The following is a 115343-nucleotide window of genomic DNA, read 5'->3' as shown; positions in this document are numbered from 1 at the left end:
TACGCACCTCCGTTTGGAGAAGGTGCAACTGAGGAAAGTGCGCGCCTTGCATTACGTTTTTCATTTTTCCATTGGGGATTACATCCGTGGGGACTATATGCATTTGTAGCGCTGTGTATTGCTTACTTTACTTTTAGAAAAGGAAAAGCAAGTACGATTAGTGCGACAGTAGGTCCGTTATTCAAAGGCGGGGAACATGGACGTATTGCTCATTCATTTGATGTGTTAGCTGTTTTCGCAACTGTGTTTGGTGTCGCAACATCATTAGGTCTTGGTGCGAAACAAATTGCTGGTGGTGTTAGTTATTTAACATCTATCCCGAATTCATTGCCGACACAGTTAGTTATTATTGCAATCGTAACCGTGTTATTTATGTTATCTGCACAAACAGGTCTTGATAAAGGAATTAAATATTTAAGTAATGCGAATATTATTTTGGCGTTTGCACTTATGATTATTGTATTATTTGCAGGTCCAACAAACTTTATTATGAATTACTTCACTTCAACAATTGGTTCTTATATTCAGGAATTGCCAAGTATGAGCTTCCGTTTAAGTCCATTAGATGAAGGCGGAAATCAATGGATTCAGTCATGGACAATTTTCTATTGGGCATGGTGGATTGCATGGTCACCATTCGTAGGTACGTTTATTGCACGTGTTTCACGAGGACGTACCATTCGTGAGTTTGTTATCGGTGTGTTACTCGTACCGACCGTAATTGGTGCACTTTGGTTCTCTGTTTTCGGCGGGACTGGTATTCATATGGAGCTGTTTGGTGATGCTCATATCTTCGACAAAGTGAAAGAGATGGGAACAGAAGTAGGGTTATTCGCTATGTTCGATCAGATGGGAAGCTTTGGATCAGCTTTATCGGTATTAGGTATTCTACTTATTGCAACATTCTTTATTACATCTGCAGACTCTGCGACATTCGTTTTAGGGATGTTAACGACACATGGGAGTTTAAATCCACCAAACCGCATTAAAATGGTTTGGGGTATCGTTTTAGCATCGATAGCTTCTACCTTATTATATATTGGTGGATTAGAAGCACTGCAAACGGCAGCTATTATTGCGGCATTCCCATTCGTCTTCGTTATTTTCTTTATGATGGCAGCATTATTTAAAGAGTTACAAAAAGAGGGGCGTATGAAGCGTCATAAATAATAGAAGGAAAAAGAGCTGATTATATATCAGCTCTTTTTTATATAGAAGGAATTTTAACTGCAAGTCAGGGAAATAAAATGCTTTACTATGTAAGTAGTATGCCTTTTATGTGAAGATAAATCGATGAATTTCGACAATGTTCGATATCTTGCGGATTCTATTTGTATTTTTGACAAAAAATTGTCGGAAATGTGTTGTCACGTTTATGTATATGTGCTATATTATTTCCTGTAAGCGATTTCAAATAGTTTTAAAGCGCATTCAAGGGGGACATCTAGAATAATGAAACGTTACGAAAGAAAGTGGAAGCATATTTGTTTGAAACGTGTGGCACATCGTAGTGTCCAAGAAAGCACGGAACCTAAGACTGAAACGCGCAAAGAACAGCAAGAGAAGCAATTGGTTCTACAAAAATAGCAATCACTTTTTCGTATATAAATGAAGGTCAATCGTTCGTTGGGGGATGGACGTGAAATTACTTTCAGCTAAGGGGTATTGTCTGATATATATAATTTATACGGCAATAAATCAGCACAGAGCATACGGCGCTCTGTGCTGATTTTTATTTACAAAATAAAAATCAGTGGGAGTTCTCCCACTGATTAAAGTTTTACTTTTCTTTTTTGAATCGAACTGTTTTATCCCAGCCAATGACTTGTTTCTTGCTCTTTGCACGTAAGTATAAAATTAAGCTGCGAATGAATAAGTACGTAAAGAGCTGTGCGTACGTAAAGTACATAATAACACTAATAAAAATATTAGTTGGTGTAAAGGTTCGTTCCACACTCTGGGCACTAAATAATTGAGAAACATATGTAATATATGCGACATACCACATAAATAGTAGCGGAATGCTATATTGAATTTGGAATATCCCGAGTAACCCAATTACAAACCAAACGTTCGAAATGATTAAGAATAGCCAAAATACAACATACACTAAAACTTGTTGTAAGGAATGGACGAGAAGTTTTCCTTTAAAGAAACTTAAGGAAGAAAACATTTTTTCTAAAATGTACAAGTTCCCTTGGAGCCAACGTGTACGCTGCTTAATAAGGATTTTTAAATGCTCAGGTTCTTGTTCCCATGTAATCGATTCTGGAACGATCGGTAAGAGATAGCCTTTTTGTGTAATTCGTAATGTTAATTCAGCGTCTTCTGCAATTGCATACGGGTCATAGCCGCCAAGTTCTTCTAATGCAGAGCGACGAAGAAGCATATTTGTTCCTGTTAGTGAACCTGTTTGGAATAGTAACCAGCGTCCTGATTGCATAAGGAGCTGGAAGATTTGAAATTCTAATGAAATCATTCGTGTTAGCCAGTTTCTGTTTTCATTTACAGTACGAACGTGACCAACAGCTCCAACAGCATCCTCGGTTGTTTCAGCGTGTTCTACAAGCATTCGCAGTGCATGTGGTTCAGGCTGGTTATCTGCATCATAAACACAGAAGTATTCACCATCTGAAATACTAAGACCATAGTTTAATACACGCGATTTCCCTTTTGGTTCACCCGCTGGAACACGAATGTGACGAATATGAGCATAAGCTTTATCAAAATCGTCACCAATTTCAGGTGTCTCATCTTGAGAGTTATCGTTTAATAAATAAACAGTTAGTTTACCTGGATATTCAATCTTTGCCATCGCCTCTAAAGTATCTTTAATAACGACCCCTTCATTGTGGGCTGGTATTAAAATGTCGACGCTTGGATAATGTTCTAGCGTACGATCTTTTCGTTTACTATTGCGGTGAACTAAACCTGCGAGTGTTAAGAAAGAATAGTAAACAAGTAAGGCAGAGAATAGAAAGGCTGTAAAGATAAGTATATACTTAATTGAAAATGTGATACTAATCCAAAAAACGAGTACGCAAAACAGAAGGAATAAAAGCAGTATAACGAGTGTCATCATAATAACGTCTTTCCTTTGTTCCCAATTTGTTCGCGTGAAATTTGTATATCTTGGATCGCTTCAGCAGCAAGCCATTGCTCCATTTTTGGCTTTAGACGGCTCATTACAATGTCAGCACCGGCTTCATTTGTGTTTTGTAATAAAATAACTAGCTTATTATTATCGTATTCAGCAGCAAGATCAAAGTCATCTCTTATCGTTTCAACTAATAATGAAGCTACACGGTTCATAACACTTTCCTTCGTATATTTACTAAAGGAATTGAAATCAAAGTAAATAATAATACCTGTTTCGTTACGACGATTCATTGCAGTGATTAATAATGCTTGTCGTCTTTCGAATTCTTGTCTTGTTAATAATTTTGATTCTCCAATGTATTGTTCTAACGTTCTCACACGTTTGGTTAATTCTTGATTTTCATGAATAACCTTCTTTAATAAATGAGTTGAGATATATACGATGAAGAAGTTTGCTGCCATTAGGAAGTGAGTAATAATGTATTCCCATTGTTCCGATGTACTCCATAAGTAAAGCCATGCTTGGTAGAACAGATAGAATACCGAAGTAATGGTTCCTAATATAAAAAGAACAAATGCGGTTTTATCAGTCAATAATAGAAATAGTACATTAACAATTACATATATAATTGTAAAAATGAGAGCATGTTCATATTGCGTTACATGTACAGTTGTAAAATAAAATAAAATTTGTAAAATCCACATAGAGAGGACTTTATAGAAGTTATTTTTCACAAAACTTTCCTCCTTAAAGGTAATTCATGCAAGGATACTTGTAGTATGCACAATTATTAAGAAATAGACCGGATGACTAGGTTATTTTGGAGAGCAACAACAAGTAGTATCTCTCTTTTGTAAGAAAAAATAAACAGACTTACTAATTATTGTATCATAATGTTCTTATATTTAAGCATAAAGTATTTAATATATACCAAAAAAAATATACAACATATAATAAAAAGCCCCCTCTTTAGAAAGAGGAGACTTTGCATCATTTTATAGGAACATCATACCTGCAACTGCTGCATTTAAGAAGTTTGCTAATGTACCAGCGATAACTGCTTTAATCCCTAACTGTGCAATTTGTTTACGGCGAGTAGGAGCTAATGTTCCTGTTACACCTAATTGAATTGCGATAGAAGAGAAGTTTGCGAATCCACAGATTGCGAATGTTAAAATTAAGTTTGTTTTTGCAGAGAACTCTGCCATGTGTGGTCCTAAGTTTGCGTATGCAACGAATTCGTTGATTGCAAGTTTTTGACCGATAAAGCTTGCTGCTTGTATAGCTTCACCAGGAGAAACCCCGATTAAGATTGCAAATGGTGATAGTAAGTAACCGAAGATTAAATCAAGGCTAAGTTTAATATGGAACAGAGAGCCAATTAATCCTAACAGACCATTTAATAAAGCGATTAATGCGATGAAAGCCATTAACATTGCTGCTACGTTAATAACAAGTTGCATACCTTCAGATGCACCACGTGCCGCTGCGTCAATAACGTTTGCATCTTCACGTTCTGTAGAAAGTTCAACGTTATTATCTACTTTTTCTGTTTCTGGCATAATTAGTTTCGCAATTAATAAACTTGATGGAGCTGCCATAATTGCTGCTGCTAATAAGTGTTCTAACGGAATACCCATTGCTGCATAGCCGACAAGAACTGATCCGGCAACGGCTGTCATACCGCTTACCATAATAGTGAAGAATTCACTATTTGTTAAACGTGCTAAGTAAGGTTTGATTAAGATTGGAGCTTCAGTTTGTCCTAAAAATACGGTTGTTACTGAGTTTAAACTTTCTGCTTTAGAAGTTCCAAGAAGTTTACTTAATGCACCACCAACGACACTAACAAATTTCTGCATAATACCGAAATGATATAAGATTGCTACTAATGAACTAATAAATACGATTGGAAGTAGTGCTTGAATGAAGAAAACAAATCCCCAAGGGCCTTTTGCGTTGACTAAATCCCCAGCAACGAACTTAATTCCCTCGTAAGAAAAATTAATTAATCCTTGAACGCCATCTGCAGCGTATTTTAAACCTGCTTTTCCGGCATCCCATCGTAATACGATAAATGAAAATGACATTTGTAATGCTAGCGCGATTAAAATTGTGCGCCAATTAATAGCTTTGCGGTTGGAAGATAGTAAGAAAGCAATTGCTAATACTCCAATCACGCCGCCAATTCCCCATAAAAGATTCATGCAGTGTATGCTCCTTCCTCATAGTAAAAAAAGTGTATAAACCAGTTGTCTATACGTTTACGAATATAACATCTTAAGTAACTTATCATAATGGACATCGGAGGTCAAACGTCTAACGAAAAGTTTAAATAAAAAGAAAATTCTTTAAAAAAACACATATAAAATGATTAGACATGAAATAGGTTATGTTTTTTATGTAAAAATATACATTATGATAACGTTATGGAGTGTTTTTGTAGAATATAGTGTATGAAATAGGGAAATAGATACATTATTTTTTCGGGGATATAGGTGACATATATTAAAAAGAGCCTTCTAGTAATCTAGAAGGCTCTAAAAATATAACTTAAGGTGCTTTTGTGTATCCTAAGAAATGGCTCTTCCAATAAGAGTTACTTAATGAAGCGATTGCTACACCTTTATCTCCGGCTTGGATAAATGATCCGCCCCCAAGGTAAATACCCATATGAGAAGGACCTGCTTTATAAGTATCTTTGAAATAAATTAAGTCACCTGGTTGTGGATTTGAAGTTTGTGGTAGGCTACCCCAATATCCTGCAACACTTTGACGACTAATGTTATGACCAAATTTCTTAAATACGTGGTAGATGTAACCACTGCAGTCAACACCAGTAGCAGAAGTACCACCCCAAACGTATGGTACGCCTTGCATTCCTTTTGCATATGCAAGTATGGAAGAACTATCACCACTATTATTGCCTGTATTATTGTTATTGTTTTGATTGTTATTTTGGTTGTTGTTAGGCTTATTATCTACTGCGCCACCAACTGGTGTTTTAGAAAGGTAACGTGTTCCGATGTAACCAGTTTGACCGTTGTAGTTAATTTTGCTCCATCCAGAGTTTTCAGAGATTACTTGAACCTTCTGTCCTTGTGGAAGTGCCCCTATGATTCTATAATTTGTACCTTCGCCGCTACGTACGTTTAGTGCAGAAGCATTAATGTAGTAGTCACCAATTGCACCTTGATCAGGTTGTTTTGGTTGTTCAGGCTGTTTCGGTTGTTCAGGAGTAGCAGAGCCACCTTTAACGAATTTTACAAACTCGCTACTAACGAAGCCTGTTTTTCCTTGATAGTTTACTTTAAACCAACCGTTTTCAGATCCAACTACGTTTAATGTAGTACCATTTAATACGCCACCAATTACACTATGGTAAGCGGCAGGGCCTGTACGAACGCGTAGAGATGTTGCGTTAACAACGTAAGTACCGCCAGTTTGAACAGTTACATTATTGTTTTGTTCTTGTTTGTTATCTTGGTTGTTTCCTTGTGTAACGTTGTCGTTAGAACCGCCTTTTGTTACGTAGTCTTTGCTTACGTAAGCAGTTTGTCCTGCATAATTGATTTTGAACCAATCTTGAACTTCTCCAACAACTTGTACAACTTGTCCTTTTGTAACAGAAGCTACAGTTGTATGAGAAGTGCTAGGACCTGTACGAACACGAAGGGAAGATACATTTACTGTATAGTTTCCGCTTGCTGGTTTTACAGATTCTTGGTTGTTATTATTTGTATTGTTGTTTGAAGAACCTGCATTAGAAGAAACGCCAGATACGAATTCGCTACTTACATAACCTACTTGTCCATTATGGTTGATTTTCACCCAACCATTTTCTTGGCCGACAACGTTTAACGTTTGTCCTGCATATACACGGCCAGAAACAGAACTAGAAGTGTTAGGAGCTGTACGCACACGTAATACATCGGCAGTAACTTTATTGTTCCCACCTGTTGTACTTACATTAGAATTGCTTGCTCCATTTTTTGATACAAATTCGCCACTAACAAAGCCTGTTTTTCCATTAATGTTAATTTTGAACCAACCATTTTCTTCGCCAATCACATTTAATGATTGACCGTTATAAACACGCGAGATGATGTCGTGAGAAGTACTTGATCCTGCACGAACATGTAATACGCTAGTGTTTACCGTATAAGATGAGCTGTTTGATGCGGAAGCTTGGACAGTTTGTGTAGCAGCTTTTTGTGTATTTTGTTCAGGGGCAGCTTGAACACTATCAAGTGTAGGTGCTGCTCCTCCTGCTACAGACACTGCCGCAAGACCGGCAAGGTATTTTTTCATAATTTGTCGATTCCTTTCTGTCTGTAATGTAGTGAAGAAATATTTACCAACTGTTAAAAATTCTAAAGAGCATGTCGATTACTGTCAAGACTTATGCGGGAATCTGAATATGACAAAAAGATTACAAGAAAAAATCAAGGCATAAATTATACCTTGATTTCCATTTAAATACATATATTGAATGTAGAAAGGTTAGAAATTATTCGTGTTTAAGAAGATGACATATTGGATTGTAACAAGCTTTGAGAAAAGGATCTTTGCAACATTTTTGTGATAGGGCCAACTTGACCATCTTGGATGGCAGTTCCATCAAGGTGAGTCATCGGCAAAATTTCAATCGTCGTTCCTGTAAAGAAACATTCATCCGCTTGATAAACATCGCGAATGCTAAACAGTTCTTCTTTTACTGGAATGCGAAGGGTTTTCGCTAAAGAAAGGACATACTGACGAATGATGCCATTTAAAATAAGGTGATTGGCTGGATGTGTGTAGAGAGTTCCGTTTTTTATGAGAAAGAAATTAGAACAGCTTCCCTCAGTTACAGTACCATTTCGTACGAAAAGAGCCTCTTTACAACCTTTACGTTCAGCTTTCGTAGCGGCTAATACATTGGGTAATAAATTTAATGATTTAATATCACAGCGTAGCCAGCGGGTATCTGGTTCTGATATAGCACGTACACCATATTCAATCCATAACGCGGGCCTTTCTTTCTTCGTAATATAGGCATAGATTGTCGGCGGGACGTCATATGAGAATGTGTGGGTACGAGCTTGTACACCACGAGATACTTGTAAATAAATCGTTCCATCTTCGTAGAAATTATTATTTTCAATTAGTTTGTAAAGTAGGATAATAAGTTCTGCTTTTGAGAAAGGGAGTGATAATTCTATTTCTTCCATGGAGCGATATAATCTTGTGATATGCGGATCTAATAAGTGAAAGTTCCCTTTATATAGGCGAATAACTTCGTAGACACCATCTCCAAACTGCAAGCCTCTTTCTTCAAGTTCTATGTACGCGCGATGTTTTGTTGTATCAATAACTGCATCATTCCATAGTACAAATTTTTCGTATGCCAATTTCTGTCCCATCCTTTCATAAGTGCATAAGTAAAGTGAAGCTTTCATTCATTTGGAATAAAAATCACTATAGTAATTTTTATGTGAGTACTTCTTTACATATGACGTATATGTATTTGTAAATGGTAGAGAAGTAGTAGTGATTTACAGCATTTTGTATATACAAATTCGAAAATGAGAAATAAGAATCCTGCTTTTGAATAAAAAAAAGCAACATTCTTATGGAATGCTGCACAAGGAGGGTAGCTATCTTTCATAGGGACATCGTCTTATTGAATGTTTTGTGTATGGAAACAAAACATATTGAAAGACAATTATAAGAAAGTAGAAATAAACGATTCATATATTTCTTTAAGGGATCTTATTACAGATGAGAGATAAGAAATATATAGAACCTTGCTTGCATATTTTATTATAGAGATGTTTCGTTAATCCTATGTGAATATTTGGTAAAGGTTGTGTAATGTTAAAGTTAATGAATATAAGTGATTGTATGGAGAAATATAAAAAAAGAGGCTGAGATTACTCAGCGCTCTTCTTTTCTTCTTTAATAGCTGTCTTTACTTCACCGGTTTTGGTCTTATTACTTTCAGAGAAGCGAAGTAAGTCACCTTCAATGATTTTGTCAGACATGTTCAATTCATTTTGGGCACGATCAATGAGTGGTTGAGATTCTTCTTTTGGTAATTGTACAACTTCGCTAGTAGTACGGTCGTAGAATGTACTGTTCGTGTACATGTACTTATCTGTAACGAAGCTACCGTCACGAAGAACAACGAATCCTTTATTTTCTGGTGAGAATACATCATGACCGAATTGAACTTGATTCGTAGAATCTACACCAAGTAAGTTTAGAATTGTTGGTTTAATGTCAATTTCACCAGTTGGTTTTGAAATTGTTTTACCTTCTTTTTGACCTGGAACGTGAATAAACATCGGTGTTTTTTGTAAGTTCATATGGTCAAATGCAGTGATTTCTTCTTTTCCTAAGAACTGTGCCATTGCACGGTTATGGTTTTCAGAAATACCGTAGTGATCACCGTAGAATACGATAACTGAGTTGTCGTAAATACCTTCTGCTTTTAGACGTTCAATAAAGTGTTTCATTGCTTCGTCTAAATAGCGAGCAGTTACCATGTAACGGTCAAATACGCCATCACCAGAATTGTATTCATCGATTAATTTCGTGCTGTCATCATAAGTGAATGGGTAATGGTTTGTTAAAGTAAGGAAGCGAGTATAGAACGGTTGCTTCACTTCTTTTAACATATCGATAGATTGATCGAAGTATTCGATATCTTTTAATCCCCAATTTAATTTCGTTTCTGGCGTAATCTTGTAGTCAAGCTCGTTGTAGTAACGATCATAACCAAGTGCCGGATACATAATGTTACGGTTCCAGAATGTTGCGTTGTTCGCGTGGAATACTGATGTATGGTATCCTTGCTCACGTAAAATTTCTGGAGTTGCTGTATATTCGTTATTACCGTGTGTGAAGAATACAGCACCACGGTCTAGTGGATACATTGAAGTATCTACTAAGAATTCAGCATCAGATGTTTTTCCTTGCCCAGTTTGATGGAAGAAGTTATCAAAGTAATAACTTTCTTTCGTAAATTGGTTTAAGAATGGTGTAACTTCTTGTCCGTTAACTGTTGCACCAATTAAGAATGTTTGTAATGACTCAAGAGAGACAACAATTACGTTTTTCCCTTTTGCCGTACCAAACATATTTGGATCTGGTTTGCTTTGCGTTGTTTTTACGTAGTTCTCTGTTTCCTGTAATTTACTACCGTCAGCAAAAGCTTTTTGTGAACTTGATTTTGCTTGTAAGCCAAGATCATACACTTGGTGTACATATAAACCTAAGTTTTTAACAAGCATAACGCGGTCGAATGAACGTGTTAATAGTTCAGGACGCTCAGCTTCTGCAAGTCCTAAGTTTGCGAAGAAAATAGCAACTGTTGACACGAAGTATAGGGAACGCATTGGGCGTGCTACACGTTCTGTCGGTGCAAAATTCTTCATCTTCTTCAATAAAATGAAGAATACAATAATATCAGCAAATGCAAGGATAATTTTGTAGTTAAACAATTCTTTCACACTAGAACCTAAACTTCCAAAGTTAGATGTTTGTCCTAGTACTGGTAAAGTAACGAAGTCATTGTAGAATCCGTAGAACATTACGTTACCAACAAGAACGATTGTTAAAACAAAATTAATTCCAAGTGCTATATAGTTACGTTTTTTCCCTTTTGCAAATAATGCAAGACCAACAAGCAGTAATGATGCTGCTAATGGGCTAAGGAATAAAATGAATTCTTGCATGAAAGATTCAAGTTTTAAATCAAAGCTTGTGCGTGTAATAAGGTACGTCTTCAGCCATAAAGCTAAAGCTACGAATACAGTGAAACGCACATTTTGAAATTGTGATTTCAAGGTTTCTTTCATTCATTTCCACCCTTTCTCTATCAGGCTTGGTCGATTTTGGAGCGAAAAATGCTAAAATAAAAAATACATAGTTTTCTTGGCCATAATTAGAGGTTCTATATTCACCCATATACGACTATAACTATGCATACCCTTTTGGTTTCTTGTGCTGCTCATAAGCATAACGTCATTTCTGTATTATACAACAAAATTCATTTCTGAGAAACACTATAACATTTTACATTTTTTGTATGAGATTTGTCACTACCAGAGAAAACTTTAACATTCGTTTATATGTCCGTCAACTAGAAAATATAACAAAGGTAGAGCAGAATGTTCAGTGAAAGTGAAAATTTTCTTGTTGAGAAATAAGAAATGACAATGGGTGAGTGGTTATCTAGAAACCTATTATATGAAGGGAAGTATGTAAAAATTAACGAACACTTGTTCTTTTTTAGTTTGTTTGTTACAATGAAAGTTCATTGATAGATTATGTGTAATTTTGATGAACTTTTACTGATAACATATTGTAGCTTATTTCTTTAAAAAAATAGGGAGGCTTTTACATGGAACAAAAATTTTCAGTTGAAGCGTTTTGGAAGAAAGCAAAACATGTTGCAAAGCAAGCGGGACAGTCGGTCATTTATGCAAGTTTATTATTGTTTTATGTTTTGCAAAGACCTGATGTTCCAAAGCGAGTGAAAATTATTGTGATTGGAGCACTTGCTTATTTTATTGCACCAATTGATGCCATCCCAGATTTCATTGCTGGAGTTGGTTATACAGATGATTTAGGGGCGTTAATGGCTGCTCTATTACAAGCGTCGTTATACGTCAATGAAGAGGTGAAAGATAAGGCACGAGTGAAGTTGGCAGAATGGTTTGGTTCGGATATAGACACATCCTTTATCGATCAGAAATTAGATCAATAGGTGAGAACTGTCATATGGTGACAGGGCGAACATAAGCGAGGAAGTGCATTATGCCATCAGGAAGAACGCATACGAAAATAAACTTAATATCCCTTCCGGTTGTTTTGTTTATGCTCTTTTCGTATGGATTAACAAACTTGGATTTTTTATTAACTTTTGCAATTGGCTTTTTAGTAGGTACTTCATTTTTAACGCCGGATTTAGATACATATAGTAATGCGTATAATAAATGGGGGTTCCTACGTATATTTTGGTATCCGTATAAGAAGGTCATGCCGCATCGATCCTTCTTTACACATACAATTATACTTGGTGATGTGATTCGTATTGCATACATGTTAATTGTGTTTTCTCCGTTTTTATTCCTATTAAATGTAATCGCGCTTGATGGGAATTTAATAGAAATTGCGAAGGAACATGAGGTTGAAATTGTAACGTTCGTAATGGGAATTATTGTAGCAAGTACGCTTCACATTATAGCGGATAAAGTGAATACGCGCCGCAAAAAAATGATGAGAAAAAAGAAGAAACGCAGAAGATAAAAAAACCGTCCCAAAAGGTATTTTGGGACGGTTTTTTCTTATTAAAAGATTGTCGTATCGCCGATGAAATTTCATTTATTATGATGCGTACTGTTTTAATCAAACGTTTGTTTAAACTTAAGCTTTCAGCACTTTAATACCTTTTACGATGTTCCAAATGAAGTAGTATAAGCTAATAATGCCGCAAATACATAAGACAATCATTGCTCCAATGCCAAGTGTTACGTCTGGTTGATTCGATCCGATACCCATAATTCCTAGAATAATAAATCCAATAAATGACGCGATGCTTGGAATGATGTGTGTCCATAGAGCTCGTTTTGCGTGCGGTTTCGTTTCAGAATCGCCCACAATCCACACAATGATAGGGAATAAGATAGGGGCAAATAATACACTAAAGTATGATAAAGCTGCTAATATTTTGTTTCCGTTCATATATATCACCTCATAAATAATATCCGTTTTTATACCTTTATTATGCAGGAAATGTAGCGAGCTTCCTATCGATGAACATTACAAGAACGTGACGTTTTTGTAAGATTCTTATGATAAATAATAAAATTTTCAAAAAAATCTTTTTTAATGGAAATTGTTGTGATAAAATTAATGAAAACGTTTTCTTTGGCGTTTTTTTATTTTAGACTTAAAGGTATGATGACCTGATAGTCTATTGATGAGGTTATTCTATTTAAAAGGGGATTCTTTAGGGGGAGAGAACAATGAACACATGGACACAAGTTTATGATCCGTTCGGAAACATTTGGATTTCGGCAGCGGTCGCACTTATTCCGATTATCTTTTTTTTCTTAGCTTTAGCAGTTTTCCGCATGAAGGGGTATGTGGCAGGATTAATTACAGTTGTACTTACAATTTTAGTTGCGTTATTCGCTTATAAGATGCCGTTCACGATGGCGATGGCAGCGACGGGATATGGTTTCTTATACGGACTATGGCCAATTGCTTGGATTATCATTATGTCGGTATTTTTATATAAAATATCTGTGAAAACAGGTCAATTCGATGTGATTCGTGCATCTGTATTATCCATTACGAATGACCATCGTTTACTCGTTATTTTAATCGGTTTTTCATTTGGAGCATTTTTGGAAGGGGCAGCAGGATTTGGTGCACCAGTAGCGATTACCGCAGCGCTTCTTGCAGGTCTTGGGTTAAATCCTTTATATGCAGCGGGTCTGTGTTTAATCGCAAATACGGCACCAGTAGCGTTCGGAGCGATGGGAATTCCGATTACAGTTGCTGGACAAGTAACAGGTATTGATCCACATAAAATTGGACAAATGGCTGGGCATCAATTACCGTTCTTATCATTATTTGTTCCGTTCTTTATCGTATTTTTAATGGATGGATTTAAAGGAGTAAGACAAACATGGCCGGCTCTATTTGTAGCAGGTAGCTCATTTGCAATTACGCAGTTCATTACAGCGACGTTCTTAGGGCCAGAACTTCCGGATATTACGTCAGCACTTGTAAGTTTAGTGAGTCTATCGCTATTCTTAAAAGTTTGGCAGCCGAAAGAAATCTATCAGTCTAAAGAAGCAAATAGTGAGGTAGCAGCAACGGCGATATCTATGCCGAAACTAACGGTAGGAAAAGTAGTAAAAGCATGGTCTCCATTCATTATTTTAACTGTGATGGTAGTCATTTGGAGCCAAAGTTTCTTTAAAGCGTTATTTGCTCCAGGCGGTGCTTTGGAAAGCCTTGTGTTTAAGTTTGAAGTTCCAGGCTTACACAATTTAGTAATGAAAGCAGAGCCAATTGTAAATAAACCGACACCTTATGAAGCAATCTTGAAATTAGATATTTTATCAGCGACGGGAACAGCAATTTTAATTGCTTGTATCATTTCTATCTTTATTTTGAAAATGAGTGCAAAAGATGCAGTAGTAACATTTAAAGAAACGTTAAATGAGCTTAAGATGCCAATTCTATCTATCGGATTCGTATTAGGATTCGCGTTTATCGCAAACTATTCTGGTCTATCTTCTACATTAGCATTAGCACTTGCAGGAACTGGCGGACTATTCCCGTTCTTCTCACCATTCCTAGGCTGGATCGGTGTATTTTTAACAGGATCCGATACGTCAGCGAATGCACTGTTCTCGAATTTACAAGCGATTACAGCGCAGCAAGTCGGTGTATCTGAAGTACTTCTCGTTGCAGCAAATACAACGGGCGGTGTAACAGGAAAAATGATTTCTCCGCAATCGATTGCAATTGCTTGTGCGGCAGTTGGACTTGCTGGAAAAGAATCAGATTTATTCCGCTTTACAGTGAAGCATAGTTTATTCTTCGTAATTATTGTTGGTATTATGACGTATGTACAGGCATATTATTTAACGTGGATGATTCCATAAACAACAAAAGAAATAAACTTTGCATTTTTCAGATTATCGTGTATGATGGGAAAGTATTGAAAATTAAATCAGTGATAAACTAGGGGTGCCTAACGTATGCGTAGGCTGAGAGAGAAGCGTGTGAACTTCTTAACCCTTTGGACCTGATCTGGCTCGTACCAGCGTAGGGAAGTTAACGGCTTTACATAATGATGTCTTTATGAGCCAGGTCCTTATTTTTTTATGGACCTGGCTCTTTTTATTTTGGCATACGCTGGCCATATCTTGTCCTTGTCACGTACAGGGGGGCAACAAAGGTTATGAAACAGTCTGTTTCAGCTGAGCAAATTGAATTGAAATCGAGTTTACCAGGAAGTAAGAAAGTGTATGTGGATGGACCACGCGCGGGTATGAAAGTGCCGATGCGCGAGATTGAACAAAGCGAAACGAACGGTATTCCGAATCCGCCAATTCGTGTATATGATACGAGCGGTCCTTATACAGATCCTGCGTATAAAGTGGAACTGGAAAAGGGGTTGCAGGCGCCGCGCCATTCTTGGATCCTGGAGCGCGGAGATGTAGAAGCATACGAAGGGCGCGAAGTAAAACCAGAGGATGACGGTGTGAAAGTGGCTTTGAAACATACGCCTGTTTTCCCGCAAATGGATCGTCAGCCGCTTAGAGCAAAGCATGGTGCAAATGTTACGCAAATGCATTATGCACGTAAGGGTATCATTACGTCTGAGATGGAATATGTTGCGATTCGTGAAGGAGTAGAGCCTGAGTTTGTTCGTAAGGAAATCGCGGAAGGTCGTGCCATTTTACCAGCGAATATTAACCATCCGGAAGCAGAACCGATGATTATCGGCCGTAACTTTCACGTGAAGGTCAATGCAAATATCGGAAACTCTGCTGTATCTTCTTCAATTGCAGAAGAAGTAGAGAAGATGACGTGGGCAACGCGTTGGGGTGCGGATACGATTATGGATTTATCTACAGGTAAAAATATTCATACGACGCGTGAGTGGATTATTCGTAACGCGCCTGTACCAGTTGGAACTGTACCGATTTATCAAGCGCTGGAAAAAGTAAATGGAATTGCAGAAGATTTAACGTGGGAAGTGTATCGTGATACGTTAATTGAGCAGGCGGAGCAAGGTGTGGATTACTTTACGATTCACGCGGGCGTATTACTTCGTTACATTCCGATTACTGCAAAGCGTACGACAGGTATCGTTTCACGTGGTGGTTCAATTATGGCACAGTGGTGTTTATTCCATCATAAAGAAAACTTCTTATACACTCATTTTGAAGAGATATGTGAAATTATGAAGCAGTACGACGTTTCGTTCTCTCTTGGAGATGGATTACGTCCAGGTTCGATTGCAGATGCAAATGACGAAGCACAGTTTTCTGAGCTTGAAACACTTGGTGAATTAACGAAGATTGCTTGGAAACATGATGTGCAAGTGATGATTGAAGGACCTGGGCATGTACCGATGCATTTAATTAAAGAGAATATGGAGAAAGAGCTTGATATTTGTCAGGGCGCGCCGTTCTATACACTTGGGCCGTTAACGACAGATATTGCACCAGGTTATGACCATATTACATCGGCAATTGGAGCGGCGATGATTGGCTGGTTTGGCACGGCGATGCTTTGTTATGTAACACCGAAAGAACATTTAGGTTTACCGAATAAAGATGATGTTCGCACGGGGGTTATTACGTACAAAATTGCTGCACATGCAGCTGATCTTGCGAAAGGGCACAAAACGGCTCATCGGCGTGATGATGCACTTTCAAAAGCTCGCTTTGAATTCCGTTGGCGCGATCAATTTAATTTATCTTTAGACCCTGAACGTGCGATGGAATATCACGATGAAACATTGCCAGCAGAAGGCGCGAAAATGGCTCATTTCTGTTCAATGTGTGGACCGAAGTTTTGTAGTATGAGAATTTCACATGATATTCGTGAATATGCGAAAGACAATGATTTAGAAACGACAGAAGCAATTGAAAAAGGGATGAAAGAGAAAGCGAAAGAATTTAAAGACACTGGTAGTCATTTATACCAATAACACGTTACACCTCTTTACTTGATTGATCACACGGTAGTACCTAACTTAAATATAGAAGAAGCCCCCTTTGCTAAGACGGTAGCAAAGGGGGCTTCTATTTTCTATAAGGCGAAGAATAATTGTACCCAGTAGTATAAGAGGAATAATGTGACGGCTGTTGTGAGTGGGATTACGATGAGAGATACGCTTAAATAATCTTTCCATTTCACTTTAATTTTATTTTGTCTTAGGATATACATCCAAATGAGGGAAGCTAGCGTACCAATTGGTAATAATAGTGAACCGATGTCACTACCAATGATATTTGCGAGATAGATAGTTTTTAATGTGACTGGATCTAGGCCCATTTCTGTTAATGTAATGGTACCAATCATAAGTGCAGGGTGATTATTAAAGACGTTAGAGAGGATAGATACAAGTCCGCCCATTGCAAAGCTAGCATAGAGTAGATGTTGACTTACAACTGGTTCAAGCCAATTTACAAGCGCCGTTGTTAATCCTGCGTTGTGAAGCCCGTAAATAATTACATACATAGAGAAAGCGAAAATTAAAATGTGCCACGGTGTCTTTTTCAAAATATCGACTGGGTTTGTTCGTAAGTAGTACCATCTCCAGATGAGAAGAACGAGTGAACCGAGTACAGCAACAATTTCGATTGGAATCGATAAGAAGGATGCAACGAATAGAAGACAGCGCATAAGAAAGACGAAACCTAATACTTTTAACATAAATTTTGTACGTTTTTGTTTCGTATTAACAGATTTTGTTCCTTTAAGTGGATGGAAGTTTTTTGTGAAGAAAATCTCTTCAATGTCATAAGAAGAAACAGGTAATTTTTTAGGAAGCTTTTTCTTTAACACTGTATACATGAGCCATGACATAAATAATAAACCTAGTGTTGCAGGTACAAACATCATAGCAGTATGCATGTAAAGAGTCATATTAACGATATTTAATGCGATTAAGTTTACGATATTACTTACACCAATTGGTGCACTAGATGCAGTAGCGATTAAAGCACCACTTAATAAATAAGGAATTTGTTGATGTGGTTTTAATTGAAGGTTTTTTAGAAGAAGAATTAAAATTGGAGTTGTAATTAAAATACTACCGTCGTTATTAAATAAAAGAGTCATAAGAAAACATAATAATTGAATATACCAGTATAGACGGCGACCAGATCCTTTTGCTAAATTTGCAAGTTTCGCTGCGGACCAGTGGAAGAAGCCGAAGCTTTCTAATATAACCGCCATAACGATGGTCGCTAATATTGTTATAGAGGCACCGCCAATTTTACTAATAATATCTATGACGTCTGGTCTTGATACAAGTCCAGTAATCAAGATAATGCCAGCGCCAATTGCTGCCGGCCAAGCCTCATTTAAGCCACGGGGTCGCCAAAAGATAACAATCATCGTTAAGAAGAATACAATAATAGTAATCCATATTTCAATGCTCATATTTTGCCTACCTTTCTATTTTCCCTTGAACAAATGTAGCTTGTCTCAAGTTTGTATTGATAGTATATTCAACAAAAAATAGGAAGAACTAGGCATATAATGGAATAAAGTGAATATGTGTTTTTCAAGCGAAAGGACAAGTGTCACGAATAGTGAAATAACTATTATGAGAGGAGTCTATAAATTAGAGGGGCAGTAAGATAGTAAACGAAATTTACATGGGCGATTATGGAGATATATTGGCGCAACTCAAAATATATCAGCGATTTTTAAAATATATCGACTTATCGACAAAACATGACAAAAGGAGTCTGTTCCAAAATGCCTTTTGGAACAGACTCCCCCGAATATATTATTTTTCCTTCAAAAAAGTTCGATCCTTCAAGAATAAATTCCAGAAGAAAATAAATCCTGGTAGTAAAATTGCGATTCCAATTGCATATAGGATAAGCAATGCATAGAATGTTTCTGTCGTTGTAAAACTTGTAAATACAGTTACATCAGGATAAATAATATAAGGTAAATGTGCGACACCGTAAGCGTAACTTGCAAATGCATATTGAGCGACGACCGCTAAAACGGCGATGCGAGGGTATCCTAGTGTGCCGTACTTCTTGTTTGTCCACCAAAGAGAAGAGTATCCGATAACGAATAAAACGATAGAAACTGTAAACCATGGGAATTGCTTTATTAGTCCTTGCATAAGCCAGTGTGTTTCCGGATCCATTACAACGAGGGCGATAATCGCCGTAACGAGTGTTGCAGGACCGAGGATGATAGCGTTTCTTCTATAAATTCTATACGAATCTTCTGAACCTTGCTCTCTCGCAAAATCAGCAAGAAAGAGAGAGGAGAGAAATAGTTCCGAAGTTAGCCCAAAGAGCATATAGCAGTAGATAACCGGGCTAGAAAGAAGTTTTCCATACAGGAGTACTTCTTTTCCTTCAGAGATTGTAATATAAGCCCCCTCTGTAACGGGTAAAACAGTAATTAATAAGGCTGGAATTAAGAGCCCAGTAATACCTGAAATCACCCGAAGAAGGAATTGATACTTTGGCAGAGAGTAAGCAAATACCATGAATGTACTGCGAATTGCAATGAGTATTAAAATTAACATAACTGGCACGAACATCACTGTCGCAAGGGTGAAAGCAGCTTTCGGAAAGAAACCGAGAAAAGCGACAACGACAAAAACGAGAAATGTATTTGTTACTTCCCAAGTTGGTGATAAGTATCGATTGGCAAGTTTGGCAGCGAGCGTTGGATGTTTTGCGTATACCATGCCCCAAAAACCTGCTCCAAAATCGATGGACCCTAATATACTGTATACGAAAATAAGAGCCCATAAGATGATGATTGCAATACTTTCCTCATGCACGAGAATCGCCTCCTTCGTGATGTAAATCATTTGTAAGCGGATGTTTCTTAAAGAATGTCCGTAGTACAAAAACTGTTAAAATGCCGAGTCCAATATATAAAATGATGAATAGAATAAATAAAGGACCGACAAAATCAGCGCGTGTAGAAGCGTCGACTGTCCGTTGCATACCATAAATGGTCCATGGTTGACGACCACTACAGCTGAAAATCCACCCGAATTCAATACCGAGCATCATAATTGGTCCACATGCTGCAGCTCCCCAAAGAAGCCACTTCGGTAATTCTGCGCCTTTTTTTCGGTAAACAAAGTACCAATATAAGAGGGCGATTGCTGCAACTGCAAAAGTAAAGGCAGCGGTGCCGACCATTAAGTTGAATAGTGTATGTGTGTAAAATGGTGGCCATGTTTCTTGTGGGAATTCCTTTAGTCCTTTTACGACGGTGCTAGGGTCGAGTCCCACTAGTAGGCTAAGCATGTTCGGAATTTCTAGTGCATAGTTTAGTTCAAGTGTGTTAGGGTCTACAACTCCGCCAATTGATAACGGTGCATGTGATGTCGTTTCAAATAAAGCTTCGGCAGATGCAAGTTTTTCAGGAGAATGCTTATGTAAGGCAATCGCCGATTCGTGTCCCGAAAGCCACATCGTAGCACCTGTAATAAATGTCACGACGAGTCCTAACAGTAGTCCCTTCTTATGATAAGCAATTTCACGTTTACTTAAGTTCTTCTTTAATAATTTAAATCCAGCGATAGAGGCAATGACGGCAGCTCCAGTTGTATAGGCTGTAATCACAACGTGGAATGCGCTTGTACCAAAACTCGGATTAAAGAAAGCTTTCCATGGATCAACGTTAAAAACTGATCCATCTGGCCCCATTGAAAAGCCTGCGGGTGTATTCATCCATGTATTTGCTGATGTAATAAGCACGGCAGATGCCGTGGCACCAATCATGACGAAGAATAGCGAGATTAATCTCATGAATGGAGGTAGTTTGTCAGCTGCATATACATAAATAGACATGAACAACGCCTCTAAAAAGAAGGCGAAAATCTCAATTTGAAAGGGAACAGAAATAACCTGCCCAACAATTTTGGCAAAACCAGGCCAAAGAAGTGAGATTTGCACACCAACAATTGTTCCAGTTGGAATTGCTACACCGAGAAGGATGGCAAAAGCCTTCGTCCATCTTTTCGCCATAATGGCGTAATCGGAATCTTTCTTCCAGTGATAGAGTATTTCACTTATAAAAATCATTAATGAAAGTCCGACACCAAGTGTTGCAAAGATAATGTGGAATGCTAATGAAGAACCAAAAAATGCTCTTGCTAATGTTACCGTATCCATATGTAAACTCCTCTTCTTTTTGCCATTATTTTCTGATTGAATTGGAAGATTTATTCAGAAAAACTACCAAAAATATATATGTATTTAAAAAGTGGATATGGTAATATAATGTTTGAATATTCTAAATAGAAAGAAGTTAATGTTTAATAATATTTTGTTTGTTTTTTAGTAAGGAATATTTTATAATCTTTTATGCGAACATAAGTTCTGTTTTTCGAGGTGAAGAAGTTTATGTGAAATGGAGAGGATGTTTTATGTATCCTGAAGTCATTAAAAAGATGGCATTTTCAAAAGAGCATAGAGATTTATTATTGAAGCTGTATAATAAAGAGATTACGCGTCGTGAATATGATCGACTTGTGGCATCGCTATATAGACCTTCTAAAGAGGCTTGTGAGGGATAGAGGCAAGGGAGACAATCTAATAGATTGTCTTTTTTAATTTTACGTATGTTCTGGTAAAATTAAGGCTAGCCTTATTAGGGAGGTGAAAAGATTGCGGAAACGTTTATATATAGGGATTGGAGTTATTCTCTTAATCGCTTTAGGTGGCATTGTATTTTGGTCAGCTATACAAGGAAACCGTACAGAACATTTTATTTTAAGACATATGGTGAATGAAAATGGGACGCTTGCCACATATCGTTTAGCGGATACAAAGGCAGGTACGGGTGAAGCGAAAGGCCGTGAAGCTTTATCGGAATCAGCAGGACTATGGCTACAATATACATTGGATAAAAACGATCAAGCGTTATTCGATGAACAAGTTAAGGTTATTCAAAATAGCTTTGTACATAAGGATCATATTGTTATATGGAAAATCTCTGAAAAGGGAGAAATGCAGTCAGCTACAAATGCACTTATAGATGATCTTCGTATTATAGAACAATTATATCGTGCTTATGAAATGTACAAGGAAGAGCGTTATAAAAACTTGGCAGATCAATTGAGTGACGCTGTAATTCGTTATAATAAGAAAGATAATTATTACGTTGATTATTATGATGCAGATGCAGGGAAACAAAATAATTTTGCAACGACATCATACTTAAATCCACACGCATTCTCGTATATGAAAAAGTACGGCAAAGTTTCTGCACAGCAATATCAGGAAGTCGTTCAATTTTTAGCGGATTATCCAAGGCATGGCTGGGCATTCCCAAAAGAGTATAAAGAAGATGGTACATTTACGTACGATAAAGAAGTAAATCTTATTGACCAATCATATGTTGCATATCATCGAAGTTTAGGTGGCCTTTCATCAGCTGCTTATTTGGAATTTATCAAGAAGAAGTTCCAGGAGGATGGAAAGCTATACGGTCGTTACAATTTAGAAACGGGAAAACAAACTGTGAATTATGAATCACCAGCCGCATACGGACTAACGATCTTGTACGTACTACAAACAGGTGATACAAAGTTTGCAAAGGAATTATATGATCATATGGCCACATTCCGAAATGACAATATATTTAGTAGATATTACGGTGGATACGTAACAGGTGAAAATAATAATACGCATATTTTCGATAACGTATTGCCGCTTTTAGCGGAAATGGAATTGGAGAAGAGTAAGAAATAGAAGGTGCTATCCTCTGAAGGTGGCACCTTTTATTTTTTACTAAGTCGATATAATTTTACGTTCTAATATTGGAGAAGTAGTCAATTACGAATCTACGGAATTGCTGAGCGGTTTTTGATAAGTAGCGTTTCTTCGACCAACTCAATCCGATAGTCCGCTCGCAATTGGGTTCAATAATACGTAACTTATTTAATGCTAAAGTAGAGTTTTTTAATAAAGTTAAACTTGGGACAAAGGCGATGCCGAGACCTTGCTTAATAAGGTCGCTAATCACGGTTGGTTCATCTACTTCAAAAGCGATATGTGGAGTGAAGCCAGCTTCTTTACAAAATTCATCCGTTAAGTGCCGAAATCCGTAACCAGTGTTCATACTAATAAATGGTTCGTCTTTTACTTCATGCAGATGGATATTTTCGCGTCCTGATAAACGATGACCTGAAGGGACAACTAAGAAAATTTCTTCTGTAATAAGTGGTTCCCACATAATTTCCTCGCCTTCAATTGGCACAGAAGAAATGCAAAAGTCAATTTCTATATTATCTAGTTGTCGCTTCATAGAAGGAGTAGATGCGAGAAATTGTTGGAATCGAACGTTAGGATGTTCTAGTAAAAAAGAACCGAGTAGTTCTGGTAATATTCTCGGAATAGAAACTGCCAGTGTAATAGAGCCTTGTTGTAATTCAGCTAAATCTTTAATTTCTCGTTCGCCTTCACTTAATTCATGAAAAATGCGCTCTACGCGTTTTAAAAATACTTTTCCAAAAGAGTTTAACGTAATCTGTCGACCTTGGCGATCAAATAATAGGACGCCTAAGTCCTTTTCTAATCTAGCGATTGTTTTGCTAAGCGAAGGCTGTGCGATATGCAGTTCTTCAGCGGCTTTTGTCATATGTTCTAATCGTGCGACTGTCTGAAAGTATTTTAGTTGAAGAAGTTCCATTTTGACTCTCCTTTCTATAGACCAAAAGGAATGAATTGATAATTAAAGATATATTATACAGTATGAAAATGGGCGTGTATAGTAAATCTGTTAAACCATTCTAATGGTGTTAAATTAGGAGAAGGAGTATGTTTCATGAAGGGAATTCAACTTATATTTAAAGATTGGAAAGCGATGTGGCATCATAAACATGGACGTATTGCTTTAATTTTTTTATTAATCGTTCCTTTAATTTATTCAGGATTCTTTTTAGCTGGATATTGGGATCCATATGGACGATTAGATAAATTACCTGTTGCAATTGTAAATTTAGATAAAGGTGCTGCGATGGATGAAAAAACAATTCATGCAGGAGAAGATTTTGTCAAAAATTTAAAAGAGAATAAGGAACTAGCTTTTCATTTCGTATCAGAAAAAAATGCTGATGAAGGGTTAAAAGAAGATAAGTATTATATGGTCGTTACGATTCCAGAGGATTTCTCTAAAAAGGTAAGTACACTTATGGATGAGAAACCAGAGCCAGCGCAGCTTCAGTACAAAGTAAATCCGGGTAAAAACTTTGTAGCAGCTCAAATTGGAACGACAGCTGTTGAAAATATGAAAACAAAAATTTCAAATAGTATTACGAAATCTTATACAGAAGGTGTCTTTTCAAAGTTTCAAGATTTGGCACAAGGATTGAGTGATGCAAGTAATGGTGCTGAGAAGCTGCATGAAGGAACGACAGATGCAAAAAATGGGACGAATCAGCTTGCAGATGGTATTCATCGTTTAAGTGACGGGGCATTAAAAGTGAAAGAGGGAAGTGAAAAGCTTGCTTCTAGCCAATCTGCCTTAAGTGGCGGCGCAAATGAGCTGAGCCAAGGGGCAACCTCACTTCATAGTGGTATGGAGTTATTAGCTCAAGGTGAAACAACTTTACAATCAGGGGTTAGTGAATTAAGTGCTGGTACAAATGAATGGGTGAACGGAAGTGAGAAGCTTGCTGAAGGGCAAGTGAAAGCGGACAATGCAGCAAATAGTGTAAAACAACAATTAGAAGAGTACGTGACAAGTCATCCAGAAGTGCAGCAAGATCCTGCTTTTCAAAAGATCATTGCTACTTCTAACGGATTAGCTAAAGCAGCAAACACTTTAAATAATAGCCAACAACAATTGACACAAGGTGCGAAGAAGCTTGCTGATGGTCAGAATAAGATTGAAGAAGGTATGAATACATTCGGAGTTAAGTTAAACGAAGCTACTGCTGGAACGAAAAAGATAGCAGATGGTGCTGCGAATGTAGCTAATGGATTTACGAAGTGGGGAAATGGATTTACAACATTACAAGAAGGTGTAAATCACCTTGCGATTGGCGGAACAGAGCTGAATCATGGTGCTAATAAGTTAGCGGACGGACTTGTTAAACTTGATGATGGTGCGAAAGAACTTTCTACGAAATTAGGAGAGGGCGCAGAGAAGATAGCGGATGTTAGCAATGATGATGCACGTAATACGATGTTCTCAGAGCCGGTTCAATTAGTGAAGTCGACAGTTTCTGATGTGCCTAATTACGGTTCAGGCATTGCACCATACTTTTTATCACTGGCATTTTATGTTGGCGGAATTATGGCGTCGAATATTTTACCTCTTGGCCGTAGACAAAATATGAAGGTAAGCGGAACCGTACATTTTATTAATAAACTAGGATTGGTATATTTAATTGGACTTATTCAAGCATTACTTGTGGATGTGGCTGTGATAGGAGTTATGAAATTAGAAGTTGCAAGTGTGCCACTCTTTGTTTTATCTAGTATCGTTATTTCCTTTACGTTCATGACATTTATTCTTATGCTAGTAACGGTATTTGGTCTTGTTGGAAAGTTCTTAGCAGTAACGCTTCTCGTCCTGCAATTAGCGACGAGCGGGGGTACTTTCCCAGGAGAATTAAATATAGCTGTTCTTAGCAAAATTGGACAGTTTCTCCCAATGTCCCATTCTCTTAGAGGATTACAAGATGTTATCTCTTTAGGAGATTGGTCACAATTACAAATGCAAATTTTAATATTGTTATGCTATCTCGTTGTTGCTGGCGGAATTGCTTGGATTACGAGTCATATACAACATAGGGAAACGAATGCAGAACAAGTTTCTTAAAATGAAAGAAGCTATCCGTTTTTTTAGGATAGCTTCTTTTTTATTTACGCTCCATTACCGCAAAGTAATTGTTTTCATTATCAGCAAAGTTGAATGCTCTACCTGTAGGTAAATCTACAACTTGTCCAACTGTAACGTTTTTCTCAGAAAGATCTTTATACAGTTGATCTAAGTTATTAGAGAAGAACATAAGTGAAGGCGTATGTAAGTTTAATTCAGGTTGCATCTTCGCAATTAACGCTTTATCGTGAAGGACGATGCTTGTGCCTCCTTCTTTCGTTGGTGCAATTTCAATCCAGCGAAAGCCTTGTCCGTTATTTTCTTCCGCAATAATTTGGAATCCTACTGTCTCAGTCCAAAATTGTACTGCTTCATCTTGATTATTTACATATAACATAATTTGTCCAATTTGATTAATCATAGGTGTGTCCTACTTTCTTTTCTTGTATGGAATTCTATTATATCAAAGATATGGTTTGAATACTTTTTCGTGATTTTTCCGAAGTACAATTTTAGCCCATTTCATATTTGTCCTAGGGGAAGGCCCTGTAATCCATGTATGAAATGGTAGTGTACTGCAAATGACCATTGCTGAAATCGAGATTGTGGCCGTTATTGTAAATAATAATAAGCTATATAATATTGTGTTTTCTTGCAGTGTGAATAAAGAAAGAAATTTTGTACATAGTTGCAAGAAGAAAAAATGAGCTAAATAAGCACCATACGTGTAACTCCCAATAAATCGTAATGCTTTATATAAGAAACCTCGTCGTTGTACGATTGTAATAGACAGCACGTAAAGTATAATAATTTCGCATACGATATATAAAAACATAGACGGTTTTAAATAAGTCGAAACGGTTAAATGAATAGAGTTTGCTCCGTAAAAACTAAATAACTCATAATTGATGAATAGAAATAAGACGAAAAATAACATTGTTATAAGCGGGATATGTTTCATGACAAATAAACGCCAAGTTTTTAGTGCGACAGCAGCGATTCCTCCCATGACGAAATAGAATGAGTAGAAGAAGAAGGAACGATCTGTATAATGTAAAATGGTTGAGCTAGTCAATTTCTCTCCATTAAAAATGTAGTGGGAAGAATACCACATTAAGAGAAAATATAGACAAGCAAAGATGGTCATATATTTATATATGTCTTTTTTATTTTCTGTTCGTTTTTGAAACCAATAAAATAGTGTGCATAGCAAAGGGAACAATAAGTGAATTTGGAACATCATAATAACGTACCAAAGATGGGGCGCGGCTGTTCCGAGTAATAAACTTTTGATTCCGCTTCGTAGTGTAATCATATCGTTTGTTGTTAATAAGTAAAGAATAGACCAGAAGAAATAAGGAATGAGTAAATGTGCGGCTTTTTCATAAATATATTCTGTGTAGGCCAGTTGCTTCGTATATTGCCGAATTAAGTGAAAGCCGACGATAAATATGAATGCAGGTGCTGAGAATTTTGCAAGGTTAAATAGCATGCCCATAATGAGGGATTGCTCAAGTAAAACATTTCCTTGATTCATTGTATATAATAAGGAACTTTGCAAAACGACAGCAAGGAATGCAATGCTTTGCAAAACTTTAAATTCTGGTGCGCTTTGAGTCATTAGATCCATCTCCTTTTCCATACATGATTATAGTACGGAGAATGGATAATGAGTGTGGAATATTTGTGAAGATTATAACAAATTTGTGGCGGAATGGATTAGCAACAAAAAAAGAGGATGCTCGGTTGGAGCATCCTCTTTCTATTCATTAAGCAAATTTATTTTTGATCCAGTTCTTACCTTCTACAAGGCGAGCTGTCATTACGGCACAAGCGTTATCTCCTGTTACGTTTAACACTGTTGCAGGAGGGTCAATGATTGTACTAATTGCTGCGATAATTGGCAATGCTTCTGGCGGGAAGCCGTATAGAGAAACGATTAACATTTCACCAATCATACCACCACCTGGAATAGCGCCCATTACTGTTCCTACTAATAGAGAAACAACAAGTGCAATTGCTAATGTTTTCGGTCCTTCGAATTCCATGTTGAAAATACCGAATAAGAAAGCAATTTTTAATACGCCACCTAAAACAGATCCATCTTTATGAAGTGTAGATCCAAGAAGGACAACTGTTTCACGAACGTCAGAAGAGATACCCATTTTCTTCGTTGCTTCCAAGTTCGCTGGAATACTAGCAGCACTACTACAAGTTGCTAGTGATGTAACTGTAGGAGATACCATGTTCTTCCAAAATATTTGTACACCTTGTTTGCGACCGGCAAGGTATGCATAGAACGTGAAGAATACAAAGAAGTAAATTAGAGACGCTGGATAGTATACCATTGCTGCTCGGAAGTAAGTTCCAAGAAGTTGTGGTCCGAATTCACCAACTAATGCCGCGAAGTAAGCAGCAAGTCCGATTGGAGCGTAGTACATAATGAAAGATACAACTTTCATTGAAATTTCTGCACCAGCTTGTAAGAATGTAGCGAATGGCTTTCCTTTTTCACCAACTGCTGAAGTTGCAACCCCCATTAAAATAGAGAAGAAAATAAGAGCTAACATATTTTCACGAGATAGTAACTTCGAGAAATCAGATACTGTTATAATACCAACAATTTGATCCGCAACACTAACCGCTTTTTCAGCTTTGTCAGGTTGTGTTAGTTCTAATACAACACCTTGTGCTGGCGGGAATACTTTCACGACAATAATCATAAAAATAGCAGCTAAAATACTTGTAAATAAGAAAGTCCCAGCCATACTAGACATAATTTTACCGAAACGTTTTAATCCATCCATATTAGCAATAGATGACGCGATGCTAAAGAACACTAAAGGTACAACAATCGTAAACATTAAGTTTAAGAAAATGTCACCAAGCGGCTTTAAAGCAACTGCATCGGCACCCATGAAATAACCAATGAAACCACCAATTAGGATAGAAGATAATAAAATAAGTGGAAAGCGATATGCCTTCATAAATATATCCTCCTATCAATTAAAAAAATCATACTGAATTATTATAGCGAGTTAGCGTCTTCTTTACTAGGAGAATAATGATAGATGGAATAGCGTGAAAACCGAGAAATTTTTGTTTTTAAGCTCGGCATACAGCAGGAAATCTAGACATATATATTTGTAACCTAGTGGTGGCAAAGGATGCACCGTAACTTAGGTTTGGAAAAAGGGGAGGGAAAAGGGATGAATATTTTACTTTGCTGTGCAGCGGGAATGTCTTCCAGTTTGATTGTTACAAAAATGGAGAAAGCAGCAGAGGCAAAAGGGATAGAGGTAAAGATTTGGGCTGTATCAGGTTCTGAAGTAAATAGTCACATAGATGAAGCTGATGTACTTTTACTAGGACCGCAAGTACGTTATTTATTACCGAAAATGAAAGAATTATGTAAGGAGAAGGGAATACCTGTTGATGTCATTCAATCCGTCCATTACGGGCTTTGTAATGGAGAAGCTATCTTGCAAGCAGCTTTGTTAATGAAACCATGAGGAGTGTGGGATAGATGATACGGTTTTTAGAGAAATATGTGATGCCAGTAGCGGGGAAGGTTGCAGAACAGAGGCATTTGCTAGCGATTCGTGATGGACTTGTATTGACGATGCCTTTCTTAATTATAGGATCATTTTTCCTCATCATTAGTGCTTTACCAATACCAGGTTATAATGATTTTATGGCAGGTTTGTTTGGGGAGAATTGGCAGAGAGCTTTAGGGTATCCAGTTAGTGCCACTTTTAATATAATGGCTTTAATAGCTGTTTTTGGAATCGCTTACAGACTTGGAGAATATTATAAAGTGGACGCTTTAGCATCCGGGGCATTGTCGCTTGTGACGTTTTTACTTGCGACGCCATTTCAAGTTGCATATATTATACCAAGTACAAAAGAGAGTGTACTTGTAGAAGGTGCTATCCCAGCTGCGTTAATGGGAAGCCAAGGGTTATTTGTAGCAATGATTATTGCACTTATATCTACTGAACTTTATCGGTTTATTGTACAAAAAAAGATAATTATAAAGATGCCAGAGACAGTTCCGCCAGCTGTGACACGTTCATTTGCCGCACTTGTTCCAGGATTTATTGTTGTAACGGTTATTTGGATTTTACGCTTAATTATAGAAAATACTTCTTTTGGCAGTATCCATAATATTGTGGGACAAATTTTACAGGAACCACTTAGTGTACTTGGTGCTAGTCTTTGGGGCGCAATAATAGCTGTTATTCTCGTTCATGTTCTTTGGTCATGTGGAATTCATGGAGCTACTATTGTTGGTGGTGTAATGAGTCCGGTTTGGTTGTCGTTAATGGATCAAAACCGAGTTGCTTACCAAGCAGGGCAAGATATACCAAATACGATTACTGCACAGTTTTTTGATTTATGGATTTATATGGGCGGATCTGGTGCGACACTTGCTTTAGTTATTGGAATGTTATTGTTTGCACGAAGTCAGCAATTAAAAAGTTTAGGGAGATTGTCAATTGCACCTGGTATATTTAATATTAATGAGATGGTAACTTTTGGTATGCCGATTGTCATGAACCCAATTTTACTAATTCCATTTATATTGGTTCCAGTTGTGTTAACGATTGTTTCTTACTTTGCGATGGAATGGGGGTTAGTTGCCCGTCCGAGCGGAGCTGCTGTACCTTGGACGACACCTATTCTGTTTAGTGGATATTTAGGATCAGGCGGGAAAATTTCAGGTGTTGTGTTACAACTTGTTAATTTTGCGCTTGCATTCTTCATTTATTTACCGTTCTTAAAAATATGGGATAAACAAAAGTTGGCGGAAGAAAAGGGGGAGTAAAGAACTAAAATGGATACGATAGAAACGAAGGCTTTTCATTTAATTTTGCATGGGGGAAATGCGAGAAGTTGTTCAATGGAAGCAATTGATTGCGCAAAGCGTGGAGAATTTATAGAAGCAGAAGCTAAATTACAAGAAGCGTTAGAGGAGTTAAAAGAGGCGCACCGTGTACAAACGGAGCTCATACAGAAAGAAGCTGGTGGTGAAAAGACTGAAGTTACCCTTCTGATGGTGCACGCGCAAGATCATTTAATGAATGCAATAACGGTGAAGGAATTAGCGAGTGAATTTGTAGAATTATATAGGAAGATGTCGATGTCTGAATGAACCTTGCGTATGCAAGGTTTTTTTTATGTATGTGTCTGTACCATCAGTGGAGTGTTCGTTCCACTGATGGTATTTATAATCCTCCTTTTTACAAATGAGTAAGAGTGATATTTAATCGGTAGTAACAATCTCCCCTATACCACGGATTAGCTTTTTTATATGCATCTCATTTGGTTTTAATATACTAACGATATAATCAATCGCTATTTGAGGTTCAACGGTCGTACCACACGTATAACAGTCAATGGCTGCAAAGTTTTTTTCTGGATAAGTGTGAATAGAAAGGTGGCTTTCAGATAGTAAAACTAAAACAGTAACGCCATGCGGATCGAATTCTTTTGTACTTACGTTTAAAACATGGGCACCAGAGCGATCAGCAGCGGTAACTAAATGATATTCTAAAAAGTGAACATCATCTAATAAAGAAAAGTCCACTCCCCATAAATCTACTATTATATGCTTACCGAAAGTAGAGTATTCCATAAGGTAGCACTCCTCACTATAATATCGTCAAAACTCCATTTCTTTTTTGTAACATTGATGTAGGATAAGGTTTGATTCTGAGTTTAAAAGAGCGAGATTACGTTGTTCTAAATGTTCTTCTTGAAATTGGAACAAAGGAGCAAGAAGAGAAGGTAATGTTCGAGGAGTTGGCACAACATATAATTGTTCAATTTGATCGAGTACATAGGTAGAGTTAGCAGCAATATGAAATCCCCAGTCAGTTCCGAAAGAAGGAACGATTGTATGATAACTTTTCACAGTCAATCCAGCATGTTCGATTGTGTTACCGATGCTCCAATATACAAGAGGTGCATCAGCAGGTGAATTAGATTGGCAGACGAATGCTCCATCTTCTGTTAAAAATGTAGCTATACGAGCAAAAAGTTCGCTTGTATATAAAGTACTTAAAACTTCTGTTGCTGGATCAGGAAAATCAATAATAATTACATCGTATAGAGAGGAAGAAGAATTTAGAAATTCTTTTGCATCGCATACGTGCACATTTACACGACTATCAAAAAATGCACTTTGATTTAAAGAAACTACTTCCGGAACATTACGTGCCATATTAATCATCGCCTCGTCTAAATCAACAAGATCTACATGTAGCACAGTTTCATATTTTAAAACTTCTCGTAAAGCAAGACCATCGCCACCACCTAATATAAGAACACGTTTTGGATCAATTACCTTTGACATAATTGGATGAACAAGTGCTTCATGATAAATTTGCTCATCGACGGAACTAAATTGTAATTGCTTGTCCAAATATAAACGGACATCACTTACTTGTAACAAAGTAATATTTTGATAATTACTTTGTTCTGCAAATAAATTTGTATGCTCACCAGCTTGTATTTCTTTAAGAGAAATTTCATCCCATATATCTAAGCTGTGTGAATTTGTGGGTATTATGATTACATTTTCCGAGTGTTCTTGTTTGTTCTGCTTATCCTGTTTATCTTGCTTGTCCTGTTTATCCTGCTTGTCTTGTTTATTTTCCATTTCCTGTTGTTCTAGTTCAAATTTGTCAGAGTCTAATTCAGAGCGCTTGTCTTTTTTATAGCTTGTTATTCTATAAATCTTTATTTTGTTCTGTTTTCTATGTTTTGGCATAGGAATCCCCTTTCGAATTGTGTTATTTTATTCTATTCTATGTAATTTAGTAGAGTTGGCTTGGACAATAGATAGAAGAGTGTGTTCGAGAGGTTTATTTTTACTAGATTTTCACGCGTAAAAAATTTTGAGTGTTTTTTTGTTTTAAATACAACTAGACAACTAAACACTAATCTATTTTCATACAGTTATGTGTTAAAAGCGTGTTGTTTTATAACACACTGTGTGTTTTTTAGATGACACACTAATTGGAAGCGTTAACACACAAAGAAAACAGTCGAAAAAGTGCTGATTTTAGTGGTTTTAAAAAGTTGGCACGCTAATTGCATTAATAAATAGCGTAAAGAAAAATAAATAAACATAAATTTTTTATACTACACAAGGGGGATTTTCAAATGAATATTTTATTATGTTGCTCAGCAGGGATGTCTACAAGTTTACTAGTTACAAAAATGGAAGCGGCTGCAAAAGCTCGCGGTCTAGAAGGAAAGATTTGGGCTGTATCTGGGGATGCAGTAAAAACAAATATCGATCAAGCAGATGTATTATTACTAGGACCACAAGTTCGTTACATGCTTTCTTCGATGAAAACGCTTGCTGATGAGAGAAACGTTGGAATCGACGTTATCAATCCAATGCACTACGGCATGATGAATGGAGAAGCAGTTTTAGATCACGCGTTAACACTTAAAAAATAATTAGGGGGGAAGCGAAATGCAAAAGTTTATTGCATTTATGGAGAAGTATTTAGTTCCGGTCGCAGGAAGAATCGGATCGCAGCGCCATTTAGTTGCAATCCGTGACGGTTTTATCGCAGTTATGCCTCTTATTTTAGTTGGATCGTTTGCAGTACTTATAAATAATCTACCGGTTGATGCATTCCAAAAACTTATGAAGGGTGCATTCGGAGATGTTTGGAAAGATATCGGCGGTGGTATGTGGACGGGGTCCTTTGCAATATTAGCTCTCATAGCCGCAGTTGGGATAAGTTATAATTTAGCGAAATCTTACGGTGTAGACGCGTTGTCAGCGGCAATTATTACATTCGGTGCATTAATTATTATATCTCCGACAACGCCAAAAGAAGGCGGTATTGATTTAGCCTGGACAGGATCACAAGGTTTATTCGTTTCTATCATTGTAGCTCTTCTTGTAACGGAGGTATTTCGATTCTTTGTTCAAAGGGATATTACAATTAAAATGCCAGACGGTGTTCCACCAGCAGTAATGAAGTCCTTTGCAGCATTAGTACCAGCATTTGTTATTTTAATCGCAACAGCAAGTATTCAGTTAGCAGTGAAATTAGCAGGAACAAGTATTCATAAATTCGTATTTGAAACAATTCAATTACCATTACAAGGTTTAGCAGGTACATTACCAAGTGCAATTATTATCGCATTACTTATTCACGTACTATGGTTCTTCGGATTACATGGTCCTAATATTATCGGTGGTATTATCGACCCAATCTATTTACCAGCACTAGAAAAGAACATTAAATTATTTAACGATGGTATGTCTGCATATGATGTACCACACATTTTCACAAAGCCATTCTTTGATGTATATGTATACATCGGTGGATCGGGTGCAACATTAGCATTCCTAGTAGCGGTAATGCTTGTTGCAAAAAGTGCACAGCTTCGTGGTGTAGGCCGCGTATCTATCGGTCCTGGTTTCTTCAACATTAATGAACCAGTTATTTTCGGTACACCAATTGTATTAAACCCAGCGTTAATCATCCCATTCGTACTTACACCAGTTGTATTAGTTATTACTTCTTATACAGCAATTTCTTTAGGATGGGTACCAAAAACAGTTGCTCTAGTTCCATGGACAATGCCACCAATCTTTAGTGGTTATCTTGTAGCGGGTGGAAGCATCGCTGGTGCTGTACTACAGCTTGTAAACTTTGCAATTGCGGTAGTTATTTACTATCCATTCGTATTAATGTGTGACCGTACGTATGTACAAGCTTCAAAAGCTGAAACAAAAGGAAATGACAATTCAGTATCACTTTAAAAAGTATTGTTCTGACGAGTTTTTATAGCTCGTCAGAACAACTAACTTTTATATCATGTTCAAAAAGATGAGACCCATCTACAAGAACACCAAACTATCATTCATAAAATAATAATTTAATAGAAATGTTCAAACTGAAGGGGTATTCAAATCGGTTGAACCATAATAGAGAGGGCGGTAATTATGATGACTACAGCAGAACAAATTCCATTCCAATTAATTTTAAATAGTGGTAATGCACGAAGCTTTGCGATGGAGGCACTTCAATTTGCCAAACAGGGAAAAATGGCAGAGGCTGATGAAGCGATGGTAAAGGCGAAAGAAGCGATTAATGAAGCGCATCATTTCCAAACAGAGCTCATACAATCAGAAGCAAGAGGAGAAAAAACAGAGATTAGTGTTCTTTTAATTCATGCACAGGATCATTTAATGAATGCGATTACAGTAAAAGAATTAGCAGCAGAATTTATTGATCTTTATAAAAAGTTAGAAGCGAAAGGGGAATAAAGCATGACTGGAATTAAAATTGCTACAATCGGCGGTGGATCTAGTTATACACCAGAATTAATTGAAGGATTTATTAAACGTTATGATGAGCTTCCTGTTCGTGAAATTTGGTTAGTAGATATTGAGGCAGGAAAAGAAAAGTTAGAAATCGTTGGTAACTTAGCGAAGCGTATGGTGAAAAAATCTGGTTTACCAATCGAGGTACATTTAACACTTGATCGTCGTGAAGCATTAAAAGATGCTGACTTCGTAACAACGCAGCTTCGCGTAGGTTTATTAGAAGCTCGTGCAAAAGATGAAGCGATCCCATTAAAATATGATGTAATTGGTCAGGAAACGAATGGTCCTGGTGGTTTATTCAAAGCGCTGAGAACGATTCCTGTTATTTTAGATATTTGTAAGGATATGGAGGAGCTTTGTCCGAATGCATGGTTAATTAACTTTGCGAACCCAGCTGGTATGGTAACAGAAGCTGTCCTTCGTTATACAAATATTCAAAGAGTAGTTGGTCTATGTAACGTTCCAATCGGAATCCGTATGGGTCTTGCAAGATTACTTGAAGTAGATGCAAGTCGTGTCCACGTTGATTTTGCAGGTTTAAATCATATGGTATACGGACTAGATGTATATTTAGATGGCGTAAGTGTAATGGATCGTGTGTTAGAGCTTGTAACAGATCCAGAAAAGCAAATTACGATGGAAAATATTGCAGCACTTAACTGGGAGCCAGACTTTATTCGCGGTCTTCGTGCAATTCCATGTCCATACCATCGTTATTACTACAAAACACGTGAAATGTTAGAAGAAGAGAAAGAAGCTTCGGTTGAAAAAGGTACACGTGCAGAAGTAGTAAAACAATTAGAAGATGATTTATTCGAGTTATATAAAGACCCGAACTTAGATATTAAACCACCACAATTAGAAAAACGTGGCGGCGCTTATTATAGTGACGCAGCATGTAGCTTAATTACGTCTATTTACAATAATAAAGGTGATATCCAGCCTGTTAATACACGAAACAACGGAACAATTGCAAGCTTACCGCATGATTCTGCTGTTGAAGTGAACTGTATTATTACGAAAGAAGGTCCAAAACCAATTGCGGTCGGAGATCTTCCCGTACCAGTTCGCGGTTTAGTACAACAAATTAAATCATTTGAGTGCACAACAATTGAAGCTGCTGTTACAGGAGATTATCATAAAGCGCTGCTTGCTATGACAATTAATCCACTTGTACCATCAGATAAAGTTGCAAAACAAATTTTAGATGAAATGTTGGAAGCACATAAAGAATATCTTCCGCAGTTCTTCAAAAAGGTAGAGAAATAAAGCGGCGCTATTTAGCCCGCTTTTTTTATTCTATTAGGAGGTATTACGATGATTAAGTTAATTGTAAACGCAGATGATTTTGGTCTTACAGAAGGTACAAATTACGGCATTATTGATGGACATATAAATGGACTTGTAAATTCAACGACGATGATGATGAATATGCCAGGAACAGAGCATGCGGTACGCTTAGCCAAAGAATATAACCTACTCGGAGTAGGCGTACATCTCGTATTAACGGCAGGGGAACCTCTTCTTGGAGACGTACCATCACTTGTAAATAGCGATGGATTGTTTCATAAACAAAGCGTCGTATGGGAAGGGAAGCTAAATGCAGAAGAAGTTGAGAGAGAATGGACTGCTCAAATTGAGAAATTCCTATCTTATGGATTAAAACCAACTCATTTAGATAGTCATCATCACGTGCATGGATTACCGATCTTGCACGATGTTCTTGAGAGATTAGCGGCTACATACAATGTTCCAATTCGTCGTTGTGAGGAAGAGCGAGCAGTACGCCCGTTTTCTGACGTGTTTTACAGTGACTTTTACGCGGATGGTGTGACGGAAGATTACTTTGTGAAGTTAAAAGAAAGAGTACAAGGTGAACAAACGGTAGAAATTATGGTTCATCCAGCGTATATTGATCCAGAGCTTGTGAAGCGTTCTTCTTACGTAATGGATCGTGTGAAAGAATTGCGTATTTTAACAGAGAGCGAGTTGCCTGAAGGAATAGAACTTGTGAAGTTTTAATAGAAAAACGACGGCTATATAATGCCGTCGTTTTTTTATTTACAAAATCGATAGGATATATCCGCCAAAGGCTCCGAGTATAACGATAACCCAAGGTGGTGTTTTCCAAAAAGCGAGCAAGCAAAATAGAAGAGATGCAAAAACAAAATCTACAGCGTTCATAATTGTGCTCGTCCAAATAGGATCATAAAAAGCTGCTAATAAAATACCGACAACAGCTGCATTGATTCCAAGTAGTGCGCCTTGTATGTAAGATATTTTTCTCACACTGTCCCAAAATGGTAAAACACCAATAACGAGCAAGAAAGCAGGAAGAAAGATCGCAATTGTTGCGAGTATTGCCCCAAGCGTCCCGTTTAACACAGCTCCTATATAAGAAGCGAATGTAAATAGTGGACCTGGTACGGCTTGTGTTAATCCGTATCCAGTTAGGAACTGTTCTTTCGTCATCATTCCGTTTTGTACGAACTCACCTTCAAGAAGGGGTAGCACGACGTGTCCGCCTCCAAATACAAGTGCGCCAGAGCGATAGAAACTATCAAATAAAGCGATGTAATATGAGAACGGTCTTAATATTGGTAGCAACAGTAATAGTCCGAAGAATAAGATGAGACAAGAAATTGCTATCGTTTTTGAAATAGGTACTTTTATATGTTGAGATTGACTAATTGGTTGGTTGCGATATAAAAACCAGCCGATAAAGCCAGATACTATAATGAGAATGACTTGTGTCCAGCTACTTGGCCATAATAAGGCGATTGCGGCAGTTACGATAGCAATCGTCGCACGATTTCGGTCTGGCGTTAATTTTTGCGCCATTCCCCATATGGCATGAGCAACAATGGCGACTGCTACAAGCTTTAGTCCATGAATCCAGCCAGCACTTCCAAGGTCGAACTGATTAAGGAACGAGGCGAAGAAAACTAAAACAAGCACAGACGGTAGAGTGAATCCAATCCATGAAATAATAGCTCCTAATACCCCGCCTCTTAATAATCCAACCCCCATACCGACTTGACTGCTAGCAGGACCAGGAAGGAATTGACATAGTGCGACTAAATCTCCATAGCTTCGTTCATCCATCCATTTTCTTTTTTGTATGTATTCGTGGTGGAAATAGCCAAGATGGGCGACAGGACCACCAAATGAAGTAAGTCCTAATTTAAATGAGACGAGAAAAATCTCTAATAATGTGTGAAAAGTGTATTTGTTATTTTTCAAAACTACCTCCTATAATGCTTTCCTACGTGCATTATACAAGAGGTAGTAAAGAAAAAGGAACGATTCTAATGTAAAGATTGTGTGAATCTTTTCTTCGTAATTAAAACTTGAAAAAGTCATAAATGATTATGTATAAACCATAAAGTAGTAGAAGTAGTGCTGGGAAATTTATATAAGGAGAATGCCCGTATGACAACACATTTCTTTGCGAGGTTAACAGGGAAGAGGGAACTACCTCCTGTAAATACAGAAGCTTATGGTGTAACAGAGTTTATATTTAGTGATGATTTAAAGAAATTACAATATCGGATCATATTGAAAAACATCGAAAAAGTTACATCATGCCAAATTCATTTAGGGAAAGCGGATCAAATTGGTCCAGTGGTTTTAAATTTGTTTGGCCCAATAAAGCAAGGTATTAGTGTAAATGAAGGAGTCGTGACCGGTGTAGTCAATGTGGAAGATTTTGAAGGGCCTTTACAGGGGAGAGCGTTTGATAGCCTACTTCAAGAAATCATTCAGGCAAATGTATATGTAAATGTTTATACGAAGTCGAATAAGAAGGGCGAAATCAGGGGGAGAATCAGAAAAGTAAAGAAGTAGAAAAAAGGCTGTCCATTTTGGAACAGCCTTTTTTCTATAAGGTGCAAATTTTAGCGGTTATTGTCGGTAAATCGATATATTGTGAAAATCGCTAATATAATTCGCGTTACGGTCGATATATTTAAAACACTGCTTCGATTAATTTTTTATAGGCTGGTTTTTAATGAAGAAGTCCATGATATAAAACACTTCATCATCAGGGATTTGTATTTCAAATGTATTTTCAATTGGTTGTAATGCTTTTTTCACTTTCATATACATCCAGTACTCATCTTGTCTTCGTTTCTCTTTATCTGGATGAGGGAGGAGGCTTTCTCCTTTTTGAAGACGGTCAACCATACAGCTCATATGCAGAATCACACCCATTAAGCTGTCAGGAGTTAGCTGTAAGGAAATTAATTCTTGAATTGTATTTAATGCGTAACGAATTGTTTTAATAAGTAATGCTCCGTCGTTCCGCTGCATTTGTTGTTCCAGAATATCAGCCATTTTTGCATATGTTTCTTCATACGTAATTAATTCTTGAATTGGCTGAATCGCTGTGTAGTTTACAATGTCTTGGAAATGGTATGTTAAGCATGGCACCTGCACATCGAAATTTGTGACGATACAAATGATATTCCGCTCTTTTTTTATGTTCTCAATCATTTTCGTTAAATCTTTTTCATGGACGATACTAATCGGAATAATTTCAATTAAGCCTTTGTCAAATCGCAAATAGTTCTCTAACATTTTTTGAATAGCTAAAGCACTGCCTTCCCCAGTTAAACAAGCTGTTAAAATAACAGACTTCATTGGTGATAGTGGCTTTTTCTTTTCTTCTTGTACGTTTAAGTAAAACGGTGTTAAGTTCTTCACTGTCTCATACAATGCATCTAACGAGTAGCCAAGTTGAGCTTTTCGAGCTGCTTCTAGTGCATGTGGAGTGCTTGTCATGGAAAGAACACGTACCGGAATTTTGAACTCAGTTTCTAATATATCACCAATATAAGCGAGTGAGCCCATATCGACGAGTAAGAGAAGTCCATTTACATTTTGGAGTGTTTTCATATACACTTTCACACGCTCTAAGAAATCTTTCGGCGATTCATGTAACGGCATATCGATACCGGTTACTTCCTCAATGCCGAGCAGTTCGTTTGCGACGTTTGCCATTTCTGTTGCGATGCCGTTGCCGTGCGCTAATATTAATACTTTTACTTCTGTTTGTGAGGCAGGAATTGGATCAACAACGAAGAACATTGTTAAAAAGCCTGCTTCATCAATAGGCATTGTTATTTGTAATTCGTCCTCCAGTAGTTGAATGCATTGCATAGCTACGGAAAAAGCGTCTTTATATTTCGTACGAATTTGATTTAATTGTGGGTGATGAATTTGTTTCCCAGCCTGCAAACGTTGTAGAGTTGTCTGTACATGTAAGCTTAAAGCGAGAAATACTTTTTCATCAAACGTCTTAGATAAATGCTTTTCAGCAAGTTCCGCAATTCTTTCACATACGGAAACGATATTACGATCCACAATTTTAAAAACATTTTCATGACTTGTTTTTTTAGAAATTTGGTTAAAATATTGTACGAAAAAGCTTTGAATATCATTTTCTATTAGTAATTCTAATTCGTCTTCTTCAATACCGCGAGCTTGAAGTTCTTCGTATTTATAATCAATATAATCGTAAATAGAAGAACGTTTTTCATTCTCTATTTTATGATTACTCCAACCTTCATCACCTGTAAATATAAATGTTTCATTTGGTATTTGGTATAGATGACGGCTCTTTCTTTCAATGAATAGCCCTTCTTTCATATACCAAGGTAAATCTGTACTTGAAACATAGACAGAATCACGTTTCTTTGTCACAAGGTCAGAATAGGCTTTCGCACAGGCAATTTGTACATCCGTTTTTAATTGCCCGATATTATTGGGGCAATTGTAAAAGACGAAAGCGCGCATTGCATTCGGACTAACGTGAATTTCTTTTCGCAGACGGATTGCTTCATTTGTGAAAAATAGTTGCAGTAAAGCAAATCGTTCTTTATGTGTACGCTCACGAAGTGGTGGCAGCGTAACAGTCATTGGTATACGTCTTGTAAATGTTTTTAATAAAAATGAATTTGGTTCTTCTGTTGTTGCAGTAATGATTAATACTTGTGCTTTACGCTCGTTTTCTGTTTCTCCAAGGCGGCGGTATACCCCGCGGTCAATAAAGGTGAAAAGCATTTCTTGTCCCTCTGGAGGAAGGCGATGTACTTCATCTAAGAAAAGGATCCCTTCATGTGCTTTTTCAATTAACCCTTTTTGATCACTTGCCCCTGTATAAGCTCCTTTTTTAATCCCAAATAACTGCCCCAGTAGTAGCTGTGGATTATTTGCGTAATCGGCACAGTTAAAGACGACAAATGGTGCATTTTTAGGAAGCTGTTCAACTTCAATTGCATATTCGTGCATTAAAGAAGCGAACATAGATTTTCCGACCCCTGTTTCTCCTAGCAGTAAAGTATGCATACCGTTTGGAGGATAGAGAATAGAAGCTTTCGCTTTTTCGATTGCGATTTTAAGGCTTGTATTTTCAATTGCAAATGTATCTAATGAAGTCATTTCCTTTGAATGCGTTTCCAACGAAGCGTTCGTTTCTATATAAAAACGAACAGGACGCGTATTTGTTTTTAATAAACGTTTATCTTTTACAAGTTTGTTTAAGTCGCTACTTACATTGGCACGATCTAGTTGCAACAGGGTAGCTAGTTCTGATGCGGTTACACCTTCTATATAATTGCCTTCTTGTATTGCGTTAAAAATGAGATCTATTCGTTTCATTTCTATTCACCTCGAAACTTCATCACTATTTAAAATTTTACACAAAAATGGGAAGGGTGGGAAGAGAAAAATAAAACAGCTTTAGCAAATAGGCACTAAAGCTGTTACAATCTTGTGTCTTTCCAAAAGTTCACTTCGAGGTGAGAAGATGGATTATAGGGAAGAAGTTTGTATCCTTGTGACTGTAAGTAATCAATTACTTTAGGCAGTATTTGTACGGTCACACTTGAATCATGCATTAAAATCACTTCGACTTGTTCGTCGCTCTGATTACGTACTCTTTCTAGTATGGCAGAAGGATTGTCATAGCTTTTCCAGTCATATGTATCGATTGTCCAATCCCACATTTTATACTGGGCGGATACAAGTGCATCACGGTAATTCTTTTTTAAGTAAGGCATGCTACCATACGGGACACGAACGAGATGTGAATTTAATTTTGTAACTTGCTGAACAATATTTTGTGTTTGTTCCATTTCTGTAATTAAAGCGGATGGATCACCAGTGTAAAGGCGTTTTACATCGTGTGACATACTGTGAAGTCCGATATAATGCCCCTCTTTAATTAATCGTTGCATTGTTTTTTTATAATGTGGTACTTTTCCACCAATAACAAAGAAAGTTGCTTTTCCGTTCTTTTCCTTTAAGATGTTTAAAATTTGCGTAGTATATTTGTTTGGTCCGTCATCAAATGTTAAGTACGCGATTTTTTGGATAGGAGAGGTAGTTTCAGTATTTGGATGATGTTCAGCAGGGGTCATTGTAGTTGCTCCTGCATGAGATGACGCGTACATAGTAATTATTAAAAATAAAATAACGTATTGAAATACTCGCTTGATCATAACATTCACCCTCAGTTTGACAATCAAGATGTAAAAAAGAAAATATAATCCTTTTCTTATTATGTATATCTTTCTCCAATAGTGGAGCTCTCAAACAATCTATATTTTGGAAATATAAAATGATGAATAAAAAATAGCATCCTCTTATAAGAAAGAGGATGCTATTTGAATATTTCATAATTGTAAAGGCTATACTACAATTAGTCTTCGCGTTTTTTCACTTTTTTATAAAAGGAAATAAGTGGTTTGTAACGTTCATGTACAAGCCCGATTACTTCAGCAATAATCTCTGTAAAGAAGATTAAAACGAAAAGAAGAATAATGGATAACCATAATGTCGCACTAGAGAAAATGATTGCATTTACACTAAAGAAAATACCGAATGCGTATATAATTAGTACCGTTTTACGATGAGAGAAGCCCATTGCAAGTAAACGGTGATGTAAATGCGATTTATCTGGTGCTGAAATAGGTTTTTTATTTACGATACGACGGATAATTGCAAATGTCGTATCAAATACAGGTACGCCTAAAATGATAACTGGAACGATAAAGCTGAATAACGTTACACTTTTGTATAATCCAAGTAACGATATAACAGAAATACAGTATCCTAAAAATAGCGCGCCTGTATCTCCCATGAAAATTTTTGCTGGATGGAAGTTGTAGAATAAAAATCCAATTGTACTTGCTAATGTAATTAATGCTAGTGGTAAGATAATAGCGGCTCCAGTGCCCCATGGGCTAGTGAAGGCCATATATGCTAGCGTTGCAAGTACGATAGATGAAATACCAGCAGATAACCCATCTAAGCCATCAATTAAGTTGATTGCATTTGTAATACCTACAATCCAAAATACTGTAATTGGATAAGCAAGCCATCCAAGTTCAGTATCCCCGAGGATTGGGATATATAATACTTGCACTAATAATCCACTTTTTACAATCATCATGGCAACTAGTAGTTGTCCACCGAATTTTACCTTCGCAGATAACTCGTACATATCATCTAAAATACCGATGATTACAATGATAATCGCACCTAGCGTTATCGATAACATTCTTTGTTCGTATAAGCCGCCGACAACAAATCCTACAGCTACACCAATAAATATCGCTAACCCGCCAAGACGAGGCATAATCTTTTGGTGTACTTTACGAGCGTTTGGCTTATCTGTTGCTCCTATTTTAAAAGCTAACTTAATAACTAAAGGAGTAACGACGAGTACAGTGATGAAAGATGCCAAGATGGCATAAATCACTTGTGAGTCCATGAATACCCCACCCTTTTATAGTCTAACGTAATTTTTTTTAATATATTTATCTGAAAATTATGATGTTTATTTACAGGCTCATAACATATGGTATCACAAAAAGATTAGAATTCAATCTTTTTTTCTTTGTGTGGTAAATGGAAGCGGATAGAATATATGACAATTGTATACAGAATGTTGAATCATTTGAGAAGGTTAATCGTATTGGGCTTTGGAATATGACATTTTCTCTTTTTCTTCGATAGTGAATACTTTTATTTCAGTATTATAAGTGTTACACGTAGAAATGAGTAAGTTCCGTGTTAAAATGTGGGAATTTATCTGCATGAACGGGCAGTAAGGTTCGCACCTCAAAATTCAGTTGGAGAAAAGAAGTTAGGTGGGGATCTTAATTCCTGTAAAAGCCTGATTGGTTTAACTAATAATTAGTCGATGATGGATGACCCTTACTGAATAAAGTTTCATTTTATATTCTTACATGTAATTTTACAAAAACTTAAAAAAAAATGGAAAAAGTAATTCATATAATAAAGAAGTAAAAGAGTTTTCTCATTTTTAATGTGAGAGGGGGAAGCACAGGGAGAATTCTATGTATTCGTATATTTTCTATTGTATATTCCTGTGCGAAAAGGAAATGAAAATTACGATAATAGGTACCGGATACGTTGGATTAATTACAGGAGTAGGATTGGCAATGTTAGGCCATTCAGTCACATGTTTTGATATAAATGATGAGAAAATTGAACGGATAAAGCAAGGAGATCTGCCTATTTATGAAGCGGGTTTATATGAATTAATAAATGATGCATGTGAGAATGATTGTTTAACTTTTACAACAAGTAGAGTAAAAGCATTTTACGATGCAGAATTTATATTTATTGCAGTTGGAACGCCATCTTTATTAGATGGGACAGCGGATTTAACATATATTCGAAGTGCTTGTGACGATATTGGAACATATGCGACGAATGACATTATTGTCGTTACGAAAAGTACGGTTCCTGTAGGTACAAATGATGTTATGAGGGGATGGATTGAGGAGAAATTACAAAATAGATATGAATTACATATCGTATCGAATCCGGAATTTTTACGGGAAGGTTCAGGGATTTACGATTTTTTTCAGGGAGATCGTATTGTAATTGGAGCAGATAATGAGGAAGCGGCACGAAAAGTGGAGAATTTGTATAGTGAATTACGCTTAAAAACGTATGTTACAAATATAAAAAGTGCAGAGATGATTAAATATGCATCGAATGCTTTTTTAGCGACAAAAATTAGTTTTATCAATGAAATTTCAAATATATGTGAGAAGGTAGGAGCCAATGTATTAGACGTTGCACAAGGGATGGGAATGGATAAGAGAATTGGAGCGTCTTTTTTAAATGCGGGCATTGGTTATGGGGGTTCGTGTTTTCCGAAAGATACGAAAGCCCTTGTGCAAATTGCAGGGAATGTGGCGCATGATTTTCGCTTGTTAAAAGCAGTCATTGAAGTGAATAATAAACAACAGTTGTTATTGATTGAGAAAGCGAAGAAAGTATTAAATATGAACAAGAAGCGGATTGCGGTGCTGGGAGCGGCATTTAAACCGAATACTGATGATATAAGAGACGCACCGTCCCTTATTATGATACAAGAATTAATTCATATAGGTGCGGATGTAGTTCTATATGACCCAAAAGCGATTCCAAATATGAAAAATATCTTTGGAGAGACTATACAATATAGCGAATGTATAGATGAATCGATTAGAGGAGCGAGTGCGGCTTTTATCATGACAGAATGGAAGGCTATCCGAGCTTATCCGTTAGAAAGGTACGCACAACTTATGAGGGAGCCTATTTTATTAGATGGAAGAAATTGTTATACTATTGAGGATGTCAAGAAGCAAGAGATAGATTATTATTCGGTTGGAAGAGAAAGTATTTGTAAGAGGGACTTTTCCGTTATTCGTTAAAAAGGCATGTATTCATGTATATTCTTATATGTCATAATAGAAGTTGTAACTAGTGAAAGAAAAGAGGCAATGAAATGACTGAACGTTTAAAAGTAATGACAATTTTCGGGACACGTCCAGAAGCAATTAAAATGGCACCTCTTGTGTTAGAGTTGCAAAAACATCCAGAAAAAATTGAGTCGATTGTGACTGTAACAGCGCAACATCGTCAAATGTTAGACCAAGTATTAAGTATCTTTGGAATTACGCCAGATTTCGATTTGAATATTATGAAAGACCGCCAAACTTTAATTGATATTACAACGCGTGGTTTAGAAGGTTTGGATAAAGTAATGAAAGAAGCAAAGCCGGATATTGTACTTGTACATGGTGATACAACGACAACATTTATTGCAAGTTTAGCTGCTTTCTACAATCAAATTCCAGTAGGGCATGTTGAAGCCGGACTTCGTACATGGGATAAATATTCTCCATACCCAGAAGAGATGAATCGCCAATTAACAGGCGTCATGGCAGATCTTCATTTCTCACCTACAACAAAATCAGCAACGAACTTACAGAAAGAAAATAAAGATGAGTCACGCATTTTCATAACAGGGAATACAGCGATTGACGCACTAAAAACGACTGTAAAAGAAACATATAGTCATCCTGTACTAGAGAAACTTGGAAACGATCGTCTTGTACTTATGACAGCTCACCGCCGTGAAAACTTAGGAGAGCCAATGCGTAATATGTTCCGTGCAATTAAACGTCTTGTTGATAAGCATGAAGACGTACAAGTTGTGTATCCGGTTCATATGAACCCAGTTGTTCGTGAAACAGCGAATGATATTTTAGGCGATCATAGCCGCATTCATTTAATTGAGCCGCTAGATGTAATTGATTTCCACAATGTTGCAGCTCGTTCATACTTAATGTTAACTGATTCTGGTGGTGTACAAGAGGAAGCGCCGTCACTTGGTGTACCGGTTCTTGTTCTTCGTGATACAACAGAGCGCCCAGAAGGTATTGAAGCAGGTACATTGAAATTAGCTGGAACAGACGAAGAGACAATCTTTGGTCTTGCTGATGAGTTGTTATCAGATAAAGAAGCTCATGATAAGATGTCAAAAGCATCTAATCCTTACGGTGATGGCCGTGCATCAGAGCGCATTGTAGAAGCAATTTTACAACACTTTAATAAGTAAATAAAAAAGAGCCAAATCATATGCGATTTGGCTCTTTTTGTTATTGCTGATTTCTCATAATCCACTCTGCATGAGCATTCGTAGAAGGAGGTGGTTCAGTTGGTGCTTTGTTCTGATTCTGATTCGTTTCTTTCTTTGCCTTTTCGTCAGAGTTAGAATTTGAAGAATGGTTTGATTCGGTTTTTGTAGTTGGATTTTCTTGAGTGTTTGCTGTTTCTCCTAATTCTTTTTTAATTTCGTTACGTACTGTCTCTACACCGATTGGATCTGGAAGGAAGTAATAAATACCACCTATTTTTTTGTCTTCTCCTTCAAGTTTGAACGTTTGCATTGTAGAAGGATCAAATCCAGATAGTTTATTGTAAAGAGCCAGTCCGTCTGAAATAGGAATGTCAGTTTTTATATATTTTCCAACGACTGCTGTTAAATCTTTAATTTTAAATACGGTAGAGGCTGAATTTAGTTTTTGAGCAACAGCGGCTAGTAATTGTCTTTGTCTAGCGGCCCGACCATAATCGCCGTTTGGATCCTGCTTTCGCATACGTACGTATGCGAGTGCTTCTTCCCCATTTAAGTCTTGTTGTCCTTGCTTAAATTCGATTTTTTTGTAGTAATCCACGTCTGAACGCTCCCAAAAATCGAATGGGACATCAACAGTAACACCGCCAACAGCATCAACAATTCCTTTAAAGCCTTGGAAATCAATTTTAATATAATGGTCTACAGGAACTTTTAGAAAACCTTCGACAGTTTTGATTGCCATTTCTTCTCCGCCGTAAGCGTGCGCAGCGTTAATTTTGTCCTCTTTGTTCTTACCAACAATTGGAACGCGACTATCACGAGGGATACTCATAAGCGAAATCTTTTTAGTTTTAGGATTGACGGTCGCAAACATTAATGAATCTGTACGACCGTTTTGACCGTCCGTTGCATAATCTTCTATACCCATAATGAGGAGTGTAAAAGGCTCCTTTGTAATTTCTACATCTTCGGTTCTCAAGTCCGATTTTTGACGAGTAAAACCACTATACATCCCCATGAGAGAAGAGTAGGAATTTAATATATAAAGTCCTACACCACCAAATAAAAATACGAAAATAAGGAAGTAGAAAAACTTTCTTCTTCGTTTCTTTTTTATTCTGCTATTTTGGAGATGATAATAACGTTCTTCCATATATAATCTCCTTAGTTCATTTGTAGGAAAGTAATTCACTACATTAATCTTTAAAGGTGAGGATGTAGTTATTCTTAGATAACATCTTGTTCTAAGTACAACATATCTCCTTCTGTAATTGTACATTTCCCATTTGTTAACTCAATCATCCAATCTGTGAATGCTTGTTTTCCGTCTTCTTCTACATACGTATCAAATGTGACATTTTCGAGATAATGTATATCTTTAATGGCATATTTCGAATTACGTAATTCATTTTCAATTTTGCCAAGTAATGTGTAATCAATTTCGGTCTGCATAACACGCATTAGTTTTCGCTGAACAACACCGACATGATTAATGCCTTCGCTTGTACATTTTCCATATGCGCGAATTAATCCACCTGCGCCAAGTTTGATGCCACCAAAATAGCGTGTAACGACAACGACGGTATCTTTTAAACCGCGTTTTTTTAGTACCTCTAACATAGGTACGCCAGCTGTACCGCTAGGTTCTCCGTCATCATTTGCTTTTTGGATTTGATCTTGTTCGCCAATCAAATACGCAGAACAATTATGTGTGGCATTCCAATTTTGTTTTTTTATTTTTTGTATAAATTCTTGAGCTTCTGCTTCGGTTGTAGCTCTGCTAACATAACAAATAAATCTTGATTTTTGAATGACAATTTCGTGCTCACCGTAGTCTTTGATTGTTAAATATTGTAATAACACTCGTATACGCCCCTATCTACCAAAATGACTAGTACTTTACATTTTAAAAGCGAGCGTTTTTATATTCAAACATTTTTTATAAATAAGTTAAAATTTTTGGTGAGTATTTCAACTTTTTGTTGTAATTTGTCGAGATGGTAAGTATTATTTCAAATCGGCATTTTTATGTATGGATGCACCATTTTTAGTTTTCGTGTAAACTTAGGGAATAAAAACTTTTTTATAAGGCAGGTACGCAAATGAAAACAGCTATTGTTACTGATAGTACAGCATATATACCGAAGCATATTCGTGATGAACTCAATATATATATGATTCCATTAAACGTTGTGTTTGGAACGGAATCTTATCAAGAAGAAGCTGAAATTTCAGTAGATGATTTCTATGTAAAAGTACGTGAGCAAGAAGAACTTCCGAAAACTTCTCAGCCAGCAATCGGAAAGTTTGTTGAGTTATTTGAAGAACTATCTAAGGATTATGATGCGGTTATTAGCATTCATCTTTCAAGTGGGATTAGTGGTACATATCAAACGGCAACGACAGCCGGGCAAATGGTAGAGGGTATTGATGTATATACGTACGACTCTGAAATTAGTTGTGAAGTACAAGGATTCTATGTACGTGAAGGTGCAAAGCTAGCAAGCGAAGGAAAAAATTCGAAAGAGATCGTTGCCCGTTTTGATGAAATGAAGAAAACGATGGACGCTTATTTTGTAGTGGATGATTTACATCATTTACAACGTGGAGGACGATTAAATAGTGCACAAGCTTTCATTGGTAGTTTGTTACAAGTGAAGCCAGTTTTATATTTTAGAGATAAAATCATTATTCCATTTGAAAAGATTCGTACACGTAAAAAAGCGTTAAAACGAATTGTTGAAATTTTTGATGAGCAAGCAAGTCAAGGTGTACCTATGGAAGCAGTTATCATTCATGCACAACGTGAAGAGGAAGCGAATGAATGGAAGGCAGAATTAGAAGCAAAATATCCCCATGTTACAATCCGCACAGGTTATTTCGGTGCTGTAATTGGTACGCATTTAGGTGAAGGTGCACTAGGTCTTGGATGGTATACGAAGTAATAAGATATAAAAAGCTCTCTTTTTGAAGAGGGTTTTTTTACGGATATTTTACGTGTAGTTGACAAGTTAATATTTGGAAATTACAAAATGTGCGTAAAATAAAATAATGAGGAAAGTTTTATAACTTACTTTTTACAAGAAACTATATTATAATAGAAGAGAGGTGAAACATATGGAGCATAATTCTTGTTTATGTCCAAAGTTTGAGTCAGCTTTTACTTTGCTTAGTAAAAAATGGACTGGCTTAATTATTAAATCTTTGCTTGAAGAGTCAAAACGTTTTAGAGAAATCGCAGATATTATACCGAATATGAGCGATCGTATGTTATCAGAGCGTTTAAAGGAATTGGAAAGCGAAGGCATTGTAGTTCGTAATGTTTATCCGGAAGTACCAGTTCGAATCGAGTACGGCTTAACTGAAAAAGGGAAAGCATTAGAAAGTGTTATGGATGAAGTCCAAAAGTGGGCTGAGCAATGGATGAAATAACGTTTTGATTTCATTCGTATTAGTGTATTTAACAAAACGTAAGGGAAACCTTGCGTTTTTTCTTTGCTTATAAAAAGCTTTTAAAATTCTACACATATATACAAAAATATGCATATTTTGCGATAGAGTTACATATAATATTACATTTGTTTTACAATAGCGTAACATTAGCAAAAAAAATCCCGAATTATGGTATAAATTTTATAGGTTATATACGGAAAAAAGACAAAAGAAAGCGGTGTAAAAAATAAAATGAAAAAGCTAAAAATGGCATCTTGCGCATTAGTTGCAGGGTTAATGTTTTCAGGACTAACACCAAATGTATTTGCAGAAGATAAAATTTCTGACGTGAAATCACAAATTAATACACAAAATGACACTTTACATAAACAACAACAAGAACGTGATGTATTACAAAAACAAATGAATGACTTAAACAAAACAATTCAAGGTTTGGATAAATCTGTTCAAGAGAATGCTTCAAAACTTGATGAAACAATGAAAAAAGTTGCGGATACTGAGCAATTAATCGAAAATAAAAATAAAGATATTGCAGAACTACAAACGAAAATTGCAAAACGTGAAGAGTTATTAAGAAAACGTTTAGTTGCACTTCAAGAACAACCAAATACGAACGTTGTAACAGAAGTTCTTGTAAACTCTAAAAACGTTGCAGATTTAGTTGATCGTTTAACTTCTGTTTCTAAAATTCTTGAGTCTGACGAAGATATCATGAAAACACAACAAGAAGATCAAGCGAACGTGAAAAAAGATGTTGAAACGGTAAAAACAAAGCAAAAAGAATTAAAAGAAGCACAAGCTCAAATTGAAACTGCTAAGAAAGAACTTGACGCTGAAAAAGCGAAAAAATCAACAGCAGTAAATGATTTAAGCGGTAAAATGGATACAGTTGTAACTTCAATGACAAGTACGGAAAGTCAATTGAAAGATCTTGAAAAACAAGCACTACAATTACAACGTATTGCTGAACAAGAAGCACAAGAAAAAGCTGCACAAGAAGCTGCTGCTCAAAAACAAGCAGAACAAGCTGCTAAAGATGCGCAAGCGCCTACAGCACAAGCACCAGCAGAGCAAGCTGCACCTGCAGCACCAGCAAACAATGGTGGACAAGCTCAAAAAGAAGAGCCTAAAAAGGAAGAACCTAAAAAAGAAGCACCTAAAAAAGAAGAGAAAAAAGCAGAACCAACACCAGGCCCAGCTCCAGCTCCAGCTCCTGGCGTAATTGGTAAAGCACAACAATACTTAGGTATGCCATATGTTTGGGGAAGTGCATCTCCATCAAACGGTGGTTTTGACTGTAGTGGATTCATTTCTTACATCTTCGGCGTAGGTCGTCAAGACGTTGCAGGTTACTGGAACTCAGTTTCTAAAGTAAGTAGCCCACAACCTGGAGATTTAGTATTCTTCCAAGGTACTTATAAACCAGGTCCATCTCACATCGGTATTTACGTTGGTAATGGCCAAATGATTCATGCTGGTGATAAAGGGATTGCTTATGCTAGCTTAAGCAGTAGCTACAACCAAAAACATTTCTTAGGATACGGTAGATTCTAGGATTTATAAACGAATAAAACATGTGTATAAAGTCGATAGCTTACTATTTTATAAGTAGGTTATCGGCTTTTTTGAGTTTTTACGAGATTATGAGAAAGGTTTATAGTAGTGCTGGAGGTGGTTGCTGATGTTAACAGGGAAACAGTTACTATTAGAGGAACTCTCTTCAGATTTACGGGATACATTACAAGATTTGAAAAAGAAGCGGAAGGTCGTATGTGTACAAGGTGTAATAAAGAAGGCTTCTAAATATATGTGTCAGCGCTGCGGAAATATAGAGCAGCGGCTATTTGCATCATTTTTATGTAAAAGGTGCAGTAAAGTATGTACGTATTGCCGCAAGTGTATAACGATGGGGAGAGTTAGTGAATGTGCTGTACTTGTTCGTGGGATCGTTGAAAGAAAAGGAGAAAAAGGTTTAAATTCTTTACAGTGGAACGGGACCTTGTCTACTGGTCAGGATTTGGCAGCGCAAGGTGTTATAGAAGCTATTAAGAAGAAAGACTCTTTTTTTATTTGGGCTGTGTGCGGGGCTGGAAAAACTGAAATGCTATTTTACGGTATGGAAGAGGCATTGCGAAAAGGAGAAAGGGTTTGTATCGCAACGCCAAGAACAGACGTTGTACTAGAATTAGCGCCGAGATTACAAAAAGTGTTTCCAAATGTAAATGTAGCGTCCTTATACGGAGGAAGTGAAGATAGGGAAAAAGATGCAGCGTTAGTCGTTGCAACGACTCATCAATTGTTACGTTACTATAGAGCGTTTCATGTCATGATTGTAGATGAGATCGATGCCTTCCCGTATCATGCGGATCAAATGTTGCAGTATGCAGTGCAACAAGCGATGAAAGAGAAAGCAGCGCGTATTTATTTAACTGCAACTCCAGATGAAAAGTGGAAGCGTAATTTCAGAAGCGGGAAACAAAAAGGTATCATTGTCTCTGGACGATACCATCGTCATCCGTTACCAGTTCCTCTATTTTGCTGGTGCGGAAATTGGAAGAAAAGTCTCCACCATAAAAGAATTCCTCGAGTGTTACTACAATGGTTAAAAATGTACGTAAGCAAAAAGTATCCCATTTTTTTATTTGTTCCTCATGTGCGATATATAGAAGAATTGAGCCTGATATTGAAAACGTTGGATCCTAGAATCGATGGTGTACATGCAGAAGATCCGATGAGAAAAGAAAAAGTAGCAGCTTTCAGAAAGGGAGAAATTCCGTTATTAGTTACAACGACAATTTTAGAGAGAGGAGTAACTGTGAAGAATTTACAAGTAGCGGTGTTAGGGGCGGAAGAAGAAATCTTTTCAGAAAGTGCGCTTGTACAAATTGCAGGCCGAGCAGGTCGTAGTTTTGAAGAACCTTATGGCGAGGTCGTTTATTTTCATTGCGGTAAGACAGAGGCGATGGTACGCGCGAAAAGGCATATTCAAAGTATGAACAAAAAGGCGAAAGAACAAGGATTAATCGATTAATGCATTGTCTACTTTGCGATGAGTATATGTTGGAAACAGTTAGTTGGTACACCTTCTTTGTAAAGTCTCACAAAAAATATATATGTGATAGGTGTGAGCGGAAACTTTCCTATATTATAGGAGAGATTTGCATGGAGTGTGGGCGACTTTTAGAGGACTTGACTTCCGAATATAAAGAAAATGATATTTGTGTGGATTGCATAAGGTGGATAAAAGAGGAGAAGTATCGTCCTTTTAAAAATCGTTCTTTGCACGTGTACGATGATGAGATGAAAGAAATATTAGCACAGTTTAAGTTTCGGGGAGATGCGGAGTTAGTTCATATTTTTTATCGATCCTTTCGGGAGCTGTTTCAAAAGCATTTTACGAGCGTTTCAAGTGTTATTGCTGTTCCGCTTAGTAGGGAACGGGAATATGAACGTGGTTTTAATCAGGCAGAGTTATTAGCAGCATGTTTACCTGTCAAAATTTCTTATCCCTCATTAAGAAGAAGGGAAACAGAAAAGCAAAGTAAGAAGACACGTAAAGAAAGGCTTTCGGGAAGTAATCCTTTTTATTTTCAGGGAGAAGATATGTTTCATGATCAACATATTTTACTCGTTGATGATGTATATACGACAGGAATTACAGTTAGACAGATTGGAAGTCTTTTATACGATAGAGGAGCAAGGGAAGTTTCTAGTTTGACGCTTTGTAGAAGTTGATCTGTAACTGTCGAAAGGGATAATAAAAAGACGATAAGTCTTCTTTGACTTCGTAAGTTGTCATTCGTTATAGTCAAAGTATGGGGCGAATGCCCTGATTTTTAGAGTGAAGGGAATGGAATGAACATGCAAGGAAGAGTGAAATGGTTCAATGCAGAAAAGGGATTTGGGTTTATTGAGCGTGAAGATGGTGATGATGTGTTTGTTCATTTTTCTGCTATTCAACAAGATGGATATAAGTCATTAGAAGAAGGACAACAAGTTGAGTTTGACATTGTAGATGGAGCACGTGGACCACAAGCAGCTAATGTTGTAAAACTGTAGGAATATTGTTTTTGGGAAGAGAGAGCTGCGTTTGTGGCAACGTTATATATATGGTAGAACCTCTTGTTTTTTGCAAGGGGTTTTTGTTATGAATCAAGTTGTCAAAAAGTTGTTTCTTTTCTGTAACGAATTGTCCACAGTTATATTCGTTATTCACGATGTTAATAGGATAAAATAAAGATAGAAACGATGCATCTTTTCATTTCAACAAAAAACGATAAAAAAATCGCAATTCCACTAATTTTTTTAAAAAAGTTAGAAGGAGTTTTTAAGCCAATGTCGAAATTATAGTACATAGGCTTGAAAGGAGGAATTCATCTATGAAATTCAACATTCGTGGTGAAAATATTGAAGTAACTCCAGCATTAAAGGAATATGTAGAGAAAAAACTAAGTAAGTTAGAGCGTTATTTTGATACATTTCCAGAGATTAAAGTTAATTTAAAAGTATACTCTGACAAGCAACGTGTCGAGGTAACAATTCCATTTACTGATTTATTACTTCGTGCAGAAGAAACTAATAGCGATATGTACGCTGCTATCGATTTAGTAGTTGATAAACTTGAGCGACAAATTCGTAAACATAAAACAAAGGTAAATCGTAAGTTACGTGAGAAAGGTTCTATGAAAACGAACTTTATCCTTCCAGAAGCAGTAGCTGTTCTGGATGCGGTAGAAGAGGATGAATTAGAACTTGTACGTACAAAACGATTTGATTTAAAACCGATGGACGTTGAAGAAGCGATCCTACAAATGGATATGCTAGGACATAATTTCTTCGTCTTCACAAATGCTGATACAAATGAAACTAATGTTGTATACGGCCGTAAAGATGGGAAATATGGTTTAATCGAAACTAAATAATAATTCAAAAGCGCAGCCGAAATGGCTGCGCTTTTTTTGCTGAAAATAGATTTTTTTTAAAAGTTTTCTTAATTTAGAACGAGACATTCGGCCGATTGTTGTCATAGTTATAAGACAAGTGTTACAATTATCATTAGGTATATACATTTTAGTTTTTTTAATTAGGAGAAAAATTGGCATAACATACATTTGATTTTTATAACGACTGATTGTAATAGAAAAAGAAAAAACAATCGGAAGTTTTATTTTAATAAAAAAGAGGAGCGTATTTCCTATGATCGGTATTTTAAAAAAGGTATTTGATGTAAATCAACGCCAAATTAAACGTATGCAGAAGACAGTTGAGCAAATTGATGCATTAGAATCATCTATTAAGCCACTAACAGATGAACAATTAAAAGGAAAGACGCTTGAATTTAAAGAACGTCTAACAAAAGGTGAGACAGTAGATGATCTACTTCCAGAAGCTTTTGCAGTTGTTCGCGAAGCTGCGACTCGTGTTCTTGGAATGCGTCCGTATGGCGTGCAGTTAATGGGTGGTATTGCCTTACATGAAGGGAATATCTCTGAGATGAAAACGGGTGAAGGTAAAACATTAACATCTACATTACCTGTATATTTAAATGCTTTAACAGGAAAAGGTGTTCACGTTGTTACAGTCAATGAATACTTAGCACAACGTGATGCGAGCGAAATGGGACAACTTCATGAGTTCCTAGGCTTAACAGTAGGAATTAACTTAAACAGCATGTCACGCGAAGAGAAACAAGAGGCTTATGCTGCTGATATTACGTATAGCACAAATAATGAGCTTGGATTCGATTACTTACGTGACAACATGGTTTTATATAGAGAACAGTGCGTTCAGCGTCCACTTCATTTTGCTATTATCGATGAAGTCGATTCTATTTTAGTCGATGAAGCACGTACGCCGCTTATTATTTCGGGACAAGCTCAAAAATCAACAGAGCTATACATGTTTGCAAATGCATTCGTTCGTACATTAGAAAATGAAAAAGAGTATTCATTTGATGTGAAAACGAAAAATGTAATGTTAACTGAAGATGGTATTACGAAAGCAGAGAAAGCTTTCCATATTGAAAACTTATTCGATTTAAAACATGTCGCACTTCTTCACCATATTAATCAGGCGCTTCGTGCACACGTTGTTATGCATCTTGATACAGATTATGTTGTACAAGAAGGCGAAATCGTAATTGTAGACCAATTCACTGGTCGTCTTATGAAAGGTCGTCGTTATAGCGAAGGTTTGCACCAAGCTATTGAAGCAAAAGAAGGCGTAGAAATTCAAAATGAAAGTATGACACTCGCAACAATTACGTTCCAGAACTATTTCCGTATGTATGAAAAGTTATCTGGTATGACTGGTACAGCGAAAACGGAAGAAGAAGAATTCCGTAGTATTTACAATATGAATGTTATCGTAATTCCAACGAACAAAGATATTATTCGTGATGACCGTGCTGATTTAATCTTCAAATCAATGGAAGGCAAATTCAATGCAGTTGTTGAGGATATTGTAAATCGTCATAAACAAGGGCAACCTATTCTTGTCGGTACAGTTGCAATTGAAACATCAGAGCTTATTTCAAAAATGTTAACACGTAAAGGTGTACGCCATAACATTTTAAACGCGAAAAACCATGCGCGTGAAGCAGATATCATTGCAGAAGCTGGTATGAAAGGTGCTGTAACGATTGCGACGAATATGGCTGGTCGTGGTACGGATATTAAGCTTGGAGACGATATTAAAAACGTTGGTCTAGCAGTTATCGGTACAGAGCGTCACGAAAGCCGTCGTATTGATAATCAGTTACGTGGTCGTGCTGGTCGTCAAGGGGACCCTGGTGTAACGCAGTTCTACTTGTCTATGGAAGATGAACTAATGCGCCGATTCGGTTCTGACAATATGAAAGCGATGATGGATCGTCTTGGTATGGATGATTCACAGCCGATTGAAAGTAAAATGGTTTCTCGTGCGGTAGAATCTGCACAAAAACGTGTAGAAGGAAATAACTATGATGCACGTAAGCAGTTACTGCAGTACGATGATGTACTTCGTCAGCAACGTGAAGTTATTTACAAACAGCGTCAAGAAGTAATGGATTCTGAGAATTTACGCAGTATTATTGAAGGTATGATGAAATCTACAGTAGAACGTGCTGTTGCGCTTCATACACAAGAGGAAATTGAAGAAGATTGGAACATTAAAGGTCTTGTTGACTACTTAAATGCCAACCTTCTGCAAGAAGGCGATATAAAAGAAGAAGAGTTACGTCGTCTTGCTCCAGAGGAAATGAGCGAGCCAATTATCGCGAAATTAATAGAGCGTTACAACGACAAAGAAAAGCTTCTGCCAGAAGAGCAAATGCGTGAGTTCGAAAAAGTTGTTGTATTCCGTGTAGTAGATACGAAATGGACAGAGCATATTGATGCGATGGATCACCTTCGTGAAGGTATTCATTTACGTGCTTACGGTCAAATTGATCCACTTCGTGAGTATCAAATGGAAGGATTCGCAATGTTCGAGTCAATGATTGCTTCTATTGAAGAGGAAATTTCTCGTTACATTATGAAAGCTGAAATTGAACAAAACTTAGAGCGTCAAGAAGTTGTTCAAGGTGAAGCTGTTCATCCATCTAGCGATGGCGAAGAAGCGAAGAAAAAACCAGTTGTAAAAGGTGACCAAGTAGGCCGCAACGATTTATGTAAATGTGGTAGCGGTAAAAAATATAAAAACTGCTGTGGTATCGGGAAGTAATACAGGGCGGTAGCCCAGATTGCTTTGCAAAATTTTACATCAAAAATGTATAATTAAGAAAGTTTAAACTCTCTCCGTCATAAGTGGAGAGAGTTTCCCTTGTTCTCATAAGAAAGTAACAGCAATTACATAGAGGTGAAGGAAATGGAATTAGTAGAAATTAGACAAGAATTAGAGAAAATGGCTAAGAGATTAGCGGCTTTTAGGGGGTCTCTTTGACCTTCCTACTAAGGAGAAACAAATTGCAGAGTTAGAAGAGACAATGATGGGTGCAGGATTTTGGGATGACCAACAAGGCGCACAAGCTGTAATTAACGAAGCTAATGCACTGAAAGAGATGGTTGGAAAGTTCCGTCAGTTAGATGAGACCTTCGAAAATTTAGAAATCACGCATGAGCTTTTAAAAGAAGAGTATGATGAAGATTTACATGAGGAGCTTGAATCAGAAGTGAAAGGCTTAATTCAAGAAATGAATGAGTATGAGCTTCAGCTACTACTAAGCGATCCTTATGATAAAAATAACGCTATTTTAGAATTACACCCAGGTGCTGGTGGAACAGAGTCACAAGACTGGGGTTCTATGTTATTACGTATGTACACACGTTGGGCTGAAAAACGTGGGTTTAAAGTAGAAACGGTTGACTACTTACCAGGTGATGAAGCTGGTATTAAGAGTGTTACTTTATTAATTAAAGGTCATAACGCTTACGGTTATTTAAAGGCAGAGAAAGGTGTACATCGTCTTGTACGTATCTCGCCATTCGATTCTTCAGGCCGTCGTCATACATCGTTCGTATCTTGTGAAGTCGTACCTGAGTTCAATGATGAAGTTGAAATCGAAATACGTTCAGAAGACTTAAAAGTTGATACGTACCGTGCAAGTGGTGCAGGTGGACAGCATATTAATACGACAGACTCAGCAGTTCGTATTACACATACACCAACAAACACAGTTGTAACATGTCAGTCAGAGCGTTCACAAATTAAAAACCGTGAGCACGCGATGAAAATGTTAAAAGCGAAATTATACCAAAAGAAATTAGAAGAGCAACAAGCGGAGTTAGATGAAATTCGCGGTGAACAAAAAGAAATCGGATGGGGTAGCCAAATTCGTTCTTACGTATTCCACCCGTATTCTCTTGTGAAAGACCACCGTACAAATACAGAGGTTGGTAACGTACAAGCAGTTATGGATGGAGAAATTGATCCATTTATTGATGCTTACTTACGTTCTCGCATCTAATAAGCGAAAAAAAGCCAACAAAGTTGTCGGCGTATGCTGAGGATAATCGAGGATATAAAGAATTTGATTTTATTTCTATAGATGAAGTAAAGAGGAAGAGAAGTTGGAAACGACAACTTCTCTTTTTGATGAGATTATATGTAGCATACAATGTTGTATATTGTATTGTAAAAAGTAGAGAATAGTAAAACAGAGCGGCAATAGAGTAAGACTTTAACAGAACTTTTCTGATTTTCTGTTCAACAAGAATTCTTTATAGAAGTTTTTACGTTGTTCACAGAATTGAAACAACTTATGAAAGCTTTATATTATCAGGGTTCTTACTGTATTTTTGAAAAATATGAAATATACCTTAGTTTTTCTATATAAAGATAATGCTTATAATGAAAATGAGTGTGTTAGGAATGAAAAGAATATCAACAATGGGGAGCGATAGAAGTGAAAAAGAAATTGTTGGCTATTGCGTTAGGAACATCAGTCGTTTTTACTTTAGGAGCATGTGGAAATAAAGAAGAGAGTAAGCCTTCGAAACAATCTGCAAGCACAGATAGCGCAGAGCAAATTTACCAAAAAAGTTGTATAGGTTGTCATGCGAAAGATTTATCGGGAGCAACTGGACCGGATTTACGAAAAGTGGGACAGAAATATGATGCAGCAGAGATTGAAAAGATTATTGAAAAAGGTCGCGGTTCCATGTCACCAGGAATTATTCAAGGTGAGGATGCGAAAAAAGTAGCTGAGTGGTTAGCTGAACATAAATAAAAAGGGTGAACTGAACGGGTTGGTTATATAATCTTATCCCAAAATGATTTTGGGTAAGAACTATGACGACTCGTTTCCTTTTTTTTTGATGTAACATAACTGTAACAAAAATGTATCCGAACTGGAAACCGTTTGATGTTACAATGAGGTTTGTAGAATTTTGCTGAAATATATTACATAGAGTAGCGCTGCTAATAAAAAGCATGAATGGAAGCTACCTTCAACAAGAGTGGTTAAGCGAGAATAAAAGGTTATCTTTTATTTTCAGATGTACAGAAAAGTATTTCGAAAAAAATCATTAAGTATTGGGTGATAAATAATGATAAAAATGACGAATGTTTATAAGGAGTACCCGAATGGTATGAAAGCCATTGCTGGTCTCACAGTTAACATTAAACAAGGTGAGTTTGTATACGTAGTTGGACCGAGTGGAGCCGGGAAATCTACATTTATTAAAATGATGTATCGTGAAGAGAAGCCATCTACAGGATCAATTAATGTAAATGGACTTGTTATTGAAACATTAGCAGAAAGAGATGTTCCATATTTCCGTCGTCAATTAGGTGTAATTTTCCAAGATTTTAAATTACTACCTAAGTTAACGGTATATGAGAATGTTGCGTTTGCTTTAGAAGTAATTGAAGAAGAAAAAGAAGCCATTCGTGAGCGTGTAACAGAAGTTTTAGGTCTTGTAGGTCTTGAGGATCGTGCAGACGCACTACCAAGTGAACTTTCGGGCGGAGAGCAGCAACGTGTTGCGATTGCGAGAGCAATTGTTAATAGACCAAAGGTTGTAATTGCCGATGAGCCAACAGGTAACTTAGATATTGAAACAGCTCTTGATATTATGAAGATTTTTACGCGTATTAACGAGCGTGGTACAACGATTGTTATGGCGACACATAACTCAGATATCGTAAATACAATTCGTCATCGTGTAATCGCGATTGAAGGCGGAAAAATTGTTCGAGATGAGATTGAGGGAGGATACGGATATGAAGGCTAAGACCCTTAGTCGACATTTGCGAGAAGGTGTAAAGAATCTATCACGTAACGGATGGATGACATTTGCTTCTGTTAGTGCAGTAACAGTTACATTATTACTTGTAGGTGTCTTTTTAACAGCGATAATGAATATGAACCATTTTGCGACGAAAGTAGAGCAAGATGTAGAAATTCGTGTACACATTGATCCAGCAGCAAAAGAAGCTGATCAAAAGAAATTAGAAGATGATATGAGTAAGATTGCAAAAGTAGAATCTATTAAATATTCTTCTAAAGAAGAAGAGCTAAAACGCTTAATTAAAAGCTTAGGTGATAGCGGAAAAACGTTTGAGTTATTTGAACAAGATAACCCACTTAAAAACGTATTCATTGTAAAAGCAAAAGAACCAACAGATACAGCGACAATCGCGAAAAAGATTGAGAAAATGCAGTTTGTAAGTAATGTTCAATACGGTAAAGGTCAAGTTGAAAAATTATTTGATACTGTAAAAACAGGACGTAATATCGGGATTGCGTTAATTGCAGGTCTTTTATTCACAGCGATGTTCTTAATCTCTAATACAATTAAAATTACAATTTATGCTCGTAGTACAGAAATCGAAATTATGAAACTGGTAGGTGCAACAAACTGGTTTATTCGTTGGCCGTTCTTATTAGAGGGATTATTCCTAGGAGTATTAGGATCAATTATTCCAATTGGCTTAATTCTAGCTACGTATAATTCACTACAAAGTGTGTTTAACGAAAAACTTGGCGGAACAATTTTCGAACTTCTACCATACAGTCCTTTCGTATTCCAATTAGCTGGTTTACTAGTGTTAATCGGGGCTTTAATCGGTATGTGGGGAAGTGTAATGTCAATTCGTCGCTTCTTAAAAGTATAAAAAGTTGCAAACATAATTCGTACAAGCTTATCATATAGTAGAAATAGGTAAAGGCATCACACACTGTGTGATGCCTTTTGCTACACCACCTGTGTGTTTTGGAAAGGGGAATTCCGCATTGAAACGTAGAGTTGCAATTATTGGAATGGTTGTTGCATTTTTAATTGGTGCTGGCGGAATGTTTGCAGGTATGTCTTTATTTGGGGTTAACCCAGCAGAAGTAACGCAAACAATTTCGAGTGGAAACGCTAGCACCTCACAAGGGAATTTGGCAAAAATTAATGAGGCGTATGCACTAATTGATTCACGTTATGTGGAAGACGTGAAGGATGACAAGTTAGTCGAAGGTGCAATACAAGGCATGTTGTCTACGCTGAAGGACCCTTATTCCACGTATATGGATAAAGAAACGGCTAAACAGTTTAGTGAATCACTTGATCCTGAGCTAGAGGGGATCGGGGCTGAGGTGAACAAAACAGACGGTAAGCTTATTATCGTATCTCCAATTAAAGGCTCACCGGCAGAAAAGATTGGAATTAAACCGAATGACCAAATTTTATCTGTAGATGGAAATAGTGTGAAAGATTTATCACGTGAAGAAGCAGTATTAAAGATTCGTGGTAAAAAAGGAACGACTGTCGCGATTGAAATTAAGCGTGCAGGAGTAGCTGATCCGATTGTATTTAAAATTAAGCGTGAAAAAATTCCAATCTTCACGGTGTTTAGTTCTGTGAAACAAGAGAGCGGAAAAGATATCGGTTATATGCAAATCACTTCTTTTGCTGAAAATACAGCGAAAGAATTTAAGGATCAGTTAAAAGAGTTAGAGAAGAAAAACATAAAAGGCTTAGTTATTGACGTGCGTGGTAATCCTGGTGGCTACTTAAATAGTGTAGAAGAGATACTAGGGGAAATTATGACGGATAAAAAGCCGATGCTACAAGTAGAGCAACGAAATGGTGAGAAAAAGAAATTCTCTACGGAACTGAAAGAGAAAAAGCCATATCCAATTTCAGTATTAATTGATAACGGAAGTGCTTCTGCTTCAGAGATTTTAGCGGGTGCGCTAAAAGAGGGAGAAGGATACGATTTAATTGGTGAAAAAACGTTTGGTAAAGGTACTGTTCAGCAAGCCGTTCCATTTAAAGATGGCAGCAACATTAAATTAACGATGTTTAAATGGTTAACACCGGATGGAAACTGGATTCATAAAAAAGGAATCGCGCCAACAGTAGAAGTGAAGCAACCAGATTATTATCATGCGACACCAATTCAAATTGAAAAGACACTTTCATACAATTCAAATGATGTGCAAGTAAAACACGCGCAAGAAATGCTTAAGAGTTTAGGATATGTACCAGGGCGTGAAGATGGATACTTTAGTAAAGAGACAGAATCAGCGCTGAAAGCATTCCAAAATGCGAATGAGATGGAAGCGACGGGACAGCTTGATAAAAAGACAGCTGAGGCGATTCAAACTAAAATTATTGAAAAAATCCGTTCTGGAGAAAATGATCTACAATTACAGTCCGCATTAAAATTAATAGTGAAATAAAGTGAAACTTTAATCAGTGGGGGTTTTCTTCATCCCCACTAATTATTAGTTGAACCAATCGGACTTTTATGGGCAGTGGATCCCCCACCTAAATTCTTTGCTTTCGCTGAATTTTGAGGTGGGGGTCTTACTGCCCATTAAAGCGAAATAAAAAGAAATACAGGCAGTTTGCTGCCTGTATTTTTTTGTGTTAAACAAACGTTTGTCCAGTTATGATAATATAAAAAGAAAGAATGATATAAATGGTGGTGAATGAGTTCGTGGAGGCATGGATTTTTGAAATAATGCGGGCAGTTGGACGTTTTTTCTTACACCCTGCTGTCTATGTATTTTTAATAAGTAGTATCTTCGTTGGATACTTACGTATGTTACGAGAACGAAAGGATTTTTCCTTTAAAGTTTATGATATTTGGTTTGAACTGCGAACATCTCTATTTGCGGGAGTTGGATACGGATTAATAGTATCTATTCTTACAATTGGACTTGGCCTTGTCGTTTCCAAAGCGAGCTTATGGGTCATCTTACTTTGGACGTTATTATTTGGATTAACTGCTATGTATCGATATTTATCAGCAGCTTATACATTTAGTATCGCAATTGTATGCGTTCTAGTATCTTCTAAGCTACCAGTTTCCTTCTTACAGCTTGGAGAAGGGGAAGAGAGTACGATTGTATCTCTTGCTATTTTACTAGGTGTCATGCTCGTTGTAGAGGGCTTGTTGATTTCTAAAAATGCAGTAGGATATTCTACGCCGAAGATTAGGAAGGGTAAGCGTGGGCTAAAGATTGGTTTACACGAATCAAAGCGTTTATGGATCGTTCCTATTTTTATTCTTGTACCAGGTGATGCAGTAACGCAGTTTATTTCATGGTGGCCTGTCGTTTCAATCGGTTCACATACCTATTCTTTATTCCTCGTTCCATTTTTAATTGGATTTATGAGAAAGATTAGAAGTTATGAGCCAACAGAAGCTTTATTATTTACAGGAAGACGTGTCTACGGATTAGCAGGAATTGTACTTGTTTTAGGAATCGCAAGTTATTGGTGGCACGTACTTGCCATTATCGCAATGGGAGTCGCAATGCTTGGGCGTTTCACAATTTCCATGCAAGAAAAAATTGCCGATGAGACGAGACCGGCGTATTTCGCTGCACGTAATGATGGACTTGTTGTATTAGATACAATCCCGAATACAATTGGGGCAGAGCTGAATTTACTGCCTGGAGAAGTGATTACGAAAGTAAATGGAGTCATTCCAAGAAGCGCTGAGGAATTTTATGATGCGCTTCAAACGAAGACGACAGGAGCATTTTGTAAATTAGAAGTATTAGATACAAATGGAGAGCTTCGCCTTGCTCAAACGGCATTATACGCCGGAGGACATCACGAATTAGGAATTGTGTTTGTTCAGCAGGAGCATGAGTGGGATTCGGAAGCGATGTAATAGAAGAAAGGGTATCACCTTGTGGTGATACCCTTTTTGGTTGTGGGGGCGGGATTAGTAGTAAATGAAATTTATATCGGTGATTATTCAAATATATCGAATTTATGGAAAAAACGACAACTATCGCAAACATTCTTTTTAGTTTCATAGACGGATAACTTGAATAATTATTTGATAATGGTTATCATTTAGGGAGTCTTTTTAATTTTGGAAAATGGAGGTAAGATATGCTACGTAAATTTTTTTCTTACTATAAACCGTATAAAGGTTTATTTATACTCGACTTTTCTTGCGCAGTTGTCGCAGGGTTACTAGAACTTGGCTTCCCGCTTATCGTAAATCAATTTATTGATAAGTTATTGCCAGGACAAAACTGGACGCTTATTTTATGGGCTTGTTTCGGTTTACTTGCAGTGTATATATTAAATACAGGCTTACAATATGTCGTTACATATTGGGGACATATGCTTGGTGTTAACATTGAAACGGATATGAGACAGAAATTATTTGATCACATTCAAAAGCTATCATTCAGATTTTTTGACAATAATAAAACAGGTCATTTAATTTCACGTCTTACAAACGACTTAATGGAAATTGGGGAAATTGCTCACCATGGGCCAGAAGATTTATTTATCGCTGTTATGACTTTAGTTGGGGCATTCTCATTTATGATGATGATCAACTGGAAGTTAGCGTTATTAACGTTCTTCGTTATTCCATTCCTATTGTGGTTGGCACTTTACTTCAATAAAAAAATGACAGGTACGTTTAGACGTTTATTCTCAGACGTTGCTGATTTCAATGCATGTATTGAGAACAACGTTGGCGGTATCCGTGTTGTACAAGCATTCGGAAATGAAAAGTTTGAGAAAGAGCAATTTGCTGTAAACAATGCTCGTTTCCGTACAACGAAATTAATGGCGTATAAAATTATGGCGTTAAATTCATCGATTAGTTATATGCTCATGCGTCTCGTAACGCTCTTCGTCTTAATATGCGGTACATGGTTTGTTCTGCAAGGTGAATTAACGTACGGTGGATTTATCGGATTCGTTCTATTAACGAATATTTTCTTCCGCCCAATTGAAAAAATTAATGCGGTAATCGAAAGCTATCCGAAAGGGATCGCTGGTTTTAAGAGGTATGTAGAGCTTCTTGAAACAGAGCCAGATATTGTAGATGCTAAAGACGCGATGGAAGTTAAACATGTACATGGTGATATTCAATATAGCAACATTACATTCGGATATGAAAATAAAGAACCGATTTTAAATGATATTAGTTTGAAAATACATGCAGGTGAAACAGTTGCTTTCGTAGGACCATCAGGAGCTGGAAAAACGACGTTATGTAGTCTATTACCACGTTTTTATGAACAATCGTCTGGATCGATTCAAATTGATGGTATTGATACGAAAGATATGACGTTATCTTCACTTCGTAAACAAATTGGAATTGTGCAGCAAGATGTGTTCTTATTCTCAGGAACAATTCGTGAAAATATCGCTTACGGAAACTTAAAGGCGTCAGAAGCTGAAATTTGGCAGGCAGTAAAACGTGCGCAGTTAGAAGACTTAATTTACTCACAACCAGACGGTTTAGATACCGTTATCGGTGAGCGTGGGGTGAAACTTTCTGGTGGACAGAAGCAGCGTCTAGCGATTGCTCGTATGTTCTTGAAAAACCCGCCAATTTTAATATTAGATGAAGCGACTTCCGCATTAGATACAGAGACGGAACTGGCGATTCAAAAATCACTTGCTGAACTATCTGTGGGCCGTACAACATTAGTTATTGCTCACAGACTTGCAACGATTAAAAATGCAGATCGTATCGTCGTTGTAAATAAAGATGGTATTGCAGAACAAGGTTCACATGATGAATTAATTGAACAAGGCGGAGGATACAGCAGGTTATACGAAGCACAGTTCAGTTCGTAAATATAATTTCTGCTGAATTAGTGCACCATAAGTAAGTGAAAATCTTATATGGGAGGCTATGAAGCATGATTGTAACAACAACGTCTACAATTCAAGGAAAAGAAATTATTGAGTATATCGATATCGTCAATGGAGAAGCGATTATGGGCGCGAATATCGTTCGTGACCTTTTCGCCTCTGTCCGTGACGTTGTCGGCGGTCGTGCGGGCGCTTATGAAAGTAAATTAAAAGAAGCGCGCGACATTGCAATGGAAGAGATGAAAACTTTCGCAAGACAAAAAAATGCGAATGCAATTGTTGGTATCGACGTGGATTACGAAGTAGTTCGCGAAGGAATGCTAATGGTTGCAGTGAGCGGAACTGCTGTCCGTATTTAAAGTGAAAAAGCCGTGCTGATGCACGGCTTTTTCACTTTTATTAATGCTATTCTATGTCGAAGTTCCAATATTTCTTGGGAAATGCGGAAGGCCCTGTCGATATATAGGGAAGACATTAGAGCGCTTCTTTACATTTCTGGATTTGAACTAATAATGTTTCGTATTCTTGTTCGAGAGATGGGATATCATCGTGATGATTTGGCATGGAAATTCGGCCGATAATTTCTGTTAATTTTGTTTGTAATCGTAATAATTCTTGTTCAGTTACGTTTACAGAATCCCCGGTGGTTCTTTTTGTGTATTGCTCGTAATTACCGTGGAATATTCTTGGTTCACTCTCATCTACTTGTAGAATATGGTCTGCAACAGAGCGAATAAAGGCACGGTCATGGCTGATGAAAAGTATTGTGCCAGGATATTCTTGTAACATGATTTCTAATTCTTCTTGCGTCGCTAAGTCTAAATAGTTTGTCGGTTCATCGAGCAGAAGCATATTATAGTTTCCTAAAAATACTTTTGCGAGTGCGACCTTCATTCGTTCGCCGCCACTTAAGACATGTACAGGTTTATGAACATCTTCACGGCGGAATAAAAGCCGTGCAAGTATTGTTCGAACGAATGCTTCTGTATAGTTGGTTTCTTCTAGAACGTTCTCTAAAATGGTTTTATCTGTTTTTAAAATTGATAGTGTTTGTTCAAAGTATCCAATTTTACAACTTTTCGAAAGCTGAATGCCACGCTCGTTTGCGAGAAGCACGTTGAACAAAGTTGTTTTGCCGCTTCCGTTTGCACCTAAAATAGCAAGTTTTGCACCAGGGACAATAGTTCCATTCATATTTTTAAATAGTGTGCGGTCGCCTATTTTCTTTGTTGCTTTATTGAACTGTACTGCCACTTTACTATGAATGGGTGTATGGTATTGCACGTCAAACTGAGTCTGAGAAAGATCCTTTGGCTTTTCTTTCTTTTCTAGTTTTTCGAGACGTGTTTCTAGTGCTTTCGCTGCTTTGCTAACCTGTTCTTGGCCATGAGCCCCGCTTAACTTATAAAGTTTAGATTCAGATGAACTGAAGCGAGTTGGGATTTTTGTCATATTAGAAGCACGTTGCTTTTTTTGTGAAATTGATTGCTCTAAACGATTTTTTTCTTGTATATATTGATCATATTCTGCTTGTTTTTGTGTTCGTTCACGTTCTTTTTGCTTTCGATAGTTGGAATAATTTCCTTTATACTCTTGAATCGTCCCGTCTTCAATTTCAATAATTTTTGTACATATATTATCTAGAAATTCACGATCATGCGATATTAAAACAAGTGACCCTTTATAAGATAAAAGTGCCTTTTCTAATTGCTCTGTACCAACCATATCTAAGTGGCTTGTTGGTTCATCAGCAAATAAAATTCCTGCATCTTGTTCGAGAGCATGAGCAATCTTTAGCCGCATTCGTTCACCACCGCTCATTGCATCTGTAACGTTTGAAATACTCCATTTTCCTTTTGCGAGAGCAGAAGTGGTTTCCGGTAGTTCCTCGCTAAGTTGAGGAATGATGCTGATAGAACTATGATGAGTTACTATGCCTTTGTCAGCTTCTATTTCTTTACTTAATATTTGTAATAACGTAGATTTACCAGCTCCGTTGACTCCGACAATTCCTATGCGATCCTGTGCTTGAATTTCCAGTGACGGTAACGTAAATAGTGTGCGATCACCAAAGCTCTTTTCAATATTGCGTGCGAATAAAATAGTCATCAAAAAACCTCCCTAGTTTCACTAGAGAGGATAAACGTCGCCCTTGCATGTAAAAAATCGTACATAAATAAACGATTTTTTTACATGATCGTTTCGAAAGAAAGTATCGACAAATGGACAGACTAATCCCCTGCTAGTTTTCATCATTTTTTGTTCACTATTTGTGATGGATGAAATAAATAAGAGAATTAGAACTTCATTGGTCAAAGTACCTTCCTTTCATAATGTTACTTTTATTGTATGCGCATACAAAATGGTTTGTCAAACTTATTTCTATTTACTATTTTTGAACTTATTATTATACAATTGTACTTTTGCTAGAGCCTCAGCATCATTTTTGATTTCATCCAATCCATTCGCATCCCCAATAACATACCCTTCAAATGATGAACCAACAAAATCAAAGATATATTGGAACTGAGCAATAAGCGGTAATGCTTTCAGCTTTGGATTGTCTCCGCCAACGATGACAACGTACATTTTTTTACCTTTCATTTTTTCTTTGAAATGAAGAGATGTATCACGCAAGCTTTGTGACCAGCGATCGACGAAGTTTTTCATATGACCGCTCATTCCATACCAGTATAGCGGTGTAGCAAAGATAATTGTGTCGTGCTCTAACATACGCTCGATTAACTGCTCGTAGTCATCATTTACAGGTTGGAATCCTTCTGCATCATGGCGCTGATCTATGATTGGGTGGACGATATGATCACGCAAGTAAATTTGTTCTGTTTCAATTCCATCAATCACCATATGTGATAAAGCTTCTGTATTTCCGTTTTGTCTTGAACTGCCATGTATAACAAACATGTAATCATCCCTTTTCTTTTGTTTGCTTTAGGAGTGAAACGTGTTTTTGCAAATTCGTTTGAATGCTAGAAAGTAATGAGATTTGCTTCGTTACTTCATTAAGTTTATCTTCATAAAGCGTAAGGATACTGCTGCAAGGATTTTCGTACAGGTGCGGCTCTATTTCGAGGCAGCGCAGCATCCTTGCCGTCTCTTCTAAATTTAAGCCAATTTGTAAGTACATTTGAATAAGCTCCACTTTTTCGATGGCACTTTCATCAAAGTCACGGTAGCCATTTGCGAGGCGCTTAGAAGGGAGTAATCCCTTTTCTTCATAATGTCTTAGTGATCTTTCGCTAACCCCGGTTTCTTTTGATAACTCTCCAATTCGCAATGTGTTTCACCCCTTGTACATGTATTGTAAACCTTCACACTAATGTGAAGGTCAATGCTGTTTTTTCGCAAAAGAGTCTACATAATTTAAAAACACCTGAATAGCTTTAGACGGGATGAAGTATTTGCCGCGCACGATGGAGAATGGACGGATGAGTTGTTCATTTGGAACTTCGACGTGGAATAGCTCTTTTGCCAGTAACTCTTTCCGTACAGTCCAATCAGAAAGTATAGCGATGCCAAGCCCGGCACTAACTGCTTCTTTCACGCTTTGGATACTACTGAATGTAAAGAAGCGCTTCAATTTTAAATGGTGTTGATGAATAAAGCGGTCACTATAAGCGCGTGTTCCAGAACCACTTTCTCTTAATACCCATACTTGATCTTGGAGTGTGCTTTCATTTATTTCATTTGTGCGGAGCAGTGGATGATTTGGCGGGACGACGAGCTTCATTTCATCTTGCATAAACGTTTCAACGTCCACGTCGGCGTATACGACTTGCCCTTCGACTAAGCCGATATCGATTTGATTAGAGCGAAGGCTTTGCAAAACGTCTTCTGTATTTGAGATAAAGGTATGAACTTCAACGTGTGGATTTTCATTCGCATAGTTAGCCAGTATTTTTGGAAGTAAGTATTCGCCAATTGTGAAACTAGCACCGATGCGAAGAGTTCCTGTTACAACGTTATGTAGCTCGTTAATTTCTTGCTTAGCATCTTCATAAAGAGAGAGCATTTGTTTTGCGTGTATATATAATATGTTTCCAGCTTCCGTCACTTGAACGTGCTTCGGAGAGCGCTGAATAAGTGTAGTGCCAAATTCGTTTTCTAAGTTGCGTATATGCATACTTACGCCAGGTTGTGAAAGGTTTAATAATTCTGCTGCACGGGAGAAATGCTTCTGTTCAACGACAGTAACAAATATTTTTAAAATGTCTACGTTCATGTAATGGGCTCCTTTCTTTTTCTATCATCTTATCATAAGTATTTCTGATGATAGAGATTCAATATTGATATTAAACTTATTATAGAAACTCTCTTATAATATAAGTAGAAAGAACATGCATGTTCCAATACGATTATTGGAGTGGTACAAAGTGGAACAAACACTTGTTATACAAAAGAAGAAGGGCTTTGGATTTTCGCAAGGTATTGGGATTACGTTATTAATCGCAATTGCCGCGAAATATTTAGCAGAGCTTCCATTTTTAAATATTATGGGACAATTAGTAATTGCTATTCTAATTGGGATGGTTTGGCGCGCAGTCATTGGAGTTCCACAAGAAGCGATAGCTGGAACGAACTTTGCGAGTAAGAAGTTGCTGCGCTTTGGGATTATCTTACTTGGAATGCGTTTAAATCTTGTTGATATTGCGAAGGCAGGGCCGAAAGTATTGGTCATCGCTGCCGTTGTTATTACATTTACGATTTTCGTTGTATATGGGCTAACGAAAGTATTTAAGGTAGAAAAGAAACTCGGAATTTTAACAGCGTGCGGAACAGCAATTTGCGGCGCGGCTGCGGTCGTGGCAATTGCACCGCAAGTGAAAGCGAAGGATGAAGAAACGGCAGTTGGGGCAGCAATTATTGCAATTTTAGGTACAATATTTACACTTATTTATACGCTATTATACCCAGTGCTTGGCTTCTCACCGTACGGTTACGGTGTATTCTCAGGTGCGACGCTGCATGAAATCGCCCATGTCATCGCAGCTGCGGCGCCAGGAGGAAGTACGGCTGTAGACATCGCAGTTATCGTGAAATTAACGCGCGTTGCAATGCTTGTGCCAGTAGCGATTTTAATTGGATTATGGTTTGGTAAGAGTGAAGGTAGCGAGGAAAAAAAATCGTGGCGTGACCTTCCAATTCCGTGGTTCATCTTCGGATTTTTAGCGATGAGTGCAGTGCATTCGCTCGGGGTTATACCAGAAGTTGTTGCCGGATACATCGTTGTTCTTGCTTACATGCTTATTGCAATGGCGATGGCGGGGCTTGGTTTAAATGTAGAGTTTAAAACGTTCCGTAAGTTAGGAAGTAAGGCATTCGTGGCGGGGCTGATCGGCTCGGTTTTCCTTTCTATTCTTGGATACGTTCTTGTATATGCATTAGGATTTATGTAGTAGGACGAAGAAGCTGTTCCAAAAGATATTTTTGGACAGCTTTTTTTATGTTTATAGTGCTACGGGTGTCGATATATTAAAAAAATAGCTGATATAAATTTAATTACGCTTGTACTTTGTTAGAGAAGGTGATCAGTGAAACGTTTTTCTAAAATTTGTAAAGATATCTTTACTTATAACTGGAAAATATTTATAATTAAAGTAAAGATATCTTTACTTTCGAAGGTGGAGCCTATGGGTGTGAAAAATAAAATAAAAGAGTTAAGAAAGCAACATCATATAACGCAAGTTGAAATGGCAAAGGCGATGCAGGTGACGCGGCAGACGATTGTGGCGATTGAAAACCATCATTATAACCCGAGTCTAGAGTTATCCCTAAAAATCGCCAAATATTTTGGGGTGAAGGTGGAGGAAATATTTACGCTAGAGTAAGGTGAGAAAAAATGAACGATACTAAAAAGTTATTTATCCGTGCGACTTTTGGATTGTTTTTGGGAGACATTGTAGTTCATAGTATGAATCCGGCTATACCAATTTTACCGCTCGTAGTGAGTAACGTTTTAGCAATTGTATTTTTGATGATGTATTCGTATTACAAAAAGCGTAAGTACAAAAAAGAAGAACTTCCAGATATAGATGAGCGAGTAAATGAAAATATAAAAAAATATGTAAATGTCTCATTTGTATTCGCGTTTCTATTGCTTATTGTTTATATTGTTGCGAGTAAAGCAATAGGCAGAGCTGTTATACCAGTGCAAGAAATATTTATGATATGTAGTTCCTTATTTGCAGGTAGTCTTATCATAGGAGTCATGATAGGGAAACGAGCATAGCGATAGGAGGAATGAAAAATGCAAGATGAGTTTGAGAGATTTCAGTCAGATAAAGCGTTTAAATATGTAGGGTTATTTTTTACGATTAGTTTAGCGATATGGAGTTTATATAATTTAATTGTTGATGGAAATGCTGGTATGCCGTTTGTTTTATTTGTACTAGGGCAGTGGGTGTATTTTCTCGTAAACTATTGGCCGAAGTGGAAATATAGAAATCAAAAAGAGGCTGATCATGTATGAGTAAACAAGATATTATACGGTTCATAGGCAGTTTATTTTTAGCGGGTCTTATTTTAAATGTGAGTTTAATGATTTTAAGTATTTCGTGGGGAACAATCTTCATATCGAATGTAGCACTAGTCATTTTATATAGTATTGCGGAATATAGAGAACAGAAGCGTTTGAAAGAAGAGGGAGTACCGTCGATTGATGAGCGAGTTGTGAATAAGATGAAGTCATATTTTACGATTAGTATTACAAGCTTCGTGTTCTTGTTCATTATGTATCTTTGTTTAAATAAGTATTTAGATAGGCAAGCAGTACATGTAAATGAATTGTTATATATTGCTATTTTTGGCTTATTAATAAGTATGGCATCGACGAGTGTGTTAGCAACAAGGAATAGATAGAAAAAGGGGAACTGGGATGGGATTACCGGTATTATGTGTCGCTACGGCTATTTTTGCTTTGTTTTGGGGAATGCAGAACTTCTCTCGTAATCCAGTGCCAAGCATTTGTATTATGATTGGCACTGTAGGTTTATCATATTATTTATTAGTTTCAGCTCATTATCATAAAACAGCAACGAGTGTTGTTGTTGGAGCACTTATTTTATTTTGTGGGCGCGCTATACAAAAGGGATTATTTCCGTAAAAGCTGTTTATACAAAGAGTATAAACAGCTTTTTGTATTTTTTTACAAAAGTCTTGAAAGTTACGTAACGTCATCTTTTATAATGAAGGGGAAGAGGTGATGGTAGTGATTTCAATACAACAATTGACGAAAGAGACAGGGGTAACAGTACGTACATTACGTTATTATGATCAAATAGATTTATTAAAGCCGAGCGGGAAAACGGAGGGTGGACATCGGTTATATAGTGAAACTGATGTCATTCGACTACAACAAATTTTATTTTTAAAGGAAATGGGCTTTTCATTAAAAGAGGCTGCGAATATGTTAGTAAAAGGTGACCTTAACTTAAAGGGTTCTCTTGAAAAACAACTTCGGTTTGTACAGGAAGAACAAAAGAAATTTAATCGAATGGAGCGTGTTTTACAAGCTGTTGTTTATTCGGTAGATGTGGAAGGGGAACTTGATTGGAAAGTTATGTTTGAACTGATTCAGCTTTCGAAACAGTCGTCTCGTATACGTGAAATATTTCAAAATGAAGTATTTTCAAAGGAAGAACAAAAATTGCTTCATAACTTGCCAAATATGAGTGAAGAAGATCCGAATGTTTTAGAATGGGTAGATTTATTAAAGCAATTACGTACTTTTATGAAAGACGGCAAAGAAGCAGCGAGTGATGAGGTACAAGGCGCAACGAAGAGATTAATGCAGAAATGTTTAGAAATGGCCAATGGTGACGAAGCGTTTTTAGATAAGTTATGGGAAGTTAGAAAATCGAAGGAAGATTCACAGAAAATGAGCATGTATCCAATTGAAGAAGAACTTTTATTATATATGGAAGAAGCTTTTCGTATATATGATGAAAAGGAGATGGATAAATGAGTATACTTGCAGAATATCGTTGGTATTTTTTAATTGGGGCAGAGATTGTATTTTGGTTATCAGCTAGCGGTTTCTTTTTACTCCGTTACGGATTCCGTTTGAAGAAGGCAAGCTTTATTATGGGGATTGTACTACTCGTAAATGAAGTGTTCATTTTAACCTTAGGAGTAGTGGATTATTACCAAACAGGAAAGTTCTCTAACTTTCAAATCATTACGGTAATTATTTTATTGTATGCAGTTTTCTACGGGAAAAAGGATTTGAAGAAGCTTGATATGTTTGCGCAAAAGCTAGTTGCGAAATGGCGGAATGAACCAGCGCCAATTATGGAAGAGCACGTAGAATTAACAGGTATGGCCTATGCGAAACAGGAAATAAAAAATTGGTTATTACATCTTGTTTTATTCGTTGTTGTGCATATTTTCTTTTTCTTTCTGTACGGTTTTGTCCCGTTTGAACAATGGCATAATTGGTTAGAAACGGGGATTGTTTTAAATGAAAAAGCAAGTCGTGTTAGCCAAGTTTGGGCGATTATACTTTTTGTGGATACAGTTATTTCATTTTCATATGTTCTTTTCCCGAAGAAGGAAAAAGAAAAAGAGAAGCTACTTTCATAGAGGAAAGTAGCTTTTTCTAGTATACCAATAGTTTGTATAGGAGAGGATAACGATAGGAAAAACAGGTTTTATATGCTTATTTCTCTTTAGTTTAGTAGCATGCTCACAACCTAACATTGACATTGATAAGAAGAATGATGTCATTGTAAAGAGAGCAGGAATTTCCAACCTAGATAAATTTGAAAAGTTCGTTTTGAATGTTGACCAAGGGAAAGTTGATAAAATAAGAATTGTGCAGTATACCCATGAAGGTGATCCGATTTTTCAAACGGTAGAGCATAGTGAGAACGATATACTTTATGTGTTAGATAATAGAAAAGACCAATTTGCTGGTGAGCATAAAGGATTACATAAAGATAGTTGCAAAAGTATTGTTAAAGAGCAGGGAGAATTAGAAATCACTTATAGGTTAATAGATTGTACGAGTAAAAATGGGCGCAATGGATATGATTTATTATATGTACCTAAAAAATAGAGTTAGTAGAGGAAGGAAGTTTTTACTCCTTCCTCTTTCTATGTATATATTGTCGAAAATTTTACCGAATATCTGTTCGTTTTCTTGGTTTTTTTATGAGCATTCGTGGTAAAATGGGAATACAGATTTTTTACGAGGAGGTCGGTTTTGTTTGGAACATCAATTTGAAATTATCTCAGCTTATTCCCCGCAAGGTGATCAGCCGGTAGCTATAGAAAAGCTTGTAGAGGGAATTAATAGTGGGAAGAAAAAGCAAGTGTTGCTTGGTGCAACAGGAACGGGTAAGACATTTACGATTTCAAATGTCATTAAAGAAGTGCAGAAGCCAACACTTGTTATGGCTCATAATAAAACGTTAGCAGGACAGTTATATAGTGAGCTGAAAGATTTTTTTCCGAATAATGCAGTTGAATATTTTGTTAGTTATTACGATTATTATCAGCCAGAAGCGTATGTGCCTCAAACAGATACGTTTATTGAAAAAGATGCGCAGATTAATGATGAAATCGATAAATTGCGTCACTCAGCAACATCTGCACTATTTGAACGGGATGATGTGATTATTGTTGCGAGTGTTTCGTGTATATATGGTTTAGGTTCTCCAGAAGAATACCGCGAGTTAGTTGTTTCACTTAGAGTTGGTATGGAAAAGGACCGCAATCAATTGCTTCGTGAACTTGTTGATGTGCAGTATGGACGTAATGACATTGATTTCAAGCGTGGTACATTCCGTGTGCGCGGAGATGTAGTTGAAATCTTCCCAGCATCACTTGATGAGCATTGTATTCGAATTGAATTTTTTGGCGATGAAATCGATCGTATTCGCGAAGTAAATGCGTTAACAGGTGAAGTATTAGCAGAACGTGATCATGTAGCAATCTTCCCAGCATCTCACTTCGTTACACGTGAAGAAAAGATGAAGGTCGCTATTGAAAATATAGAAAAAGAATTAGAAGAACGTTTAAAGGAATTAAATGATAATGGCAAGTTGTTAGAAGCGCAGCGTATAGAACAGCGTACACGTTATGATTTAGAAATGATGCGCGAGATGGGCTTTTGTTCAGGGATTGAAAACTATTCCCGTCATTTAACACTTCGTCCAGCGGGTGCAACGCCGTATACGTTATTAGACTATTTCCCGAAAGACTTCTTAATCGTTATGGATGAGTCACACGTATCAGTACCGCAAGTAAGAGCGATGTATAACGGGGACCAAGCACGTAAACAAGTGCTTGTAGATCATGGATTCCGTCTGCCATCAGCTTTAGATAATAGACCGCTTACGTTTGATGAGTTTGAAGGGAAAACGAATCAAGTTATTTACGTTTCAGCAACGCCAGGACCGTACGAGTTAGAGCAGGCACCGGAAGTAATAGAACAAATTATTCGTCCAACAGGGCTTTTAGATCCACCAATTGATATACGACCAATTGAAGGGCAAATTGATGATTTATTAGGAGAAATTCAAGATCGCATTGCAAAAAATGAACGTGTATTAATTACGACTTTAACGAAGAAGATGTCAGAGGATTTAACAGACTACTTAAAAGATGTAGGAATTAAAGTGAACTATCTTCACTCTGAAATTAAAACGTTAGAACGTATTGAAATTATCCGTGATCTTCGCCTTGGTAAGTTTGACGTACTTGTCGGTATTAACTTATTACGAGAAGGATTAGATATTCCAGAAGTATCACTTGTAGCTATTTTAGATGCTGATAAGGAAGGATTCTTGCGTTCAGAGCGTTCATTAATTCAAACAATCGGTCGTGCAGCACGTAATGAAAACGGCCGCGTTATTATGTATGCAGATCGTATAACAAGATCAATGGGAATTGCAATTGAAGAAACGCAGCGTCGTCGTACTATACAAGAAGCTTACAATAAAGAGCATGGTATTACGCCGAAAACGATTCAAAAAGGCGTGCGTGATGTTATCCGTGCAACGACAGCTGCTGAAGAGCCGGAAATGTATGAAGCGGCACCAGCTAAGAAGATGACGAAAAAAGAGCGTGAAAAGACAATTGCGAAGATGGAAGCAGAGATGAAAGAAGCAGCAAAAGCGTTAGATTTCGAGCGTGCAGCTGAATTAAGAGATTTACTATTAGAATTAAAAGCGGAAGGGTGAACAGAGTGAGCATAAGCAAGGATTTTATTGTCGTAAAAGGTGCTAGAGCACATAACTTAAAAAATATTGATGTAACCATTCCGAGAAATCAGCTTGTTGTTGTGACGGGATTGTCTGGTTCAGGGAAATCATCATTAGCGTTTGATACGATTTATGCAGAAGGGCAGCGCAGATACGTAGAATCGTTATCTGCGTATGCGCGTCAGTTTTTAGGACAAATGGATAAGCCGGATGTAGATACGATTGAAGGATTGTCACCAGCGATTTCAATCGATCAAAAAACAACGAGTCGTAATCCACGTTCAACAGTCGGAACGGTCACGGAGATTTATGATTATTTACGTTTATTATTTGCGCGAATTGGTACGCCAATTTGTCCGAATCATGGTATTGAAATTACGTCACAAACAGTAGAGCAGATGGTAGACCGTGTACTTGAATATCCTGAACGTACGAAATTACAAGTGTTAGCTCCTATCGTTTCTGGGCGTAAAGGTGCACATGTGAAAGTGCTTGAAGATATTAAGAAGCAAGGGTATGTTCGTGTACGTGTTGATGGTGAAATGCTTGATGTATCTGAAGATATTGCGCTAGATAAAAATAAGAAGCATTCGATTGAAGTTGTAATTGACCGTATTGTTGTAAAAGAAGGGATTGCAAGCCGTCTTGCGGATTCTCTTGAAAGTGCATTAAAGCTTGGCGGGGGCCGAGTGTTAATTGATGTAATGGGAGAAGAGGAACTTCTATTTAGTGAACATCATGCTTGTCCGCATTGTGGTTTTTCAATCGGAGAATTAGAGCCGCGCATGTTCTCATTCAACAGTCCATTCGGGGCATGTCCTTCTTGTGATGGACTTGGTTCAAAGTTAGAGGTAGATTTAGAACTTGTCATTCCGAATTGGGATTTATCATTAAATGAACATGCGATTGCGCCTTGGGAACCGACAAGCTCACAATATTATCCGCAGCTTTTACAATCTGTATGTAATCATTACGGCGTTGATATGGATATGCCTGTGAAAGATATACCGAAAGATTTATTTGATAAAGTGTTGTACGGAAGCGGAGAAGAAAAAGTATATTTCCGCTATGTAAATGAATTTGGTCAAGTAAAGGAAAATGAGATTTTATTTGAAGGTGTTATTCCAAATATCGAACGTCGTTATCGTGAAACGAGTTCTGATTATGTTCGTGAGCAAATGGAGAAATATATGGCAGAGCAAGCTTGTCCGAAGTGTAAAGGTGGACGCTTAAAGCCAGAGAGTTTAGCTGTTTTCGTTGGTGATAAAACGATTGCTGATGTAACGAAGTATTCTGTTCAAGAAGTACAGGAATTCTTCTCGAATGTGGAGCTAACGGAGAAACAACAAAAAATTGCTCATTTAATTTTAAGAGAAATCCAGGAGCGCGTTGGATTCTTAGTGAACGTCGGTTTAGATTATTTAACGTTAAGTCGTGCCGCAGGAACTTTATCAGGTGGTGAGGCGCAGCGTATTCGTTTAGCGACACAAATCGGTTCTCGTCTTACTGGCGTACTTTACATTCTTGATGAGCCTTCAATCGGCTTGCATCAGCGCGATAACGATCGTCTTATTCGTACGTTGCAAGAGATGCGTGATTTAGGGAATACGTTAATTGTCGTTGAACATGATGAAGATACGATGATGGCTGCTGATTATTTACTTGATATCGGACCTGGTGCAGGTATTCACGGTGGTCAAGTTGTATCAGCGGGGACGCCAGCTGAAGTGATGCAGGATGATAATTCGCTAACAGGGAAGTATTTAAGCGGTAAAGAGTTTATTCCGGTTCCACTTGAAAGACGTAAAGGTGACGGACGTAAAGTGGAAATTATCGGTGCAAAAGAGAATAACTTAAAGAATGCAAAGATGTCATTCCCGCTTGGCACGTTTGTAGCGATAACGGGTGTATCTGGTTCCGGTAAAAGTACGATGATTAATGAAGTACTATATAAATCATTAGCACAAAAGTTATATAAAGCGAAAGCGAAGCCAGGTACTCATAAAGAAATTAAAGGTCTTGAGCATTTAGATAAAGTAATCGATATCGATCAATCGCCAATCGGGCGTACACCACGTTCTAATCCAGCGACGTATACAGGTGTATTCGATGATATTCGTGATGTGTTTGCACAAACGAATGAAGCGAAAGTGCGTGGATATCAAAAAGGACGTTTCAGCTTTAATGTAAAAGGTGGACGTTGTGAAGCGTGCCGTGGTGATGGGATTATTAAAATCGAAATGCACTTCTTACCAGACGTATACGTTCCATGTGAAGTTTGTCATGGTAAACGTTATAACCGCGAAACGTTAGAAGTGAAGTATAAAGATAAGAACATTTCTGAAGTGTTAGGGATGACAATTGAAGATGGAGTAGAGTTCTTCGCTAATATCCCAAAAATTAAGCGTAAACTTCAAACGCTTGTAGATGTAGGTCTTGGTTATATGAAATTAGGACAGCCAGCTACGACGTTATCTGGTGGTGAAGCGCAGCGCGTGAAGCTAGCTTCTGAATTACACCGTCGTTCTACTGGGCGTACGTTATATATTTTAGATGAGCCAACGACTGGTTTGCATGCACATGATATCGCGCGTCTTCTAGAAGTGCTGCAACGCCTTGTTGAAAGTGGCGAGACAGTTCTTGTTATTGAACATAATTTAGATGTAATTAAAACAGCTGATTATATCGTTGACCTTGGACCAGAGGGCGGAGATAAAGGTGGGCAAATTGTTGCTTCCGGAACGCCAGAGCAAGTAGTAAAAGAAGAACGCTCGTATACAGGTAAGTATTTAAAAGAGATTTTAAATCGCGATAAAGCAAGAATGAAAGAGAAAATAAAAGAAGTAGAGTTATCTCAATAAGTGTATTACGAAAAACCGAGTGGAAATGACACTCGGTTTTTCGTTCATAGGGGGAAAAGATGGAGTTTACAGATGTTTTAAGAAAGAAAAACATGAAGGTAAGAGAGTTTCAAAGTTGGGGTGTTTATTTTCGGAAGCGCTGGGAGGATAACTTTGCAAATCATGTAAGTGATGAGGAAAAGGAAGACATCTTTCTGTATGGTGATAAGTATGCATGTGGGTTTCTTTGGCACATATTTAGTTATGAGAAAAAGAAGTGTTTAGAGGGTGAAGAAGCGGAGAATGCGTTTCATAATGAAGTGAAAAAGGATTGCTATATATTCTATCAACATTGTGATGATGTACTGCTAATAAAAGATACGAGTTTATTACATATGGAGGATATATTGTGTGAGAGGGACGATATGTATAAAGGCGATATCTATATTGTAGATAAAGAGTTCACTTGGACTTTTGTAAAAACTCATGAACATAGATGGTATGGCCCTTATTTTGCGAGGAAATGTTAGTAGGTATACAAGCAGGAAGAGTAGAATAAGTTGATATAAGTGTTTGTATGATACTTGCGTTTATAATCTATTAGCGTATGATGAAATATATATGTCAAAAGGATGTGTAAGAAAATGAGATGGATTGTATCACTTCTTGTAAATAGCGTTGTGTTAATCGCTGTATCGGGACTTTTAAAAGGGATTGCGCCAGACGCGTTTTACGTAGCAAATATACAGACTGCAATTATTGCGAGTATTATCTTAGCTGTTTTAAATGTGTTCGTAAAACCGTTTTTAATTTTAATTACGCTACCAATTACTCTTGTAACTTTCGGGTTCTTCTTAATTGTTATTAATGCGATTACGTTAAAAATAGCAGATTCATTATTAGGAGATGCGTTTAATATATCAGGGTTTGGTGTAGCAATCGTTGCGGCAATTTGTATTTCAATTTTTAATATGATTATTGAAAAGGCAATTGTGGAACCTTTATATGAAAAAAAGAGAAAATGACAAAAAGAAAAACATTTCATGATGTGTATGAAATGTTTTTTTCTATTTATTAGAAACCGTATTTCTTGTTTCCAGAAAAAAATGGTACAATATCCGGTAGAATGGAATTTTACATCAAATGAGACTGAACCCGCAGCGGAGTGGAGGTTTATACATATGCCGAAAGTAAGGACAAAAGATTTAATTGAACAATTTCAATTGGAGTTAATAAGTGGTGAAGAAGGAATTCATCGTCCGATTGATACAAGTGATTTATCACGACCTGGAATTGAAATGGCAGGATTTTTCACATATTATCCAGCTGATCGCGTGCAGCTTCTTGGAAAGACGGAGCTTACGTTCTTTGACACATTAACGTCAGAGCAAAAACAAGAGAGAATGAAAGCGCTTTGTACTGAGGAGACGCCATGTATTATTATAACTCGGAATCAAGATGTACCAGATGAGTTATTGCAAGCATCACGTGAATCAGGCATGCCTTTATTACGTTCTGCTCAAACGACAACAAGATTATCAAGTCGTTTAACAAATTATTTAGAAGGTAAGTTAGCACCAACAACAGCTGTACATGGTGTGTTAGTAGATATTTACGGTGTTGGTGTTTTAATTACAGGTCAAAGTGGTGTCGGTAAAAGTGAGACAGCTCTTGAGCTTGTAAAACGTGGTCACCGTCTTGTTGCGGATGATAGTGTAGAAATTCGCCAAGAAGATGAAGACACATTGGTAGGAAGCTCACCAGATTTAATTGAGCATTTATTAGAAATTCGTGGTCTAGGTATCATTAACGTTATGACGTTATTCGGTGCAGGGGCAGTGCGAAATTATAAGCGTATTACACTTGTTATTAATCTTGAAATTTGGGATCAAAAGAAAAATTACGATCGCTTAGGTCTTGATGAAGAGAAGATGAAGATTATTGATACAGAGCTTACGAAGATTACACTTCCAGTTCGTCCTGGTCGAAACTTGGCTGTTATTATTGAAGTAGCAGCGATGAATTTCCGTTTAAAACGTATGGGAGTCAATGCAGCACAACAGTTCTCTGAACGATTAATGAGTGCGATTGAGTTAGGAAATCAGGAGTAAACTTTGGAGAGGGAGGTCATACATATGCTGTTAGGTTCTGTACCACAGCTTGACCGTGTAGCGATCCAACTTGGGCCGTTTCCTGTATATTGGTACGGGATTATTATCGGTACAGGCGTGCTATTAGGTCTTTGGCTAGCAACTCGCGAGGGAGAAAGACTAGGTATTCCAAAAGATACATTTGTTGACCTTGTATTAATTGCAGTACCGATCGCTATTCTATTTGCGAGAATGTACTATGTTATTTTTGAATGGGAATATTACGCGCAAAACCCGAGTCAAATTATTAATATTCGTCAAGGTGGCTTGGCGATTCATGGTGGTTTAATCGGGGCTGTTATTACAGGGATTCTTTTTGCGAAACGACGCGGGGTTTCATTCTGGAAGTTGGCTGATATTGCTGCGCCAAGTATTTTACTAGGACAAGCAATTGGTCGATGGGGAAACTTTATGAACCAAGAGGCGCATGGTGATGAAGTAACGAGACAGTTTTTAGAAGGACTTCATTTACCGGATTTCATTATTAATCAAATGTATATTGAGGGTGTGTACTATCATCCAACGTTTTTATATGAATCATTATGGAATTTTGCAGGTGTCATTTTATTACTTGCATTACGAAAAGTGAATTTACGACGCGGGGAATTATTCTTCACATATTTAATTTGGTATTCAATAGGGCGCTTCTTCGTAGAAGGCTTACGTACAGATAGTTTAATGTTAGGACCACTTCGTATCGCACAAGTAATGTCAATTGGACTTGTTGTTATTTCTATTATTTTCATTATCGTGAGACGAAAAATGGGGCAAGCTGATAAAAGATATTCGGAAAATTAGAGAAAAGTAGCATCTTATTATAAGATGCTGCTTCTTTCATATTCAGGAAAGAGAAAGGACTAAGGCAATGAGAATAAATACAGTGTTATTTGATTTAGATGGAACTCTAATTAATACAAATGAACTTATTATTTCTTCTTTTTTACATACGTTACATACATATTATCCAAGTCAATATAAGCGTGAAGATGTATTGTCATTTATTGGCCCTTCTTTACATGATACTTTCAGCAAGATTGATGAAAACAAGGTTGAAGAGATGATTACATGTTATCGTCAATTTAACCATGATCATCACGATGAATTAGTGGAAGAATATGAAACTGTATATGAAACAGTTCAAGAGTTGAAGAAGCAAGGTTATAAAGTTGGTATTGTTACAACGAAAGCGAGACAAACAGTTGAGATGGGATTAAAGTTGTCAAAGCTTGATGAATTTTTTGATGTTGTCGTGACAATTGATGATGTGGAGCATGTGAAACCACATCCAGAACCACTTCAAAAAGCGCTTGAGTTATTAGATGCGAAACCGGAAGAAGCATTGATGGTTGGGGATAATCACCATGATGTTGTCGGCGGACAAAATGCGGGCACGAAAACAGCTGCTGTCTCATGGACGTTGAAAGGTAGAGCATATTTAGAGGCTTACAAGCCGGACTTTATGTTAGATAAAATGAGTGATTTGCTACCGATTTTGTCTGATATGAACCGTTCATAAAGGTCCAAGTAAGTTAGTAGGGGTCTGTTTCCCTACTAACTTACAGTTTCACTTTTTAGTAGAGGAGCGAGTTAAGTGCGACGGACAACGCGCTATCCTGTTTCGGGAGAAAATTCATTATGGAATGTGTATAAAACAGTGTCTTTTTGGAAGGTAATGAAAAACTTTATTATTATCCAAATTGCGCGTTATACACCATTTTTATCCGTCAAGAATTGGTTATACCGTACGTTTTTACGGATGAAAGTCGGAAAGAAAACATCATTTGCACTTATGGTAGTGCCGGATATTATGTTCCCAGAAAAGATAACTGTGGGAGAGAATTCAATTATCGGCTATAATACAACGCTTTTAGCACATGAATATTTAATTCGCGAATATCGACTTGGAGAGATCGTCATAGGAAATGAAGTGATGATTGGAGCAAATACGACTATATTACCAGGTGTGAAAATTGGGGATGGCGCGATTGTTTCAGCTGGCACACTTGTTCATAGAGATGTCCCAAGTGGTGCTTTCGTGGGTGGAAATCCAATGCGTGTTATTTATACGAAAGAAGAAATGGATGCTAGAGAAGGTTGATGCTAAAAATGTAACATTTCTCTTCTTTTTTAATGAATAAAAAGGAAATAATTGAGTATAATATACTGTTTTGTTTTTTACGGAATCGTTTATACTTATAGATAGAAGAATGTGTGAACGAAGAAAACAAAAAACTGGAGGATATATGGGGAAAAATCAAGGAATATATAAGGAGAACGGACAAGTTATCTCTTTTAATCAATTATCGGACTTCTTTTATAAAAAAGGGATGAGGGCTTACAAAGGACAGAAATTGCAAGATGCAATTAAATATTTTCGAAGAGCGGCACAAAGTGAGAAGGAGCCGTTTATTTTATGCCAATTAGCAACAGTATTATCTGAGGCTGGTGAATATCAAGAGTCGAATCAAATCTTCTTTAAGCTTGTTAGATCTAATCCAGAACTTGAACAATGCTATTATTTTATTGCAAATAATTATGCATATATGGGGCTATTTCAGCAGGCGAAAAAGTATGCGGATCGCTATTTAGAAGTTGCAGAAGAGAAGGAATTTGTAGAAGATACATTAGAATTACTTGAAATTATGGAAGAAGAAGCGATGGGTGAGGAAGAGATTGAGGATGAAGACGATCTAATTGTTATGCAAGAAGAAGCGAATCGTTATATTCGTAACGGACAATTGGAAGAAGCAATTGCTACATTGGAAATTGTTACAAAAGATTATCCGGAATTTTGGTCGGGTCATAATAATTTAGCCATTGCACATTTTCAATCTGGTAATGTAGATAAAGCTCTGAAGTTAACGGAAATGATTTTAGAGAAAAATCCTGGTAATATACATGCGCTTTGTAATACGCTTATTTTCCTATATTCAATTGGAGAGCATAAACAAGTAGAAGCGTTAGCGGAGCAGTTAGTTTCAGTATATCCGATTTCGTTCGAGCATCGTTTGAAACTTGGAACGACACTTGCAACAATTGGTCATTTTGAGCCTGCATATAAATGGTTCAAAGTATTAAAGCGTCAAGGATATGAGGGAGACGTTAGTTTTTATTATTGGTTTGCATATTCTGCTTATATGGTGAAAGATCAGCAAGTAGCTGAAAAAATGTGGCAGCATGTTGTAGAATTGCACCCTGATAAAAAGGGAAAAGAACCGTGGAATGCGCTGAATTTAGCAGATGAAGGACAAAACGTATTATTTGAAGAATTACGAAAATCATTTCAACAAAGTGCGACGCTAGAGGAACAAATGCTAGCTTTATATTTAATGAATGAATTGTCAACGCCAGAGAAGGTGGGATTTTTCTTTGATGTAACGCAGGCGAAGAACGGTGTTCCAATCGTATCGCAACTTGCAAAGTATTTCTTTTTACTTAATAGCCATAAGAGCATTCCAGCTGATTTACAGCAATTTGAACAGTGCGCACAAATTGCGGATGCTTTATATAATTATACGAAAAAAGATGATGAATTAATCGAAGAGTGTTTACAATTTTGGTTTTGTACGTTCATACGTTTATATACATCTGGGGCAGTTTTTACAAATGTATACGGCTGGTCAGCTGCTGTTGAATATATCGTACGCAGCGAACAAGGAAATAAGATGACACAGTCGGAGCTTGGGGATGTATATAATGTATCTGTAGCGACTGTTCGAAAGTATGTGCAGGCTGTTAAACGTACGCACACATAGGGTAAGCAAATCATTGGGAAAAAAATGATGCTAACAGTATAATGAGGGTAACTTAATTGTGTAGGAATGAATAGGAGTGAATAGTGTGTCAGAAGAAAAAATTTATGATGTCATTATTATTGGTGCAGGACCAGCTGGTATGACAGCTGCAGTATATACATCTCGTGCGAATTTAAGCACATTAATGCTTGAGCGTGGTATCCCAGGTGGCCAAATGGCAAACACAGAGGATGTAGAGAACTACCCAGGTTATGAGTCTATTTTAGGACCAGACTTATCAAATAAAATGTTCGAGCATGCGAAGAAATTTGGTGCTGAATATGCATACGGTGATGTGAAAGCAGTCATCGATGGTAAAGAATACAAAACAATTATTGCTGGTAAAAAAGAATATAAAGCACGTGCAATTATCGTTGCAAGCGGTGCAGAGTATAAAAAAATTGGTGTGCCAGGCGAAACAGAACTTGGCGGCCGTGGTGTATCATATTGTGCAGTATGTGATGGGGCTTTCTTTAAAGGAAAAGAACTTGTAGTTATTGGTGGTGGAGATTCTGCTGTTGAAGAGGGTGTATTCTTAACACGCTTCGCATCAAAGGTAACAATCGTTCACCGTCGTGACACTCTTCGTGCACAGAAAATTTTACAAGATCGTGCTTTCCAAAACGAGAAAGTTGATTTCATTTGGAATCACACTATAAAAGAAATTAACGATGCAAATGGTAAAGTGGGAAGCGTAACACTTGTAGACGTAAACAGTGGAGAAGAGAAAGAAGTCAAAACTGATGGCGTGTTCATATACATCGGTATGTTACCACTATCAAAACCATTTGTTGAACTAGGTATTACAAATGAAAATGGTTACCTTGAAACAAATGAGCGTATGGAAACGAAAGTTCCTGGTATTTTCGCAGCTGGAGATGTTCGCGAAAAAATGCTACGTCAAATTGTAACTGCAACAGGTGATGGTAGTATCGCAGCACAAAGTGCACAACATTACGTAGAAGAATTATTAGAAGAACTAAAAACAGTATCAGAAAAATAAGGGATAATATGCCTTTTGAGAAGAAAGCTACCGATAGGAGCTTTCTTTTTTTTATGAAAATGTCAAAGTTTTGTCAAAAAATATTGGGATTATAAGCTTTCTTATTGATATACTGGACTTTACGGAAAAATCACTATAAGAAATGAGGAATTTATTCAGTATGGAATGGCGTAATATATATCGTGGATTTTGTATGGGCGTTAGTGATTTAATTCCTGGTGTGAGCGGCGGTACAATCGCTGTTGTGTTAGGGATTTATGAACAATTGCTTGCGGCAATTAGTGGATTCTTTAGTCGCGAATGGAAAAAACATTTAGGGTTTTTAATTCCCCTTGCAGCTGGTGTGGCAGCAGCGTTTTTAACGTTAAGTCACGTTATTAAATATTTACTTGCAAATCATTATGAACCGACTCAATTTTTCTTCCTCGGTTTAATTATTAGTATATTACCGATGTTAATGAGAGAAGCTGATGCAAAGTCGTCGTTTAAAGGTAAGCACATTGTTTTATTAATAGTTGCAGCAATTCTTGTTGCGATCACAGCTTTCTTTAAACCAGATAAGGCAGCAGATCCAATTACGACGTTAACAATTTTAAATGCAATTGGTTTATTTTTCGCGGGCTGGATGGCTAGTATGGCTATGTTGCTTCCTGGAATTAGCGGATCATTTATTTTATTAATTATTGGTGTGTATCCGACAGCAATTAATGCTTTAACTACACTGAACTTACCTTTAATCGTAGTTATCGGTGCTGGTGTTATGGCGGGGTTTGTTGTAAGTAGTAAAGGAATTAGTTTCTTGTTAGATCGTTATAAAAGTATGACATTTGCGGCAATTATTGGACTTGTTATCGGCTCGATTGTAATTGTGTTCCCTGGTATTCCAACTGGAGGATTTTCAATTATAAGTTCAATTATTACCTTTATTTTAGGATTTGCGATTGTTACTTATTTCGGTAAGAAATAAGGACTTTAATCCCCTTGGCGATAAAAATCGTTAAGGGGATTTTTCATGCTATTCATTGAAAGTCTAGGCATTTACATTGCTTGTTCTAGAAAGCTTTTTTAAAATTGTTGAGTAGCATGTGCTTAGCGAAAGAGGACTGGCTCCTTCGTTGTAGCAAACTGTTTTTGATAGTATAATGAAATGAGTATGCAGTGAGAAATTTACTGCAAGTAGCTGAGGTGAAGAAACATGCAAAGAGTGACAAACTGTGTGTTAATTAGAGATAATGAAGTACTCTTACTCCAAAAACCTCGCCGAAATTGGTGGGTTGCACCAGGCGGGAAAATGGAGCGTGGTGAGACAGTAAGAGATTCCGTTGTTCGCGAGTATCGTGAAGAAACAGGTATTTATTTAAAGAACCCAGCGTTAAAAGGGGTCTTCACCTTTGTCATCCAAGAAGGTGATAAAGTTGTTTCTGAATGGATGATGTTCTCCTTTTTAGCGACAGATTTTGCAGGAGAAAACAAACTAGAGAGCGAAGAAGGCATCATTGGTTGGCATACATTTGACAAAATTGATGATTTAGCAATGGCACCAGGAGATTATCACATTATTGATTATTTAATTAAAGGAAATGGCATAATCTACGGTACATTTGTATATACCCCAGATTTTGAGTTGCTTTCATATCGATTAGATCCGAGTTAAACCGTCAAGGAGAGGATACGATGACAGAGAATAATGATATAAAAATGGTAATTATTACAGGAATGTCTGGAGCTGGAAAGACAGTAGCTTTACAAAGTTTTGAAGATTTAGGATATTTTTGTGTGGATAATTTACCACCGATGTTATTGCCGAAGTTTATTGAACTTATGGCGGATTCAAAAGGGAAAATGAATAAAGTGGCACTTGGCGTTGATTTACGTGGCCGAGAGTTTTTCGAACATTTATGGGGAGCACTTGATGATTTATCAGAACGTACATGGATTATTCCTCATATTTTATTCTTAGATGCGAAAGATGGCACGCTTGTAACTCGTTATAAAGAAACGAGACGTTCGCATCCACTTGCACCAACTGGTTTGCCGTTAAAGGGAATTGAGATGGAGCGTGGCTTATTAACTGATATGAAGGCACGAGCGAATATTGTGCTGGATACATCGGATTTAAAACCGAAAGAATTACGTGAAAAAATTGTTCATCTGTTTTCAACTGAAACTGAGCAAGCATTTCGTGTAAATGTTATGTCGTTTGGATTTAAGTACGGTATTCCAATTGATGCAGATTTAGTATTTGATGTTCGTTTTTTACCAAATCCATATTACATTCCACATATGAAGCCATTAACAGGACTAGATGAAGAAGTTTCATCGTATGTGCTGAAATTTAATGAGACACATAAGTTTTTAGAAAAATTGACGGATCTTATTACTTTCATGCTGCCTCATTATAAAAGAGAAGGCAAGAGTCAACTTGTAATTGCAATTGGATGTACAGGTGGACAGCATCGTTCTGTTACGCTTACAGAATACCTTGGGAAACATTTGAAACCAGAGTATAGCGTTCATGTATCTCATCGTGATGTGGAGAAGAGAAAGGGCCATTAAGGGATGAAAAAAGAGAGAAAACCTAAAATTGTTATCATGGGAGGCGGTACTGGACTCTCTGTTTTATTAAGAGGATTAAAACAATATCCGGTTGATATTACAGCAGTTGTTACAATCGCTGATGATGGTGGCAGTTCAGGTAGATTACGTGATGAGCTCGAAATTCCACCCCCAGGTGACATTCGTAACGTACTTGTTGCGTTATCAGATGTAGAGCCGCTGGTGGAAGCTTTATTTCAGCATCGTTTCACAACGGGAGACGGGCTGAAAGGTCATGCGTTAGGAAATTTATTATTAGCGGGTATGACCTCGATTACAGGAGACTTCTTCCATGCGATTACGGAAACGAGTAAAGTGTTAAATGTCAGAGGACGTGTGTTACCTGCAGCGAACCAAAGTGCGGTACTTCATGCGGAACTAGAAGATGGAGAAATTGTAACAGGTGAATCAAAGATTCCTTATTCTGGGAAGAAGATTAACCGCGTCTTTTTAACTCCAGAAGATGTAGAGCCGTTACATGAAACGTTGGCTGAGATTAAACGAGCTGATTTACTTGTTTTTGGTCCAGGAAGTTTGTATACGAGTATATTACCGAATTTAGTTGTTAACAAAATCGGGGATGCTGTTCTTGCTGCAAAAGCGAAGAAGGTATATGTGTGTAATGTTATGACGCAAGCTGGTGAAACGATGGGATATACTGCGTTTGACCATGTGCAGGCGTTACATGATCATTTAGGTAAACCATTTATCGATACTGCAATTGTAAATAACCGTGATATTCCTTGTGAATTACGTCAGTTGTATGAGGAAGAAATGTCGGCACCAGTTGTAGTAGATGAAGAGCGTTTTACAGAGAGCAATATTGATGTCATTCAAGATCAATTAGCGAAGTATGATGATCGTGTTGTAAGGCACGATACATTAAAACTAGCTTCTATTTTATATTCACTGTTGTAGATGTGCGTTGCCTCGTTTGAGGTAACGCTCATCATTTCATATAGGACAAGATTTTTGTTCCAAAGTAATCGTATAAGGAGGTGTTGACTGTGTCATTTGCATCAGAAACAAAGAAAGAGCTAACGAATCTTGAGGTGAAGGAATGCTGTGAGAAAGCAGAATTATCAGCGTTACTTCGAATGAACGGATCGCTTTCTTTTTCAAACCGTCGTCTATCTATCGATATTCAAACGGAGAATGCGGCAATCGCAAGAAGGATTTATACGCTTTTGAAAAAAGGATATGACGTGACGGTAGAATTACTTGTTCGTAAAAAAATGCGATTGAAGAAAAATAATGTATATATTGTGCGGCTTGTTGAGAAGTCTCGCGAAATATTAGCTGATCTTCATATTGTTCGAGACGACTTTTCGTTAATTCGAAATATATCCCAGGAATTAATCGAGAAGAAATGTTGTAAACGATCGTATTTACGAGGTGCATTTTTAGCAGGTGGTTCAGTAAATAACCCAGAAACATCATCTTATCATTTAGAGGTCTTTTCGTTATATAAGGAACATAATGATGCTATATGTGAATTGATGAACGGATTTGATTTAAATAGTAAGACGTTGGAAAGAAGAAAAGGGTACATTACGTATTTGAAAGAAGCAGAAAAGATTACGGAGTTTTTAAATATTATAGGCGCTCATAATGCACTTTTAAGATTTGAAGACATTCGAATCGTTCGCGATATGCGTAATTCAGTAAATCGTTTAGTGAACTGCGAAACAGCCAATTTAAATAAAACAATTGGTGCAGCGCTAAGGCAGATTGAAAATATCCGTTATATTGATGAGACAGTTGGTCTTGATATATTACCAGATAAACTGCGAGAAATTGCACAATTACGAAGAGATTATCAAGATGTAACATTGAAAGAGTTAGGCGAGATGGTATCCGGGGGGAAAATTAGTAAATCGGGTATTAATCATCGTTTGCGTAAAATCGATGAGATTGCAGAGAAATTACGCGCGGGGGAAGCGGTAGCAAAAAAATAAGAGGTTAAAGGGGAAATGGAGCTGTGGTTCAAAAACGAGTTAAGGTTTCATTAAAAAACGGTTTACAAGCACGTCCGGCTGCGTTGTTTGTACAAGAGGCCAATCGCTTTCATGCGGATATCTTCATCGAGAAAGATGGAAAGACAGTGAATGCAAAGAGCATAATGGGGATTATGAGCTTAGCAATTGGAACTGGTAGCATGATAACAATTACAACAGAAGGTTCAGATGCAGAAGAAGCTTTAGAAGCATTAGCTGCATATATACAATAAGAAGCTATCGCGCATGTGCGATAGCTTTTTTGTTTTGTTATTTGGTGTTGAGAGTCGGGTATGTAGGGGGTGCATGCTTGTCGAGGATTGTCGGTAAGTCGATAAGTTGTGTCGAATCGTCGATATATTAAAATAATCGCCGATATAATTGGAGTTACGGTCGATATATTTGAAAAATCGCCGATATATTTAGGGGTATACTAGGTGGGGTATGTGAGCGGGGAACAATATATAAAAGAAGCGCCCAATTATAGGGCGCTTCCGCTTTTAATCTATCCAGCTCCAGCGGCTAGAATGGTCGGTGGCTTCGCTTCTTCCGACGAGGTAAAAAGCACCTCTTTGTCAGAAGCTCCATCCTCCTCCGATTCTGAATGAGCCGCTTCCGCTTTTAGTTATATCCAGCTCCAGCGGCTAGAATCTCCGGTCGTTTCGCCCCTTCATTCGAGGCAAAAAGCGCCTCGGAATCAGGGGCTCCATCGCCCTGCGATTCTGAACGAGCCGCTTCCGCTTTTAAGTATTAACGATTTGTAAAGATCTTATCGATTAAGCCGTATTCTAGAGCTCTTTCAGCTGTCATGAAGTTGTCGCGGTCTGTGTCGCGTTGTAGTACTTCAAGTGGTTGACCTGTGCGGTCAGCAAGAATTTGGTTTAGTTTTTCACGTAAGAATAGGATACGTTTTGCAGCGATTTCGATTTCAGTCGCTTGACCTTGTGCTCCGCCAAGTGGTTGGTGAATCATTACTTCACTGTTTGGAAGTGCATAACGTTTTCCTTTTTCACCTGCTGCAAGTAAGAATGCACCCATAGATGCAGCCATACCGATACAGATTGTTGATACTTGTGGTTTAATAAATTGCATTGTATCGTAAATTGCCATACCTGCTGTGATAGAACCACCAGGGCTATTGATGTAGATGTGAATATCTTTTTCTGGATCTTGAGATTCCAAGAATAAAAGCTGGGAAACGATTGAGTTAGCTACGTTGTCATCAATTGCACTACCAAGCATAATGATGCGGTCTTTTAATAGTCGAGAGTAAATATCGTAAGCGCGTTCTCCACGATTTGTTTGTTCAATTACTGTAGGAATTAAATTCATCTGTTATTTCCTCCTTCTAAAGCTTTCTTAGTCTTATAATACAATTATGGTCAATAAAGGTCAAACGAAACCACTTTAAATCAAAAAAATATGTAGTTGTACCATGAATTATTCGCTATGTTTTTGAAATTCCCTGCTTATGTATCTTCAACATCATAACCGAATTACATAAATTTAAACGTCATGAAATCTGTAGTAAAAAGAAAAGAACGCCTTTTTACTGAAGCGTTCTTGTGATATCTATTCTTTTAAAAGATAGGTTACTTTATTTAAAATCTTTTCGATGCGTTTCGCGTTTTTACTATACATTTCGCTTGCTGATTTCGACTTTGTTTCTAGGGAAAATAGTTCAAGATCAGCATGACATTTTTTTAAAGATGCTAATAATAAAGGCTTGTTTTGAGGAGAAGGCATTTGTAGTTTGTCATTATAAATGTCGATAGTAAGTTGTCCGTATGAATCCACTTGACCGAGAAAGACATTTTCAATAACAACACCGAGCTTTTCTAGTTCAGAATGTAACCAAGCGCGGTTATGTCCACTAGAGGATAGAGGTTCATCTAAGACATTGCCATCCATAATAACAGTTTGTGGTTCTTTTTCATTCGGTACTTTTAAGCCAACGTCTTTTGCTGTAAGTGGTTGGCGATCTTTCTTTAATAATACATTTAATTCTCCGCTCGGTTCTAGTACGGCAAATTCAACATCAGCTACGCTGAAAGCATTTTTTCCACGGAGTAGTTCCAGTAATTCGTCACTTGTATATTTTTCTTTCTTTAAGTTATCTTCGAGTATTTTTCCATCTTTTATTAATACGGTAGATTTCCCTTCAAAGAAGTCGCGAGCTGTTTTGTTCTTTAAGGAGAGGATTCCTGTGAAAAAAGGTACCACAGCGAAAATGAGTATCGCAAAGACGCCGTGGAAAAATTTTGAATCGAGCCCTGTAGATACTTGGGCAGCGATGTCACCGATTGTCATTCCGGCTATGTATTCAAAAAAGGAGAGCTGAGAGATTTGTCTTTTCCCTAACCATTTCGTAATAGCGAATAAAATAATTAATATGAATACAGAGCGAAGAATGACAAGTGTCCATTCCGGCAGGTGAGACATAGTCATTTCCTCCAGTCTACTTAAAACCCTTTATATTGAGGTTCTTCACGTTCTAATAATGAAACTCTATTCTGTAAATCAGCGATGATGCTGTCCATTTCTAACATACATTCATGAAATACGTGTTTTGATTCCGCGTCCTGTGAATTTAGTGAAAGGGAGCTTAAACTTGCTTGAGCGCCCCTTACACTAGCAAGGCAGGTTTTAACGCTAGCGATAACTGTCATACAAACACCTCTTATCCTTTCGGTTTGAATAGTAATGCACCAATGAATCCGAATATGATAGCAGCAGAAATACCAGCGCTTGTTACTTTAAACATTCCGGTAATGACGCCAACGATGCCGTGTTTTGCAGCTTCTTCCATTGCGCCGTGAACGAGGGCATTACCGAAACTTGTAATAGGTACAGTTGCCCCGGCTCCAGCAAAGTCGATTAATGGTTCATACAGGTTGAATCCGTCCAGTATAGCACCGGCAACAACGAGTGTTGCCATTGTATGAGCGGGTGTTAGCTTGCCAACATCAAACATAAGTTGGCCAATTACACATATGAGTCCGCCGATGACGAAAGCCCAGAAAAAAATCATTGCGTTGCACCTCCAAATTCAATCGAAACGGCGTGAGCGATACACGGAATCGTTTCTTCTTGTTGGAATGTAAGTGGAGATAGTAAAGCGCCTGTCGCAACGACAAGTATTTTTTTGAACTCTCCTCTTTTCATTCGGTTTAATAAATGACCGTACACGACTGTTGCGGAACATCCCGGTCCGCTAGCACCAGCTATGACAGGTTGCCCTTCTCTATAAATGAGTATGCCGCAATCTTGAAACTGTTCGCTCGTTACTTTCGTTCCGTGTTTATGTAGTAAGTCATAAGCAATTTCGCGACCGACATGTCCAAGATCACCTGTTACAATTAAGTCGTAATAAGAGGCGTCAATTTGTCGTTCGCGTAAATGGGCCTCAATCGTATCGACAGCTGCTGGGGCCATCGCACCACCCATATTAAAAGGATCTGTTAATCCCATATCAATCACTCGTCCGATTGTTGCAGATGTTACTCTAGGACCATGTCCAGTGTCGCTTAAAATAGCTGCGCCAGCTCCAGTTACTGTCCATTGTGCGGTAGGAGGTTTTTGACCGCCGTATTCAGTTGGATATCGGAACTGCTTCTCTACAGCGGCGTTATGACTAGATGCCCCGGTTAATAAATATTTTGCGCCTTTTGCATTTACAATACTTGCCCCGAGCGCTAATCCTTCCATGGAAGTAGAACATGCTCCGAATAATCCGAGATATGGTGTTCCGAGTGTACGGCAGGCAAAGCTTGTTGGAGTGATTTGATTAATTAAATCTCCTGCAAGTACGAATTGAATATCGTCTTTACGAAGCTTGGCTTTTTCAGTAGCGCGGCTACAAGCTTCTTCGAATAAAATTTTATGGGCTTTTTCATAGGAATCCTGGCCGAGCCATAAATCTTCATGGAGGATATCGAAGTCTTCTGGAATGTTTCCTTTTGCTTCAAATGGCCCGCCAACGACTCCTGTCGAAATAATAACTGGTTTGTTTTCAAATACCCACGTTCGGTGTCCTTGTAACATTTATAGCCCTCCCCATTGAACGAGAATCGTTTTAATAAGTGCGATGATGAAAGCTGAAAATACACCAAACAAAATAACAGAGCCGGCTAATTTAAACATATTTCCTCCAACGCCGAGTACGAACCCTTCTGTTCGGTGTTCGATACATGCGGCAATAACAGAGTTACCAAATCCAGTAACGGGTACAGCTGTGCCTGCTCCAGCAAACTGCCCAAAGCGGTCATATATACCGAAACCAGTTAGTAACATGGAAATGAAAATGAGAGTTGCGACTGTTGGATTTCCTGCTGAACGCTCAGTGAAGTCAAAATATGTGATATAAAACGTAGAAATGAGTTGTCCGATGAAGCAAATAAAACCACCGACGAAAAAGGCTTTAATACAATTTTTCAAGACAGGACGCTTCGGTTCGCGTTCTTGCTCGAATTTTTTATACTCTTGTTGCACAGGGGTTAAGTTCTTATCTTTACTAGACATTGCGATCCTTCCTTTTCTATTAAAAAGCGTTAAGTGTTAGACTCCATTTTTTTCCCAATGAGTTTTAATTGCTTATTGATCTCGTCTTTAGATACTTCTTTTTTCTTAATTTTGCTCTCAAGCTTTTCGAGTAACATAAAGATTTTTTTATCAGTACTTACACGAACATCGAAAGTAGGATGCTCATCACTTAGCTGCTTTTGAAGCTTCTTACGCAGAGGCTTTAATCCAAACCTTTCGTGATGCTCAGGTAGAACTGCTATGTAGAGATCCAAATTTGAATTCACTGCTGTGCTTTTTGTAATTTCATCCATAGCGAGAGCCCTTTTCTTGGCTCCTTGTGATATAGATTGATTAAAGGATTCCGTACTCGTCTTTGTTAGTTTGGGACCTTTTTCTTTCTCCGTTCGTTTTGCTTCTTCTTTCACTTTTTTATCTAAGGGACTATTATCACATCCGGTAAAAGAGCTAAATAGAAGGGCAAATAATGCGGTTATGAGACCGAGTTTTCGCATGATTATCATTCCATTTCTATTGCAATATGTAATGTGATAGAAAAAGGATGACTGCATATCATCCTTTTTCTATTTCACAGCATGACTAATCTGTTATTGCTGTGAGTATTGTGGTTCTTCTTGTTGGACTTCTTCAACGCGTGGATTTAAAGAATCGATAATCGTTTGCGTTTGCTCTGCAGCTGTTTGGAAAAGTTGCTTTGCTTGTTGGTTATCCGTATCAAGAGCGAATCCCTCTAAGCTAGCTTGTGCACTTTTTAATCCAGAAACAGTTTGCTTTAGTTTTGTAATTACAGTCATTGAATGAAGCCCCCTTTGGAATATCAATTCAAAGATTATAATTTGTGAGTTGGGATGAATTTATGATTGGAAAATTTAGGGGGTAGTACTTTGTTAATATATTCCTAACTAAGGTTCATAAAGGATTACAGGGATATTTTTATTGATTTAGATGGATTTTATTGCTATTATTATGAAAAGAAAATGAACTATTTTCTATAATCATGCGCCCATAGCTCAGTCGGATAGAGCGGTGGTTTCCGGTACCACGTCTGCCGGGGGTTCGAATCCCTCTGGGCGCGTTATGTATTGTTGGTGTTACGTGTTGAAAATAAATAGTAAATTTAAAACAACCTCTTGTATGTGATTAGAAATAATTGTGTATAGGGGGTTTTTGTTATGGCCCTACAAGGTACTTCTGTTAATTTTGTAATGAGTTTATACTAAAATTATCTAAAAATTATAGTATGAGGGGATTGCAGGTGCGTAAAATTAGTGGATATTTAAGTATTTTAGGGGATAACGAACGTAGAACCGTTGCTGTGTCTGATTCTGGTGAAATTACAGGCGATGAAATGTTGAAATTCATGTTAAATATGGAAGTGCACTATAAAGAAATTGATAGGGATTGTTTTGGACCTAATCACTATTTGCCTAGCGGAGACTACCATAAGGATTTAATAGCGATTGTCTTTACGGCTGAAATGATGTTAGACGACATGGAATTAGAAGGTGAATGGCCTGCTGAAAAAGGGGATGTTATATTTAACGAAGCATAATGAATCTATCTGCATAAAAAGGTCTGCACTTACAAATATAAGTGCAGACCTTTTTTATTAATACTTGTTATATCTGATAATAAGATTTACTATTAGTATGTGGTAATAATTTTTATCGCGCTATTATTTTCTTTCAATATTATTCAAATTTCGGTTGTAAGTTGTAAATCTCATTAATACATATAAATTAATAATATTTTGGAATGGGTGTCTGTGATAGCATTCTCCTTTTACCAAACTTATTGTACAATAGAAACAAGGGGGAGATTAGTTTGAAGGCAAGTCTTTTACAAGAACAAAGCTTACGTTTGGCAATGACACAAGAGTTAAGGCAAGCGATTACAATGCTCCAGTATAATGTACAAGAATTATCGGAGTTTTTGTATGAGCAATCGTTAGAGAATCCCCTTATTGAGTTAGGTGGTTTTGAGAGGGAGAAGAAAAAGAGCTCTAACAACAGTAAAAGTACCAGCAAACAAATCGAGAATCAGATGGAAATCTACAGTGTGGATTCAACAACGATTCAGCAACATTTATTAAATCAAATACAGTATTATAAAATAGATGAAGAAGAGCGAAAAATAGCTTCTTTCATTATTATGAACATGGATGGAAATGGGTATTTACAAGAAACGAACGAAGAGTTAGCGGATCTCCTTTCCGCACCGATTCATGAAGTCGCCCGCTTTGTAGAGCTTGTCCAATCACTCGAGCCAGCAGGGGTAGGAGCGCGTAATATTCAGGAATGTCTAACTTTACAATTGAAGCGCTTACAAAGACGGAATGGATTAGCGGAAGAGGTTATAGAGGATCACTTCGCTTATTTCGTGAAGAAAGATTGGCGAAAGCTCGTTCAAGTGTTGAAGTGTAGTAATGAAGAATTGCAATCGGCGGTGAACTGTATTACGTCATTACAGCCGAAACCAGGTCTTGCGTTTTCTTCTGATAAACCGCTTTATATTGTGCCTGATATGGCGGTGAAAAAAGATGGTGATCGTCTCGTTTTACAAATGAACGAGAGAAATATGCCGAGAATTGAAATTCATTCTGAGTATAGTGCGCTTCTGAATAATAGTGAAAGTGAAGTAGCATCTTATGTATCAGAAAAGTATCAGCATGTGCAGTGGATTATGCGCAGTTTAAAACAGAGAAAACAAACGCTTCTGCAAGTGATGACTATTATTATGGAAAAACAACGTGATTTCTTCTGGGAAGGTCCAGAATATTTAAAACCGCTTGCTTTAAAAGAGGTAGCGGAAGAGTTAAGTGTGCATGAATCTACAATTAGTCGTGCAACGCGAAATAAATATGTGCAAACACCACATGGTTTATTTGAGATGAAATCTTTCTTTAGTAATGCTATTTCGACTACTGAAGATGAAGCAGTTTCTACAAAGCGTGTGAAACGATTTATCCAAACGCTTGTTGAGGCGGAGAATAAGAAAAAGCCACTTTCAGATCAAAAGATTTCAAAATTATTAGAAGAAGAGCATGAAATCGTTATTTCTCGAAGAACAGTGGCGAAGTATAGAGAACAAATGCACATTCCAGCGTCATCATTACGAAAAACGATCGGATAGGTGGAGAATATGAAAGTTGTACTGTATACAAAAAAAGATTGTGGCCTTTGCGTGCAGGCGAAACAAGTTTTAGAGGAAGTACAATGTGAATATTCTTTTCAAATCGAGGAAATAAATATATATGAAGATAATGACCTTTTAGAAAAATATCACCTAATGATTCCGGTGGTAGAAATAGGCGGAAAACAAGTAGAATATGGTAACATTCACAAAGGTGTCATAATAAACTATATAAAGAATGCAGTTAAGAGTTGAATAAGTTTCTATCTCCTGTTACAATAATACACGTAGCAGGGATTATTTTTTTAACCTATGTGGGACACAAAATGTCACTACGGGACGTAAAGTGACCACGAGGAAAAATGAACCAATGTAGTGAGGAGAAAAGATATGCGCTCATGGATTCAGAACACAAAAAAATTATTACCTGATCTGCTACCTGTTATGCAAACGAGAATGCAAATTCTTCAATACATTAGGCTCATGCAGCCGATTGGAAGAAGAAACTTGTCAGCAAGTCTCGGTATGACAGAACGAGTATTGCGAAGTGAAGTTCAAGTTTTGAAAGAACAAAACTTAGTTCACGTCGCTTCTTCTGGAATGACTTTGACAGAAGAAGGAACAGCTTTAGTTCTTGCTTTGGAAGACTTTATGAAAGAAATTTCCGGGTTAAAGGTTTTAGAAAAGCAACTTAAGGAAACATTAGACTTGGATGAAGTTTTCGTTGTCCCTGGTGATAGTGATGAATCACCTTGGGTCAAACTGGAGATGGGCCGTGCTTGTGTGACTTGTATAAAAGACCGTCTGACAGCGAATAATATCGTTGCTGTGGCTGGAGGAACTACGCTAGCTGCTGCTGCGGACATGATGCAGCTTGATTGCAAAGATTTACATATGCTATTTGTCCCAGCGCGTGGTGGAATTGGAGAGGGTGTCGAATTAGAAGCCAATACCATTTGTGCCAAGATGGCACAAAATACGATGAGTAATTATCGCTTATTGTATGTTCCAGACCATGTTAGTAGCGAAGCATATGCGTCTATTGTGACAGAGCCTTCCGTGAAAGAAGTTCTTGAGTTGATTCGATCTTCCAATATCGTCATTCATGGAATAGGTGATGCGTTAACAATGGCACGTCGCAGAAATACTTCAGAAGCAGATTGGTTAAAGATTCAAGCAAGCGAAGCAGTAGGCGAAGCTTTCGGTTACTACTTTAATGAACAAGGAAATGTTGTTCATAAAGTAAGAACAGTTGGTATGCAACTTGAGGATTTACAACATGTATCTCACGTTGTTGCAGTCGCTGGAGGTTCTTCAAAGGCAAAGGCAATACAGGCTGTAATTAAACAAGGGCACACTTCAATTCTAATTACAGATGAAGGTGCAGCAAAACAGTTAACAAAGGGTATTACCCTTTAATATAATCCCCCAAGGAGGAAATTCAAATGACTAAAATTGGTATTAATGGATTTGGACGTATCGGACGTAACGTATTCCGCGCAGCTCTTAACAACTCTGAGGTAGAAGTAGTAGCAATCAACGACTTAACAGATGCTAAAACATTAGCTCACCTTTTAAAATATGACACAGTTCACGGAACTTTAAATGCAGAAGTATCTGCTAACGAAAACAGCATCGTTGTTAACGGTAAAGAAATTAAAGTTATCGCTGAGCGTGACCCAGCTCAATTACCATGGAGCGACTACGGAGTAGAAGTAGTAGTAGAATCTACTGGCCGTTTCACTAAAAAATCAGACGCTGAAAAACACTTAGGTGGATCAGTTAAGAAAGTTATCATCTCAGCTCCAGCTTCTGACGAAGATATCACTGTAGTTATGGGTGTTAACCACGAACAATATGATGCAGCTAACCACAACGTAGTATCTAACGCTTCTTGTACTACAAACTGTCTAGCTCCATTCGCTAAAGTATTAAACGAAAAATTCGGCGTAAAACGCGGAATGATGACAACAATTCACTCTTACACTAACGACCAACAAATCTTAGACTTACCACACAAAGATTTACGTCGTGCTCGTGCAGCAGCTGAAAACATGATCCCAACATCTACTGGTGCAGCTAAAGCTGTAGCATTAGTATTACCAGAACTTAAAGGTAAATTAAATGGTGGCGCTGTACGTGTTCCAACTGCTAACGTTTCTCTTGTTGACTTAGTTGTTGAACTTGACAAAGAAGTAACAGTTGAAGATGTAAACGCAGCATTCAAAGCAGCAGCTGAAGGCGAATTAAAAGGTATCCTTGGATACAGCGAAGAGCCATTAGTATCTATCGACTATAACGGATGTACAGCTTCTTCTACAATCGATGCATTATCTACAATGGTAATGGAAGGTAACATGGTTAAAGTACTTTCTTGGTACGATAACGAAACTGGTTACTCTAACCGCGTAGTAGACCTAGCAGCATACATGACTTCTAAAGGTCTTTAATTCTTAATTATATAAGTAATCAATGACAAAACGAGGGAGAGGGTTTGTTCCCTCTCTCTCTTCTTTCGTTTTAAAAGCAAATGTGTTAAGCTTTTGAGTGGGTTTTGTCAATCCTAACTAGTAGTCGGAGGGAAATCCAATGAACAAAAAATCAATTCGTGACGTAGATTTAAAAGGTAAGCGTGTATTTTGCCGCGTTGATTTCAACGTACCTATGAAAGAAGGCAAAATTACAGATGAAACTCGTATCCGTGCAGCTCTTCCTACAATTCAATATTTAGTAGAGCAAGGTGCGAAAGTTATTTTAGCAAGTCACTTAGGCCGTCCAAAAGGTCAAGCAGTAGAAGAATTACGTCTTACTCCAGTAGCAGCACGTTTAGGCGAGCTTCTTGGTAAAGATGTTAAAAAAGCAGACGAAGCATTCGGACCAGTTGCACAAGAAATGGTTGCAGCAATGAACGAAGGCGACGTATTAGTTCTTGAAAACGTACGTTTCTATGCGGGCGAAGAAAAGAACGATGCAGAACTTGCGAAAGAATTTGCAGCTCTTGCTGATATCTTCGTAAACGATGCATTCGGTGCAGCTCACCGTGCTCACGCTTCTACAGCAGGTATCGCAGACTACCTACCAGCAGTATCTGGATTATTAATGGAAAAAGAGTTAGATGTACTTGGAAAAGCACTTTCTAACCCAGAACGTCCATTCACAGCTATCATCGGTGGTGCGAAAGTAAAAGATAAAATCGGTGTAATTCGTCATCTATTAGACAAAGTAGATAACTTAATCATCGGTGGCGGACTTGCTTACACATTCGTTAAAGCTTTAGGTCATGAAATTGGTCTATCTCTATGTGAAGACGACAAGATCGAACTAGCTAAAGAATTTATGCAACTTGCAAAAGAAAAAGGCGTAAACTTCTACATGCCAGTTGATGTTGTAATCACTGAGGAATTCTCTGAAACTGCAACAACTCAAATCGTAGGTATCGACTCTATCCCTTCTACTTGGGAAGGCGTGGACATCGGTCCTAAAACACGTGAAATTTATGCAGATGTAATTAAAAATTCTAAGCTTGTTGTATGGAATGGACCAATGGGTGTATTCGAAATGACTCCATTCGCAGAAGGTACAAAAGCAGTAGGACAAGCATTAGCAGATGCAGAAGATACATACTCTGTTATCGGCGGTGGTGACTCTGCAGCAGCTGTTGAAAAATTCGGTATGGCTGATAAAATGAGCCACATTTCTACTGGCGGCGGTGCGTCATTAGAATTCATGGAAGGCAAAGAGCTTCCAGGTGTAGTTTGTCTTAACGACAAATAAGTAGCAGCCAAAGAAAAAGGACGGTGCAAAGCATGCGTAAACCAATTATCGCAGGTAACTGGAAAATGAATAAAACTCTATCTGAAGCAGTTAGCTTCGTAGAGGAAGTTAAAGGTCAAATCCCAGCAGCTTCAGCTGTTGATGCAGTAGTTTGCTCTCCAGCTCTATTTTTAGAGCGTTTAGTAGCAGCAACTGAAGGAACTGATTTACAAGTAGGTGCACAAAACATGCACTTCGAAAAAAATGGTGCATTCACTGGCGAAATTAGCCCAGTAGCACTTAGCGACTTAAAAGTAGGCTACGTAGTACTTGGCCACTCTGAGCGTCGTGAAATGTTTGCTGAAACAGATGAGTCAGTAAACAAAAAGACTCTTGCAGCATTTGAACATGGTTTAACACCAATCGTATGTTGTGGTGAGACTTTAGAAGAGCGCGAAAGCGGAAAAACATTTGATCTAGTAGCAGGTCAAGTGACAAAAGCACTTGCAGGTTTAACAGAAGAGCAAGTTAAAGCAACTGTTATCGCTTATGAGCCAATCTGGGCTATCGGTACAGGTAAATCTTCTTCTTCTGCAGATGCAAACGAAGTATGTGCGCACATCCGTAAAGTTGTTGCAGAAGCTGTTTCTACAGAAGCTGCAGAAGCTGTTCGTATTCAATACGGCGGTAGCGTAAAACCAGAAAACATTAAAGAGTATATGGCACAATCTGACATCGACGGCGCTTTAGTTGGCGGTGCTAGCTTAGAGCCTGCTTCGTTCTTAGGTCTTCTGGGGGCGGTAAAATGAGAAAGCCAACAGCTTTAATCATTCTTGATGGTTTCGGACTACGTGAAGAAACTCATGGGAATGCTGTAGCACAAGCTAAGAAACCTAATTTTGATGGTTACTGGAACAAATTCCCTCACACAACGCTTACAGCTTGTGGTGAGGAAGTAGGTCTTCCAGAAGGTCAAATGGGTAACTCTGAGGTTGGTCACTTAAATATCGGTGCTGGCCGTATTGTATATCAAAGCTTAACACGCGTAAACGTTGCAATTCGTGAAGGTGAGTTCGATCAGAACGAAACTTTCCAAAATGCAATTAAAAGCGTAAAAGAAAAAGGTACTGCTCTTCATTTATTCGGTTTACTTTCTGATGGTGGTGTGCACAGTCACATGAACCATATGTTTGCTCTTCTTCGCTTAGCAGCAAAAGAAGGCGTGGAGAAAGTTTATATCCATGCATTCTTAGATGGCCGCGATGTTGGACCACAAACAGCAAAAGGTTATATCGATGCAACAAATGAAGTAATTAAAGAAACAGGAGTAGGACAATTCGCGACTATCTCTGGTCGTTATTACTCTATGGACCGTGACAAGCGTTGGGATCGCGTAGAAAAATGTTACAGTGCTATGGTGAATGGTGAAGGCCCTACTTATAAATCAGCAGAAGAGTGTGTAGAAGACTCTTATGCGAACGGTATCTATGATGAATTCGTATTGCCGTCTGTAATTGTTAACGAAGATAACACGCCAGTTGCAACAATCAATGATGATGATGCAGTTATCTTCTATAACTTCCGTCCAGACCGTGCAATTCAAATTGCTCGTGTATTTACAAACGAAGACTTCCGTGAGTTCGATCGTGGTGAAAAAGTACCTCACATTCCTGAATTCGTTTGTATGACACATTTCAGTGAAACTGTAGATGGTTACGTGGCATTCAAGCCAATGAACCTTGATAACACATTAGGTGAAGTTGTTGCGCAAGCGGGATTAAAGCAACTTCGCATCGCGGAAACTGAAAAGTATCCGCACGTTACATTCTTCTTTAGCGGTGGTCGTGAGGCTGAATTCCCAGGAGAAGAGCGTATTTTAATTAACTCACCGAAGGTTGCAACGTATGACTTGAAACCTGAAATGAGCATTTACGAAGTAACGGACGCTTTAGTAAATGAAATCGAAAATGATAAACATGATGTTATCATTCTTAACTTTGCAAACTGTGATATGGTTGGCCATTCTGGGATGATGGAACCAACAATTAAAGCAGTAGAAGCAACTGACGAATGTTTAGGAAAAGTTGTAGAAGCGATTCTTGCAAAAGATGGTGTAGCACTTATTACTGCTGACCATGGTAATGCTGATCAGGAGTTAACTGCTGATGGTGGACCAATGACAGCTCATACAACTAACCCGGTTCCTTTCATCGTTACAAAAAATGATGTAGAGCTTCGTGAAGGTGGTATTTTAGGAGATATCGCTCCAACAATGCTTACGCTTTTAAATGTGGAACAACCGAAAGAAATGACAGGTAAAACAATTATTAAATAATTTGCTTATATAAAAAGGAGAGAATTTATTATGTCAACAATTATTGATGTTTATGCTCGCGAAGTCCTTGACTCTCGTGGTAACCCAACTGTAGAAGTAGAAGTTTACACAGAAAGCGGCGCTTTCGGACGCGCTATCGTACCAAGTGGTGCATCTACTGGTGAGCACGAAGCAGTAGAATTACGTGACGGTGACAAATCTCGTTACCTTGGTAAAGGTGTTCTAAATGCAGTAAACAACGTTAACGAAGCAATCGCTCCAGAAATCGTTGGTTTCGACGTAACTGACCAAGCTGGTATCGACCGTGCTATGATCGAATTAGATGGCACTCCAAACAAAGGTAAACTAGGCGCTAACGCTATCCTTGGTGTATCTATGGCAGTAGCTCACGCAGCAGCTGACTTCGTAGGTCTTCCATTATACCGTTACCTTGGTGGATTCAATGCAAAACAATTACCAACTCCAATGATGAACATCATCAACGGTGGTTCTCACGCTGATAACAACGTAGACTTCCAAGAGTTCATGATCTTACCAGTTGGTGCTCCAACATTCAAAGAATCAATCCGTATGGGTGCTGAAGTATTCCATGCACTTAAAGCTGTATTACATGACAAAGGTCTTAACACTGCAGTAGGTGACGAAGGTGGATTCGCTCCAAACCTTGGTTCTAACCGTGAAGCATTAGAAGTAATCATCGAAGCTATCGAAAAAGCTGGTTACAAAGCTGGCGAGAACGTATTCTTAGGAATGGACGTTGCTTCTTCTGAGTTCTACAACAAAGAAACTGGTAAATATGACCTTGCAGGCGAAGGCCGTACTGGCTTAACTTCTGCAGAAATGGTTGATTTCTACGAAGAGCTTTGCAAAGACTTCCCAATCATCTCTATCGAAGATGGTTTAGACGAAAACGACTGGGATGGTCACAAATTATTAACTGAGCGTATCGGTGATAAAGTACAATTAGTTGGTGACGACTTATTCGTAACTAACACTCAAAAACTTGCTGAAGGTATCGAAAAAGGTATCTCTAACTCAATCTTAATTAAAGTTAACCAAATCGGTACTTTAACTGAGACTTTCGAAGCTATCGAAATGGCTAAACGTGCTGGTTACACAGCAGTTGTATCTCACCGTTCTGGTGAAACTGAAGATGCTACAATCGCTGACATCGCAGTTGCAACTAACGCTGGCCAAATCAAAACTGGTTCTATGAGCCGTACTGACCGTATTGCTAAGTACAACCAATTATTACGCATCGAAGACGAACTAGGCGAAATCGCTGTTTACGATGGTATCAAATCTTTCTACAACATCAAACGATAATTGTAGAAAATAACGACAGACCGTGAGAAATCACGGTCTGTTTTTTTATGTTAAAATTGCTCACCCGTCATAAGTGACATGAAATGTTTAAAGAAGCGGTTATAATCAAAATCAATTGCGATTTGATGACTCGGCCAATCAATAAATGGCTTAGATTCTCCTAAAGAACGAAATTCCCCTATGCTTGTTCCTTGTGCATAAGATTCTGTCATGACAACGATAGGTGACTTGTGATATGTAAACATAGAGTTATCAAGTAAAGCGAGTATTGGCATTGTGTCATGGAAGGGGCTCCCCTTTAAATGCGGTAAGGCGTCTTTATAATATCCGTAGTAATAATGATTGAATAACGGTTTGACGAGTGGGGCTTTTCCTTTTGCTTCAATATATTCAGCCATTTCTGGTGTAATGATGGAATACTGAGTGACGTTTAATGGATAGATGTACATGTTAGGTGAGGATTGAAGGACTATATTAGCAGCAGTAGGATCGCCATAAAAGTTTGCTTCGGAAATAGGGGTAACATTACCAGGATGTAAAAAGGCACCGCCCATTAAGTAGTAAGATTTAACTTGCTTCACGAGCTGTTTACATAAGATGAATAAAATTGCTAGGGAGGTAAGTCTGCCTAAACTAACAATGATTAATTCATCTTTATACTGTTCAATAAGAGGAATAACTTCGAAAAAATTCTCCATTTCTCCGTTAGTCACATGTCCCTTTGGAATAATTGGCCCGAGCCCTTGTTTCCCGTGTACTTCCGTAAAGAAAGCAGGAGGGGCGCCAGTAAGTGGGCGTTCTGATCCACCAAATATCTTGATATTTCTATCCTTTGCTTCGTTCTTAAGAAAATGAGCGTTTTGTACAGCCATTTCTTTTGGAACATTGCCGTAATCAGCAACAATGCCGACGATTTCTATTTCATCAATAAAGAATGCTAAGAGGAGAGCCATCGTATCATCAATCCCAGGATCACAAAAAATAAGAACTTTTTTTGGCATATGTTCACCACCTATCTTGTTTATCCCGTAAAAGCCTGATTGTAGGGATGAAGAAAACCACCACTAATGAAAGTTTCACTTTATATATATGTAAGCTTAAGGATAAAAATATTATTTTATTGAAATAACAACGTTATAAATTCAGAAAATAAAAACTTTTTATATTAGGTCAAGGTTTTTGACTTAATTTCTATGCGGAAATCCAGTCATATCAAGGTTGTAAGCGTCTAACATAAGCTGTTTTTGCTGTCAAGTTGATAAATTGCAGCTTTTTACAATTTATACTATGATAAAGATATTAAGAGAAGATCGTATAAACATGAGGGATGATGAACATGAAATTTACAAAGATTCTTGTCCAAATTGCTGCTCTTTACGTCTTGTATATGGTTGGAACTTGGTTACAAGAAGTGTTAAATATTCCGATTCCAGGAAGTTTGATTGGAATGTTCCTCTTACTTGTTTTACTTAGCCTAAAAGTCCTTCCAGTGAAATGGTTCGATTTAGGAGCAGAAACACTCGTTGCTATTATGCCGTTTTTATTAATTCCGCCAACACTTGGCCTAATGAATTACGGTGCTTTTTTTATGAGTAAAGGAATTTCTCTTTTCATTACAATTGTAGCGAGTACATTTTTAATTATTATTGTCGCAGGGCATACAGGACAATATCTTGCGAATAGAAAGGAAAGAGAGTCGCGATGAGCCAAATATTAATCGGAATCGGTTGGGTTCTTTTTACGGTGCTATTATACCAATTATCTAAAAAAATCTATAAATTATTTCCAACACCATTCACCATTCCAATGCTTGTAGCAACAGGATTAATGGCTTTCTTATTTATCATGCTTGATATACCATATCAACATTATATGGAAAGCGGTGGTGGCTGGATTGCAAAACTGCTGGGACCTGGTGTTGTAGCATTTGCAATTCCTCTTTATAAGCAACGTCACGTTCTGCAAAAATATGTTGTACCGATTGCTGGTGGCGTATTAGTAGGGACAACAGTTGCAATCGCAAGTGATTTTGCCATTGCATCACTTATGGGAACAGATAAAAGCTTAATTTTATCTTCTTTACCAAAATCGGTGACAATGCCAGTTGCGATGAGTGTTTCAGAGCAAGTTGGTGGTGTACCGTCATTAACAGCAGCTTTCGTTGTTATCGCAGGTATTACTGGAACGATTACCGGCCCACTTTTATTAAAATGGAGCCGCGTTACAAACTCAGTTGGTAAAGGTATCGGATTTGGATGTGCTTCTCATATTATGGGTGTAATGAGAGCGATGAAAAATAATGAACATGAAGGTGTTATTGGATCGGTAACAATGACATTAACAGCAATTTTGACATGTTTGCTCGGGCCGTTATTTGCAATGATGTTTATGTAATAGAAGAAAAGCGAGAGCGACTCTATAGCTCTCGCTTTTCTATAGAATTTATGCTACAGTTAAAATAACTGAATCTTTGTAGGAGGTACGCCAAGTGCATACGTTATTATCCGTTTTACTTATTATTGTATCGATTTTAATGATTGTTATGGTACTTATGCAGTCTAGTAATAGCTCAGGCCTTTCAGGTGCAATTTCAGGCGGTGCAGAGCAATTATTTGGTAAGCAAAAAGCACGTGGAATTGAAGCGGTATTAAACCGTATTACAATTGTTTTAGCTGTTCTATTCTTCGTATTAACAATTGCTGTTACGTACTTAAATTTATAGAATTGAAAGAAGAAGCGTTAGTAAGATGTACTAATGGTTCTTCTTTTTTTATTTTGCCATTTGAAAGATGTTTCTAATTAGATTATAGAAATATAAATATGGTACACTAGATATAGAAAGAATACGACTAGATTACAGAAGAGAAAGAGGAGAAGTACATGATGAAATTAGCATCTCCGAAACCATTTACATTTGAGGGTGGAGACCGCGCTGTTTTATTACTACATGGTTTCACAGGAAACTCAGCTGATGTACGTATGTTAGGGCGTTTCTTAGAGAAGAAAGGCTACACTTGTCATGCGCCAATTTATAAAGGGCACGGTGTACCACCAGAAGAGCTTGTTCATACAGGTCCTGAAGATTGGTGGCAAGACGTAATGGAGGCATATCAGCTTTTAAAAGATAAAGGCTTTGAGAAAATTGCTGTTGTTGGATTATCACTTGGCGGCGTATTTTCTTTAAAATTAGGTTATACAGTACCTGTTTTAGGTGTAGTACCAATGTGTGCACCAATGTATATTAAGAGTGAAGAAACGATGTACCAAGGTATATTGGCATATGCCCGCGAATATAAAAACCGTGAGCAAAAATCACCAGAGCAAATCGAACAAGAAATGTTGGAATTCCAAAAGACACCGATGAATACATTAAAAGCATTACAACAATTAATTGCTGACGTACGTAACAATGTGGATATGATTTATGCACCTATATTTGTTGTACAAGCACGTCATGATGAAATGATTAATACAGATAGTGCTAACATTATTTATAACGGTGTAGAATCTACGTTAAAAGACATTAAATGGTATGAAGACTCTACGCATGTCATTACACTTGATAAGCAACGTGACGAGCTACATGAGGATGTATATAACTTCTTGGAGCAACTAGATTGGTAAGATCTAGTTGCCTCTTTTTTTCATAAGGAATTTTTTGTGAAAACTGTAAAAATCATTAGGGGAGTATTAAATTTTCGCTTTATACATCCCCAGTCTTTCGGATACACTAAATAATATAAGGGTTTAAAGGAGGTATTTCTGCTTGGAAGAAATCATACAAGAAAATATTGATAAGTTGTTGTTATTTATGAGAGAAGAAGCGTATAAACCGTTAACAATACAAGAGTTAGAAGAGGCATTTGGAATTGAAGGGTCTGAGGGCTTTAAAGATTTTGTAAAGGCACTTGTAATGATGGAAGAGAAGGGACTTGTTATTCGCACACGTAGTAACCGTTACGGTCTTCCTGAAAAGATGAATTTAGTACGCGGTAAATTAATTGGACATGCACGTGGCTTTGCATTCGTTGTACCAGAAGAGAAGAAAACGGGAGATGATGATCTTTTCATCCCACCTACAGAGTTAAACGGTGCACTTCATGGCGATACAGTATTAGCGCGTGTTAGCGCACAATCAAGTGGATCACGCCAAGAAGGTTCAATTGTACGTATTTTAGAGCGCGGCACGAAAGAACTAGTTGGTACATATACAGAATCGAAAAACTTTGGATTTGTTGTACCTGACAATAAGCGCTGGACGAGTGATATCTTTATCTTGAAAAGTGCATCAATGGGTGCTGTAGAAGGCCATAAAGTAGTTGTGAAAATTACGAGCTATCCAGAGAATCGTTTAAGTGCAGAAGGTGAAGTTATTCAAATTCTAGGTCATAAAAATGATCCAGGAGTAGATATTTTATCAGTTATTCATAAACATCATCTACCTTTAGCATTCCCTGAAGAAGTGATGGAGCATGCAAACAGTGTACCAGAAACGATTTCAGAAGAAGATTTAAAAGATCGCCGTGATCTGCGTGACCAAATGATCGTAACGATTGACGGTGCAGACGCGAAAGATTTAGATGACGCTGTTACAGTAACGAAGCTCGAGAACGGTAACTACAAGCTTGGCGTTCATATTGCGGATGTAAGTCATTACGTTCAAGAAGGTTCTCCAATTGATGTAGAAGCAGCGGAAAGAGCAACGAGTGTATATCTTGTTGACCGTGTAATTCCGATGATTCCGCATCGTCTATCTAACGGTATTTGTTCGTTAAACCCGAAAGTAGACCGTCTGACGTTATCTTGTGAAATGGAAATCAACAACTTAGGTGATGTTGTAAAGCATGAGATTTTCCAAAGTGTGATTAAAACGACAGAGCGTATGACGTATGCTGACGTAAGAAGCATTTTAGAAGATGAGGACGAAGAGTTAATCAAACGCTATGAGCCGCTCGTACCGATGTTTAAAGAAATGGGTCAATTGGCACAGATTTTACGTGAAAAACGTATGCGCCGCGGTGCAATCGACTTTGACTTTAAAGAAGCGAAAGTATTAGTAGATGAAGAAGGTAAACCGACAGATGTTGTCATGCGTGATCGTTCTGTATCAGAGAAGTTAATTGAAGAATTTATGCTTGTTGCGAACGAAACAGTAGCAGAGCATTTCCACTGGATGAACGTACCATTCATGTACCGTGTCCATGAAGATCCGAAAGAAGATAAGCTGGAACGTTTCTTCGAGTTTGTAACAAACTTCGGATATGCAGTAAAAGGACGTGCGAATGAAATACATCCTCGTGCGCTGCAACAAATTCTTGAAATGGTTCAAGGACAGCCTGAAGAAGTAGTTATTTCAACAGTAATGCTTCGTTCAATGAAGCAAGCGCGTTACGATGCGGATAGCTTAGGACATTTCGGTTTATCAACTGAGTTCTACACACATTTCACATCACCAATTCGTCGTTACCCAGATACAATCGTTCATAGATTAATTCGTGAATACATCATTAACGGTAAAGTCGACAATGAAACACAAGCAAAATGGCGTGAAAACTTACCTGAGATTGCAGAGCACTCTTCTAATATGGAACGCCGTGCTGTTGAAGCAGAACGTGAAACAGACGAAATGAAAAAAGCAGAGTATATGGTTGATAAGATCGGCGAAGAGTATGACGGTATGATTAGCTCTGTAACAAACTTCGGTTTATTCGTAGAGCTTCCAAATACAATTGAAGGTCTTGTACACGTTAGCTACTTAACGGATGATTACTACCGTTATGACGAGAAACATTTCGCAATGATCGGAGAACGTACAGGTAACGTATTCCGCATCGGAGACGAAATTACAATTCGCGTTATTAACGTAAATAAAGACGAGCGTGCAATCGACTTTGAAATCGTTGGCATGAAAGGTACGCCTCGTCGTAAGTTCAAAGATCGTCCAGTCGTTATCGAACAGCCAAGAACAGGCAGAAAGAAACGCGGTGGACGTAGCGAGCGCAGTGATGAGCGTGGCGGAGAACGTGGTACAGGTAGAAAATTCGAACGTGGTGGCAAAGGAAAAGGAAGAGGATCAGCTTCTGCTTCCACTTCCACTTCCACGTCCGCTAGTCAGCCAGGGAAAAAAGATGGTAACGGTAAGAAGAAAAAAGCATTCTTCGAAAATGTACCAGGATTCAAGAAGAAAAAGAAAAAGCGTAAGTAAGAAAAGGATGGCTTCGCTTTGATAAAAAGCGGGGCTTTTTCTTTTTTATTGGTGGCTTGAGAGCGATCCACTTTCGCTTTTTGTTGGAATCCAGCTACAGTGGCTAGAATGTTCGGCGGCTTCGCTTCTTCCCGAGAGGCAAAGAGCGCCTCAAGGTCAGAAGCTCCATCCACCTCACATTCTGAGCGAGCCACTTTCGCTTTTTATTAACATTTGTTACAATAGTAAAAATAGAGGAGGGACGTTATATGCCAAAGGGTTCAGGTAAGGTTATTGCACAAAATAAAAAAGCATTTCATGATTATTTCATCGAAGAAACATACGAGGCAGGGCTTGTCCTTCAAGGAACGGAAATTAAGTCGATTCGCGCTGGACGCGTGAACTTGAAAGATGCGTTTGCACGTGTGCATAATGGTGAAGTATGGGTACATAATATGCATATTAGTACATATGAGCAAGGGAATCGTTTCAACCATGATCCGCTTCGCACGAGAAAGTTACTTCTTCATAAAAAAGAAATTGAGAAGTTAACGGGTGCTTCAAAAGAAACAGGCTATGCATTAGTTCCAGTTAGAATTTATTTAAAAAATGGATTCGCGAAAATGGCACTTGGTTTAGCAAAAGGTAAAAAGCAATATGATAAGCGTAACGATTTAAAAGAGAAAGAAGCAAAACGTGAAATTGCACGCGCGTTCCGTGATCGTCAAAAGATGTAATACAGATATTTACATTTGTAAAACGACGCGCGTATGTTATAATAACTTATGTAAGATTGTTGCACATTGAAAAACAGCTCTTAGTAGCTATCACGATATTTCTTCGTATGCTCCATTTTTATCATGGGGACGTTACGGATTCGACAGGGATAGTTCGAGCTTAGGTTGCGAGTCGAGGGGATCGGCCTCGTTAAAACGTCAAAGCCTATAATTGGCAAACAAAACAATCTTTCTTTAGCTGCTTAATTGCACTAAAGGTTCCTCCCTCCATCGTCCATGTGGTAGGGTAAGGGACTCAAACTAAGTGGACTACGCCGGAGTTCGCCGTCTGAGGGCGAAGGAAGAGAACAATCAGACTAGCAACTTGGAAGCCTGTCGATAGGCCGAAGAGTTCGCGAAATGCTAATATATCGACTACACTCGTAGAAGCTTAAGTGCCGATATTTTTGGACGTGGGTTCGACTCCCACCGTCTCCACCAATACATATTTGGTGGTTTTTTTATTTTGTATGATATGAACCATAACTTTTCCAAATTGGCGAGGTTATGGTTCTTTTTGTTTTGTGGTTTTATAAAATGCTTAAGTTGATGAGGGGGAGGGCGGTACCCCTGAAACAGAAAATGAAGAAATAGTTATTGCTGATAAACAGGTAGATACTATAGCTACCTTTAATGATTACATAATATGTATTTAAATCTTCATATCCTTTGTGTTTCTATTCACATCTATTGTAA

General features: G+C 37.6%; 112 protein-coding genes, 1 tRNA gene, 1 other RNA gene and 1 riboswitch (1 of these 115 cut by a window edge). Of the genes, 79 read left to right on the top strand and 35 right to left on the bottom strand.

The features are described from left to right. Both opuD and DT250_RS32195 read left to right on the top strand, forming a co-directional pair. Positions 1–1170, top strand: partial view of a glycine betaine transporter OpuD gene (gene opuD / locus DT250_RS08260; RefSeq protein WP_141555615.1) — the 3' portion only. The gene continues 348 nt to the left of window position 1, outside the view; only the last 1170 of its 1518 coding nucleotides appear in the window; its start codon lies off the left edge, out of view; it ends in the stop codon at positions 1168–1170. A 282-nt stretch (positions 1171–1452) separates the two neighbouring features. Continuing rightward, positions 1453–1587 (top strand): hypothetical protein, encoded by a 135-nt coding sequence (locus DT250_RS32195; protein ID WP_000833067.1) that lies wholly within the window; start codon positions 1453–1455, stop codon positions 1585–1587. A gap of 193 nt (positions 1588–1780) precedes the next feature. Here the strand turns inward: DT250_RS32195 and DT250_RS08255 are convergent, their stop codons facing one another. The 6 genes from DT250_RS08255 to DT250_RS08230 all read right to left on the bottom strand — a co-directional run bounded on the left by DT250_RS08255 (position 1781) and on the right by DT250_RS08230 (position 10944). Beyond that, complete coding sequence (locus DT250_RS08255; protein WP_000988744.1) at positions 1781–3082, bottom strand: glycosyltransferase family 2 protein; 1302 nt, start codon at positions 3080–3082, stop codon at positions 1781–1783. Further along, positions 3079–3834, bottom strand: coding sequence for a diguanylate cyclase domain-containing protein (locus DT250_RS08250; protein WP_088064825.1), 756 nt, complete (start codon positions 3832–3834; stop codon positions 3079–3081). Before DT250_RS08250 ends, DT250_RS08255 begins: the two co-directional genes overlap by 4 nt. Before the next feature lie 261 nt (positions 3835–4095). Further along, complete coding sequence (locus DT250_RS08245) at positions 4096–5307, bottom strand: NupC/NupG family nucleoside CNT transporter (RefSeq protein ID WP_149212897.1); 1212 nt, start codon at positions 5305–5307, stop codon at positions 4096–4098. A 346-nt stretch (positions 5308–5653) separates the two neighbouring features. Further along, the gene (locus DT250_RS08240; protein WP_149212896.1) at positions 5654–7411 is read right to left on the bottom strand and encodes a C40 family peptidase; all 1758 of its coding nucleotides are present in this window, start codon (positions 7409–7411) and stop codon (positions 5654–5656) included. A 209-nt stretch (positions 7412–7620) separates the two neighbouring features. Further along, the gene (locus tag DT250_RS08235) at positions 7621–8505 is read right to left on the bottom strand and encodes a D-amino-acid transaminase (protein ID WP_088064822.1); all 885 of its coding nucleotides are present in this window, start codon (positions 8503–8505) and stop codon (positions 7621–7623) included. 510 nt (positions 8506–9015) lie between these two features. Beyond that, positions 9016–10944 carry an LTA synthase family protein gene (locus DT250_RS08230; RefSeq protein WP_088608284.1) on the bottom strand — a complete coding sequence of 643 codons (1929 nt, stop codon included), beginning with the start codon at positions 10942–10944 and terminating at the stop codon, positions 9016–9018. A gap of 545 nt (positions 10945–11489) precedes the next feature. Here DT250_RS08230 and DT250_RS08220 point away from each other — a divergent pair. Next, a complete protein-coding gene (locus DT250_RS08220) occupies positions 11490–11855 on the top strand; it encodes a YkvA family protein (protein WP_000435500.1) in 366 nt (121 codons plus the stop codon). Between the two features lie 50 nt (positions 11856–11905). Further along, positions 11906–12397 (top strand): metal-binding protein, encoded by a 492-nt coding sequence (locus tag DT250_RS08215; RefSeq protein WP_088608286.1) that lies wholly within the window; start codon positions 11906–11908, stop codon positions 12395–12397. Positions 12398–12514: 117 nt separating this feature from the next. On the opposite strand, the gene DT250_RS08210 is transcribed toward DT250_RS08215, so the two are convergent. After that, entirely contained in the window at positions 12515–12832 is a 318-nt protein-coding gene (locus DT250_RS08210) for a magnetosome magnetite crystal formation protein family (RefSeq protein ID WP_087983179.1), read from the bottom strand. Positions 12833–13116: 284 nt separating this feature from the next. On the opposite strand from DT250_RS08210, the gene lldP reads away from it, so the two are divergent. Together lldP and thiC are read left to right on the top strand one after the other, a co-directional pair. After that, positions 13117–14772, top strand: a complete 1656-nt coding sequence (gene lldP / locus DT250_RS08205) for an L-lactate permease (RefSeq protein ID WP_001099351.1) — start codon at positions 13117–13119, stop codon at positions 14770–14772. A gap of 71 nt (positions 14773–14843) precedes the next feature. Then, positions 14844–14959, top strand: a riboswitch (TPP riboswitch). Between the two features lie 112 nt (positions 14960–15071). Further along, positions 15072–16832 (top strand): phosphomethylpyrimidine synthase ThiC, encoded by a 1761-nt coding sequence (gene thiC, locus DT250_RS08200; protein WP_149212895.1) that lies wholly within the window; start codon positions 15072–15074, stop codon positions 16830–16832. 101 nt (positions 16833–16933) lie between these two features. On the opposite strand, the gene DT250_RS08195 is transcribed toward thiC, so the two are convergent. From DT250_RS08195 to cydA, 3 genes are all read right to left on the bottom strand, one after another. Continuing rightward, on the bottom strand, positions 16934–18292 hold the full coding sequence (locus tag DT250_RS08195) for an arsenic transporter (protein WP_088064818.1): 1359 nt from the start codon (positions 18290–18292) through the stop codon (positions 16934–16936). Positions 18293–18644: 352 nt separating this feature from the next. Continuing rightward, positions 18645–19670, bottom strand: a complete 1026-nt coding sequence (locus DT250_RS08190) for a cytochrome d ubiquinol oxidase subunit II (protein ID WP_000544164.1) — start codon at positions 19668–19670, stop codon at positions 18645–18647. Further along, on the bottom strand, positions 19663–21018 hold the full coding sequence (cydA, locus tag DT250_RS08185; RefSeq protein WP_000381970.1) for a cytochrome ubiquinol oxidase subunit I: 1356 nt from the start codon (positions 21016–21018) through the stop codon (positions 19663–19665). The genes DT250_RS08190 and cydA overlap by 8 nt, the downstream gene beginning before the upstream one ends. 254 nt (positions 21019–21272) lie before the next feature. Between cydA and DT250_RS31635 the strand changes: the two genes are divergently transcribed. Then, on the top strand, positions 21273–21422 hold the full coding sequence (locus DT250_RS31635; RefSeq protein WP_000283173.1) for a hypothetical protein: 150 nt from the start codon (positions 21273–21275) through the stop codon (positions 21420–21422). Between the two features lie 91 nt (positions 21423–21513). Further along, complete coding sequence (locus tag DT250_RS08180) at positions 21514–22599, top strand: transcriptional regulator (protein WP_137013114.1); 1086 nt, start codon at positions 21514–21516, stop codon at positions 22597–22599. 55 nt (positions 22600–22654) lie between these two features. Here the strand turns inward: DT250_RS08180 and DT250_RS08175 are convergent, their stop codons facing one another. Beyond that, entirely contained in the window at positions 22655–23539 is an 885-nt protein-coding gene (locus tag DT250_RS08175) for a LysR family transcriptional regulator (RefSeq protein WP_097907262.1), read from the bottom strand. Positions 23540–23674: 135 nt separating this feature from the next. Between DT250_RS08175 and DT250_RS08170 the strand changes: the two genes are divergently transcribed. Then, positions 23675–25675, top strand: coding sequence for a YhgE/Pip family protein (locus tag DT250_RS08170; RefSeq protein ID WP_149212894.1), 2001 nt, complete (start codon positions 23675–23677; stop codon positions 25673–25675). A gap of 40 nt (positions 25676–25715) precedes the next feature. Here the strand turns inward: DT250_RS08170 and DT250_RS08165 are convergent, their stop codons facing one another. From DT250_RS08165 to DT250_RS08155, 3 genes are all read right to left on the bottom strand, one after another. Continuing rightward, positions 25716–26096, bottom strand: coding sequence for a VOC family protein (locus tag DT250_RS08165; RefSeq protein ID WP_048542560.1), 381 nt, complete (start codon positions 26094–26096; stop codon positions 25716–25718). A 42-nt stretch (positions 26097–26138) separates the two neighbouring features. Continuing rightward, positions 26139–27296 carry an acyltransferase gene (locus DT250_RS08160; protein ID WP_098857482.1) on the bottom strand — a complete coding sequence of 386 codons (1158 nt, stop codon included), beginning with the start codon at positions 27294–27296 and terminating at the stop codon, positions 26139–26141. A 148-nt stretch (positions 27297–27444) separates the two neighbouring features. Continuing rightward, positions 27445–28662, bottom strand: coding sequence for a dicarboxylate/amino acid:cation symporter (locus DT250_RS08155; protein WP_048542556.1), 1218 nt, complete (start codon positions 28660–28662; stop codon positions 27445–27447). Positions 28663–28884: 222 nt separating this feature from the next. On the opposite strand from DT250_RS08155, the gene DT250_RS08150 reads away from it, so the two are divergent. From DT250_RS08150 to DT250_RS08140, 3 genes are read left to right on the top strand one after another with little or no spacing between them, the layout of a single operon-like run. Next, positions 28885–29187, top strand: coding sequence for a PTS sugar transporter subunit IIB (locus DT250_RS08150; RefSeq protein ID WP_048542554.1), 303 nt, complete (start codon positions 28885–28887; stop codon positions 29185–29187). A 14-nt stretch (positions 29188–29201) separates the two neighbouring features. Next, on the top strand, positions 29202–30503 hold the full coding sequence (gene celB, locus DT250_RS08145) for a PTS cellobiose transporter subunit IIC (protein WP_000617771.1): 1302 nt from the start codon (positions 29202–29204) through the stop codon (positions 30501–30503). A gap of 9 nt (positions 30504–30512) precedes the next feature. Continuing rightward, positions 30513–30830, top strand: coding sequence for a PTS lactose/cellobiose transporter subunit IIA (locus DT250_RS08140; protein ID WP_048542550.1), 318 nt, complete (start codon positions 30513–30515; stop codon positions 30828–30830). Between the two features lie 111 nt (positions 30831–30941). Here the strand turns inward: DT250_RS08140 and speD are convergent, their stop codons facing one another. Together speD and DT250_RS08130 are read right to left on the bottom strand one after the other, a co-directional pair. Continuing rightward, entirely contained in the window at positions 30942–31313 is a 372-nt protein-coding gene (gene speD, locus DT250_RS08135) for an adenosylmethionine decarboxylase (protein WP_088123753.1), read from the bottom strand. A 27-nt stretch (positions 31314–31340) separates the two neighbouring features. Continuing rightward, positions 31341–32450, bottom strand: coding sequence for a polyamine aminopropyltransferase (locus tag DT250_RS08130; RefSeq protein ID WP_149212893.1), 1110 nt, complete (start codon positions 32448–32450; stop codon positions 31341–31343). Between the two features lie 395 nt (positions 32451–32845). On the opposite strand from DT250_RS08130, the gene DT250_RS08125 reads away from it, so the two are divergent. The 5 genes from DT250_RS08125 to chbG all read left to right on the top strand — a co-directional run bounded on the left by DT250_RS08125 (position 32846) and on the right by chbG (position 37061). Further along, positions 32846–33148, top strand: coding sequence for a PTS sugar transporter subunit IIB (locus DT250_RS08125; RefSeq protein WP_001023569.1), 303 nt, complete (start codon positions 32846–32848; stop codon positions 33146–33148). A gap of 16 nt (positions 33149–33164) precedes the next feature. Further along, positions 33165–34472, top strand: coding sequence for a PTS cellobiose transporter subunit IIC (gene celB / locus DT250_RS08120; RefSeq protein WP_098721483.1), 1308 nt, complete (start codon positions 33165–33167; stop codon positions 34470–34472). A gap of 183 nt (positions 34473–34655) precedes the next feature. Then, positions 34656–34979, top strand: a complete 324-nt coding sequence (locus DT250_RS08115) for a PTS lactose/cellobiose transporter subunit IIA (protein ID WP_000989050.1) — start codon at positions 34656–34658, stop codon at positions 34977–34979. A gap of 3 nt (positions 34980–34982) precedes the next feature. Next, positions 34983–36308: a 6-phospho-beta-glucosidase gene (gene celF / locus DT250_RS08110; RefSeq protein ID WP_149212892.1), complete on the top strand. Its 1326-nt coding sequence runs from the start codon at positions 34983–34985 to the stop codon at positions 36306–36308. A 48-nt stretch (positions 36309–36356) separates the two neighbouring features. Beyond that, positions 36357–37061 (top strand): chitin disaccharide deacetylase, encoded by a 705-nt coding sequence (gene chbG / locus DT250_RS08105; RefSeq protein WP_087983957.1) that lies wholly within the window; start codon positions 36357–36359, stop codon positions 37059–37061. 39 nt (positions 37062–37100) lie between these two features. Here the strand turns inward: chbG and DT250_RS08100 are convergent, their stop codons facing one another. Beyond that, on the bottom strand, positions 37101–38282 hold the full coding sequence (locus tag DT250_RS08100) for a chromate transporter (protein ID WP_149212891.1): 1182 nt from the start codon (positions 38280–38282) through the stop codon (positions 37101–37103). A gap of 189 nt (positions 38283–38471) precedes the next feature. Here DT250_RS08100 and exsM point away from each other — a divergent pair, with 189 nt between their 5' ends. Further along, positions 38472–38885, top strand: coding sequence for an exosporium regulatory protein ExsM (gene exsM / locus DT250_RS08095; protein ID WP_048542536.1), 414 nt, complete (start codon positions 38472–38474; stop codon positions 38883–38885). 138 nt (positions 38886–39023) lie between these two features. Here exsM and DT250_RS08090 read toward each other — a convergent pair whose 3' ends face one another. The 3 genes from DT250_RS08090 to DT250_RS08080 form a co-directional block, all read right to left on the bottom strand. Continuing rightward, positions 39024–41699 (bottom strand): sigma-54-dependent transcriptional regulator, encoded by a 2676-nt coding sequence (locus DT250_RS08090; protein WP_149212890.1) that lies wholly within the window; start codon positions 41697–41699, stop codon positions 39024–39026. A gap of 104 nt (positions 41700–41803) precedes the next feature. After that, the gene (locus DT250_RS08085; RefSeq protein ID WP_149212889.1) at positions 41804–42541 is read right to left on the bottom strand and encodes a polysaccharide deacetylase family protein; all 738 of its coding nucleotides are present in this window, start codon (positions 42539–42541) and stop codon (positions 41804–41806) included. A 200-nt stretch (positions 42542–42741) separates the two neighbouring features. Continuing rightward, positions 42742–43815, bottom strand: a complete 1074-nt coding sequence (locus DT250_RS08080) for a glycosyltransferase family 4 protein (protein ID WP_000378314.1) — start codon at positions 43813–43815, stop codon at positions 42742–42744. A 589-nt stretch (positions 43816–44404) separates the two neighbouring features. Between DT250_RS08080 and DT250_RS08075 the strand changes: the two genes are divergently transcribed. Together DT250_RS08075 and wecB are read left to right on the top strand one after the other, a co-directional pair. Further along, positions 44405–45775, top strand: coding sequence for a UDP-glucose dehydrogenase family protein (locus DT250_RS08075; protein WP_149212888.1), 1371 nt, complete (start codon positions 44405–44407; stop codon positions 45773–45775). A 74-nt stretch (positions 45776–45849) separates the two neighbouring features. Next, on the top strand, positions 45850–46965 hold the full coding sequence (wecB, locus tag DT250_RS08070; RefSeq protein WP_000140139.1) for a non-hydrolyzing UDP-N-acetylglucosamine 2-epimerase: 1116 nt from the start codon (positions 45850–45852) through the stop codon (positions 46963–46965). Positions 46966–47005: 40 nt separating this feature from the next. Here wecB and DT250_RS08065 read toward each other — a convergent pair whose 3' ends face one another. After that, complete coding sequence (locus tag DT250_RS08065; protein ID WP_088608298.1) at positions 47006–48139, bottom strand: LCP family protein; 1134 nt, start codon at positions 48137–48139, stop codon at positions 47006–47008. A gap of 74 nt (positions 48140–48213) precedes the next feature. Continuing rightward, positions 48214–48849 (bottom strand): YigZ family protein, encoded by a 636-nt coding sequence (locus DT250_RS08060; RefSeq protein ID WP_000926678.1) that lies wholly within the window; start codon positions 48847–48849, stop codon positions 48214–48216. Positions 48850–49088: 239 nt separating this feature from the next. Here DT250_RS08060 and DT250_RS08055 point away from each other — a divergent pair, with 239 nt between their 5' ends. From DT250_RS08055 to DT250_RS07975, 16 genes are all read left to right on the top strand, one after another. After that, positions 49089–49931 (top strand): DegV family protein, encoded by an 843-nt coding sequence (locus tag DT250_RS08055; RefSeq protein ID WP_149212887.1) that lies wholly within the window; start codon positions 49089–49091, stop codon positions 49929–49931. Between the two features lie 172 nt (positions 49932–50103). After that, entirely contained in the window at positions 50104–50418 is a 315-nt protein-coding gene (locus tag DT250_RS08050; protein ID WP_088608300.1) for a winged helix-turn-helix transcriptional regulator, read from the top strand. 252 nt (positions 50419–50670) lie between these two features. Further along, positions 50671–51993, top strand: coding sequence for a C40 family peptidase (locus DT250_RS08045; protein ID WP_149212886.1), 1323 nt, complete (start codon positions 50671–50673; stop codon positions 51991–51993). A gap of 127 nt (positions 51994–52120) precedes the next feature. Then, on the top strand, positions 52121–53470 hold the full coding sequence (gene comFA / locus DT250_RS08040) for an ATP-dependent helicase ComFA (protein WP_149212885.1): 1350 nt from the start codon (positions 52121–52123) through the stop codon (positions 53468–53470). Beyond that, entirely contained in the window at positions 53470–54174 is a 705-nt protein-coding gene (locus DT250_RS08035; protein ID WP_097889564.1) for a ComF family protein, read from the top strand. The genes comFA and DT250_RS08035 overlap by 1 nt, the downstream gene beginning before the upstream one ends. A gap of 126 nt (positions 54175–54300) precedes the next feature. After that, positions 54301–54498: a cold shock protein CspC gene (cspC, locus tag DT250_RS08030; protein WP_001990088.1), complete on the top strand. Its 198-nt coding sequence runs from the start codon at positions 54301–54303 to the stop codon at positions 54496–54498. A 320-nt stretch (positions 54499–54818) separates the two neighbouring features. Further along, complete coding sequence (hpf, locus tag DT250_RS08025; RefSeq protein ID WP_000671189.1) at positions 54819–55361, top strand: ribosome hibernation-promoting factor, HPF/YfiA family; 543 nt, start codon at positions 54819–54821, stop codon at positions 55359–55361. A 274-nt stretch (positions 55362–55635) separates the two neighbouring features. After that, the gene (gene secA, locus DT250_RS08020) at positions 55636–58143 is read left to right on the top strand and encodes a preprotein translocase subunit SecA (RefSeq protein WP_048542521.1); all 2508 of its coding nucleotides are present in this window, start codon (positions 55636–55638) and stop codon (positions 58141–58143) included. 144 nt (positions 58144–58287) lie between these two features. Continuing rightward, a protein-coding gene (prfB, locus tag DT250_RS08015; protein ID WP_096001656.1) for a peptide chain release factor 2 occupies positions 58288–59386 on the top strand; the annotation gives its coding sequence in 2 pieces (ribosomal slippage) (positions 58288–58359 and positions 58361–59386; 1098 coding nt in all). Positions 59387–59824: 438 nt separating this feature from the next. Further along, entirely contained in the window at positions 59825–60148 is a 324-nt protein-coding gene (gene cccB, locus DT250_RS08010) for a cytochrome c551 (RefSeq protein ID WP_149212884.1), read from the top strand. A 319-nt stretch (positions 60149–60467) separates the two neighbouring features. Next, complete coding sequence (gene ftsE, locus DT250_RS08000; RefSeq protein WP_000594325.1) at positions 60468–61154, top strand: cell division ATP-binding protein FtsE; 687 nt, start codon at positions 60468–60470, stop codon at positions 61152–61154. Beyond that, positions 61144–62037 carry a permease-like cell division protein FtsX gene (gene ftsX / locus DT250_RS07995; protein ID WP_087983949.1) on the top strand — a complete coding sequence of 298 codons (894 nt, stop codon included), beginning with the start codon at positions 61144–61146 and terminating at the stop codon, positions 62035–62037. Before ftsE ends, ftsX begins: the two co-directional genes overlap by 11 nt. A 118-nt stretch (positions 62038–62155) precedes the next feature. After that, positions 62156–63592 (top strand): S41 family peptidase, encoded by a 1437-nt coding sequence (locus DT250_RS07990; RefSeq protein WP_000830301.1) that lies wholly within the window; start codon positions 62156–62158, stop codon positions 63590–63592. Between the two features lie 260 nt (positions 63593–63852). Continuing rightward, entirely contained in the window at positions 63853–65037 is a 1185-nt protein-coding gene (locus tag DT250_RS07985; RefSeq protein ID WP_137035902.1) for a PDZ domain-containing protein, read from the top strand. Between the two features lie 227 nt (positions 65038–65264). Next, a complete protein-coding gene (locus DT250_RS07980) occupies positions 65265–66980 on the top strand; it encodes an ABC transporter ATP-binding protein (RefSeq protein ID WP_149212883.1) in 1716 nt (571 codons plus the stop codon). Between the two features lie 65 nt (positions 66981–67045). Next, the gene (locus DT250_RS07975; RefSeq protein ID WP_000637523.1) at positions 67046–67357 is read left to right on the top strand and encodes a heavy metal-binding domain-containing protein; all 312 of its coding nucleotides are present in this window, start codon (positions 67046–67048) and stop codon (positions 67355–67357) included. A 115-nt stretch (positions 67358–67472) separates the two neighbouring features. Here the strand turns inward: DT250_RS07975 and abc-f are convergent, their stop codons facing one another. From abc-f to DT250_RS07955, 4 genes are all read right to left on the bottom strand, one after another. Continuing rightward, on the bottom strand, positions 67473–69107 hold the full coding sequence (gene abc-f, locus DT250_RS07970; protein ID WP_147786789.1) for a ribosomal protection-like ABC-F family protein: 1635 nt from the start codon (positions 69105–69107) through the stop codon (positions 67473–67475). 273 nt (positions 69108–69380) lie between these two features. After that, positions 69381–69920 (bottom strand): flavodoxin family protein, encoded by a 540-nt coding sequence (locus DT250_RS07965; protein ID WP_147786790.1) that lies wholly within the window; start codon positions 69918–69920, stop codon positions 69381–69383. A 4-nt stretch (positions 69921–69924) separates the two neighbouring features. Then, positions 69925–70293: a MerR family transcriptional regulator gene (locus DT250_RS07960; protein WP_046955576.1), complete on the bottom strand. Its 369-nt coding sequence runs from the start codon at positions 70291–70293 to the stop codon at positions 69925–69927. Positions 70294–70344: 51 nt separating this feature from the next. Further along, positions 70345–71238: a LysR family transcriptional regulator gene (locus DT250_RS07955; protein ID WP_087983943.1), complete on the bottom strand. Its 894-nt coding sequence runs from the start codon at positions 71236–71238 to the stop codon at positions 70345–70347. A 151-nt stretch (positions 71239–71389) separates the two neighbouring features. On the opposite strand from DT250_RS07955, the gene DT250_RS07950 reads away from it, so the two are divergent. From DT250_RS07950 to DT250_RS31630, 26 genes are all read left to right on the top strand, one after another. Beyond that, a complete protein-coding gene (locus DT250_RS07950) occupies positions 71390–72412 on the top strand; it encodes a YeiH family protein (protein WP_142398693.1) in 1023 nt (340 codons plus the stop codon). Positions 72413–72646: 234 nt separating this feature from the next. Beyond that, positions 72647–72844, top strand: a complete 198-nt coding sequence (locus DT250_RS07945; RefSeq protein ID WP_000538359.1) for a helix-turn-helix transcriptional regulator — start codon at positions 72647–72649, stop codon at positions 72842–72844. Positions 72845–72855: 11 nt separating this feature from the next. After that, the gene (locus DT250_RS07940; RefSeq protein ID WP_149212882.1) at positions 72856–73245 is read left to right on the top strand and encodes a hypothetical protein; all 390 of its coding nucleotides are present in this window, start codon (positions 72856–72858) and stop codon (positions 73243–73245) included. A gap of 18 nt (positions 73246–73263) precedes the next feature. Beyond that, positions 73264–73485 carry a hypothetical protein gene (locus DT250_RS07935; RefSeq protein ID WP_016118885.1) on the top strand — a complete coding sequence of 74 codons (222 nt, stop codon included), beginning with the start codon at positions 73264–73266 and terminating at the stop codon, positions 73483–73485. Continuing rightward, positions 73482–73874 (top strand): ATPase, encoded by a 393-nt coding sequence (locus DT250_RS07930; RefSeq protein WP_149212881.1) that lies wholly within the window; start codon positions 73482–73484, stop codon positions 73872–73874. Before DT250_RS07935 ends, DT250_RS07930 begins: the two co-directional genes overlap by 4 nt. 16 nt (positions 73875–73890) lie before the next feature. Beyond that, positions 73891–74118, top strand: coding sequence for a hypothetical protein (locus DT250_RS07925; RefSeq protein WP_098273223.1), 228 nt, complete (start codon positions 73891–73893; stop codon positions 74116–74118). Between the two features lie 99 nt (positions 74119–74217). After that, entirely contained in the window at positions 74218–74979 is a 762-nt protein-coding gene (locus DT250_RS07920) for a MerR family transcriptional regulator (RefSeq protein ID WP_147786794.1), read from the top strand. Beyond that, the gene (locus DT250_RS07915) at positions 74976–75596 is read left to right on the top strand and encodes a hypothetical protein (protein ID WP_149212880.1); all 621 of its coding nucleotides are present in this window, start codon (positions 74976–74978) and stop codon (positions 75594–75596) included. Before DT250_RS07920 ends, DT250_RS07915 begins: the two co-directional genes overlap by 4 nt. 46 nt (positions 75597–75642) lie before the next feature. Then, positions 75643–76071 (top strand): DUF4362 domain-containing protein, encoded by a 429-nt coding sequence (locus DT250_RS07910; RefSeq protein ID WP_137035897.1) that lies wholly within the window; start codon positions 75643–75645, stop codon positions 76069–76071. A gap of 151 nt (positions 76072–76222) precedes the next feature. Continuing rightward, positions 76223–78199 carry an excinuclease ABC subunit B gene (gene uvrB / locus DT250_RS07905; protein WP_048542497.1) on the top strand — a complete coding sequence of 659 codons (1977 nt, stop codon included), beginning with the start codon at positions 76223–76225 and terminating at the stop codon, positions 78197–78199. Between the two features lie 11 nt (positions 78200–78210). Next, a complete protein-coding gene (uvrA, locus tag DT250_RS07900) occupies positions 78211–81081 on the top strand; it encodes an excinuclease ABC subunit UvrA (protein ID WP_137035905.1) in 2871 nt (956 codons plus the stop codon). Between the two features lie 59 nt (positions 81082–81140). After that, a complete protein-coding gene (locus tag DT250_RS07895) occupies positions 81141–81590 on the top strand; it encodes a DUF4275 family protein (RefSeq protein ID WP_088608597.1) in 450 nt (149 codons plus the stop codon). Between the two features lie 114 nt (positions 81591–81704). Beyond that, positions 81705–82085, top strand: coding sequence for a phage holin family protein (locus DT250_RS07890; protein WP_001267307.1), 381 nt, complete (start codon positions 81705–81707; stop codon positions 82083–82085). Between the two features lie 156 nt (positions 82086–82241). Next, complete coding sequence (hprK, locus tag DT250_RS07885) at positions 82242–83171, top strand: HPr(Ser) kinase/phosphatase (protein ID WP_001127247.1); 930 nt, start codon at positions 82242–82244, stop codon at positions 83169–83171. 24 nt (positions 83172–83195) lie between these two features. Beyond that, positions 83196–84008, top strand: coding sequence for a prolipoprotein diacylglyceryl transferase (lgt, locus tag DT250_RS07880; RefSeq protein ID WP_000924234.1), 813 nt, complete (start codon positions 83196–83198; stop codon positions 84006–84008). 67 nt (positions 84009–84075) lie between these two features. After that, positions 84076–84726: a pyrophosphatase PpaX gene (gene ppaX / locus DT250_RS07875; protein ID WP_087983934.1), complete on the top strand. Its 651-nt coding sequence runs from the start codon at positions 84076–84078 to the stop codon at positions 84724–84726. Positions 84727–84801: 75 nt separating this feature from the next. Beyond that, entirely contained in the window at positions 84802–85308 is a 507-nt protein-coding gene (locus tag DT250_RS07870; RefSeq protein ID WP_088608596.1) for an acyltransferase, read from the top strand. 145 nt (positions 85309–85453) lie between these two features. Then, entirely contained in the window at positions 85454–86965 is a 1512-nt protein-coding gene (locus DT250_RS07865; protein WP_048542490.1) for a tetratricopeptide repeat protein, read from the top strand. Between the two features lie 85 nt (positions 86966–87050). Next, entirely contained in the window at positions 87051–88007 is a 957-nt protein-coding gene (gene trxB, locus DT250_RS07860; RefSeq protein ID WP_001288065.1) for a thioredoxin-disulfide reductase, read from the top strand. Between the two features lie 160 nt (positions 88008–88167). Beyond that, positions 88168–88974 carry a DUF368 domain-containing protein gene (locus tag DT250_RS07855; protein ID WP_000455195.1) on the top strand — a complete coding sequence of 269 codons (807 nt, stop codon included), beginning with the start codon at positions 88168–88170 and terminating at the stop codon, positions 88972–88974. 228 nt (positions 88975–89202) lie between these two features. Beyond that, positions 89203–89661 (top strand): NUDIX hydrolase, encoded by a 459-nt coding sequence (locus DT250_RS07850; RefSeq protein ID WP_001190080.1) that lies wholly within the window; start codon positions 89203–89205, stop codon positions 89659–89661. Between the two features lie 20 nt (positions 89662–89681). Next, on the top strand, positions 89682–90563 hold the full coding sequence (gene rapZ, locus DT250_RS07845; RefSeq protein WP_000138461.1) for an RNase adapter RapZ: 882 nt from the start codon (positions 89682–89684) through the stop codon (positions 90561–90563). 3 nt (positions 90564–90566) lie between these two features. Continuing rightward, positions 90567–91520, top strand: a complete 954-nt coding sequence (locus DT250_RS07840; RefSeq protein WP_000712182.1) for a gluconeogenesis factor YvcK family protein — start codon at positions 90567–90569, stop codon at positions 91518–91520. A gap of 89 nt (positions 91521–91609) precedes the next feature. Further along, positions 91610–92560 (top strand): DNA-binding protein WhiA, encoded by a 951-nt coding sequence (gene whiA, locus DT250_RS07835; RefSeq protein ID WP_000006569.1) that lies wholly within the window; start codon positions 91610–91612, stop codon positions 92558–92560. 23 nt (positions 92561–92583) lie between these two features. Beyond that, positions 92584–92832, top strand: coding sequence for an HPr family phosphocarrier protein (locus DT250_RS07830; protein ID WP_000250305.1), 249 nt, complete (start codon positions 92584–92586; stop codon positions 92830–92832). A gap of 204 nt (positions 92833–93036) precedes the next feature. Further along, the gene (locus tag DT250_RS31630; protein WP_176546142.1) at positions 93037–93207 is read left to right on the top strand and encodes a hypothetical protein; all 171 of its coding nucleotides are present in this window, start codon (positions 93037–93039) and stop codon (positions 93205–93207) included. A gap of 142 nt (positions 93208–93349) precedes the next feature. On the opposite strand, the gene clpP is transcribed toward DT250_RS31630, so the two are convergent. The 8 genes from clpP to DT250_RS07785 all read right to left on the bottom strand — a co-directional run bounded on the left by clpP (position 93350) and on the right by DT250_RS07785 (position 97935). Continuing rightward, positions 93350–93931, bottom strand: a complete 582-nt coding sequence (clpP, locus tag DT250_RS07820) for an ATP-dependent Clp endopeptidase proteolytic subunit ClpP (RefSeq protein WP_001049163.1) — start codon at positions 93929–93931, stop codon at positions 93350–93352. A gap of 240 nt (positions 93932–94171) precedes the next feature. Then, the gene (locus DT250_RS07815; protein ID WP_149212879.1) at positions 94172–95041 is read right to left on the bottom strand and encodes a DUF421 domain-containing protein; all 870 of its coding nucleotides are present in this window, start codon (positions 95039–95041) and stop codon (positions 94172–94174) included. 20 nt (positions 95042–95061) lie between these two features. After that, a complete protein-coding gene (locus tag DT250_RS07810) occupies positions 95062–95268 on the bottom strand; it encodes a DUF1657 domain-containing protein (RefSeq protein WP_149212878.1) in 207 nt (68 codons plus the stop codon). Between the two features lie 11 nt (positions 95269–95279). After that, on the bottom strand, positions 95280–95630 hold the full coding sequence (spoVAE, locus tag DT250_RS07805; RefSeq protein WP_000575918.1) for a stage V sporulation protein AE: 351 nt from the start codon (positions 95628–95630) through the stop codon (positions 95280–95282). After that, the gene (spoVAD, locus tag DT250_RS07800; RefSeq protein WP_046955591.1) at positions 95627–96643 is read right to left on the bottom strand and encodes a stage V sporulation protein AD; all 1017 of its coding nucleotides are present in this window, start codon (positions 96641–96643) and stop codon (positions 95627–95629) included. The genes spoVAE and spoVAD overlap by 4 nt, the downstream gene beginning before the upstream one ends. Beyond that, entirely contained in the window at positions 96644–97120 is a 477-nt protein-coding gene (gene spoVAC / locus DT250_RS07795) for a stage V sporulation protein AC (protein ID WP_149212877.1), read from the bottom strand. Between the two features lie 29 nt (positions 97121–97149). Beyond that, positions 97150–97635: a YhcN/YlaJ family sporulation lipoprotein gene (locus tag DT250_RS07790; RefSeq protein WP_046955592.1), complete on the bottom strand. Its 486-nt coding sequence runs from the start codon at positions 97633–97635 to the stop codon at positions 97150–97152. Between the two features lie 93 nt (positions 97636–97728). Next, positions 97729–97935 carry a DUF1657 domain-containing protein gene (locus DT250_RS07785; protein ID WP_000216160.1) on the bottom strand — a complete coding sequence of 69 codons (207 nt, stop codon included), beginning with the start codon at positions 97933–97935 and terminating at the stop codon, positions 97729–97731. Between the two features lie 205 nt (positions 97936–98140). On the opposite strand from DT250_RS07785, the gene DT250_RS07780 reads away from it, so the two are divergent. From DT250_RS07780 to eno, 10 genes are all read left to right on the top strand, one after another. Next, positions 98141–98216, top strand: a tRNA-Arg gene (locus DT250_RS07780). Positions 98217–98396: 180 nt separating this feature from the next. Then, positions 98397–98693 carry a hypothetical protein gene (locus tag DT250_RS07775; protein ID WP_149212876.1) on the top strand — a complete coding sequence of 99 codons (297 nt, stop codon included), beginning with the start codon at positions 98397–98399 and terminating at the stop codon, positions 98691–98693. Positions 98694–98965: 272 nt separating this feature from the next. Beyond that, positions 98966–100273, top strand: coding sequence for an RNA polymerase factor sigma-54 (rpoN, locus tag DT250_RS07770; RefSeq protein ID WP_088064784.1), 1308 nt, complete (start codon positions 98966–98968; stop codon positions 100271–100273). Positions 100274–100282: 9 nt separating this feature from the next. Further along, on the top strand, positions 100283–100528 hold the full coding sequence (locus DT250_RS07765) for a glutaredoxin family protein (protein WP_000869731.1): 246 nt from the start codon (positions 100283–100285) through the stop codon (positions 100526–100528). Between the two features lie 135 nt (positions 100529–100663). Next, positions 100664–101692, top strand: coding sequence for a gapA transcriptional regulator CggR (gene cggR / locus DT250_RS07760; protein ID WP_001258183.1), 1029 nt, complete (start codon positions 100664–100666; stop codon positions 101690–101692). Between the two features lie 26 nt (positions 101693–101718). Continuing rightward, positions 101719–102723, top strand: a complete 1005-nt coding sequence (gene gap, locus DT250_RS07755; protein ID WP_000161234.1) for a type I glyceraldehyde-3-phosphate dehydrogenase — start codon at positions 101719–101721, stop codon at positions 102721–102723. A 139-nt stretch (positions 102724–102862) separates the two neighbouring features. Continuing rightward, positions 102863–104047 carry a phosphoglycerate kinase gene (locus tag DT250_RS07750; RefSeq protein ID WP_001036333.1) on the top strand — a complete coding sequence of 395 codons (1185 nt, stop codon included), beginning with the start codon at positions 102863–102865 and terminating at the stop codon, positions 104045–104047. Between the two features lie 32 nt (positions 104048–104079). Further along, on the top strand, positions 104080–104835 hold the full coding sequence (gene tpiA, locus DT250_RS07745) for a triose-phosphate isomerase (protein WP_001231043.1): 756 nt from the start codon (positions 104080–104082) through the stop codon (positions 104833–104835). After that, positions 104832–106361 carry a 2,3-bisphosphoglycerate-independent phosphoglycerate mutase gene (gene gpmI, locus DT250_RS07740; RefSeq protein WP_001231145.1) on the top strand — a complete coding sequence of 510 codons (1530 nt, stop codon included), beginning with the start codon at positions 104832–104834 and terminating at the stop codon, positions 106359–106361. Before tpiA ends, gpmI begins: the two co-directional genes overlap by 4 nt. A gap of 30 nt (positions 106362–106391) precedes the next feature. Continuing rightward, a complete protein-coding gene (eno, locus tag DT250_RS07735; RefSeq protein ID WP_000103948.1) occupies positions 106392–107687 on the top strand; it encodes a phosphopyruvate hydratase in 1296 nt (431 codons plus the stop codon). A gap of 50 nt (positions 107688–107737) precedes the next feature. On the opposite strand, the gene DT250_RS07730 is transcribed toward eno, so the two are convergent. Beyond that, entirely contained in the window at positions 107738–108688 is a 951-nt protein-coding gene (locus tag DT250_RS07730; protein ID WP_149212875.1) for a nucleoside hydrolase, read from the bottom strand. Between the two features lie 335 nt (positions 108689–109023). On the opposite strand from DT250_RS07730, the gene DT250_RS07725 reads away from it, so the two are divergent. The 7 genes from DT250_RS07725 to ssrA all read left to right on the top strand — a co-directional run bounded on the left by DT250_RS07725 (position 109024) and on the right by ssrA (position 115088). Further along, the gene (locus DT250_RS07725; RefSeq protein WP_075309614.1) at positions 109024–109392 is read left to right on the top strand and encodes a CidA/LrgA family holin-like protein; all 369 of its coding nucleotides are present in this window, start codon (positions 109024–109026) and stop codon (positions 109390–109392) included. After that, positions 109389–110081, top strand: a complete 693-nt coding sequence (locus tag DT250_RS07720) for an LrgB family protein (protein ID WP_000078299.1) — start codon at positions 109389–109391, stop codon at positions 110079–110081. Before DT250_RS07725 ends, DT250_RS07720 begins: the two co-directional genes overlap by 4 nt. 94 nt (positions 110082–110175) lie before the next feature. Beyond that, complete coding sequence (gene secG, locus DT250_RS07715; protein WP_000557263.1) at positions 110176–110409, top strand: preprotein translocase subunit SecG; 234 nt, start codon at positions 110176–110178, stop codon at positions 110407–110409. 161 nt (positions 110410–110570) lie between these two features. After that, positions 110571–111311, top strand: coding sequence for a carboxylesterase (estA, locus tag DT250_RS07710; protein WP_179952839.1), 741 nt, complete (start codon positions 110571–110573; stop codon positions 111309–111311). Positions 111312–111453: 142 nt separating this feature from the next. Next, on the top strand, positions 111454–113892 hold the full coding sequence (gene rnr, locus DT250_RS07705) for a ribonuclease R (protein ID WP_149212873.1): 2439 nt from the start codon (positions 111454–111456) through the stop codon (positions 113890–113892). A 248-nt stretch (positions 113893–114140) separates the two neighbouring features. Then, entirely contained in the window at positions 114141–114608 is a 468-nt protein-coding gene (smpB, locus tag DT250_RS07695) for an SsrA-binding protein (RefSeq protein ID WP_001123908.1), read from the top strand. Positions 114609–114733: 125 nt separating this feature from the next. Further along, positions 114734–115088, top strand: a transfer-messenger RNA (tmRNA) gene (gene ssrA, locus DT250_RS07690). The last annotated feature ends 255 nt before the right edge of the window (positions 115089–115343 follow it).

This window comes from Bacillus sp. AR2-1 (genome assembly GCF_008368755.1).
GTDB lineage: Bacteria > Bacillota > Bacilli > Bacillales > Bacillaceae_G > Bacillus_A > Bacillus_A wiedmannii.
The sequence above is the reverse complement of the archived record's forward strand: the minus strand, read 5'-3'. Positions and strand labels throughout refer to the sequence as shown.

What these genes read in the sequence shown, in the direction of transcription:
- DT250_RS08045 (WP_149212886.1), top strand. Translation starts at nt 50,671, where the DNA reads ATGAAAAAGCTAAAAATGGCATCTTGCGCATTAGTTGCAGGGTTAATG.
- DT250_RS07815 (WP_149212879.1), bottom strand. Translation starts at nt 95,041, where the DNA reads ATGTCTCACCTGCCGGAATGGACACTTGTCATTCTTCGCTCTGTATTC.
- DT250_RS07930 (WP_149212881.1), top strand. Translation starts at nt 73,482, where the DNA reads ATGAGTAAACAAGATATTATACGGTTCATAGGCAGTTTATTTTTAGCG.
- DT250_RS07895 (WP_088608597.1), top strand. Translation starts at nt 81,141, where the DNA reads ATGGAGTTTACAGATGTTTTAAGAAAGAAAAACATGAAGGTAAGAGAG.
- DT250_RS08245 (WP_149212897.1), bottom strand. Translation starts at nt 5,307, where the DNA reads ATGAATCTTTTATGGGGAATTGGCGGCGTGATTGGAGTATTAGCAATT.
- DT250_RS07720 (WP_000078299.1), top strand. Translation starts at nt 109,389, where the DNA reads ATGAGCCAAATATTAATCGGAATCGGTTGGGTTCTTTTTACGGTGCTA.
- DT250_RS08080 (WP_000378314.1), bottom strand. Translation starts at nt 43,815, where the DNA reads ATGGACTCACAAGTGATTTATGCCATCTTGGCATCTTTCATCACTGTA.
- hpf (WP_000671189.1), top strand. Translation starts at nt 54,819, where the DNA reads ATGAAATTCAACATTCGTGGTGAAAATATTGAAGTAACTCCAGCATTA.
- DT250_RS07850 (WP_001190080.1), top strand. Translation starts at nt 89,203, where the DNA reads ATGCAAAGAGTGACAAACTGTGTGTTAATTAGAGATAATGAAGTACTC.
- DT250_RS07865 (WP_048542490.1), top strand. Translation starts at nt 85,454, where the DNA reads ATGGGGAAAAATCAAGGAATATATAAGGAGAACGGACAAGTTATCTCT.
- celB (WP_000617771.1), top strand. Translation starts at nt 29,202, where the DNA reads ATGATACGGTTTTTAGAGAAATATGTGATGCCAGTAGCGGGGAAGGTT.
- cggR (WP_001258183.1), top strand. Translation starts at nt 100,664, where the DNA reads ATGCGCTCATGGATTCAGAACACAAAAAAATTATTACCTGATCTGCTA.
- spoVAE (WP_000575918.1), bottom strand. Translation starts at nt 95,630, where the DNA reads ATGATTTTTTTCTGGGCTTTCGTCATCGGCGGACTCATATGTGTAATT.
- DT250_RS07730 (WP_149212875.1), bottom strand. Translation starts at nt 108,688, where the DNA reads ATGCCAAAAAAAGTTCTTATTTTTTGTGATCCTGGGATTGATGATACG.
- DT250_RS07975 (WP_000637523.1), top strand. Translation starts at nt 67,046, where the DNA reads ATGATTGTAACAACAACGTCTACAATTCAAGGAAAAGAAATTATTGAG.
- DT250_RS07810 (WP_149212878.1), bottom strand. Translation starts at nt 95,268, where the DNA reads ATGACAGTTATCGCTAGCGTTAAAACCTGCCTTGCTAGTGTAAGGGGC.
- DT250_RS08055 (WP_149212887.1), top strand. Translation starts at nt 49,089, where the DNA reads ATGAAAACAGCTATTGTTACTGATAGTACAGCATATATACCGAAGCAT.
- DT250_RS08035 (WP_097889564.1), top strand. Translation starts at nt 53,470, where the DNA reads ATGCATTGTCTACTTTGCGATGAGTATATGTTGGAAACAGTTAGTTGG.
- DT250_RS32195 (WP_000833067.1), top strand. Translation starts at nt 1,453, where the DNA reads ATGAAACGTTACGAAAGAAAGTGGAAGCATATTTGTTTGAAACGTGTG.
- rapZ (WP_000138461.1), top strand. Translation starts at nt 89,682, where the DNA reads ATGACAGAGAATAATGATATAAAAATGGTAATTATTACAGGAATGTCT.
- spoVAD (WP_046955591.1), bottom strand. Translation starts at nt 96,643, where the DNA reads ATGTTACAAGGACACCGAACGTGGGTATTTGAAAACAAACCAGTTATT.
- spoVAC (WP_149212877.1), bottom strand. Translation starts at nt 97,120, where the DNA reads ATGTCTAGTAAAGATAAGAACTTAACCCCTGTGCAACAAGAGTATAAA.
- wecB (WP_000140139.1), top strand. Translation starts at nt 45,850, where the DNA reads ATGACTGAACGTTTAAAAGTAATGACAATTTTCGGGACACGTCCAGAA.
- DT250_RS08160 (WP_098857482.1), bottom strand. Translation starts at nt 27,296, where the DNA reads ATGACTCAAAGCGCACCAGAATTTAAAGTTTTGCAAAGCATTGCATTC.
- DT250_RS07965 (WP_147786790.1), bottom strand. Translation starts at nt 69,920, where the DNA reads ATGTTTGTTATACATGGCAGTTCAAGACAAAACGGAAATACAGAAGCT.
- DT250_RS07890 (WP_001267307.1), top strand. Translation starts at nt 81,705, where the DNA reads ATGAGATGGATTGTATCACTTCTTGTAAATAGCGTTGTGTTAATCGCT.
- eno (WP_000103948.1), top strand. Translation starts at nt 106,392, where the DNA reads ATGTCAACAATTATTGATGTTTATGCTCGCGAAGTCCTTGACTCTCGT.
- DT250_RS08125 (WP_001023569.1), top strand. Translation starts at nt 32,846, where the DNA reads ATGAATATTTTATTATGTTGCTCAGCAGGGATGTCTACAAGTTTACTA.
- DT250_RS07935 (WP_016118885.1), top strand. Translation starts at nt 73,264, where the DNA reads ATGCAAGATGAGTTTGAGAGATTTCAGTCAGATAAAGCGTTTAAATAT.
- DT250_RS08170 (WP_149212894.1), top strand. Translation starts at nt 23,675, where the DNA reads ATGAAGGGAATTCAACTTATATTTAAAGATTGGAAAGCGATGTGGCAT.
- clpP (WP_001049163.1), bottom strand. Translation starts at nt 93,931, where the DNA reads ATGAATTTAATTCCTACAGTAATTGAACAAACAAATCGTGGAGAACGC.
- DT250_RS08155 (WP_048542556.1), bottom strand. Translation starts at nt 28,662, where the DNA reads ATGAAGGCATATCGCTTTCCACTTATTTTATTATCTTCTATCCTAATT.
- DT250_RS08235 (WP_088064822.1), bottom strand. Translation starts at nt 8,505, where the DNA reads ATGGGACAGAAATTGGCATACGAAAAATTTGTACTATGGAATGATGCA.
- DT250_RS07725 (WP_075309614.1), top strand. Translation starts at nt 109,024, where the DNA reads ATGAAATTTACAAAGATTCTTGTCCAAATTGCTGCTCTTTACGTCTTG.
- DT250_RS08165 (WP_048542560.1), bottom strand. Translation starts at nt 26,096, where the DNA reads ATGATTAATCAAATTGGACAAATTATGTTATATGTAAATAATCAAGAT.
- DT250_RS07945 (WP_000538359.1), top strand. Translation starts at nt 72,647, where the DNA reads ATGGGTGTGAAAAATAAAATAAAAGAGTTAAGAAAGCAACATCATATA.
- DT250_RS07785 (WP_000216160.1), bottom strand. Translation starts at nt 97,935, where the DNA reads ATGACTGTAATTACAAAACTAAAGCAAACTGTTTCTGGATTAAAAAGT.
- ftsE (WP_000594325.1), top strand. Translation starts at nt 60,468, where the DNA reads ATGATAAAAATGACGAATGTTTATAAGGAGTACCCGAATGGTATGAAA.
- DT250_RS08220 (WP_000435500.1), top strand. Translation starts at nt 11,490, where the DNA reads ATGGAACAAAAATTTTCAGTTGAAGCGTTTTGGAAGAAAGCAAAACAT.
- DT250_RS07855 (WP_000455195.1), top strand. Translation starts at nt 88,168, where the DNA reads ATGGAATGGCGTAATATATATCGTGGATTTTGTATGGGCGTTAGTGAT.
- gap (WP_000161234.1), top strand. Translation starts at nt 101,719, where the DNA reads ATGACTAAAATTGGTATTAATGGATTTGGACGTATCGGACGTAACGTA.
- DT250_RS07915 (WP_149212880.1), top strand. Translation starts at nt 74,976, where the DNA reads ATGAGTATACTTGCAGAATATCGTTGGTATTTTTTAATTGGGGCAGAG.
- DT250_RS08115 (WP_000989050.1), top strand. Translation starts at nt 34,656, where the DNA reads ATGATGACTACAGCAGAACAAATTCCATTCCAATTAATTTTAAATAGT.
- ppaX (WP_087983934.1), top strand. Translation starts at nt 84,076, where the DNA reads ATGAGAATAAATACAGTGTTATTTGATTTAGATGGAACTCTAATTAAT.
- lgt (WP_000924234.1), top strand. Translation starts at nt 83,196, where the DNA reads ATGCTGTTAGGTTCTGTACCACAGCTTGACCGTGTAGCGATCCAACTT.
- DT250_RS08090 (WP_149212890.1), bottom strand. Translation starts at nt 41,699, where the DNA reads ATGAAACGAATAGATCTCATTTTTAACGCAATACAAGAAGGCAATTAT.
- estA (WP_179952839.1), top strand. Translation starts at nt 110,571, where the DNA reads ATGAAATTAGCATCTCCGAAACCATTTACATTTGAGGGTGGAGACCGC.
- DT250_RS08215 (WP_088608286.1), top strand. Translation starts at nt 11,906, where the DNA reads ATGCCATCAGGAAGAACGCATACGAAAATAAACTTAATATCCCTTCCG.
- cydA (WP_000381970.1), bottom strand. Translation starts at nt 21,018, where the DNA reads ATGGATACGGTAACATTAGCAAGAGCATTTTTTGGTTCTTCATTAGCA.
- DT250_RS07840 (WP_000712182.1), top strand. Translation starts at nt 90,567, where the DNA reads ATGAAAAAAGAGAGAAAACCTAAAATTGTTATCATGGGAGGCGGTACT.
- lldP (WP_001099351.1), top strand. Translation starts at nt 13,117, where the DNA reads ATGAACACATGGACACAAGTTTATGATCCGTTCGGAAACATTTGGATT.
- smpB (WP_001123908.1), top strand. Translation starts at nt 114,141, where the DNA reads ATGCCAAAGGGTTCAGGTAAGGTTATTGCACAAAATAAAAAAGCATTT.
- DT250_RS08255 (WP_000988744.1), bottom strand. Translation starts at nt 3,082, where the DNA reads ATGATGACACTCGTTATACTGCTTTTATTCCTTCTGTTTTGCGTACTC.
- DT250_RS08195 (WP_088064818.1), bottom strand. Translation starts at nt 18,292, where the DNA reads ATGAGCATTGAAATATGGATTACTATTATTGTATTCTTCTTAACGATG.
- DT250_RS08240 (WP_149212896.1), bottom strand. Translation starts at nt 7,411, where the DNA reads ATGAAAAAATACCTTGCCGGTCTTGCGGCAGTGTCTGTAGCAGGAGGA.
- DT250_RS07750 (WP_001036333.1), top strand. Translation starts at nt 102,863, where the DNA reads ATGAACAAAAAATCAATTCGTGACGTAGATTTAAAAGGTAAGCGTGTA.
- ftsX (WP_087983949.1), top strand. Translation starts at nt 61,144, where the DNA reads ATGAAGGCTAAGACCCTTAGTCGACATTTGCGAGAAGGTGTAAAGAAT.
- DT250_RS07955 (WP_087983943.1), bottom strand. Translation starts at nt 71,238, where the DNA reads ATGAACGTAGACATTTTAAAAATATTTGTTACTGTCGTTGAACAGAAG.
- DT250_RS08150 (WP_048542554.1), top strand. Translation starts at nt 28,885, where the DNA reads ATGAATATTTTACTTTGCTGTGCAGCGGGAATGTCTTCCAGTTTGATT.
- speD (WP_088123753.1), bottom strand. Translation starts at nt 31,313, where the DNA reads ATGGAATACTCTACTTTCGGTAAGCATATAATAGTAGATTTATGGGGA.
- cspC (WP_001990088.1), top strand. Translation starts at nt 54,301, where the DNA reads ATGCAAGGAAGAGTGAAATGGTTCAATGCAGAAAAGGGATTTGGGTTT.
- DT250_RS07790 (WP_046955592.1), bottom strand. Translation starts at nt 97,635, where the DNA reads ATGCGAAAACTCGGTCTCATAACCGCATTATTTGCCCTTCTATTTAGC.
- gpmI (WP_001231145.1), top strand. Translation starts at nt 104,832, where the DNA reads ATGAGAAAGCCAACAGCTTTAATCATTCTTGATGGTTTCGGACTACGT.
- hprK (WP_001127247.1), top strand. Translation starts at nt 82,242, where the DNA reads ATGCCGAAAGTAAGGACAAAAGATTTAATTGAACAATTTCAATTGGAG.
- exsM (WP_048542536.1), top strand. Translation starts at nt 38,472, where the DNA reads ATGACAACACATTTCTTTGCGAGGTTAACAGGGAAGAGGGAACTACCT.
- DT250_RS08050 (WP_088608300.1), top strand. Translation starts at nt 50,104, where the DNA reads ATGGAGCATAATTCTTGTTTATGTCCAAAGTTTGAGTCAGCTTTTACT.
- DT250_RS08140 (WP_048542550.1), top strand. Translation starts at nt 30,513, where the DNA reads ATGGATACGATAGAAACGAAGGCTTTTCATTTAATTTTGCATGGGGGA.
- secA (WP_048542521.1), top strand. Translation starts at nt 55,636, where the DNA reads ATGATCGGTATTTTAAAAAAGGTATTTGATGTAAATCAACGCCAAATT.
- celB (WP_098721483.1), top strand. Translation starts at nt 33,165, where the DNA reads ATGCAAAAGTTTATTGCATTTATGGAGAAGTATTTAGTTCCGGTCGCA.
- celF (WP_149212892.1), top strand. Translation starts at nt 34,983, where the DNA reads ATGACTGGAATTAAAATTGCTACAATCGGCGGTGGATCTAGTTATACA.
- chbG (WP_087983957.1), top strand. Translation starts at nt 36,357, where the DNA reads ATGATTAAGTTAATTGTAAACGCAGATGATTTTGGTCTTACAGAAGGT.
- DT250_RS31635 (WP_000283173.1), top strand. Translation starts at nt 21,273, where the DNA reads ATGTATCCTGAAGTCATTAAAAAGATGGCATTTTCAAAAGAGCATAGA.
- DT250_RS07925 (WP_098273223.1), top strand. Translation starts at nt 73,891, where the DNA reads ATGGGATTACCGGTATTATGTGTCGCTACGGCTATTTTTGCTTTGTTT.
- comFA (WP_149212885.1), top strand. Translation starts at nt 52,121, where the DNA reads ATGTTAACAGGGAAACAGTTACTATTAGAGGAACTCTCTTCAGATTTA.
- DT250_RS08210 (WP_087983179.1), bottom strand. Translation starts at nt 12,832, where the DNA reads ATGAACGGAAACAAAATATTAGCAGCTTTATCATACTTTAGTGTATTA.
- thiC (WP_149212895.1), top strand. Translation starts at nt 15,072, where the DNA reads ATGAAACAGTCTGTTTCAGCTGAGCAAATTGAATTGAAATCGAGTTTA.
- DT250_RS07765 (WP_000869731.1), top strand. Translation starts at nt 100,283, where the DNA reads ATGAAAGTTGTACTGTATACAAAAAAAGATTGTGGCCTTTGCGTGCAG.
- DT250_RS08230 (WP_088608284.1), bottom strand. Translation starts at nt 10,944, where the DNA reads ATGAAAGAAACCTTGAAATCACAATTTCAAAATGTGCGTTTCACTGTA.
- tpiA (WP_001231043.1), top strand. Translation starts at nt 104,080, where the DNA reads ATGCGTAAACCAATTATCGCAGGTAACTGGAAAATGAATAAAACTCTA.
- DT250_RS07920 (WP_147786794.1), top strand. Translation starts at nt 74,218, where the DNA reads ATGGTAGTGATTTCAATACAACAATTGACGAAAGAGACAGGGGTAACA.
- DT250_RS08175 (WP_097907262.1), bottom strand. Translation starts at nt 23,539, where the DNA reads ATGGAACTTCTTCAACTAAAATACTTTCAGACAGTCGCACGATTAGAA.
- DT250_RS07940 (WP_149212882.1), top strand. Translation starts at nt 72,856, where the DNA reads ATGAACGATACTAAAAAGTTATTTATCCGTGCGACTTTTGGATTGTTT.
- DT250_RS08065 (WP_088608298.1), bottom strand. Translation starts at nt 48,139, where the DNA reads ATGGAAGAACGTTATTATCATCTCCAAAATAGCAGAATAAAAAAGAAA.
- DT250_RS08075 (WP_149212888.1), top strand. Translation starts at nt 44,405, where the DNA reads ATGTATTCGTATATTTTCTATTGTATATTCCTGTGCGAAAAGGAAATG.
- DT250_RS08130 (WP_149212893.1), bottom strand. Translation starts at nt 32,450, where the DNA reads ATGCCAAAACATAGAAAACAGAACAAAATAAAGATTTATAGAATAACA.
- abc-f (WP_147786789.1), bottom strand. Translation starts at nt 69,107, where the DNA reads ATGACTATTTTATTCGCACGCAATATTGAAAAGAGCTTTGGTGATCGC.
- DT250_RS08085 (WP_149212889.1), bottom strand. Translation starts at nt 42,541, where the DNA reads ATGATCAAGCGAGTATTTCAATACGTTATTTTATTTTTAATAATTACT.
- DT250_RS07980 (WP_149212883.1), top strand. Translation starts at nt 65,265, where the DNA reads ATGCTACGTAAATTTTTTTCTTACTATAAACCGTATAAAGGTTTATTT.